Origin of the sequence: Boseongicola sp. (assembly GCA_014075275.1) — a bacterium.
Taxonomy (GTDB): domain Bacteria; phylum Pseudomonadota; class Alphaproteobacteria; order Rhodobacterales; family Rhodobacteraceae.
This window is the reverse complement of the sequence record CP046179.1, coordinates 1,505,873-1,620,591: the sequence shown is the minus strand read 5'-3', so window position 1 is coordinate 1,620,591 and position 114,719 is coordinate 1,505,873. Positions and strand designations below refer to the sequence as shown.

Sequence of the window (114,719 nt, the reverse complement as noted above, 5' to 3'; positions counted from 1 at the left end):
ATCGAAGACCAGCATTACTTTCCTCTTTTGAAACAATTGGAAACTGGCCTTGAAAGTGGTTTTGATATTCTAGATCGGGATCATCATTCAATTGACGCTCAGTTGGACACATTTATCGTCAAGGCCAATCAGGTTATCCAATTCGAGGGATCTGCAACTAATTGGCGCGATGAAGTCGGGCCTTTCAGTTCCCAATTGAAGCTCGCAAGCCACAACTTGAACCGACATTTAGTGGACGAAGAAGAATTGGTCGTGCCTATCCTCTTAAAACATCAGCCGGAAAGTTTGGCTTAGATCGACACCGTCGCGCTAGTTCCATGAAATATATTAATATTGTGTCAATGTTTTGCCACTTTTTCTCGTCAATGTCAGGTCCGGGCATTCTGCGTGCCCGAACTCTAACGACGGGAGGTCCTGATGGACTTGTTGCAACTCGTCCCGATCACATTGCTGGTCGTCGTTTCTGTCTGGTTCTGGGGACCAACGCTCGTCGATCCGGCTCGAAAGCGCCCTAACTCCAGCGGTCATAGACTTGTTGAGGATGCTGATGATCTGGCTGATGAAATTTTTGGGCATTGGGCAGGGACCGAACCTACAGTTGATCCCAACAGGGCAGCTTAAGACAAACTAATCTTTCGATATTTCGGCTCTTGAGCAAAGCTCCTGGAAATTGGCTCCCAAGACTCCATTCCAGCCGGCGTCATACCCCTGCCTGATTTCGTTTGCAGTTTCTTTCAAAGCATCAAAACCAGAGTGAACAAGTTTTAGTCTCGTCCCGTTTTTATCGGCCTCAAAAGTAATCTCGATCAGCGTAGCTTCAGTTTCTGGACGCCCAACATACCATTTAATGTTCAGCCGTTCTCCAGGATGCCAGTCCGTTATGGTTCCCCAAGGACGGATTTCACCATCGAAACACACTTCTAGAATTTCCCCTCCTTCCCGAGGCTCGGCATAAACGTTCTTAGGAAGACTTTTATTTAGGGACGCGCTGAGAGAATGGGTTTCGACAGGCCACCAACGTCCAATTTGATTGATAAAAAGATTGAATGCCTGTCTAGGCGGAAGCGGTACAAGTTGATGTTTGATTACAGGTTTGGTCATGGATCTTCCTCATTCGCGACCCTCTGCGCCTCGCCCGCAAAGGCTTCCAATGCGTCGTCTCAAAGTTTGTCGCACCAGTCCCGAAGCGCAGCGATAGCCGCTGGTTCAAGTCGATAGACCCGCTGTGTCCCAACTGGTTCGAAAGTCACAATTCCCGAGTTCAATAAGACCTTTAAATGCTGAGAGACCGCTGGACGCGTGACCGGCAACCTGTCGGCGATGTGTCTTACATTGCTCGGCGACTTACCCAGGCATTCGACAATTGAGCGACGAGTTGGATCACCTAATGCCGCCATCAAGATTGAAGTTTCATAATGGTAAGCCATAACTTACCGTAAGACTTTGCTTACTAAATGTCTATTCTGATTGAAATGATTTCTCTTTCCCTCCCTTGCAGGTGGCCATACGCGCTACTAAGACTCTGGAAACATCCACGCGTTAAAACGCAGCGAACAAAAAGGCAGGGCAAATGCGCGACCCTATCGAGACTTATATGAACCTTGTGCCGATGGTGGTCGAACAGACCAGCCGCGGTGAAAGGGCATACGACATCTTTTCCCGCTTGCTGAAAGAACGGATCATCTTTGTAAATGGTCCCGTGCATGACGGGATGAGTCAGCTTATCGTGGCCCAACTCCTTCATCTTGAAGCAGAAAATCCGTCCAAAGAAATATCAATGTATATAAATAGCCCTGGTGGTGTCGTCACCGCAGGACTGTCGATCTACGATACCATGCAATATATTCGTCCGAAGATCGCAACGCTCGTTGTCGGTCAGGCGGCGTCAATGGGGTCGTTGCTTTTGACCGCTGGTGACAAAGGCATGCGCATGTCGCTACCCAATAGCTCAATAATGGTTCATCAGCCGTCCGGTGGGTTTCAAGGGCAGGCGACCGACATCATTATCCACGCCCGGCACACTGAACGGCTAAAGCGTCGTTTGAATGATATTTATGTTCATCACACCGGACAATCGCTCGACAAAGTTGAAGATGCTCTGGAAAGGGATAACTTTATGACGCCAGAAGAGGCCAAAGATTGGGGCTTGATCGATGAGATTGTGGCGTCCCGTGCCCCACCAGAGGGCGATCAGGACTAACGAAGAGAAGGGCGATCACAGTAAAATTCAATGTGTCGATCAAACAAATTTGCGTTGTGCCCCTAGGTTGGGTGCCTTAGGTTTGGGACGTGGAGACGATTGAGAGATTTCTGCGGCCATAATCGAGTGGTAGCAGAGAGTGGCGATGGGCCGAGAAGGTTAAGTAATGGCGAATAACTCCAGTGACAGCAAGAATACGCTCTACTGCTCTTTTTGCGGCAAAAGCCAGCACGAAGTTCGTAAGCTGATTGCCGGTCCAACGGTCTTTATCTGTGATGAGTGTGTCGAGCTTTGCATGGACATCATTCGCGAAGAGACAAAGACTGCGGGCTTAAAGTCTTCGGACGGCGTGCCGACACCGCTTGAGATTTGCGAAGTTCTTGACGACTACGTTATCGGGCAGGCACATGCCAAACGCGTTTTGTCTGTGGCCGTCCACAATCATTACAAGCGCCTTAATCAGGCCGGAAAATCCGACATTGAGTTGGCTAAATCCAACATTCTATTAATTGGGCCAACTGGTTGCGGAAAAACGTTGCTGGCACAGACTTTAGCGCGCATTCTTGATGTGCCGTTTACTATGGCCGATGCAACCACGCTGACTGAAGCCGGCTATGTTGGCGAAGATGTCGAAAATATTATTCTGAAATTGCTGCAAGCGAGTGAATACAATGTTGAACGCGCTCAGCGCGGCATTGTCTATATCGACGAAGTCGACAAGATCACGCGCAAATCGGACAACCCGTCAATCACGCGCGACGTCAGCGGTGAAGGTGTTCAGCAAGCGTTGTTGAAAATCATGGAAGGCACGGTTGCAAGTGTGCCTCCACAAGGCGGACGCAAGCATCCTCAACAGGAATTTTTGCAGGTAGATACTACAAACATTTTGTTCATATGCGGCGGTGCCTTTGCTGGTCTCGACAAGATCATTGCCCAGCGGGGCAAAGGATCGGCAATGGGATTTGGCGCGGATGTGCGCGACCCGGATTCGAAATCGGTCGGTGAGTATTTCAAAGACCTCGAACCAGAGGATCTCTTGAAATTTGGCCTGATCCCCGAATTTGTCGGTCGTCTTCCGGTGATTGCAACCTTGGAAGATCTGGACGAGGACGCTCTGGTTACGATCCTCACTCAGCCAAAAAACGCGCTGGTGAAACAATATCAGCGTCTTTTCGAACTCGAAGATGCTCAATTGTCGTTCACCGAGGATGCGCTCAGTGCCATCGCAAAACGTGCCATTGAACGTAAGACAGGAGCACGGGGTCTGCGGTCGATCATGGAAGATATTTTGCTCGATACCATGTTTGAGCTGCCGGGATTGGACAGTGTCGAAGAAGTCGTTGTGAACGAGGAATCAGTTAATGCTTCGGCTGCTCCGCTAATGATTCATGCTGATTCAAAGCAGGAACCCGCCAGCGCAGGTTAAGATTACTGAATTGGTAATACTTTAAAGCATCGCGGTCAGCGGCGTATCCATGCCGATGCTCGCATAATCTCTGCCGAGAGCGGGTTGATCTCTGGACTGTAGAACGCCCATGCGGCATACCGGCTATAGTGGTCTTTGAAAGGTCCAAGATGGGCATCCTGAATACACTTCTTCGTGCTGTAACATGGTGGAATAGCCAGACTTTGGGCACCCAGTTCTATACTTGGAGGCATGGCCAAAAAGTTGGCGAAGATGAACAGGGAAATGTCTTTTATCAGAATAAGGACGGCAAGCGGCGCTGGGTTATCTTCAATGGTGAGGCCGAAGCCAGCAGAGTGGACCCGGATTGGCATGGATGGCTCCATCACACTTGGAATGAACCACCAAATGAAGCTCCCTTGAAAAAGAAAACGTGGGAAAAACCGCATCAAGAAAACCTGACTGGCACGGATGCGGCCTATGCCCCAGCGGGTTCCATCCGCCGTGCAGATCCGATTGTGCGGCGAGATTACGAGGCCTGGCAGCCGGAGTAACAACATGGCAGAAAATGTCGGTGAAGTTCTGACTGGTAGCGCCGTCTTGGCCGTAGCAGCGGGCTTTTTGATTTACACATCTCAATTTGGCGGATTCGGTGGTGCCGGTGGTGACACTACCTACTCTGCGTCATTCAGATCGGCCGAAGGGGTGACCGTCGGAACGGATGTCCGGTTGGCTGGAGTTAAGGTTGGCAGTGTTCGTTCCCTGGAACTCGATCCCCAAACATTCCGTGCGAGTGCGGTGTTCTCGGTTGAGGATGAAGTCGGTTTGCCCGACGACACCGCAGTGGTTATCGCCTCGGAAGGGTTGCTCGGCGGTAGTTTTGTTGAAATTTTACCGGGTGGCTCTTTGGTTAACCTCGAACCAGGCGCCGAGATTGAAGACACTCAAAGTTCAGTTAGCATTGTGCAGTTGCTCCTAAAGTTTGTTTCCGGAGGAGACGAATGAACTGGAAAGCACTGGCAACGGTGTTTCTGGTGACGAGTAATTCTGCAGTGGCACAAGACGTCGTGATCACGTCACCGATCGATGGATCGCAAGTTTTTTTGGAGCAACCGGATGTCGCAGCCAATTCCGTTCACATCGCTCGCGCAACTGGGGCAACAGTACGTGGCCTCGACAAAGTGTCTGGCGAAGTTGTGGATATGGAGCTGGCAGTGGGCCAATCAAAAGATCTTGGCCGGATCGACATAAAACTCGGTGAATGTCGGTATCCTGAAGATAATCTGGCGGGCGAGGCATTCGCGTGGATCGAGGTTTCTGACTCGCTGAGGTCAGTAACAGTATTTGAAGGCTGGATGATCGCGTCCAGCCCGGCGCTTAACGCCCTTGATCATGCGCGTTATGACGTATGGATCATTCGCTGCACCAACGCTTGACGTCCGGTTTCAAGTTTTTTGGCGTGGATGCTTGTCTCCACAGAAATCGCTTCTGAAAGTTGCCTTCGATAATCGGCTCTTGAAATCTCGACTGCGCCAAGACTTTCCAAATGTGGCGTTATAAACTGCGCATCAAACAGTCGAAATTCACAGCGGCGTAGGTGATCGATCAACCAAGCCAGTGCAATTTTCGATCCGTCAGTGGCCCGAGAAAACATACTTTCACCGAAAAATGCGCCGCCAATCGATACTCCATAGACTCCACCCACAAGGTGTCCATCGCGGCGAATTTCTAGCGAATGAACGTGCCCAAGTTTGTGCAGCGAAAGCATTAATTCGCGGATCGTTCCGTTGATCCAAGTTTCTTCGCGATCAGCACAGGCATCCAAAACTGCTGCGAGGTCATGATTCAAGGCGACGCTGTAATCGGGTCGCCTCAGCCGCCGAGCAAGGGATTTAGAAATGTGAAAGCCGTCAAGTGGCAAAACCCCTCGACGCCTCGGATCAACCCAGAAAAGCTCCGGATCGTCCTGGCTTTCCGCCATCGGGAATATTCCCGAAGAATAGGCCATCAATAGTTGCTCAGACGAAATCGACATACGGGGTACTTCCGACGATTTCAGATGTAGGTGGTCGAACTACTCAAACGCGTCTTCCAGCCACTTTTCTAACCAGTGAATATTATAGTCGCCTGTTTGAATTGCCTCTTCCTGAAGCAACGCGGCAAAAAGCGGAACCGAAGTATCAATTCCATCAATAATCAACTCGGACAATGCGCGAGATAGACGCGCCAGTGCTTCCGGACGATCACGGCCTTGAACGATCAGTTTTCCAATCAGGCTGTCATAATATGGTGGGATCGAATAGCCGGCATACAGCGCCGAATCCATCCTAACGCCCAAGCCACCAGGTGCGTGGTACTGTGTTACTTTGCCGGGAGAAGGCGAGAAGTTTGGAAGCTTCTCTGCGTTAATCCGAATTTCGATGGCATGGCCTTCTACTTGCAGATCTTCCTGCTTGAACTCCATTGGTAGACCTGCAGCGACACGGATTTGCTCGCGAACAAGGTCCACATCGAAGATTCCCTCGGTCACGGGATGCTCAACCTGAAGTCGGGTGTTCATTTCGATGAAATAGAACTCATCATTTTTGTATAGAAATTCGATAGTTCCAGCACCGATGTAGTTGATATTCGCAACGGCCTCGGCGCAGACTTTGCCGATACGTGCGCGAGTTGCGGCGTCGATGGCGGGGCCTGGGGCTTCCTCGAATACCTTTTGGTGACGTCTCTGCAACGAGCAATCACGTTCGCCCAGGTGAACGGCATTTCCCTTCCCATCGCCAAACACTTGAATTTCGATGTGACGCGGGGTGCTGAGATACTTCTCAATATAAACTTCGTCGTTGCCGAAAGCTGATTTGCCTTCTGATCGAGCCGTTCGGAATGCGGTTTCCATTTCTTCGGCGTTCTTTGCCAATTTCATACCGCGCCCGCCGCCGCCAGCGGTGGCTTTGATAATAACTGGATATCCGATGTCTTCGCCAACTTTGTAAGCATCTTCCAACGTCGGAACGCCGCCATCAGAACCGGGCACGCAAGGAACACCCAGTTTCTTCATCGTGTCTTTGGCTGTAATTTTATCACCCATAACGCGGATATGTTCCGCCGACGGGCCAATAAACGTGATTTCGTGATCTTTGACGATCTGCACGAAGTTCGCATTTTCACTCAGAAACCCGTATCCAGGGTGTATCGCTTGCGCGCCGGTGATCTCGCATGCCGAAATGATCGCTGGCACAGACAAATAGCTATGCATACTGGATGGGGGACCGATGCAAACACTTTCGTCGGCCATCCGCACGTGCATAGCGTCAGCGTCAGCGGTCGAATGAACTGCAACAGACTTGATGCCCATTTCGCGGCAGGCACGGATCACGCGCAGCGCTATTTCGCCCCGGTTGGCGATTAGGATTTTGTCGAACATCGGCTGCCCTTACTCGACGATCATCAGAGGAGCGCCAAATTCAACGGGCGCGCCGTCTTCGACCAACACCCGTTTGACTGTGCCTGATTTAGGTGCAGGAATTTGGTTCATAGTTTTCATGGCTTCGATAATCAGCAAAGTCTGACCTTCGCTGACTTTGTCGCCGACTTTCACAAATGCATCGGTTCCAGGTTCGGCGGCCAAATAAACAGTACCAACCATTGGCGAGGAAACTGCTCCAGGATGTGCTGCCGGATCTTCGGGCGCGTCTGACGCTGGTGCGGCATGCGCAGCCGCCGGGATCGCGGCGGGCGCTGCTGAGGCAACTGGAGCGACAGGCGCTGCCGGAACTGCGACAGCTGCAACCGAGGAAATTCGACTGACACGCACATTTAAACTACCGTCTTCAGGATATTCGCGTTTGACCTGCAATTCGCTCAGATCGTTTTCGCGCAGCATTTCGGCCAGTGCTTTAATAAAGTCGACGTCAGCGTCGTGTGATTTCTTGGTCATTCTCGTCCTCTGCGCTTCGCGGCTTTCCGGCCGACGTATTGTTTCCATGCTTATACGCAAGGGTATTGGCAAGGGGAAGTAATTGGTTTCAGTGATTTTGAATTTCAAAAATTTACCAGTTGATAAAAAATTGAGATGTGGCAGTGTTAGAGCAACGACGAACAGGGAGAGCGCGATGTCAAATTCGCCACGTACCTCGGGTGTTGAACCGGGACGGTTGTCAAACGAGAAACTTGCCGAGAACTTCGGCGACCTTCATGCGCCGTATGACCCGCATGAGGCTATGGTGGCGGCGGACCGCTGTTACTTTTGCTACGACGCGCCCTGTGTGACGGCTTGTCCAACGACGATCGATATCCCGCTGTTCATTCGTCAGATCCAGGCAGACAACTCGGATGGCGCGGCAAAGACGATCTTTGACCAAAATATTTTGGGTGGAATGTGCGCGCGTGTTTGTCCAACCGAGACCCTTTGCGAAGAGGCGTGCGTGCGGGAAGCTGCCGAAGGCAAACCAGTTGAAATTGGTCGTCTTCAAAGATTTGCCACTGACGGGCTCATGGCCAAAGGTGATCACCCATATCAACGGGGTGTCGCGACGGGTAAAAAAGTGGCGGTTGCGGGGGCGGGTCCAGCGGGGTTGGCTTGCGCGCATCGGTTGGCGACCAAAGGTCATGAAGTGGTGTTGTTTGACGCTCGTCATAAACCGGGTGGTCTGAATGAATATGGCATTGCGAGCTATAAAACAGTCGGTGGATTTGCACAGGCCGAAGTGGATTGGCTTCTAAAAGTCGGTGGCATCTCCATTGAGTATGGACGGCGACTTGGAGAGGGCGGGCTGGCTCTGGATAGTCTTGCAGATGACTTTGACGCGGTTTTTCTTGGCATAGGTTTGGCCGGAGTGAATGCTTTGCGGGCCGATGGTGAAGATAAGCAAAATGTCAGTGATGCCGTTGATTTTATTTCTGATTTGCGCCAAGCGACCGATCTTTCCTCCCTGCCGGTCGGGCGCAATGTTGTGGTGATCGGCGGCGGTATGACCGCCGTCGACGCTGCTGTTCAGTCGAAGTTGCTTGGGGCGGAGTCGGTGACCATTGCTTACAGACGCGATCAGTCGCGTATGTCTGCCAGCCGGTTCGAGCAAGATCTGGCGACGTCGAAGGGGGTGCGGTTGTTGTTCAATGCGCAACCTTTAGCGGTGCACGGCAATGGTGCAGTTCAGGAAATCGAGTTTGCATATACTGAAGACGACGGAAACGGTTTAAAGACAACGGACGAAACTTTCCGACTTGCTGCCGATCAAGTATTCAAGGCCATCGGTCAACAGTTAGAAGGCGTGCCAGATGGACTTTCCATTGAGGCAGGTAAAGTAGCAGTCAGTGAACAAGGCCGCACCAGTCGCGATGGTGTTTGGGCAGGGGGTGACTGTGCTTCTGGCGGTGACGATTTAACGGTGACAGCGGTGGCCGAAGGACGCGACGCGGCTGAAGACATTCACATGTATCTTATGGAGACGATGGGCCGATACCAGCCTGACGGAGGACACATAAATGGCTGATCTTTCAACGAATTTCGTAGGCATCAAAAGCCCGAACCCGTTTTGGCTGGCGTCGGCGCCACCCACTGACAAAGAATACAACGTGCGCCGCGCGTTTGAGGCCGGTTGGGGCGGCGTGGTCTGGAAAACACTGGGGCTGGATCCGCACATCGTGAATGTGAATGGTCCCCGGTATGGCGTGATTTATGGCGCAGATCGCCGGGTTTTGGGTATCAACAATATCGAGTTGATTACGGATAGACCGCTGGAAACCAATCTTCGCGAGATCAAACAGGTGAAGCGTGACTATCCGGATCGCGCGGTTGTGGTCAGCTTGATGGTTCCGTGCGAGGAATGGGCGTGGAAAGAGATCCTGCCAAAGGTTGAAGACACTGACGCCGATGGCATTGAGCTGAACTTCGGATGCCCGCATGGCATGAGTGAACGCGGTATGGGGGCGGCTGTCGGTCAGGTGCCCGAATATATCGAGATGGTGACGCGATGGTGCAAAGCCAACACGCGGATGCCGGTTTTGGTGAAGTTGACGCCGAACATTACGGATGTTCGCTATCCGGCGCGGGCCGCGAATGCGGGTGGGGCGGATGGCGTCAGCCTGATCAATACGATCTCGTCAATCACCTCGGTGAACCTGGATACGATGTCACCGGAGCCGTCGATCGACGGTAAGGGAAGTCATGGCGGCTATTGCGGCGCGGCGGTGAAGCCGATTGCCCTAAACATGGTTGCCGAGATTGCGCGGGATGCTGAGACAGCGAAATTGCCGATCAGCGGGATCGGTGGCGTTACCACCTGGCGGGACGCGGCGGAGTTTCTTGCGCTGGGGGCTGGTAATGTGCAGGTCTGCACGGCGGCTATGGTCTATGGATTTGAGATCATTAAGGAATTGAACGCTGGCTTGAGTGGTTGGATGGATGAAAAAGGATATACATCGGTCGATCAGGTCTCGCGTCGTGCGGTGCCGAATGTGACGGATTGGCAGTATCTGAACCTGAATTATGTGACAAAAGCTCGGATTGACCCGGAGGCTTGTATCAAGTGTGGCCGTTGTTTTGCGGCCTGCGAAGATACCTCGCATCAGGCGATTGTCATGAAGCCGGGTCGCGTGTTCGAAGTGATAGACGAAGAATGTGTGGCCTGTAACCTATGTGTCGATGTTTGCCCGGTCGAGGATTGCATAACGATGGAGGAATTGCAGCCCGGCGATCTGGACAAGCGGACCGGTAAGGTGGTTGAGGCAGATTATGCCAATTGGACAACGCATCCAAACAACCCGTCTGCCAAGGCAGCCGAGTAACTATCCACGTTTGTCGACGCTTGCGGGTTCCGCAGGCTCGGATATTGACTTGGCCGTGGCAAACGTTGTTGCGGCCATTTCTATGATCGCTTGTCGTTGCCGGTTGACCTCCGGTTCGAGTTCGGATGGTTTCGTTTCTGGCGGAGCGTCCGAGAGGCTTTCTTCTTTCTCATGGACTGAAATATCACGGTCGTCGCTACCGGACGATTGCATTTCCTTGGGCTCCATCGCGACGCGCGCTTGCCGCTCCAATATGCTTTCCTCAAAAGCTGGGTGTGGTCCGGCGGTTAGCTGTTCACGCGGCACGCGGCGGGAGCGTTCAGCCGTTTCCTGATCCCGCATCCTTGGGGCGACGTTGGATTGTTCTGCGGCGTCAATGGCGCGCGCAGTCTCGGTCTTTACATTGGCCACACTTACTTCGCCCGAACTAGAGCGTGGCGCCCCAACCATTGCGGGCTGGGCAGCTTTGGCGGCGGTTTGAACAGTTACAGATGGTTGTAGTGTAACTGTCGGCGTTTGAATGGCTGGCAGCATCTTCACGATCCTTACCGAGGCCCCCAATGGTTCATCACTCTAGAGCAAACGTGTGAAGGACCCCTTAACGCTCCGTCGGCGTGAGCGCGCGCGTAAACATCGCGGTCAAAAACGCATCCGCATCGCCAAAATGCGAGCCACCATCCGGGGCGAGAATACCCTGTACCTGTACATCGAAATCAGCATAGTGCTGGGTCGTGGACCAGATCGAGAAAATCAGATGGTGGGGGTCGAGGTCGGCAAGTTGTCCGGCGTCGATCCAGGCCTGTATCAATGCCGCTTTCTCGTCGACCAATGTCTTCAATGGCCCTTCGATCTGGTCGAGAATGCGCGGGGCACCTTGCACAATTTCATTGGCAAAAAGGCGGCTTTCTCGGGGAAACTGACGACTCATCTGAAGTTTGCGCCGCATATACCCAACGATCTCAGCGATGGGTTCGCCATCGCTTTTCAGCGCGCGCAGGGGATCCAACCAGGTGTCGAGTAGTGTCGATAAGAGTTCGGTGTAGATCGCTTCTTTTGACGTGAAATAGTAGAGCACGTTCGGTTTTGAAAGACCCGCAACGCCGGCGATCTTGTCCAGCGTTGCGCCGCGAAAGCCCTCGGCAGAGAAGACTTCTAGCGCGGCTTCTAGAATCGCCTGACGGTTTTTCTTTTGTATCCTGGTCTGTGGTCTTTCGACGTTCAAACGAAGCTCCGATTCTTTTCGCACCAAGGTCCTATTTCGCCTATACTTTGGACAAACGCAAAAGGGCAAAGGGGCGCTTGACTGGTTCCCTTGCTCTGCTAGCGTGTTCCTGACCAAATGGTCAAACATTTTGAGCGCCTGCGCAAGATAGGTGTCAAAGGGGCCGCAAATCCGGTCCTAACAATGGGAGAGATTGTATGGCCGCACCAGCAGCGAACATGAAGATCGATGGTGACAGGCTGTGGGACAGCCTGATGGAGATGGCCAAGATTGGGCCTGGTATTGCGGGTGGCAACAATCGGCAAACGGTGACGGATGAAGACGCCGAAGGGCGCGCTCTGTTTCAGAAATGGTGCGAGGATGCGGGCTGCACGATGGGTGTGGACCAGATGGGCACGATGTTCATGCGGCGTGAGGGGACGGACCCAGAAGCGCTGCCGGTTTATGTGGGCTCTCACCTGGACACGCAGCCGACGGGCGGCAAATACGACGGGGTATTGGGCGTATTGGGCGGGTTGGAGATTGTCCGCACGTTGAACGATCTGGACATCAAGACCAAGCACCCGATTGTGGTGACAAACTGGACGAATGAAGAGGGCACACGATATGCGCCGGCGATGCTGGCCTCGGGTGTGTTTGCGGGCAAGCACACGCTGGACTGGGCCTATGATCGCACCGATGCGCAAGGCACCAAGTTTGGCGATGAATTGAAGCGGATTGGCTGGCAAGGCGATGAGCCGGTTGGCAGCCGCGATATGCATGCGTTCTTTGAGCTGCACATTGAGCAAGGGCCGATCCTGGAGGCCGAGGGCAAGGACATCGGCGTTGTGACCCATGGTCAGGGGCTGCGCTGGATTGAATGCACGGTGACGGGCAAGGAGAGCCATACCGGGTCGACCCCGATGCATATGCGTAGGAACGCCGGGCGTGGATTGGCCTTGGTGACCGGGCTGGTGCACGAGATTGCGATGAAGAACCAACCCAACGCCGTGGGGGCGATTGGGCATGTGGATGTCTATCCGAACTCGCGCAATATCATCCCCGGTAAGGTGGTGTTCACGGTGGATATGCGGACGCATATACTGGACAAGCTGAACAGTATGGTGGACGAGCTGATGGAGCGCGCGCCAAAACTGTGTGAAGAAATTGAAGTTGGCTTCGAGGCTGAAATCGTTGGGCAATTCGACCCGCCTGCGTTTGATGTTGGCTGCGTGGCTGCGGTGCGGAATGCGGCCGAGCGGTTGGGCTATTCCCACATGGATATCGTTTCAGGTGCTGGGCATGATGCCTGCTGGGTTAACGATGTGGCGCCGACGGCGATGGTCATGTGTCCGTGCGTGGACGGGCTGTCGCATAATGAGGCCGAGGATATCTCGAAGGAGTGGGCGACGGCGGGGACGGACGTTCTGTTCCATGCGGTGGTTGAGACGGCGGAGATTGTAGAGTGAACGCACACGACGTTATCGACGAAACGCAAATACGCATCGACCTTGCGGCAGCGCTTCGGTTGGCCTGTCGGGCTGACTGGCACGAGGGGGTGGCGAACCATTTTTCGGCTGCGGTGTCTTCGGATGGGCGGAAGTTTTTGGTGAACCCGCGGTGGGTGCATTGGAGTCGGGTCAGGGCGTCTGATCTGGTTCTGTGTGACGCGGATGATCCTGCGACGATGGAACGCCCGGATGCGCCGGATCCGTCGGCGTGGTCGATCCATTCCGCACTGCACCGGAACTTGCCGCAGGCGCGGGTGGCGCTGCATATTCATCCACCATATGCCACGGCCCTGTGCGGGTTGAAGGATCCGACAATCAAGCCGATTGATCAGGTAACTGCACGGTTTTACAAGCGTTTAGCTTATGATCTGAGTTTTGGTGGTATTGCAACCGGCGAAGAAGAAGGCGGGCGGATTGCGGGTGCGATCGGCGACCAAAATGCCGTTATGATGGGTAACCACGGGGTGACGACCTTGGGGGCCTCGGTGGCTGAAGCCTTTGATGCAATGTATCATCTGGAGCGGGCCTGCCGCACGATGGTTCTGGCTTATTCCACAGGGCAAGAGTTGAATGTGATGGGTGACAATCTGGCAGAAGAGACGGCCGCTGAGTGGGAAACATACGCGGATGCGGAGTTGGCTCATTTTTCAGAGATGAAGCGGATACTCTATATCGAGGCACCGGATTACAAAGATTGAAATACCCGGGGCTCTGCCCCGGACCCCGGGATATTTCCGGGCCAATAATGAGAATAGGGGAGCGTTATGAGCACGGTTATCAAGAACGGCACGGTTGTGACGGCGGATTTGTCTTATGAGGCGGATGTTCTGGTTGAAGGTGGCCGGATTGTTGAGATTGGTCAGGGGCTTAGAGGCGACGAGGAGCTGGATGCGGCTGGGTGTTATGTGATGCCGGGCGGGATTGATCCCCATACACATCTGGAGATGCCGTTCATGGGGACGTATTCCACGGACGACTTTGAAAGCGGGACGCGGGCGGCTTTGGCGGGGGGCACGACGATGGTTGTGGACTTTGCGTTGCCGTCGCCGGGGCAGGGTCTGCACGACGCTTTGGCGATGTGGCACAACAAATCGACGCGGGCCAATTGTGACTATTCCTACCACATGGCGGTGACCTGGTGGGGGGAGCAGGTGTTCAACGAGATGGCATCGGTTATCGAGAAGGAGGGCATCACAACCTTCAAGCATTTCATGGCCTATAAGGGCGCTTTGATGGTGAATGATGACGAAATGTATGCTTCATTTCAACGGCTTGCGGAGCTTGGCGGCATTGCCATGGTGCATGCTGAGAACGGGGATGTTGTGGCTGAGCTGAGTGCGAAGCTGCTGGCAGAGGGGAACACCGGTCCGGAGGCGCATGCCTATTCGCGGCCCGCTCAAGTGGAAGGCGAGGCAACAAACCGGGCGATCATGATCGCGGATATGGCCGGTGTGCCGCTTTATGTTGTGCATACGTCCTGCGAGGACGCGCACGAGGCCATTCGCCGTGCCCGGATGCAGGGCAAGCGCGTTTGGGGTGAGCCGCTGATCCAGCATCTGACGCTGGATGAGAGCGAATATTTCAACAAGGACTGGGACCATGCCGCACGCCGCGTGATGTCGCCCCCGTTCAGGAACAAAAAACATCAGGACAGTCTGTGGGCCGGGCTTCAATCCGGGTCTTTGTCTGTGGTTGCCACCGATCATTGTGCCTTTACCACCGATCAAAAACGGACCGGGGTTGGCGATTTCACCAAAATTCCCAACGGCACTGGCGGTCTGGAAGACCGGATGCCGATGCTTTGGACCAATGGAGTTAACACGGGGCGGTTAACACCAAATGAATTTGTCGCGGTCACCAGCACAAATATCGCCAAGATCCTGAATTGTTATCCAAAAAAGGGCGCTATTCTGATTGGGGCGGATGCGGATATTGTGGTTTGGGATCCTGAGAAAGAAAAGACGATCACTGCGTCATCTCAGGAATCGGCTATTGATTACAACGTGTTCGAGGGCAAAGCTGTGAAAGGTTTGCCGCGGTTCACGCTAACGCGGGGCCATGTTGCGGTTCATGACGGTGAGGTTCGCACCCAGGAAGGCCACGGGAAGTTTGTGCGGCGCGAGCCGAACACGCCTGTAAATAAGGCACTGTCGAGTTGGAAAGAACTGACCTCTCCAAGACCTGTTGAGCGCACAGGTATTCCGGCGACGGGGGTTTGATGGACGGCGCCTTGGCGACAGATGGAGTTGTGAAGAACGTGGCAGATACCCCTGTAATTGCAGCGAAAAACCTGTCTTTGACTTTCCAGACCGGAGACGGGCCGGTGCATGCGTTGAAGGACGTGGACCTTGAGATCAGCAAGGGTGAATTCGTTTCTTTTATTGGGCCTTCGGGGTGTGGGAAGACGACATTGCTGAGGGCGATTGCGGCTTTGGAGCATCCGACGGGCGGGGATCTGAGTGTCAATGGAATGAGCCCGGATGAGGCGCGGCAGGCGCGGGCTTATGGGTATGTGTTTCAGGCGGCGGGGTTGTATCCGTGGCGGACGATAGAAGGAAATATCCGATTACCTCTTGAAATCATGGGGTTTTCCAAGACTGAGATGAATGAGCGTATTGTTCGCGTTTTGGAATTGGTGGAGCTTTCCGGGTTTGGCAAGAAATATCCCTGGCAATTGTCGGGCGGGATGCAGCAGCGCGCCTCAATTGCGCGGGCTTTGGCGTTTGATGCCGACATTCTGTTGATGGACGAACCTTTCGGGGCGCTGGATGAGATCGTGCGGGATCGACTTAATGAAGAGCTTTTAAGTCTTTGGATGCGAACAGAAAAAACGATTGGCTTTGTGACTCATTCGATCCCTGAAGCGGTCTATTTGTCGACTAAAATCGTGGTGATGAGCCCGCGTCCGGGACGCATTACGGATGTGATTGAAAGCCCGCTTCCGCGGGAGCGAACACTGGATATTCGCGATACGCCGGAGTTCATCGAGATCGCACATCGGGTGCGTGATGGGCTGCGCGCCGGGCATGGAGATGAGCTGTGAAGGGCTGTCTGTATCGCGTCGGTATCACGTCGGTATTACGTCGGTGGACCCGCACGCATGGTTCAGACTTCGGTAAGGGGTCGCGATGAGCGAAGTGGCCACGCAAACAGTTGGCGACCTGTCCCATCGGGCGGGGAACCGTGTTGTCGAATGGCTTCGCCAAACGGCAATGCCTGTATTGGCGGTGGTCGGGGTCATTCTGGCGGTTTGGTATCTGGCCGTGGTGCCGATGAATATTAAAGAAGTTTTGACGGCGCAGGAACGGGCAGGGGCTGAAGTGGTTCCCCCGACGGCTAAGGAACGTCGTGACGCCGGGCGGTTTGGTTTGGTGTTCAACAACTTTGATCTGATCGGGTCGAGTTGGTCGATGGATCGGTCGCGACTTCCCGCACCGCATCAGGTTGCGGGCGAGCTTTGGAAATCGACCTGGGTAGAGGAAACGACGGGGCGGCGTGGGATCGTGCGCTCGGGGTCATTTTCGAACCGGTCTTTGGTTTATCATGGTGGCGTGACGTTACTGGCGACGGTGCTGGGGTTTGTGATCGGGTCGGGTTTGGGTGTGCTGTTGGCAGTAGGCATCGTCTACAACCGTGCGATGGATATGAGCGTGATGCCCTGGGCGATTATTTCCCAGACCATTCCGATCGTCGCGCTGGCGCCGATGATTATCGTGGTTCTTTACTCGGTCGGGTTGTCAGGGTTGGTCGCCAAGGCTGTGATCAGCGCCTATCTGTCGTTCTTCCCGGTGGTTGTGGGCATGGTGAAGGGTTTGCGGTCGCCGGATGCGATGCAGATGGATCTGCTCAGGACTTATAGTGCCAATGCGAACCAATCGTTCTGGAAGCTGCGGTTACCGGCCTCGGTGCCATATCTGTTTGCGTCGCTGAAGATTGGGATTGCAGCGTCTTTGGTGGGTGCCATTGTCGGCGAATTGCCGGTGCAACGCGGCGGATTGGGCGCGCGGATGCTGGGCGGGTCGTATTATGGGCAAACGGAGCAGATCTGGGCGGCGTTGTTGGTGGCGGCAGTTATGGCGGCGGGCCTGGTCTGGTTGATCGGATGGCTTGAAAGGCGGACTTTGCGGGCGATGGGGGTTCAGGCGTGACCTTGATCGTTCTGGCATTTGTAGTTTGGGGAGCCGCGTGGTTTTTGAACGTGCGGTTGGCACACGGGCCGATGGCTGGAAGCCAAGTTGTGCGGACAGGCGTGCCGCTCATCTTCGGGGCAACAATTCTGATCGCATGGGAACTGCTGGTGCGGGGGCTTGAGATTGATTTGGTGATCCTGCCGCCACCGTCTTTGGTTATACAAACTTTTCTGGCGAACCTGCCGACACTCTGGTCGGACTTTGTGCAGACGATATTGAAAGGCGCATTGTCGGGATATGTTTTTGGCATTCTGGCCGCGCTTGGGGTCGCCATTCTGGTGGATCGTTATGATTATCTGCGCCGCGGTTTGTTACCGGTGGGGAACTTCATGGCCGCACTACCGATTGTCGGCACCGCGCCCATTCTGGTGATGTGGTTTGGCTTTGACTGGCAGTCGAAGGCGGCTGTGGTCGTGGTGATGGTGTTTTTCCCAATGCTGGTGAACACGGTTGCCGGGCTGGCGGATACCAGTTCGATGCAGCGCGATCTGATGCGGACTTATTCGGCAAGTTATTGGCAGACCCTGTTTGCCTTGAGGTTCCCGGCGGCCTTGCCATTCATCTTTAATGGGCTGAAAATTTCTGCAACGCTGGCGCTTATCGGCGCTATTGTGGCCGAATTCTTTGGATCGCCCACTGTGGGGCTTGGCTTTCGCATCAATGCTTCGCTTGGGCAATTATCGCTGGATATGGTCTGGTCGGTGATCATCGTGGCAGCGATCTCGGGATCGCTGCTGTATGGACTTTTGACTTTACTGGAGCGGCGGCTGACCTTTTGGCATCCGTCGCAACGCAAATAAAAACTGAACCAACTAAGGGGAGATACAATATGAAACATATTCTGACAGGCGCGATGGCGCTGGGTCTGACGGCAGGATCGGCATTTGCGGCCGACGAAGTTCGCCTTCAGTTGCAGTGGGTCACGCAAGCGCAGTTTGCGGGGTATTACGTGGCGCTGGACAACGGGTATTACGAAGAAGAGGACCTTGACGTCACCATTCTGCCGGGTGCGCCTGATATTGCTCCGCCCCAGGTTCTTGCCGGCGGCGGCGCGGATGTGATGCTGAACTGGATGCCGTCTGCCTTGGCCGCGCGCGAAAAGGGTTTGCCAGTTGTGAACATCGCGCAGCCGTTTAAGTCTTCCGGCCTGATGCTGACCTGCTGGAAAGACACTGGCATCACCGGTCCGCAGGATTTTAAAGGCAGGACCATTGGTGTCTGGTTCTTTGGTAACGAATATCCGTTCCTGAGCTGGATGAGCCAGGAAGGTATCTCGACTGCTGGCGGCGACGATGGTGTGACAGTCTTGAAGCAAGGCTTTAACGTAGATCCGCTGCTGCAGCGTCAAGCTGATTGTGTTTCGACGATGACTTACAACGAATACGGTCAAGTGTTGGATGCGGGCGTTGGCGAAGACGAGCTTGTGACTTTCAAATATGAGGACATGGGCGTTTCGACGTTGGAAGATGGCATCTATGTGCTGGAAGAAAACCTTGCTGATCCGGCCTTCAAAGACAAGATGGTGCGGTTTGTGCGCGCCTCGATGAAGGGTTGGAAGTGGGCAGAAGCGAACCCGGGCGAGGCGGCATCTATCGTCTTGGACAACGACGAGACCGGGGCCCAGACAGAAGCGCATCAGGTGCGGATGATGGGCGAGATCGCCAAACTGACCGCAGGCTCGGACGGATCGCTTGATCCGGCGGACTTTGATCGCACGGTGGCGACTTTGTTGGCAGGAGGCTCTGATCCGGTGATCACGGCAGCACCTGTTGGTGCCTGGACCCATGACATCACGGATGCTGCGCTGAAGTGAGTCAATTAGAGTGAGCGAAGCGGCGGCCCTTTTCAGGGTCGCCGTTTCTGTTTCTGGGTCACTGATGGTTCGATCATGTTCTCGGCTGAGGAGAAGAACCTTTGGGCCGAAGATGAGTATGGTGCGGATTTGCGGTTGCAAATGGATGTGGCGCTGGACTCGCTAGCGATGCCAGCCAATACCGACCCTGAGTGTCAGGGCAATGCCTGCGACGGGATTGGCCTGATCTACGATTATCTGTTTTTTCAGACTGGTCGAGAGTCGATCATGACTTTGACAGGCCTTGGCGATCTTGTCGGTCTTATTGGCGGTATGTCGATATATCCGACTGATCTTTCGCAGCCGCCGCAGCTTGGATTGGGTGGGAGCTGGTTTAATCACCCGGATAATCTGAACAGCGATGGTTTCGCGACCTGGATCGAATGGTGGCTTAGCCCGATCATCCTGGATTGTGACGAGGCTTGTTTTCAGGTTGCGGATACTAAAATTCCAAGTCTTGGTGGCTCGGGCGACATTAACTGGTTGCTTGGCGATCCGGTAACCCGGGTACCGCTGCCTGCGGCTGGTTGGGTGTTGTTGGCTGGGACCGGCGGCTTGACAGCAATGCGTCGCAGAAGAGCTAAGATCGTCGGAGTATCTGAAGATTAACGCGCGTTTTCGGTTGAAGGCGCGCGTTTCTTATTTGCAGGTTTGTGCCTATTGCGCGCCGCCTGGAGCAAAAATTCGCTGTGCGCAAAATTTGCTATTGGTTGTAATAATTCTGTAGCTTATCTGGGCTATTGAGCGTGGGACAAACCTGCGCCGAGGCAGGCAGATGAGTTTAGAAAAATGGCAGAAGTATTGCGACTGGCCCTTAAGGGGCCTCAGCATCGACGTCGGGCGATAGAAGCTTGGCGGAAATGGTGGCGTCGGGCGTTGTAGCGTCTGAATATAGAATATTGATTGGCGAGCCCTTTGCTCGTGGATCTGTGGCGCGCGCTGTCAGCCTGGCTGGCATGCGGCTGGCCAAATCATTGACGATTGCGAACGACAGAACCGCCAGGCCCCATATAGATCACTGATTGCCAAGAGGTGCTGGCGATTGCGCAATTCGTTTCCTTTAGATCTCGGTTTACCTGTTTGTGACGTTGATCTTTAGAAGAGGAGCGTTCTGCGGGCGTTCGACTGATCCAAAATCTCTTGAACAATGTGCTTAACATGCGTTTGCCTTTTGCCTGACTGTTCTCAATGAGACGTTAGGCAATGAATTCGCGTGACCGTGAGGGCCAGAAATGCCAAAAAGGGGGCAGATTCACCATTTTGGGGAGGTGGAAGGGGCATGCCCGTATCTGTTGGTCTTGTTGCCACACCTGAAGCCAGTGCATCGAGTTTGTTTGGACTGTTCGACACGCTAATGGCGGCGGGCCGGGATTGGGAATTTCTAGTCAGCGGTGCTACAGCAGATCCAGTTTTCGACGTGAAAGTGGTTGGGCCGAGCCTGGAGCCTTTTCAGTGTGGCAGCGGAATGCGCATTGCCCCGGACGTTACGTTTGGCGCTGAACCTCATTTTGAAATCGTCATTGTTCCGGGTCTGACCTTGTCGCCGCATGAGCGAATTAGCCCCGACAACCATCCGGGACTGGCTTGGATCAAGTCACTGGATCCCGCGAAGACACGCACAACATCTGCCTGCACGGGTGCGGTCTATCTGGCCGAGGCTGGATTGCTGAATGGTGTCGAGGCGACGACCCATTGGGCATGGGAAGATCTGTTCGTCCGAGAATACCCCGGCGTCAGATTACGAACGGATCGCGGGTTGTGCTTTGCGGATGCCGACAAGGGGGCTGTGACATCGGGAGGGACGACCGGCTGGCAAGAGTTGGCGCTGTTTCTGATCGCCCATTATGGCGACACCCAGCGTGCGGCCCGTGCGGCCAAAATCTGGTTGATGGCAGATCGGGGCGAGCTTCAGGCCCCCTATACGTCGATGATCCGTTCGATGCCTCATGATGACACCGCTATTCAGGTCGCGCAGGGCTGGATTGCTGACAACTATGGGATGGAAAATCCGGTCAAGGCGATGGTCCAGCAAGCAGGATTGCCGCCAACGACATTTGCGCGGCGGTTTAAGAGAGCCACTGGGAAGTCGCCGCAGGACTATGTTCTGGCGGTTCGGATCGAAGAGGCGCGGCAATTACTTGAAACCACAACCGCGCCGGTTGCAGAAATTGGCGAAGAAGTTGGGTATGTTGATACGCCGTCATTTCGACGTGTCTTTAAGCGAAAGACCGGTATCTCGCCTGCAGAGCATCGCAAAATGTTCGGTCAGGCCCGATTCCAGCGGTATTCTTGAGGCGGGCTTAGCGTCTGTGAAACTGTTTCTGGGACGGAGTCGATGGTCGGCGACTGAGCACGAGGTGCGAACAATGAAAGTCGCACAATGGTAAGGCTGATCATTTGCTGGCAAGCTGAGTAGTTGGTATATCTTTTTCCGACGTTTCCTTGAAGCTCAGTGTGTTGGACGTTGCCATCGCTAGACAAGTTATCGTCAGCATGAACACCAGAAATAGGGCGGGAACGATTGGGCGATGTTGAGGTTCGGTTTGCTGTGTCATGTTTTGGCTTCGAATTGTTCATAGGGTTGAACGTTTCGGTGCCAGAGTTCCGTCGACGGTCAGTGGGTTTTTGTGTCGCTGCAAGAAAAAGGCCCGCGATTGGCGGGCCTCTTTGTCAGCAATATGGTTTGACTATGCCCGGTTCATCCGGTTTTCGATCAGGTCATCCACCACTTCGGGTTCGGCCAGCGTCGAGGTGTCGCCGAGCGAGCCGAAATCATCTTCGGCGATTTTGCGTAAGATACGGCGCATGATCTTTCCCGAGCGGGTTTTTGGCAGGCCGGGGGCGAATTGCAGCAAGTCGGGTTTGGCAATTGGGCCGATTTCTGTGCGGACCCAGGTTTCAAGCTCTTTGCGCAACTCTTCCGAGGCTGTTTCGCCGCCCATCAGTGTCACATAGGCGTAGATGCCCTGTCCCTTGATGTCGTGGGGATAGCCGACCACCGCGCTTTCGGCGACCTTTGGATGCGCGACCAGAGCGCTTTCAACCTCGGCGGTGCCCATGCGGTGACCTGAGACGTTGATCACGTCATCGACGCGGCCGGTGATCCAGTAGTACCCGTCATCGTCCCGCCGACAACCGTCGCCGGTGAAGTAGTAATTCTTGTAATCTGCGAAATAGGTTTTCTCGAACCGTTCATGATCTCCCCAGACGGTGCGCATCTGGCTTGGCCAGCTGTCCTTGATGCAAAGAACACCTTCGGCGGCGGTACTGGATATTTCCTCACCGGATTGCGGCTCGAGGATCACTGGTTGGATGCCGAAGAACGGGAACGTGCAGGAACCTGGTTTGGTGGCAGTGGCACCGGGCAGGGGTGTCATCAGGTGACCGCCGGTTTCAGTTTGCCACCAGGTGTCGACGATAGGAACGTTCCCCTTGCCGACAACCTCGTGATACCAGTTCCAGGCTTCGGGATTAATGGGTTCGCCAACGGTGCCGAGGACTTTCAGGTCGGACAGGTCGTAAGGTTCGACAAACTCGGAGCCTTTGCCCATGAGTGCTCGGATCGCGGTCGGAGCGGTGTAGAACTGGTTGACTTTGTGCTTTTCGCAGACGGCCCAGAAGCGCCCGGCGTCAGGGTAGGTGGGCACGCCTTCGAACATCAGTGTCGTCGCGCCATTGGCCAATGGTCCGTAGACGATGTAGCTGTGGCCGGTCACCCATCCGACATCTGCTGTGCACCAGTAGATATCGCCGTCGTGGTAATCGAAGGTGTATTCGTGGGTCATCGCGGCATAGACGATGTAACCGCCTGTGGTGTGGACGACGCCTTTAGGCATGCCGGTAGAGCCCGACGTATAGAGGATGAACAGCGGGTCTTCTGCGTTCATCTCTTCGGGGGGGCAATCGCCGCTGACTTCGGCCTGACGTTCGTGCAGCCAGTGGTCGCGACCTACGGTCATGTCAACATTGCCGCCAGTGCGCTGAACGACCAGCATTTGAGTGTCCGAAGTGATCTTCGCGAACGCTTTGTCTGCGTTTGTTTTCAGCGGCGTGTTGCGCCCGCCGCGCGGAGCTTCGTCCGCGGTGATAACAACTTTTGCCTGACAGCCATCCACGCGCGCCGCCAATGCGTCGGGTGAAAAGCCAGCGAATACGATCGAATGGATGGCCCCGATCCGGGCTGAAGCCAGCATCGCGTATGCTGCTTCGGGGATCATCGGCATATAGAGAACCACGCGGTCGCCTTTGCCGACGCCCAGCTCTTTCAGAACATTAGCGAACTTGCAGACGTTTTGGTGCAGGTCGTTGTACGTGATGTGCTGGGCATCAACGTTGGGATCATCGGGTTCCCAGATGATTGCTGTTTGATCGCCGCGTTTGGCCAGATGCCGGTCAATACAATTGGCAGATACGTTTAGGGTTCCGTCATCGAACCAACGGATGTCGATATTGCCGGGGGCAAAGCTGGTGTTTTTGACCTTGGAGTAGGGTTTGATCCAATCGATGCGCCGGCCGTGCTCACCCCAGAATGCCTCGGGATCACTGACGGAGGCGGCGTACATTTCTTCATACTTTGCACTGTCGGCATGTGCGTTGGACGCAATTTCGTCCGTGGGTAAATACGTGCCGTTTTTGATTTCCAGCATCGGTCCCTCCAGGGTCGTTCTATTTTTTGGTTCACTGACGTCAGTTAAGTCTGACGAGCGCGATCATATGGCCAGATATTGGGCGCGCAACTTCTCGTCTTCCAGCACTTTTTGCGCGGAATCGTCATAAACGACCCGCCCGGTGTCCAGAATTACCGCTCGATCCGCCAGTTTCAGGGCGGCGACGGCGTTTTGTTCGACGATGATCGTGGTAATGCCCTGATCGCGGATGATGCCCAAAGTCTTGGCAATCTCCTGCACGATAACAGGGGCAAGGCCTTCGTATGGCTCGTCCAGAAGCAAGACTTTGATGTCGCGGGCCAAACACGCGCGATGGCGAGCATCTGCTGTTCGCCGCCTGACAGTGTCACACCGTCCTGTTTGCGGCGTTCTTTCAGGCGTGGGAACAGATCGTAAATCCGTTCCAGTGACCACCCAAGTGGCGGTGCTATCTGAGCGAGTTGCAAATTCTCCTCGACAGTCAGGCCCGAGATGATGCGGCGATCTTCAGGCACCAGTTGAATACCGTTCTGAGCAGCTTCGTGGCTGGCCATTTTGTGCAGAGGCTTGTGGTCAAGCCAGATTTCGCCATGGCGCAATTCAGGATTGCTCATGCGGGCTAGGGTGCGCAATGTCGTCGTTTTGCCGGCGCCATTACGGCCCAGAAGTGCAAGAATTTCGCCTTCGTGCACGTTAAAGCTGACATCTTGAACAATATAGCTTTCGCCGTAGAAACTTTCGATGTTCCAGACGCTCAGATAGGCCGGTTTGGTAGCGGCGTTGTTGTTGTGTTTGTTAAAGGGTTTGTCGTCCAGCATGTCGTTGTCCCCCATCCTTAATGTGCCGCTTCGCCCAAGTAGGCTTCCTGCACTTTAAGATTGCCTTTGATGTTGTCCGGCGTGTCTTCGACCAGTGGTGTGCCCTGAGCCAGAACCGTAATTCTTTCGGCCAGGCTGAAAACAACGTGCATGTCATGCTCGATGATCGCCATTGTGATATCGCGCTTCTGGTTAATCTCTTTCAGAAGATCGATTGTATTGTTGGTGTCGGCGCGGGCCATGCCCGCGGTTGGTTCATCCAGCAACAACAGGCGCGGTTCCTGGACAAGGCACATGGCCATTTCCAGACGTCGCTTGTCACCACGCGACATCGCGGCGGCCGACATGCCGCGCTTGTCGGCCATATTGACGTCTTCCAGGGTGTGCTCGGCCTTTTCGATCAGTTGCTTTTCGTTTCCGACGCCTTCGAAGGCGTGCATCCGAAAAGCGCCGTCGCGCTTGGCAAAGCAAGGGATAAGGATGTTTTCAAGCACGGTCAGATCGCCGAAGATTTCCGGCGTCTGGAACACGCGTGAAATGCCCATCTGGTTGATCTCGTGTGGTTTGCGGCCCAGCACAGACTGGCCGTCGAATGTGACCGATCCGGTGTCGGGTTTCAGTTTGCCTACCAGACAATTCAACAGAGTGGACTTGCCGGCACCATTTGGGCCGATGATTGCGTGGACCGAATTCTCGGCCACTGACAGATTGACATCACCGAGTGCCTGCAAGCCGCCGAAACGCTTGTTGACACCTTTGACTTCGAGAATACCCATGAGTTTCTCTCCTTATTCCGCAGGTGTCTTGGCGGCCGCAGCGGCCTTTTCTTCTTCGGCTCGCTTTTTGCGACCGAACAACTTTGCGATCCGTTGACCGCCTTCGACCAGACCGCCAGGCAGGAAGATGACGACTGCCATGAACACAAGGCCAAGAGTCAGGTGCCAGCCTTTGCCGATGAAGGGATGGATCAGATAGACCACAGCATCTTCAAGTCCGTCCGGCATCCAGGCGAACCATTGGTGCAGGATGTTGTCATTAATCTTGGAAATGATGTTTTCCATGTATTTGATCATGCCAGCGCCAAGGATAGGGCCGATCAGGGTGCCAACGCCGCCGAGGATGGACATCAACACAACCTCGCCGGACGCAGTCCAGAACATGCGTTCGGGGCCAACTTGCGTATCCATCGCAACCAGAAGACCGCCCGCAAGACCGGCATACATGCCGGAGATCACGAAAGCCGCAAGAGTATAGGGCTTTGAGTTCAGGCCGGTGTAGTTCATTCGCTGCTGGTTGGATTTGACGGCCCGCAGCATCATGCCGAAAGGCGAGCGGAAGATACGGATCGACAAGTAAAAGGCGAGGATGAGTGTAACTGCGGCGATGTAGTAGCCCGCGTTAAAGGTCCAGAGCCAGTCGCCCGCGGCCAGTTCGTAACTTGCCCGCATATCAATGCCAAAGAGGTTGGCGCGTCCGATCTCGCCGTCGGCCAGATTGCTGAGAAGTGGGTTGTCGGTGGCCTTTAGCTGAAGTCCGGTTTCACCGCCGGTGATGGGTGTCAGAACCGAGTAGGCCAAGGCGTAGGACATCTGAGCAAATGCGAGTGTCAGGATCGAGAAGTAGATGCCCGAGCGACGCAGCGACACGAAGCCAACAACAAGGCTGAAGAGGCCGGCAAAGACGATTGCCATGATAATGGCTGGGATGACGTTTAGAGACAGAAGTTTCATCATCCAGATCGCCGCATAAGACCCGACGCCCAGGAAGGCGGCGTGACCGAAGCTGAGGTAGCCGGTCAGGCCGAAGAGGATGTTGAAGCCGATTGCGAAGATGCCGAAGATGGCAAACCGTTGCATCAAGTCGGGGTATCCGGCGTTGAACTGTGCCAGTTCGGACGACTCGGGGAACGGGTTCAGGATGAATGGCGCCAAGATGGTTGCCACGATGACGATCAGAAAGAGCGTGGAGTCTTTTTTGTTTAGTCCGAGCATGGCTTAATCCTCCATCACGCCTTTGCGACCCATGAGGCCTCGGGGGCGGGTCAGCAAAACAACGATGGCTACAAGATAGATAATGATCTGATTGATGCCGGGGATGATGTCGATCACCTGCGCCATCGAGGCGAAACTTTCCAGGATGCCCAGCAGGAACCCTGCCAGCACCGCGCCCGGTAACGAACCCATGCCGCCGACGACGACCACCACGAAGCTCAAGACCAGAAAGTCCATTCCCATGTGATAGTTCGGCGAGTTTATGGGCGTATACATGACCCCCGCCAGTCCGGCGACGCAGGCTGCGATGGCGAACATGATGGTAAACCGCTTGTCGATGTTGATGCCCAGAAGGCCGACGGTTTCGCGATCTGCCATCCCAGCACGGACCACCATGCCGAATGTTGTGAACTGTAGGAATGCGAATACAGAGGCAATCGAGATCATGGCGAAGGCGAAATAGATCAGGCGCCAGTAGGGGTAGATGATTGAACCGACGTCAAAACCGATGAGTGCACCAAAGTCGAAAGAACCGGTGAAGGCAGGTGGCGCGGGTGTGGGAATTGGGTTTGCGCCGTAGAATGCCTTGATTATTTCCTGAAGGACGATGGCAAGACCGAAAGTTACAAGAATCTGATCTGCATGGGGACGTTTGTAGAAGTGCTTGATCAGCCCGCGTTCCATTGCAAATCCGACGGCGACCATGATCGGGATTGAAAAAAATATCGCCAATGGAACAGACCAGTCGATGATAGATTGCCCGGTTTCCGGCCCAAGCCATTCATGGATGTAGGGAACGTCCACTTTCAATGGATTACCAAGGAAATCCTTGCGCGTATTGTCAACGATCTGATGACTTATGCTAAGCAGACGCTGCAATGTCACGGCGCAGAACGCACCGATCATGAACAATGCACCATGCGCGAAATTCACCACGCCAAGCGTGCCAAAAATGAGCGTCAGACCAAGGGCAATCAGCGCATATGCTGAGCCTTTGTCGAGCCCGTTCAATACTTGAAGGATAATGGCTTCCATTGGTCCCCACCTCAATTTATTGCAGGAATTCAGATCTTTGCTGATCTGCTGTTCCAGAGGATCGCAGGACGAAGGTCCGCCCTGCGATCTGATCTTGGATTAAGCGCCTGGGTTACAGGAACCCAATGTTGCTTCTGCGCCACCCATTTGTGCGTGGTCAGGGGCGTAAGTGACCTGATCAACCGGTGTCACTTCGACGATTTCGAGAAGGTCGAATTCCGAAGTCGGATTTTCTTTACCCTTCACGACCAGAACGTCTTTGAAGCACTGGTGATCGGCACCGCGATACAGCGTCTTGCCGTTGCCCAGACCGTCGAACTCGAAATCTTCGAGAGCTTCGGCGACTGCGCATGGATTGAAGCTGCCTGCACGGTTTACGGCATCTGCATAAAGCAGCGTCTGGCAGTAAACTGTGTGCGCGGCCTGAGATGGCGGGAAGCCATACTTTGTGCCGAACGAACGTGTAAACGCCATTGAGCCTGTATCTGGCAACGACCAGTGCCAGTTTGTCGAACCAAAGATGCCTTTGACGTTGGCACCTGCACCACGTGCCATCAGGCGTGAATAAAGCGGAACGACGATTTCGAAGTTCTTACCGTTTGCCTGACGATCGCGAAGACCGAACTGAACGGCGTTGGTCAGCGAGTTCACCATGTTGCCGCCGTAGTGGTTCAGAACCAGCACGTCAGCATCAGACTGTAGAACAGGTGCGATGTAGGACGAGAAGTCGGTTTGTGTCAGCGGTGTTTTCACAGCGTTGACAGTTTCCCAACCCATGCCTTCCGTCGCCTGAACAACGGCTTCTTCTGTGGTGTAACCCCAGTTGTAGTCTGCCGTCAGGTGATAGGCCTTGCGGTCTTTACCGTAGTTTGCGGCAAGCACGGGTGCGAGTGCTGCACCGGACATGTAGGAGTTGAAGAAGTGACGGAAGCCGTTTGCTTTGCGGTCTTTACCCGTCGTGTCGTTCGAGTGTGTGAGGCCGGCCATAAAGATAACGCCAGCTTCCTGACACAGAGCCTGAACAGCAACAGCCACGCCCGAGGACGAACCGCCGGTGATCATAATGGCGCCGTCTTTTTCGATCATCGACTTTGCCGATGCGCGCGCTGCGTCAGATTTGGTCTGCGTGTCGCCTGTTACATATTCGACCTTCTTGCCCAGGATGCCGTTACCTTGCAGCGTCTTGGACGTGAAGGTCGGGATCATCCCGCCGTCGCCACCGCCATTCAGGTGCTCGACCGCAAGTTCGTATGCGCGAAGTTCGTCGGCACCCTCGTCAGCGTATGGGCCGGATTGTGGCACGTTGAAGCCCAGTGTTACCGTCCCGCCTTGTGGTGCGTTGGTGAAGCCGGTGTGACTGCCCGCCCAGGATGCACCCGTAAATAGCGTCGGCGTGGTAAGTGCTGCACCTGCTGCCGCGCCAGTTCTGAGTATTCCGCGGCGCGTGAAGTTTGACTTGGTCATGAAGTCCTCCCTTTTGAGACCTCCGGCCTTTGTGGTCAAACACCACTGTCCCTCCTGAGGCGGCCGGGCTTTTTTACAAAGCACCGTGATTATCCATAGAGTTTAGAAAAAATGCTATTAAGTGCTTTATTAAGAAGTGAAATTTTGTAAAAATATGCACTATGCGAGAGAATTATTGTAAATCAATTTTCTCGCAGTCGCAGAATAGCGTTGATATTGCGGAGAAACTGATGCCCAGAACTGCCATTGCGGGGACCCGTATTCGCCGGCTGAGGATTGACCGACAGATGCGTCAGACAGATCTGGCTGCGGCCTGCGATATTTCACCCAGCTATCTGAACTTGATCGAGCACAACCATCGCAGAATTGGTGGTGCATTGATGAACCGTGTTGCGGCAGCGCTGAAAGTTGAAGCGGCGGTTCTGAGTGGAGGAGCGGATTCCAGCCTTGTGATGTTGCTTCAGTCGGTTGCAGACCGTCAGGGTTTGGATGGCGACGATGCAAAGGCGGTTGATGATTTCGCAGGACGCTTTCCTGACTGGGCCCGCGTGGTGGAGTCACAGGATCGTCGGCTGCGCGAGTTGGAACAAGTTGTTGAAGCTTTAAATGACCGCCTGGCGTTTGACCCTTACCTGTCGGCGTCGATGCATACGGTTCTGTCTTCCGTTACGGCCATACGCTCGGCAAGTGGAATCTTGTCCTCTGGTGAAAGAGTGGAGCCCGAGTGGCAAGCAAGATTTCACCGAAATCTATTTGAGGATAGCCAGCGGCTGACGGATGCCGTCGAGCGGTTGGTTACCTATTTGGATTCAGAGGCCGAAGAGGAAATAGCCAGCGTTCTGCCGCAGGACGAGTTGCAGGTTTGGATAGAGAGCAATGGCTGGCACGTAGATAACACGGACGCCGTTGATCAAACGGATACTCTGACGTCGGAGGCGGCGCGGGAACTTGCCCGTCAGTATGTTGAGCGGTGCATCAGCGATGGCGCAAAGCTGCAAACTGATCAATTGGTTCAGTCGGTATCAGGTTTGGGCTGCGATCCAATTGCCATTGCCAGCCGCCTTTCGGCTGATCTTGGTTTGGTTATCCGTCGAATAGCAACGTTGCCGGATAGTGTTTTTCCAAATGGCGTGGCACCTGGGTTGGTCATTTGTGATGGATCCGGCGCTTTGTTCTTTCGCAAACCGCTTCGCGGCTTCGAGCCGCCGAAGTTCGGGGCCGCTTGTGCCGCATGGCCACTTTACGAGGCGTTGCAGCGACCTGGCGCGCCGGTCAGCGCAAATGTATTGGTGCGCGGGCGCGATGACATGCCTTTCAGGGCTTATGCTTATGCCAGCGTGATGTATCCGGCAGGGTACGAGCGTGCTCCAGTGACAGAGGCACTGATGCTCATGGTTCCGGAAATGTCCGGCGACGCGATCACCGAACAGCGCCGGATCGTTGGTTCTTCCTGCCGGGTTTGTCCCGAACGAACCTGTCCAGCTCGTCGCGAACCAACCATACTGGGCGCACCCGGGGATGATTTGGTCGGTGAAGTGACGTTTTGACAGGATGCACTCCATAAGCAATATTCGGGCCGGCGGCGTAAAGCCTGACTTTGGGAGGGGTCAGTCATGAGTGGTCATGTTCTACTGATTGAAGATGAGCCGAATATCATTGAAGCGATGAGATTTATCTTGTCGCGCGATGGTTGGCATGTGGACATCCATTCTGACGGGGCTACGGCTATTGATGCTGTTAAGACCAGAAACCCAGATCTGATCGTTCTGGACGTCATGCTTCCGAACCGATCCGGTTATGATATTCTGAATGATCTGAGAGCCGCCTCCGAAACGAAAAACCTGCCGGTATTGATGTTGACGGCGCGCGGCCAGAAGAAAGACAGAGAGTTGGCTGAAAAACTGGGTGCAAGTCGCTTCATGACCAAGCCATTTTCCAATGTCGAATTCCTTGACGCTGTCAGAGAGCTTGCAGGGCTTTGAGTCGTCCGCCGGAACCGATATTTCTGGAGCGCCGGACATACTGGCGGCGTCGGCTTGGTGACGCTGCAAAACTGGTACCGGCTCTTGGGATTGTTTTGTTGTTATTGCCCATTGTTTGGGCCGATGGCGCGCATACAAGCAGCGGATTGATATACATCTTTTTGGTTTGGGGGGTGTTGATTGTCTTGATCGGTCTTCTGTCCCGTAGGTTGATGTCCAGCGAGCATGAGGCGGGGCAACAGACCGGGATCTCTGACGATGAAAATGGGAGGGACTAGGACGTGTTGTCCTTTAACGGTCTCGTCGTCATTTCCATTCTGTATGTGGCGGTCTTGTTTGCGGTCGCGTTTTGGGCTGAAAAGCGGGCGGCTCAGGGTAAGGCCGGTTGGTTGCGCTCGCCCCTGGTCTATACCTTGTCGCTGTCGATCTATTGCACCGCATGGACGTTTTACGGGGCGGTAGGATATGCCGCCCGGTCTGGTCTCGAGTTTGTCACCATATATCTTGGCCCAACACTTGTCATGGTTGGGTGGTGGGTGCTGCTTCGTCGCCTGGTGCGAATTGGAAGAACGCAGCGCATTACGTCAATCGCCGATCTAATTTCGTCGCGTTACGGCAAGTCCAACCTGTTGGGTGTTCTGGTAACTATGCTGGCCGTCGTCGGGACAACGCCTTATATCGCACTTCAACTTCAGTCTGTAACTCTCAGTTTTGTAGCGTTTCTTCCGGACAGCGGCGGTCAGGGTGGTGCCAGTTTACAGTCAATCGCATTTTGGGTCGCGATTGGGTTGACGGCTTTTACAATCATTTTCGGCACCCGAAACTTGGATGTCGATGAACGGCACCACGGCATTGTTATGGCGATTGCATTAGAAGCAATCGTCAAATTGGTGGCGTTGGTGGCCGTGGGCATTTTTGTTGTGTTTTCGGTTGCCGGGGGACCGGCAGCCATGATGGCGCGCATTGAATCCTCGCCCATTGATGTCTGGGACATTCAGCCGGATCGATGGGTCACGCTCATTTTCCTTGCGGCGGCTGCGTTTATTTGTTTGCCCCGGATGTTTCAGGTCCTGGTGGTGGAAAATTCGGACGAGCGGCATCTCGCTACGGCAAGCTGGGCGTTTCCGGCATATCTGTTCCTGATCAGCCTGTTTGTCGTGCCAATCGCGGTGACGGGTCTTGCGGTTATGCCGGAGGGGTCGAACCCCGACTTGTTTGTCCTGACGTTGCCTTTGGCGTTTGATCAGGATGCCCTTGCGATGCTGGCGTTTCTTGGTGGGTTTTCTTCGGCGACCTCGATGGTGATCGTGGCCTCGATTGCTTTGGCGACGATGGTGTCGAACCATATCGTCATGCCGATATGGCTGAGTTCGCACATGGAAGGGGCCGCGCTGTCGGGCGATGTGCGCAAATTGGTTATCACCTCGCGTCGGCTGTCAATCGTCGGAATCCTGGTTCTTGGATACCTTTATTATGTTCTGTCGGGCGGTGGTTCGGCACTGGCGGCAATTGGGCTTGTGGCCTTTGTGGGGGTCAGTCAGGTTCTGCCGGCTTTGATCGGCGGGATTTTCTGGCGGGGTGCGACACGCGTCGGTGCTGCGGCCGGAGTTGCCACGGGATTTGTTGTTTGGTTGTGGACGTCCTTCTTGCCCAGTTTCGGTGAGGGCGGGCTGTTACCGGCATCAGTGTTCATAGATGGCCCGGCGGGTATCGCTTTCTTACGGCCGCAAGCGTTGTTTTACATCGATGGAATTGACCCGCTAGTTCATTCGGTTCTGTGGTCAATATTGTTGAATACTTGTGTTTTTTGCATTGGTTCGCTTTTGAGTTTCCCCAATCCGTTGGAACGTGTTCAGGGCGCGACGTTTGTAAACATTTTCCGATACTCGGAAAGTGCGCGAGGCTGGAAAGGCGGCGCGGCGCAGGCAGAAGACCTGTTGGTTATGGCGCAGCGCATAATTGGTTCGCTTGAAGCGCAGGCAATGTTTGAATCCGAGGCAAATAAACAAGGCAAGCAAGGGTATTTGCCAGACGTTACACCAGCTTTCCTTGAGCGTTTGGAGCGCGAATTGGCCGGCTCGGTGGGTGCGGCTACGGCGCACGCAATGCTGACGCAGATTACCGGTGGAGCATCTGTGTCAGTTGTTGATCTGATGGCTGTTGCGGATGAAGCGCAGCAAATTATGGAGTATTCCAGCGAGCTGGAAATCAAGTCCGAAGAGCAAGAGCGCACCGCGCGCGCTTTGGGCGAGGCAAACGAGAAACTGTTGGCATTGTCAGTGCAAAAGGATGGATTTCTTAGCCAGATCAGTCACGAATTGAGAACACCTATGACCTCGATCAGGTCGTTCAGCGAAATCCTGATGGGTGGCAGTGCGATGTCGGCCGAAGATCGCCTGAAATACAGCCAGATCATCCATGCTGAAACCATTCGGCTGACCAGGCTATTGGACGACCTGTTGGATTTGTCTGTTCTGGAAAACGGGCAAGTGACGTTGAACAAGCAAGAGGTTTTGCTATCAGAAGTTCTGGATCGGGCCGTTGCAGCGACCGACCTGCATGGCGAAGGCGCGCGGTTGAGAATTGTGCGTGATACCGGCAATGAGTCTGTTCGTGTCAACACCGATGGCGATCGATTGGCGCAGGTATTCATAAACTTGCTGGCCAACGCGCAGAAATACTGTGTGGTGGAAGATCCGGTTCTGACGATTTCTGTGCGCGACGTATCCGGGCGCACCTGTGTTGACTTTGTAGACAACGGCAGTGGTATTCCTGGTGACGCACAGAAGTTGATTTTCGAGAAATTCGCACGAGCCTCGGACAGTCACGCGGCAGGAGGTGCCGGGTTGGGTTTGGCTATTTGCCGCGAGGTGATGTCGCGACTGGGTGGTTCGATTGTTTATTTGCCGGGACAGGGCGGTGCGGCATTTCGGGTGATTATGCCCGAGGCTCGCAATTTGGCGGCCTGACTTCTGCGGTGCTGGAAACGGAACGGTAACCAAAACCGGGCAAAATGCGGAAATGACGGAATTTGCACGGGTTTTTTGAATGGCGGATGGCAAACGCAATGCCCCATTGCGCGGTCGGGTGGTTTCTGCGCGCCCTGTGCGATTGGCAGGCGATGGTGACATCGAAAAGATGTTGCGCGTGGAATTCCCGCGCATCGCAGATCAGCTATTGGCGTTGGAGGCTGACATTCAGGCGGTGGCGTTTGAAGCAACCGACAAAGCAGGTTTGGTTTCGCGATTGAGTGAAACGGATTTGGTCTGTTTGATTGATCGTCAGGACGCAGATACCGGATTGATGGTGGTGGACTGTGCGATGCTGGCTGGGTTGATCGAGGTGCAAACGCTTGGTCAGATTTCCAACGCTCCACCAAAAGAACGTGTGCCGACGCGCACCGACGCGGTAATTGTCAGCGAAATTCTGGATCAATGGCTGCTGGCGGCCAGCAAGATTGCACGAGAACAGGATGTGGCTGAAAGTTTGATCATCCTGGATTACGAACGTCAGCCGGGAGCGCTCGGCCTGCGTGCGGTCGAACTAACGCTGGACCCTGGTGACTATCGAAGTCTGCGAGTTACGTTTGCGTTGGGCGGTGGTGCCAAAATCGGCGCGCTGACCTATTTTGTGCCCAAGTCGGGGGATGGCGCACGCATTGGCGATCAGCAGAGTCTGGGCGATCAGCTGCAGCCGCATTTGCTGACGGCTCCGGTAGAGTTGGACGTGACTCTGACGCGGTTGGTGCGTCCGTTGGACAAGGTGATGCAGTTTGAAGTTGGGCAGGTCCTTCCCATCCTGCCCGAAGATCTGACGCGCGTTCAGGTCGAGGCATTTGGACAGGATAATCCCATTGCGACAGGGCGTTTGGGTCAAGTGAACGGGTTCAGGGCGGTTCGGCTGACCCAGAAAGAGGGCGAAGAGTTCGTCGGCCAGACTGTGGTTCAGGCGGGCGCAGGTTTGGGCGTGCCCATATCACCGAAGGGTGGACACAACATTGATGCGACACCCAACGGTTTGTCAGTCGATGAAGCTGCTGGTTCTGTAGAGGGGGCGCCTGACCTCCCGGACTTGCCGGGAGGTCTGGATTTGTCACCTCCGGGGATTGAACCGGAAGGGCTGCCGGACTTGCCAGAACTTCCCGATTTGCCGGACCTGCCTGATCTTCCTAACTTGCCAGTAGGCTGACCGCACTTAAGTCGCAGCAACCATGAGTCGTGAGTGAATGGTTGGGGTCGCGAGCATACCTGCAAGCATTGCCAGCAAAAAGATCAGACCGCTGGAGCCGCCCCATGTCAGAGATGCCATAGCAGGCCCCGGACACAGACCGACCATGCCCCATCCGGCCCCGAAAAGAAGCGAACCGACAATGATGTTGCGTCCGACTTTCGGTTCGGGATTGGCGGGAAAACTGCCGCCGAGCACCGGTGCCTGGCGCCGCTTTGCGATCTGCCAGGCGACCGCCATGGGCAGAATTGCCCCACCCAGCACAAAGGCCAGTGTGGGATCCCATTCGCCAAAGAAATCAAGCCAGCCAATGACTTTCTGCGTGTTAGTCATGCCCGAGACATAAAGACCAACACCGAATAGCCCACCGGCCATGAGAGCATATAAATTTCGCATCATATCCACCCCATGATGTGGCGCAGGAACACGACTGTTATCGCGCCCGCCAACAAATAGAAGACGGTGGCCACGATGCCACGCAGGCTGAAGCGAGAGATGCCACATACGCCATGGCCTGAGGTGCAACCATTTGCCAGTCGCGTGCCGACGCCAACAAAGAGACCCGCCAGAACCAGCAACACGATGTTATCCGTAGCAAAAGTTTCGGAACCGCCCCGAAGTGCAACCAGAATGGCAGGCACAAGAACCAAACCGGCCAGGAACGACGATCGCTCGGCGCGTGATTCTCGACCGCTTCGGTCGACAAGCCCGCCAACGATGCCCGAGGCGCCCATGATACGCCCATTTAAAAGGAGATACAGGGCAGCCGCCGAGCCAATCATTAGGCCCCCGGCAAGTCCCCAAGCCCAATCTAAGTGCATAGGAAAACTCCGTTAAAAATCCCGTCTAATTCTTTGTTCAACCGGGTGTGTGGACCGGTCGCCGCAGGGCGATGCCGCGTCAATTCAGAATATTTGTTGCTGTGGGTCATGGTGTTAAGGGAACTCGTTTCAAAATTATATTGTTGTTCATTCACTGCTAAGTTGAGCCGTTGTGATCAACCTGTCGGCATAGTAACATAGGGTATAACTTAGATATTCCAAGTTTGATATATATTATGAACCAATTAATGGACGAAATCGCAATGAAAGACGTTGCTGGCATCTCACACGAGGCGATGGCCGACGCTGCAAGCGAGGCGGCTGTTCACATGCGTGCACTTTCGAATCCGTCGCGTTTGTTGTTGCTTTGCCAGCTTGTCGAAGGCGAAGAGAGTGTTGGCGAACTGGAACTGGCTCTTAATCTTGGCCAGGCTTATGTCTCGCAACAGCTTGCTCGCCTACGCTCTGAAGGGTTGGTATCTGCCGAAAGGGACGGTCGAACCGTGCGCTATTCTCTGGCCGATTCGCGTGTCGTTCCGGTCTTGATGGTGCTCTATGAACAATTTTGTAGCCCCTCATAGTTCATCAAAACGCATAGATTCGTCACAAAATTTAAGCGAATCGTAAATACATTCGGAACTTAACCGAGGTGGCCACGAAATTTCGTGGCGAATAAATGATCGACGACAAAAATCTCTTCGGGGGGCAAGGGGCCGAAGCCTTTAGGGAGGACATCATGAAGACTGTAATTGTGCGACCGACGAACTGGACTGACGAAGTTGGCGAACTGGTTGATTCACTATTGGCGGATCCGTCCAAGGCGGATCACGTTAAGGCGCGATTGCGCCGGAAAATGGGGCAGCCGGAGACAAACCGCGAGCATGAATCCCATTCAGTTCGGAATACGGCTGACGCCACTGCTGTCGATGACGACGAAATGTGGGATAATGTGCCTGTCTGAATTTGCAGGTTTTACTTTGTCGGCAGCCATTGCTCTGATCAATGTAATGGGCAACACTTTGTGAAATCGCGCCGCCGAATTCTTGTGTTTTCTACGGTTTGGCGTAGAGGTTTAAAGAGCTCGGGCAGGCGGGAAAGATATGAAAGAACTGGCGGATAACGCCGACTCCACGCCGGACAAGGTCACGGTCGTTACCATCTCGAACCCGCCAACGAGGGCGCTGGTTCCACGTGTTCGTTCTGCATTGAAGCAGAAGCTGCGGACCGCTTTGGACGACGGTGATTGTCGTGCGATCGTTATTGCCGGCGAAGCTGGGACTTTTGCCATTGGAACGGGTCTGGATGCAATTGCCGACAGTGAGGACGGCGCGCCAGATCTAGGAGACCTTTGCGATTTTATCGAAGACATGGACAAGCCCGTTGTTGCTGCAATTACAGGGCCGGCTTTGGGCAATGGATTGGAATTGGCGCTTGCTGCACATTCACGGGTTGGCGGTGCGGATGTAAAGCTGGGCGCGCCTGAGATAACAATTGGATTGGTTCCAGGTGCCGGTGGCACGCAGCGGCTGCCGAAAGTGATCGGTGGATTGGCTGCCTTGCGCTTGCTTCTAAGTGGACGCGCCGTAAATGGGAAATCTGCCGCGAAAATAGGGCTGCTTGATGCATTGGCTGAAGGCAACGTTATCGAAGCGGCAAAGGTTCAAGCATTGAAATTGGCCGAATCCGGCTTTGCATCACTGCGAAGCTCGAAGCGGCGGGACAGATTGGGTGACGGTGGCGCATTTTTAGAGGCTGTTGCCGAGCACCGGCGCGTTGCTGAAGCGTCAGCTTTGGATGCGCCGCTGCGGATGATCGAATGCGTCGAGGCGGCATTGCTTCTGCCTTATGATGTTGGCCGTGGCCTGGAGATGTCGGCTTTTGAGGATTTGGTTGTTTCCGATCACTCGCAGGCGCTGCGGCACGTCTTTGGTGCCGAACGGCGTTTGATTGCAGCTTCGCGCAGCGAAGGGCGCGTGCCATCGCGTCCTTTGAATGTAGTTGGATTGGTCGGTGCGCGAGGGATTGGCAGCGAGATTGCCGTGGCCTGTCTGGATGCGGGTTTTTCCGTGACGGTCGCCGAGCGAAGCGACGAAGCACTTGAGTCCGGCGTGACCCGGATTATTGAACATTACGATGCCATGCTGGCCGCTGGTAAGATGAGGGAAGATCAGGTCGAGTCCACGCTGGACCGTTTGAACGCGGTTTGCGGATTTCGTACTTTGGCGAACGTCGATGTGGTGATTGACCCCGGACCGACGATTTCGAAATCGCTGGTGTCGGAACTGGATGGGGTGATGAAAGCCGGGGCCGTTTTTGCCACTGGCACCGAAGCTGTCGATGTGGCCACGCTGGCGGCGGTCACCCGACGCCCGTCGGACGTGGTTGGGTTTCGCATGTATTCCGGGTTCCGCCAGAACCGCCTGGCCGAAATTATTCCTGGCGAAGCCACAGGGACACGCGCGCTTGCCACTGCGCGGGCGCTGGCCCGAAAACTTGACCGGATGGTGGTCACAACGGGACCGGGGCCAGCTGGAATTGGACAGCGTATTGCCGAGGCATTGCACGCGGCGGCCGATATCTGTGTGGAAGAGGGTGCCCGTATCGCGCAAGTTGATGCTGCACTTCAGGACTGGGGGCTGCCGCTGGGTTCGTTTGCCTGGCGCGATAGTGTGGGTCTGGTGCGCAGTCGTCGACGCACGGACGACGCCGATCTGGCTGCGTTACTGGCTGAAACCGGACGTATGGGCCGGGTGAATGGCAAGGGCTTTTATCTTTATCGGCAACGCGGGCGCAAAGGTGTCGAAGATCCGGATGTTGAAGCGTTGATGGACGCCGAGCGGCGGCGCAAGGGCGTGAATGCGCGGCAGGTCTCGGATGGGGACATTCGCATGCGGTGTGTTTCAGCCATGGCCGGGGCCGGTGCGCATATGCTGGCTGATGGCACGGCGTCGACACCCAGCGACATTGATTTGGTTGCCATTCATGGTCTGGGGTTTGCCCGTCGAACCGGCGGCGTCATGTTCGCTGCCGACTTAATGGGGCTGGTATCTGTGCGGGATATGTTGATGGCTTTGTCTCGCGATAATGCACGGCTGTCACCGCCATCGCCGATATTCCAGGATTTGATCCGTGCTGAAAAGGGGTTTGCGGCGCTTGGTGGCTAGGACAGGAAAATGCCCAGAACCACGCACATTAATCCAATCGCCGAGATGCCCAGAGCGGCCATGTTCAATGCCACGACCTTTTGCAGTCTGGTCTGGAGCGCAGCTCCCTCCAGGCCTTCTTTTTTTGCCTTGAGCGCAATGAGCACACAGTAAACCAGACCGGCAACACCCAGCAGCGCCAATGCAGTCCCTACCCAGATCAAGATTTCCACGAGCGTTCAGTCCTTTGATCGAAAATCCCACGGGGTCTCGCCTAAACCGCACAACCAAGCGCTGCAAGCCCTTGCAGCCGCAAGAGGGGGCAGTTAGTCGTCGCCGGTGTGTTTCGCAATTGAGGGCCTTAGAACATGAACGACAGCGTCATCGACAATTCTTACCGTGTGACAGCAGACGAATTGCGCCAGTTTATCGAGCGGTTTGAGCGTCTTGAGGCGGAAAAGCGTGACATCGCGGACCAACAGAAAGAAGTCATGGCTGAAGCCAAGGGGCGCGGCTATGATACCAAGGTCATGCGCAAGGTGATTGCGCTTAGAAAACGCGACAAGGATGATATCGCCGAAGAAGAGGCGGTCTTGGATATGTATAAAGAGGCTTTGGGGATGTAAGAGGGGCTTTGCCCCCGGCGCTTTCGCACCTCCCCCAAAGTATTTTTAGACAGAAGAAGCCTGGAAGGCGGTTCAGGGTTCGATGAATGTCACCCGGGGAAGAGCGGCAATGCGCGTGACATCTTCGTCATAATAGGCGGTGAGGTCGGTGCAGAGTTTGTCCGACCAATCCAGCAGAGGAGTATCCGGTGTTGTGTCCTCGGCTTTTTCGCGGACATGGGCTTCAAGGAAGGCCGCGATGGCCTTTCTTCGTCGGGACTCGGTCAGGTCGCTATGCCCTTCGACAAAAGATTTCAGCCGGTCGACACCAACTGGTGTCATCATCGCCTCCGCCATGTCATAGGCGCCTTCAAGGGTTGTGTAGGGATCGTGTGCCGTCAATTCGCGCAGAATTTCGCTCCAGATATAAGGGGCATCTTCGTGGCACCACACTGTGAGACGAGTGTCTGGATTGGCTTCCAGAATATCGGCAACGACGTCTGACCAGCGAAGTGTAAAGGGCGAAAGCTCGGTCAGTGTTTCTTGCTGTTCGACGTCGTTTAGCCCGGCAAGAATATCGGGAACCAGGAGGGCCGGGTTGCGGATGGCAATGGCAAATTCGACATCGTGGTTTGGAAAGCAATTTCGCAGCCATGCTGACTTGGCTGCCTTGGGATAAAGTCCGTCCGCGCCCAGTGCGACTTTGGATCGGCACAGGAAGTTCTCGCTGGATAAGATAATGCGATCGGCGCTGTCGTCGTCGCAGACCACTTCCATCAACATCGCTTCGGTGTCTTCGCTGGCAGGTTCGCCGCGCAAGGTTGTAGAAGCGTCGCCGAGCAATTCGCGATAGCGTCCGGGACCCGGGACCAAAATGCCTTCGCTGGAAAGCGGTCCGCGGTTGCGCAATATAGATTTGATCAATAGCCCGTCGTCGGTGCAGTGCGCGCCGAGATGGAATAGGTTCTGCATGGGTCTCAGCTGCTCCGCCGCTCACATCTTTTGCCGCAGCCTAGCGCTGGTCGCTGGACAGGGAAAGACGTTTCGCGCTAGGGCGGGGTGTGATGACCGACGAAAAGACTCAAGTAACGCCTAAGCACTGGTCCGCGCCCTCGATCTGGTCCTGGGGGACAGCGGTCATTGCTGCTTTGGTTCTAATGCCGATTGTGTCTGTTCTTTGGATTGCCGCGCATCCCAGCGAAAATATCTGGCCGCACCTGCTGGCAACGACGTTACCGCGCTATTTGGGCAATACATTGGTGGTGATGCTATCGGTGGCCTGTCTGTCGGCCGTGATCGGGTCTGTCAGCGCCTGGCTGGTGGTGATGTATCGTTTTCCCGGAGTGCGGTGGTTAGAGTGGCTGCTTTTGATGCCGTTGGCCGTGCCGGGGTATCTGGGCGCTTATGCTCTGGTGGATTTCCTTGAGTTTTCCGGCCCGGTTCAGACGGCGATGCGAAGTTTATTTGGCTGGGAAAGTGCCCGCGACTATCTGTTTCCGGACATTCGATCCCGGGGCGGGGCGATCTTTGTTTTGACGGCATCGCTGTATCCATATGTCTATCTTTTGGCGCGCGCCGGTTTTCGCGAACAATCGGGCAGTGCCCACGAGGTAGCGCGCGCTCTTGGGGCCGGGGGCCTGCGGCAGTTCCTGCGCGTTGGTGTGCCCCTGGCGCGACCAACCATTGTTGCCGGAGTTGCCATCGTCATGATGGAAACGGTCAATGACTTTGGCACCGTCGATTTCTTTGGTGTCCAGACCCTGACCACCGGCATATTTTCGGTTTGGCTGGATGGCGGAAACGCGGGCGGCGCCGCACAGATTGCCAGCCTGATCCTGACGATCATTCTGGTTTTGGTTGCGTTTGAACGAATTGGCCGCCGTAAGGCACGTTTCTATCGTGCGATACGGGTTGATCGAGTGCCTGTGCGCCAGACTCTGAACGGAGCTGGGGCCTGGGCTGCGACAGTGCTGTGTTTGGTGCCGGTGTTGGCAGGGTTTGCATTGCCAATTCTGGTCTTAGGATACCACACGTTAAGCCGCCCGGAACGTTGGTTTGCGCCGGGCCTTGTCGATGCTTTGATCAATACCGTATTTGTCGGCGGCGCGGCGGCTTTATTGACCGTCGTTGCGGCTGTTTTCCTGGTCTATGGGGCGCGTCTGTCGGGGCGACGATTGCCGTCGCAACTGCTTCCGGTCACCACCATTGGATATGCTGCGCCTGGCGCGGTCTTGGCGCTGGGCTTGCTGATCCCACTGGCGGCGTTCGATAACCAGGTTGCTGATGCGGTTTTGGGCATGACAGGCTGGGACCCCGGGTTGTTTTTGACGGGCGGGACCATCGTGCTGATCTATGCCTATGGGGTGCGGTTTTTCGCCGTCGCGCAAGGCACTGTGGACGCGGCAATGGGACGTGTGGCGCCGGGGCTGCCACTTGCGGCGCGCACACTGGGGCAGACGGCGCGCGGAACCTTGTGGAGGGTCTATTTACCCCTGATGCGCGGCTCGCTGGCGACGGCTTTGCTGTTGGTTTTTGTTGATTGTGTCAAAGAATTGCCGGCAACTCTTTTGCTGCGGCCCTTTAATTTCAACACCCTTGCAACGCGCGCATATGAGCAGGCCAGCCTTGAGAAAATCGCCGATGCCGCGCCGCCGGCATTCATGGTTATCCTGGTCAGCTTGGTGGCTGTTGCGCTGGTTGCCAGATCAATGTTGCGCCGGGTTTAATCAAGGGACTTGCGTTGATGCGCGGAAGGTCTTAGAGGAACCCGCGTGCCCCTATAGCTCAGCTGGTAGAGCAACTGATTTGTAATCAGTAGGTCCGCGGTTCGAGTCCGTGTGGGGGCACCACTAATTATTAAAAAATTGTACTAATTCAATTATTTAACTGATATTGATCTACAAGGATCCACCTGTACACCCACCCCTTATCTATTATCTCCTAGTGGAAGTCTGGTTGTTCTGCGTGTTCGGTGAACCTTGTATTGATCGGGTTGGGCGGAAAGCGGACATTGAACGCCGGACAAGATTGCGGCGACACGGCCAGTCAAAGGAGACTTTCGCTGCGCTGGCGAAGACCGGCACTTGATGGATGACGCAGTGTGGAACAAATCAGCCGTTTTTCAAATGAATAGCTAATCTTCGATTTCAGTTCATCTCGTCTCAAAAAATGAAGCACCGGGACAAATCTCGGTGCTTCTTCAACTTTTTAGTATTTTGCCAAGAGGTCAGTATCGCAGTTAATGCGATGCAATTGGCTACGCGCCTTGCAAATCAACCACGAAGAGACAGTCGAACATCATCTTCTCGCCACCAGCTCGGATCATACCGGACAGGCGCGCCTTGCCAGACATGTCAGAGAAGTCACCAGTAGTGGCAATAACATTATCAACTGTGGGGAATCCGCCGGTGATATGTGAGCGCGCTCCATCCCCTGATCCCCAGCCATCGATGAAGGAGGGCAGACTGGTTGCGCCCATGGAAACGATTGTTCCTCCGGGAAGCATGAAAATCGAAACGCCGGTTAGTGTCAGTCCGCCATTTTCATCCGGCGTGATGTCGGCCAAACAGTCAATTCCCCGACCTAGTTTGAGTTTGGTTGTCGGGTCGATGACATCCATTTCGTGACATGCGAAATCCGTCAGCGCAAACCCAACATCTTGCGCGCTTAGCGAGATGCCGACACGGGCGGAAACATCCGCCAGGTTTCCAACCTGTTCGCCTTCTCCGTACATCTGCAATACCAAGGACGTGTTGGATGAAGCTGTTGATATTGTTGGTGAAAGTACAATTCCGAGACCAACAGCGACTGTGGTGAAAAGTTTTGCAAGTTTCATAGTATCTTACTCCGTAGTTTTGTTAATTCATCTCAGATGCGTGCATCAGCTCAGCATCGAAACCACTTCATCCGTTGTCCAAAGCGCGTTGGCGATGTAGCGGAAGTTGGTTAGTGCAGCGAGGTAGCCGTCGCCTTCCGGAAGCATCGCAGCTGCCGTTCCGTCTTTGACAACTGCCACTTCGAAACCCTGCTCCAGTAATTCGCGAAGATGGCTTTCGGTACACAGGTTTGCCGACATTCCAGCCAGGATCACCTGATCAATACCGTTCTTGCGCAGCTGCAGAGCAAGGTCGTTGTGCTCTGGGCCGTAGAGTTTGTGGGGTGAGGAAACGATCGTTTTACCGTCATGGATATAGGGTTTGTATTGCTCCAGGAAATCGGCGCCTGAACCTTCGAACCCTTCAAGGCTTAACGGATCTGCGCGATCGAACATGCCAATCTTGTGCATCAGTTTTTCGAGAGCGCCTTCAAATTTCCAGCCCTTGTCAGTCGGATAGTAGTAGTGGGGCGAGACTGCGACAGTAATGTCCGCCGCCTTAGCCGCCTTGAAAAGGCTTTCGATATTGGCAACGGTATTGTTACTTTCGACACTGGCGCCAACAACACCCCAAGTTACGCCTTCCGGACTGAGAAAATCGTTCTGCGGATCGGTGATTACAAGCGCAACCCGCGATTTATCTATTACCATATCGCTCGCGGGCAGCGCGGGATTGGCCGGATCTGCATAGGGATTATCCTGTGCCTGCGCGGCCGAGCCAGCGATGGTTGCAGCGGCTGTTGCACCAACTGCGGCGGTCCCTGCAATGGCCTGCCGTCGGGTGAATTTCGGGTTGTCGTCAGGACTGTGGTTATTACACATATCTTCCCTCCTTTGGTTAAGTGGTCACCAAGGTTAGACATGGGTCTTGTGCCTTTTCGTCCTGAAGATGTAACATTTACTGCGCTCACGGTTTTGTGATGCACCCAAACATCCAAACGTGCCAGATTGCGAACATGCTGAAACCTCACAATCACGTTTTGAGTGAACTGGATATCCAGGCAGAACCATTTGCGGTCTGTTCGCTGGAAGGTGCCTGCGATCTGAACTTGGGAAAACGACCCGAGGCCGTATGGCATTACGTCCTGGCTGGAACCGGAAAGCTGAAGATCCACGCCATGGCCGATGTCGCGCTGCGTTCGGGACGGGTTGTCTTAGTGCCCGCCGGGAGCCGGCACAGCTTGGTGAATGATGGCCTATCTGATGCCAGCGCAAGAATCGATGTCACGTCTGACTTGGAGCTGGAGCGCTTGGTTGCCAAAGGCGAAGGCAACGGAAAAATGATTGTACTGTGCGGCGCAGTTACCTTAGGTATTCGCAATATCAACGGTCTGGTCAATTTGTTGCGTTCACCACTTTTTTTAGACGTCGAAAAGTCCTCGATAGCGGAGCGGGCAGTGCTGGGCATCATTGATGAAGTCACAGGACGTCGCACCGGAAGCCAAGCTATGGTGCGTCTTATGCTTTTGCAGTGCGTTTTCGAGATATTGCGCAAACGCCTCGAGGCCGGAGACCCTGCACTTATCTGGTTGACCGGATTGGCCGATCCAAATCTGTGGCAGGCTTTGCGGGCAATGTTGGATGATCCCGGGAGAAAGCATTCACTTGAAAGGTTAGCTGAATTCGCGGGTATGAGCCGGTCGCGTTTCGCGGAACAGTTCAGCAACGCCTATGGTCAGGCGCCAATGTCATTTCTGCGAGAACTGCGTATGGCGCGAGCCAGTCAAATGTTGCTCGACGGGAATGAACCAGTCAAAAAGATTGCTCAAAGACTTGGGTTTCAAAGCCGAAGCGCCTTTACGAGGGCATTCACCGAATTCTGTGGACAATCACCCCGCGCCTTTCGTTCGCCTGATAGCTAACACCGTGATGGTCGCAATTATCTCGGTTTATCGCTACATGACGAGAGACAACTTTGAGCACATCGCTGTCCTGTCTTGTCGCACTGTTCAGGCTAATGTACGCGATGAGCCGATGTTTCGAACAGGCCTTAGCTGCCGTTCGACTGAACTTGCAGTTTCTGCGGCGCGGCGCTTCAAGTCGGATGAAATAAAGTCGCCGAAAATAATCCATATTATGGGATCGAAATAGTATACGGGACTAGTCAGCTAAACACAGCGCCCGAAATTCAATCTCAAGTACTTTGGAATCCCACGCTCAAAAAGTGACTATGGGTTCCCAACAAAGTTGACAGTTAGCTTGGCCGCAATCGAGCGCGCTGCGTTGACGGTCAGCCTCCCAATTTCACTTTCTGTTAAATTTGAGAACTGTTTGGCAGGCGTAGAAACACCTATTGCCGCAATTGAGTTGCCTTGCCTATCCGTGATGGCGGCAGCGACGCTTAGGGTTTGCTCTCTGAATTCGCAACGGTCGCGCGCATACCCGCGTTTTTGAGTGCCAAAGACATCGCGTTCGAGCTCGGCCAAAGTGGTCAGTGTTTGTGTTGTATATCTAGGGAGGGGTTCGACTATCATACCACGGATGTTATCGAAATCTGCTGCAAGCAGCGCTTTTCCCACTGCAACGCAGTGGATAGGTGCAATACCTCCAACTGAATTCCACGATGGAACCGGAATTCGGCCTTCAAGCTTATCTATGTAAACCACATTAATGCCTTCGCGCACCGCCAAATAGACTGACGCGTCAGTACTGCGAGAAAGCAATAGCATATCGCTTGCAGCCTGCGAGCGAACGTCGAGACTATCGGCCCACCGGCAACCAATTTGCCAGAACCGGGCCGTCGCTGAATACAGCCTGCTTTGATCGTGTTTCACATACCCCATATCTACAAGCGTCTGTAAAATGCGGAACGTGTTTGACTTTGACAGCTTTAGGTTCCTGGCAATCTCGGTCACGCCTTTGGGCGCTCCAACGTCCACGAGATACTCCGCGATCATGATCCCTTTCGTGAGCGTCTTGTCGCGATTGATAGTGGACGTTGGTGTCATGAAAGCGGCCCCTCTGTGGTTTCAGGGCCTAGTCCAATTAAACACACACTGTGCACCTCACGGTTGAGAACTCTGGCAGCTAGCGTTGATCTGACCGGGCGAGCCGAGCTTCTAGACTGGCGCCATAGCGCGAGAGACTTAGCGAGAACACGAAGAATATGATGCCAATGAATATATAGACTTCTTCGGCTGCGATACCCCACTCGGCGGTCCCAAAAGCGGCAGCGCCAGAGGCCAATACTTCGAAAAACCCGATTATGACGATAAGCGGCGTTTCAAGGAAAATTATGACGATTTGATTGATTGTCGATGGCAGAGTTACCTTGAATGCCTGTGGCAGAATAATGCGGCTCATCCTTTGGATAAAGTTCAATCCAAGGGCCTTGGCAGCTTCGTCTTGCCCTGCAGGAAGACTCATAATCCCGCCCCGGATAATCTCAGCCTGATAGCAACTGACGTAGAACGTGAAGCCAGCGATGTGTCTGAAGTCAGCGCCTATGGGTCCAATTAGGTTAATTTGATAAGAGAGTTTTGTTGGCTCATCGTAACCACTGAGGAGTGGGACATGAGACAGACAACTGGAATTCGCAGGAGCCCCGGCGAGAAGATCGTCAAAGAGATCAAGCGCGTGACGCGCAAACAGTATTCGTCAGAAGAGAAGATCCGGATCGTGCTGGATGGCTTGCGTGGCGAAGACAGCATTGCTGAGTTGTGCCGTCGTGAGGGAATATCTCAAGGTATCTACTACAAATGGTCCAAGGACTTCATGGAAGCTGGCAAACGGCGGCTTGCTGGAGATACGGCGCGTGCGGCTACGACCGACGAAGTCAAGGACCTGCGCCGCGAAGCCCGAGACCTGAAGGAGGTCGTTGCCGAGCAAACACTGGAACTGCGTCTTCTCAAAAAAAGCATGACCGGCGGTGGGGGCGACCAAGAATGAGGTATGCTGCATCTGAGAAGTTGGAGATCATCCGGCTTGTTGAGGGGTCGCATTTGTCTGCTCGTCGAACATTGGCAAAGCTGGGCATCCCCCGCACCACATTTTACCGTTGGTATGATCGGTATCGGCAGCGCGGCGACGCTGGCCTTGTGGATCAAGCGCCTAAGCCCAGACATGTCTGGAACCGCATCCCCGACGAAGTCCGGCGCAAGGTCGTCAAGCTGGCGCTGCAGGAGACGGAGCTGTCGCCGCGCGAACTGGCAGTGACGTTCACGGATCGGGAGCGCTACTTCGTCTCGGAATCTTCAGTCTATCGGGCCCTGAAGGCCCACGATCTGATCACCAGCCCGGCCTTTATCGTGCTCAAGGCGGCAAACGAGTTCAAAGACAAGACCACTGCGATCAACCAGCTTTGGCAAACCGACTTCACCTATCTCAAAGTGCTTGGCTGGGGCTGGTTCTATCTCAGCACAATCCTGGACGACTACAGCCGCTACATCATCTCGTGGAAACTCTGCACGAACATGCGGGCAGAGGACGTGACGGACACCCTGGATTTGGCGCTACAAGCATCAGGGTGCGATCAGGTTCACGTCATCCACAAACCCCGCCTCCTCAGCGACAACGGGTCCAGTTACGTCTCTGGCGATCTGGCTGAATGGCTGCAGGACAAAGGCATGAAGCATTCTCGGGGCGCACCATATCATCCCCAGACACAGGGCAAGATCGAGAGGTGGCATCAAACCCTGAAGAACCGCATCCTATTGGAGAACTACTTCCTTCCGGGAGACCTCGAAACTCAGATCGAAGCCTTCGTCGATCACTACAATCACAAGCGCTACCACGAGAGCCTGAACAACGTCACACCCGCCGACGTCTACTTCGGGCGTGACAAAGCCATTCTAAGACAACGGGAAAGGATCAAACGAAAGACGCTCGAAGCGCGGCGCTTGCATCACAGACAGCGCGCCGCATAATAACATCAACCAGACGAGCCAAACTCTTTACTTGTTTAAGCAACTCTTGGTTCCCAAAACCCTGACGACGGACAGTGTTCCGCTGGGGTACGATGTGATCGACAAAGAGCTTGTGGTGAATGTGGATGAAGCTGCTGCCATCCGGACCATCTTTGCTGAATACCTGTCCTCGGGATCGGTACGCCAATTGTCCGCGCGGCTGGATGCGTTGGGGAACGTCAGCAAACAACGAACCAATCGGCTTGGAAAGGTTAGTGGCGGTACATTCTTCTCGCGCAGTGCGCTCTACAACATTCTGCGCAACCCAATTTAAATCGGCAAGGTTCGTCACAAGGAGGAGATGCACGAAGGGTTGCATGAGGCAGTCATCGATGAGGCCACTTGGAAGTTGGTTCAAACCCAATTGGCGGATCATGGCGGCAAGACAATCAATGCGGTTCGACGGCCAGCGAAGCGTCTTCTGGTTGGGGTTCTGTTTGATGCCAAAGGTCGAGCGATGCGAACGACTTACGCCAGTAAGTCAATCCTCACTGATGGCGCAGTCCGGACGAAGCGATACTGGTATTACACAACCACAGCGTCCGGTTCGGAAGACAAAACAGAGATTGAGCGCTTGTCTGCGAAGGAGATCGAGCGAGTTGTGATGAATGCGCTGAAAGAGCGGCTGGCCGATAAGCGCTGGTTGTCTAATCAAGTCAGCAGCCACGAGAGCGAAGGAAGTTTGGCCGAAATCTTACAGGCAATTAAAAGGCTTCGATTGGCATCGGATGCAACAGAGGGCGATGTTCTGGCGCAAAACTTCCTGAGCATTATGGATCGGATCGACGCGCAACGAGATCGGTTAATCGTCTCGCTGAACCTCGCGGCGCTCGCAGAACCTGATGCTGCTCATACTCCAATACCCGCAACCTTCGAGATCCCGTTCCAAAAACGTCAGAGTGGCTGCGCCAAGCCGATCATCATTGCAGCCGAAAATTCCCCGCAGCAAGATCAGGATCTCATTGGACTTGTCGCCGATGCAAAACGATGGGCCCGAGAACTCTTGGAGGGAAGGGCGTCGTCGATTCAGCAGATCACGGAATGCGAGGGTCTGCGCAGTGGTTCTGTCAGCCGCATTCTACCGCTGGCCTGACTAGCGCCAGACATCTCAACCGCTATTCTGGAAGGTCGCCAGCGATCCACTCTCAACGCGAAAACACCACGCGCACTCCCCGATCTGCCTTTGGATTGGGCTGAGCAGCGTCGCGTCCTTGGATTTGCGCAACTTTGAGTTCGTATTGACCAATTCAAGACCTAACGCGTAAATGGCTCGCTGAGACATTCCCTAAAACAACGCCGAAAGCGCTGATATCAGAGATGATTCATGAGGTTTCAGGCGCCCCACACCCCGCTAACTCACGGAAATATAATCACTATTTCGCACGTGCGCAATATCGTCAGTTTTACAGAGATTAAATGGTGGGCGACCCTGGAATCGAACCAGGCGTGCGTCTCCGCGAGGGAGTTACAGTCCCCTGCCACACCTTGCGGCCTGTCGCCCACTGCGGACCAGACGTCTGGTCCGCGCGGTCAGATATCCCTGTGCCAGCGGTTGGTCAACATAAAAAACGCGTAGCCATAACGGTGCAATCCTGTCGCTCTAGCGGCGCTTCAGGCTTGTTTTCCGGGGCCTGCCGCTTCAAGACTGCTCAGAAGTTCAGGAGCAGTCGCTATGAAGAAGCCACCGTGGGTCATCGAAAAGGAAAAAGCGCGCCGCGTGGCAGCGTCCGAGACTATTTGGTTGTTCGGTCTTCACGCGGTTCGCGATGCACTTCTGAACCCTGCGCGGGAAAAGGTTCGTCTGGTTGTGACCCGCAATGCCGCAGACCGACTAGGAGATGCGATCGTTGCGGGTGGGTTGGAGCCTGAGGTGGCTGACCCTCGAAAGTTTCCGGTGAAGTTCGAAGCGGGAACTGTGCATCAGGGCGCGGCGTTGGAAGTTAAGACACTGAACTGGGGAAATGAAATCGATCTTCTGGCCGACGTTGGGCCGAGCGGCATTGTTTTGTGTCTGGATCGGGTGACGGATCCCCATAATGTCGGTGCCATCTTACGCTCAGCTGAAGTCTTTGGTGCTAGGGCCGTGATTGCGACGGCACGTCACGCTGCGCCGGAAACCGGAGCTCTGGCCAAAACCGCGTCGGGGGCGCTTGAGCGGCAGCCCTACCTTCGAGTGCGTAATCTGGCGTCAACCATGGTTGCGCTTGGTCAGGCCGGGTTTGTGCTTGTGGGCTTGGACGGTGAAGCAGAGCAAACTCTGGACGCTGCATTGTCCTCCGCAGGAGGCCGGCCACTTGCGCTAGTGTTGGGAGCAGAAGGGCCTGGTCTGCGCGACAAAACCAAAGAGACTTGCGATATTTTGGCCAGAATCCCGTTTGCCGGTCAGTTTGGGTCGCTGAACGTTTCAAATGCTGCTGCGGTCTCCTTGTATGCTGCACAGCGCCGCTAAAGGGAATTCATGCCAGCTCCGACTAAAATTGCGACTTGTTGTTACTGTGGGACGCGTGCTGCGCTGGTACTGACGGGCAAAACGCGTCATGAACTGGCATGCTCAAACTGTGGAGCACCATTGCATGAGCTAAAAATGCTAAGAGTAGAAACGCGCGGAGATCGTGAATTAGTGCCTCCGTCGCGTATCCGCAAGAAAAGCCGAAAAACCAAGGGACACAGGGCCCCAAAAAAACAAAAGCGACGTCAAAGTGGCCTTGGAGATTATTTCATGTCGCGTGCGGCAGAGGCTGCAGATGACATTTTGGACGATATTCTGGATATATTCGATTAGATTTTGTAACAATTATCACGGGCTGAAGGGCGCAGGATCACATGGGCGCGAAGGCACTTTCACAACAACCATCACCGCGCCATCTTCCTTGCAGACAGATAGAACCAAGGATTTGACCTGATGTTGACACGCCGCTCTTTCATACTTGCCACGGCCGCCGCCATTCCTGCCGTTACATTACTGCCAACGACCGCCTTTGCCGCCAAGCCACCCGTTTTTGCCACCAGTGGAGTCGCAATAAATGGGTATGACCCTGTGGCATATTTCACCATGGAAGAACCCGTAAAAGGCGATGCCGCATTTTCGTCAGAGTGGAATGGAGCAACCGTTCAGTTTGCTTCAGCAGAGAACAAGAGCATGTTTGATGCCAACCCAGATAAATATGCACCGCTGTATGGCGGATATTGTGCCTATGCGGTTTCAAAGGGCTATACAGCGACCACAGACCCGGCGGCCTGGTCGGTATTTGAGGACAAGTTGTATTTGAATTTCTCGAAATCCGTGCGTGCATTGTGGAGCGTCAGGAAGCGCAGCCATATCTCCGCGGCCAATGCCAATTGGCCATCAGTTTTGCAGGCGTAGCTGCACACCAATTAAAGGGGTGTTCACATGTTTGCGACATTCTCTTTTCAGCGGGATCTTCAATGCCCATCTGAATAAGGTGACGCGAGTTCGGAACACTCGGGTCGCAATTCACTGTCCCTCGTTCCGTTACTGGCGCCCGGACTTCTGTCTCGGGCGTCTTTTTCCATTTACAGATCGCTGGCCGAATGGAGATCTCGTGGCCGAAAATTGTAGGAAGTTCGAGAGGCGCGTCAGGTGTCTCGGGAAGCCTTTTCAGCAATCCCCGATTGGCCCTCACGGCCTTCCAGTTCTGCAATGATATCTTCCAGGGTCAAGTCGCGCGTCGCCAGCATGACCAATAAATGGTAGACGACGTCGGCAGCTTCGGACGTAAGGCGCGCCCGGTCACCTTTGATGGCCTCGATGATCGCCTCGACGGCTTCTTCTCCAAACTTCCCGGCAGCGATTTCCGGGCCGGCCGACAAAAGTTTTGCGGTCCACGATGTGTCAGGTGACGCAGATTTTCGAGCCTGTATGGTCTGTGACAGGCGTTCGAGTGAATTCATGACAGCCTCACGTTTATTCCGGCATTCGCCATATGTGTCTTAGCCTGACCAATGGTGTAATCGCCAAAATGGAAAATAGATGCAGCAAGAACGGCGCTTGCTCCACCCTCGGTTACCCCTTCGACGAGGTGGTCCAGTGTCCCCACACCCCCACTTGCGATGACAGGAACGGAAACCGCATCAGAAACGGCACGGGTCAGCGGCAGGTTGAAACCGGCACGGGTTCCGTCGCGATCCATGGACGTCAGCAGTATCTCTCCGGCGCCCATGGCCACAACGGTGTTTGCGAATTCGATTGCATCAATTCCGGTAGCGCGGCGACCGCCGTGGGTGAAAATCTCCCATCGTCCAGGTTCTACGGTCTTCGCATCAATAGCCACGACAATGCATTGGCTGCCAAATCTTTCGGCAGCCTGTGAAACGACTTCCGGATTTGCGACAGCAGCCGAATTGAAGCTAACTTTATCAGCACCGGCCAGAAGCAACTTCCGGACATCATCAACGGTGCGAACTCCGCCGCCGATCGTTAGGGGCATAAAGCATTGTTCAGCCGTACGCGTAGCCAGCTCATACATTGTTCCACGATTCTCGTGGGTTGCCTTGATGTCGAGGAAGCACAATTCGTCTGCCCCGGCAGCATTATAGGCAATGGCGGCCTCGACCGGATCGCCCGCATCGATCAGATCGACGAAATTGACGCCTTTGACAACGCGCCCGTCGGCGACATCGAGGCAGGGGATGATGCGGGTCTTCAACATGGGCCGTCTTTAGCGCGGTTGGGGACGGTTATCCAGCGGAACACTGACGCGGGCGAAAACTGGGATCTGGGTTCAGGGGTGTTCAGTATACACTAGGAAAGGGTGCGTTGCGGATATTTGGCGAAGTAAGGATTTTCGATTGAATATCAATGGTGTCGCGGCAATGCGATCAGCGATCCAGGAAGGCAAGCGCCTCGGCCAGGTCAATCGCGCCATCGTATAAGGCGCGGCCCGAGATGGCGCCGGAGATGACGTTGGTTTCTTTCAACTGCGAAAGATCGGTCATTGAGGACACGCCGCCGGAAGCGATGACCGGGATATCAACCGCGCGAGCCAGCCCTTCGGTCGCCGTGATATTCGGACCCGCCATAGCACCATCGCGATTGATGTCAGTATAGATAATGGCGGCGATACCTGCGTCTTCAAAAGAGCGTGCAAGGTCAGTGACTTGCACTTCGGTATCTTCGGCCCAGCCGCGGGTTGCGACATAGCCGTTGCGGGCGTCGAGGCCTATGGCGACTTGGCCCGGGAAGGCCTTGGCGGCTTCGTGGACGAGGGTTGGGTCTTCGACGGCGACGGTCCCGAGGATGACGCGGGCGAGGCCTTTGGACAGCCACATCTCGATTGTGGCCATGTCACGGATACCGCCGCCAAGCTGGGCCGGTACTGTGAGGGTGTCCAGAATGCTTTCAACCGCGTCGCCGTTTACCGGTTTGCCCGCAAAAGCGCCGTTCAGATCGACCAGGTGAACCCATTTTGCACCAGCAGTTTCAAAGGCTTGAGCCTGAGCTGCGGGATTGTCACTGAACACGGTCGCAGCGTCCATTTCACCCTTCAAAAGCCGAACGCACTGGCCGTCTTTGAGGTCAATTGCAGGGTAAAGGATCATCGGTTCTTCCCGTTTTAAGGTGCGGGCACCTTCTGCCTTTGGCGGATGCAAAGGGCAAGGGCGATGTTGAGAAATGGGATTTTCCCGGCATCGGTATCGCGTCGGTATGACGTCGGTATTACGTCGGTGCGCATCGAACGGTCGGTTAGGGCGGTGTTAACGCCTTAGATGGCGTTCCGGGGTCGGACGCCACTGATCCGTTAGCGATCTAGGATCAGTGTATACCGTTCCATTGCCCAGCCGTCAGTATTGGTGCTGGCTTCGATGAAGACCTGGGCCATATCAGCGGGGATCTCGATGCCGGACTGCGACCGGGTGAAGGGTTGTTCGTTGACGTGAGGGTGAAAAAGTGTGCGGGTGCCCAAAATCGTGCCATCCTCGGTAACAACGCGCCAACCGTCGGCGTAATCGTCCCAGCCGGCGTCGCCATGGCGAAGGGTGACCGAGACAGTCCATGCGTTGCCGCTGGCTGTGGCAGTTGCGTTCTCGATCTTGGCAGGATCGGCGATGGCAGGTGTCGCAGCGAGGGTTGCGATCAGGGCGAGTTTAATCCGGGTCATTGGCCATTTCACTTTCCAGAAGGGCGCGGCGGGCGCCGGACATGAACTCGCGTTCCAGCATGAAGGCGACGGTGAGGAGGGTGGTAATAAAGAGCGGGACAGGGCCGAGAAGCCAGGCAATAGTGCCAAGGGCGAAATAGATAGAGCGCAGGCCGCGGTTGAAGTTGAGGGTTGAGCGTTTGTTAAGTTCGCCTGCTTGCCGCGAACGCAAACTGGCGTTGGGGTCGTTGGGAATTGCCGCCAGCATGACCGAGGCGTAGGCATACATGCGGTTTGACCACGCGAATCGCAGGAAGGCGTGGGTCAGGAACAGGACGACCACGATCAGCTTCATTTGCCACACGATGATGGGGACTTCCTGTGCGGTCAGTTCTTGCGCGACGCCTTGCAGCGGATCGGTGTTGCCGATGAGGGCGAGGACGGCGCCAAGTGCGAACAGTGACGTTGTGGCGAAAAAGGCGGTGCCCTGACGCAAGCTGGCGATGATCTGGGCATCAAAGATGCGCACATCACGGTTCAGAGCCTCGACCATCCATTCCTTGCGATACTGGTCCATCAAGACGCTGGTCGAGGGCCGCGCGGCGGGCGGGTTTTCGATAACCCAGCCGATGATCAGCCAGCAAGCGCCGAGAAAGAGCGCGGCGGCGATATCGAGGGAAGTAAAAAGGGCGAGGCGGTCAAATATCGTCATGGGCGCAGACTATGCTGCGGTGTCATCTTGCGTTAGTCAATAATTGGTTATATATTATTACCAATTTGCCGTTCAGGAGATTCTCGCGATGGAAATGCCAAAGCCCGATCCGCGCATTTTGGCGCTGAAGCCGAAGCTGATTGCCCGGCTGAAAGAGGTTCTGCCCATTGATGCGGTGATCTCGGACGAGATGGAGACGCGGGCTTACGAGTGCGATGCGCTGACGGCTTACCGTTGCCCGCCGCTTTGTGCGGTTTTGCCTGCGACCACCGAAGAGGTCTCGGCGATTTTGAAGATTTGCCATGAGGAAGGGGTGCCGGTGGTGCCGCGTGGGTCGGGCACGTCTTTGGCTGGCGGGGCGTTGCCGACAGCGGATTGTGTGATCCTGGGCGTAGCCAACAAGCTGAGCGATGTTCTGGAGACCGACTACGACAACCGTTTTATTCGCGTGCAATCGGGGCGCACGAATTTGTCGGTGACCGGCGCGGTGGAAAGCGATGGGTTCTTCTATGCGCCGGATCCTTCGTCACAGCTTGCTTGTGCGATCGCCGGGAACGTGGCGATGAATTCGGGCGGGGCGCATTGCCTGAAATACGGCGTGACAACAAACAACCTTCTGGGCGTCACCATGGTGATGATGGACGGCACGGTGGTCGAGATCGGCGGCGCGCATATGGATGCGGGTGGCTATGATTGGCTGGGGCTGATCTGTGGATCGGAAGGGCAATTGGGTGTGGTGACCGAGGCGACATTGCGCATATTACCAAAGCCCGAGGGCGCGCGGCCCGTTTTGATCGGCTATTCCAGTGCTGAGATTGCCGGGGCCTGTGTCAGCGACATAATCAAAGCGGGTGTTCTGCCAGTGGCGATTGAATACATGGACAAAAAGGTGATCGAAGCGGTCGATCGCCACGCCGAGGCCGGATATCCCGATTGCGAAGCTTTGCTGATCGTCGAAGTTGAAGGGTCCGAGGCCGAGATTGACGAGCAGCTTGGGTTGATCAAGCAGATTGCCGCCAAGCATGATCCCGTGGAAATGCGCGAGGCCAGGGACGCCGATGAAGCTGCGCGCATCTGGCTGGGCCGGAAGTCGGCCTTTGGCGCTATGGGGCAAATCAACGATTACATGTGTCTGGATGGGACGATCCCGGTGTCATCGCTGCCAATGGTGCTGCGGCGGATCGGGGAGATGTCGGAAGAATACGGGCTGGACGTGGGCAATGTATTTCATGCCGGGGATGGCAATATGCATCCGCTGATTCTGTTTGATGCCAATAAGCCGGGCGATCTGGAGACCTGCGAGGCGATGGGGGCTGAGATCCTGAAGCTGTGTGTCGAGGTCGGCGGGTGTCTGACCGGCGAGCATGGGGTTGGCATTGAAAAGCGCGACCTGATGAATGTGCAGTTTGCGCCGGGTGATTTGGAAAGCCAGATGCGGGTGAAAGATGTGTTTGATCCCGCTTGGCTTTTGAATCCCTCGAAGGTGTTTCCGCTGGCCGCCAGTGAGGCAAGGCGAGCAGGGGTGCCGGACGCGGCGTGACAATGGGGCTTTGCCCCCCCGACCTTTGGTCGTCTCCCCCAGAGTATTTTACCCAGAAAGAAAGACGGATGGTTTTATCGCCGAGAGATGAAAGTGAACTGGCTGAGGTGGTTGCCGGTGCCAAGGGGCCGTTGGCCATTCGGGGCGGCGGCACGCGGGGATTTTCGGTTGATGTTGAGGGGGACGTGTTGTCGACCGCAGGGCTGTCCGGGATATCGCTGTATGAGCCGGGCGCGTTGACGATTGTGGCCAGTGCCGGAACGCCGGTGGCCGAGGTTGAGGCAGCGTTGGCGGCTGAAGGGCAGGTGTTGCCTTTTGAGCCAATGGATCATCGGGTGTTGCTGGGCAGCGAAGGCGAGCCAACGATTGGCGGGGTTGTGGCGGCAAATGTCTCGGGGCCGCGTCGATTGCAGGCTGGGGCGTGCCGGGACTCGCTTATTGGTGTTCGATTTGTCGACGGGCGCGGGGACGTTCTGAAAAACGGTGGCCGGGTGATGAAGAACGTCACTGGCTATGATCTGGTGAAGCTGATGGCGGGGTCTTACGGGACGTTGGGTGTGTTGAGCGAAGTTAGTTTCAAGGTGTTGCCGAAGCCGGATGCGACGGCTGTATTGTTGTTGAACGGCTTGTCAGTGGCCGATGCGGTGGCGGCGATGTCGGCGGCTTTGGCATCCCCTTTCGAAGTGTCGGGCGCGGCACATGTGCCGGTTGGACTGGATGGTGCGCCGGTGACGATGATCCGGGTCGAGGGATTTGAGAATTCCGTGGTGTATCGGGCCGGGCGGTTGAAGGACTTGCTGGCAAGATATGGTGTTGGTGAGATTGAGCGGCGTTCGGGTGGCGACGGCGAGCATGGTGTTCAGGCTGGATGGGCCTGGGTGCGCGATGTTGAGGCGTTTAAGGACAAGGCTTGTGTTTGGCGCGTGTCGCTGAAAGCCAGCGACGCGCCCGCGATGCTGGATGGTTTGGCAGTGGCAGGGATGGCGTTTGATGCGTTGCTGGATTGGGGCGGCGGATTGGTTTGGGTTGCTTCTGACGAGGCGCGGGCCGAGGCGTTGCATAAGGCGCTACAGGGCTATGCCGCGGGCGTTGGTGGTCATGCGACTTTGGTGAAAGAGCCGGAGGGATTACGCGCCTCGGTGCCGGTTTTCCAACCAGAGATTGCACCTTTGGCGAAACTGGCTGATGGGCTGCGGGCGCGGTTTGATCCGCGTGGGATATTGAACCCGGGAGTGATGGGCTGATGGATGGTGTGACCTTTGCATTCGTGTTGTTGCCGTGCCTTGGGGCGGTGACTGCTGGTTATCTGAACAGTGACTGGCGGTTGGCTGGTGCTTTAGCGGCTGGGGGATTTGCGTTGTTGTTGGTGGTGCCGGGGTCCGGTGGGCCGCTGGGGACCTATGTGTTGCCCGGGGTGGCGGGCGCTGCTGTGGCTGGGTTGGTGTTGCTTCCGTATCTGAGATGGCAGCAGGACACGACGATTTGGGGGCGGATGATGGTCTCTCTGGTTGCGGTCGTGACAGTGGCCTTTGTCAATCTATTCATTTTTACCGGGTTGGGCTGAGAATGCAGACGAATTTCACTGAAGAGCGGTTGAAGGTTCCCGCGATTGAGCGGTCGAACGAGATATTGCGGTCTTGCGTGCATTGCGGGTTCTGCACGGCTACCTGCCCGACTTATCAGGTGTTTGGCGACGAGTTGGACAGCCCTAGGGGGCGGATTTATCTGATCAAGGATATGCTGGAGAATGACCGGCCGGCGGATGCGAAGACGGTGAAGCATATTGATCGGTGTCTGTCGTGCTTGGCGTGCATGACGACGTGCCCGTCTGGCGTGCATTACATGCATCTGGTGGATCATGCGCGGGCGCATATTGAGAAGACCTACAAGCGGCCCTTGTTCGAGCGCATTTTGCGGTGGACTTTGGCGCAGATTTTACCTTACCCGACACGGTTTCGGCTGGCGTTGCTGGCAGCGAAAATCGGGCGGCCGTTTGCGTTCTTGGTGCCGGATGATCGGCTGAAGGCGATGTTGGAAATGGCACCGAAGGTGGTGCCCCCGATCAGCCGTAATGACGATCCGCAAACCTTCGAACCCAATGGGCAAAAGCGGATGCGGGTGGCCTTGATGACCGGCTGTGCGCAAAAGGCGCTGAACACCGATATCAACGATGCGACGATCCGGCTGTTGCAGCGATTTGGGTGCGAGATTGTGGTGGCCGAGGGTATGGGGTGTTGTGGCGCGCTGGTGCATCACATGGGCAAAGAAGACGAGAGCCATGCGGCAGCGGCCAATAACATTCACGCATGGATGGCCGAGGGTCGCAAAGGCGGGCTGGATGCGATTGTGATCAACACGTCGGGTTGCGGCACGACGGTGAAGGATTACGGGCATATGTTCCGCAATGACCCGCTTGCTGCGGATGCGGCGCGGGTGAGTGAACTGGCGATGGATGTCAGCGAGGTGTTGATGAAGCTGGATTTGCCGGAAAATGTGGCCGAAGAGATGCGGGTGGCGTATCACGCGGCTTGTTCATTGCAGCACGGGCAACAGATCAAGACCTACCCCAAGGACTTGTTGAAGCGGGTCGGTTATGAGGTGGTTGAGCCAGCTGATGCGCATTTGTGCTGTGGTTCGGCGGGAACTTATAACTTGACGCAACCGAAGATCTCGAAAGAACTGAAAGCGCGTAAAATCAATACTTTGGAAGCGAAAGTTCCTGAAGTAATTGCGGCAGGAAACATTGGTTGTATGATGCAGATCGGGTCCGGGACCGAGGTGCCGATTGTTCATACCGTTGAACTGCTGGACTGGGCCACGGGTGGGCCGAAACCGTCTGCGATGCAGGGCAACTACAGTCCCGAAATAGCGGCAATTCCCAACATTCGATGATCAAAACGACGTCATAATCTTGTCCAATCTTCGTTTTAGCCTGATTATTGGTGGCGAAGGGGACGTAATGAAACGATTGTTTGCAGCACTTTGTGCGGCTTTAGCGATAAACTCGCCTGTGTTGGCGGAGAGCAAACCAGCAACCGAGCTTACGGCCCTGATGACCAGTTATGAGGCGCGGGGTTGGGAGGCCGTCGGACGGCTGAATATCGGCTATGGCGGTATGTGCACCGGCGCTTTGATTTCTTCTCGACTGGTATTGACGGCAGCCCACTGTCTTTATGATCAGGGTTCAGCCGAGCAGGTGCCAGCCAGTGAGATTACGTTTCTAGCCGGGTGGCGCAATGGAAAGGCATTGGCCTATCGAAAAGTCCGGCGCGCAATTACCCATCCCGAGTATGAATACACTGGACCTTCGGGAGAGATGCGTATTTCGAATGATCTGGCGCTGCTGGAGTTGGAAAGCGAAATTCGATTATCGCAAGTTCAGCCTTTCAAAATAGCCTCAAGGCCGCGTAAGGGCGCGAATGTGGGCGTTGTCTCTTACGCCCACGACCGCTCGAACACTCTTTCGCTGCAAGAAGTATGCCATGTATTGGCGCGCCAACGAGGCGCGTTGATTGTGTCGTGTGATGTCGATTTTGGATCATCTGGAGCGCCGATATTTGCAGAAGTTGACGGCGAGGCCCGGATTGTATCCGTCGTGTCCGCCAAGGCTACGGTTCAAGGGCGTCGTGTTGCCTTGGGAACGAACCTGGAAAAACCATTGCAGGAGCTGAAGGATTTAATGGGGCAGGCCGACGGTGTTTTTGTGCGTGCCGCGCCGGGCACTCTAATGCCCAACCGCAATACCGGCGGTGCCAAATTTCTGAAGCCATAGGGACTTGACCTGTGTGGGCGCGTCGGGAACCTTTGGTTTATGACGTTGCGAATTCTGACAGTTACCCTGGGCTTTGCATTTTTTTGCTTTCCGATCGTTCTTTTGGCCGAGGCTGATCCTATGGCGGCGGCGGGTCGGATCGAGTTGGTCATCGAAAACGGAGAAACCAAGACGTGTTCAGCTTCATTGATTGAGCCGGACGTGGTTTTGACGGCAGCCCACTGCGTGGCTTTTTCAGCGAGAAATGCGGGCGATGGGCCCGTGGGTTGGGTATTTCGTCCTGGTGATGGTGTGCGCGGACGTGAGTACGGTGTCGATGCAATTGCGGTGCACCCGCTCTATGAACTTTCAGGCGGGTTTTCGAATTATCGGTTGAGGTTCGACATGGCGGCACTGAAATTGAAAGCCCCGATACCCAACGATGTAGCAGTGCCCTTCAGCCAGGGCTTGGGCGCCGAATTAGGCGAGCGGTTGTTTCTGGCTAGTTGGCGTCCGGACGCAAGTTTCAAACCTCGACAGCGGATTTGCGAGGTCATCACTGGATTACGCGGTTTGGTGACATTGGGCTGTCCGGTTCGGGGGGGCGAAAGCGGCGCACCGATCTTGCGGAAGTTGAACGACCGCGTAGAGCTTGTCGCCGTTTTGTCCAGCCGATCGCGCGTTAGGGTTCAACCTGTTGGGCAGGGCGCGAATGTTGAACTTCGATTGGTGCCTTTGCTGGACCAGTTCAAGTAGCTCAATGCTGGGGGCTTGAAGCCCAAAAATCTGTTCATATGTGATTGGGGCAGAGGCCTATCGCGGCTCTGCTTTTATTTTGCCTTGCCGGTTGACCGGGGGGCGCCCACGGGATCGCTTATAAAAAGGATGACCCACATGAGAGCTTATGATTTTGCACCGCTTTACCGCGCCAGCGTCGGATTTGACCAGATCGCGGATTTAATGGACCGGGTGTCGACAGATACGTCAAGCGCACCGTCCTATCCCCCTTATAACATTGAGAAAACGTCGGAAGATGGTTGGCGGATTTCGATTGCCGTTGCCGGGTTTGGCGACGAAGACCTTGGCGTTGAAGTGAAGGAAAACGCGCTGATCGTGACCGCCCGCAAGGCCAGTGACGAGGCAGAGCGGACATTCCTGCATCGCGGGATTGCCACACGCGCGTTCGAGCGCCGTTTTACCCTGGCCGATCACGTGCGGGTATCAGGTGCCAGCCATGTGAACGGGATGCTGAATATTGATCTGACGCGCGAGGTGCCTGAGGCGCTGAAACCACGTCGGATCGAGATTGCCAGTGGCGATACGATTGAGACCAAGGCCGTTGAGGCGAAAGAGCTGAACTAAGGTCTTTCTGATCGCGAGATGATAAGCACTCTCGGCGCGGATTGCGTCGGGGGTGTTTTTTGTTTGCGCCGCCTGTCGGCGTCAGATTTCCATCATTTGCGCCGCCTTACGGCGTCGCGGGGGGAAGGGGCGCTGCCCCTCGGGCCTTTGGCCCTCACCCCGGAGTATTTTTGATCAAAAGAAGACTGGATTACTCGCCGTAGGGCACCCAGATGGTTTTGACCTCGGTTGCGGCGGCGAGGAATGAGCTGGCATTGGCGTTGGACCAATCGTGAGCTTTGCCGTTGGTGACCCAGGTGCGTTTGAGGTTATGGGCGCTTTCCCGTTCGATTTCTGCTGACAGGTTCGCGGACGAGAAGCTCCAGACTGCATCAATATCCATGTGGCCCGCGACCTGTGGGGCAAGTTCCGCGTGGCTGCCGGTCAGGATGTTGACCACGCCACCGGGGACGTCGGAGCTTTCCAGCACCTGATAAAGATCGGTGGCTGCGAGGGGGTAGGGTTCGCTTGCCAAGAGGGTGATCCGGTTGCCCATGGCAAGTGCGGGGCCGATGAGACTGGTGAGGCCGAGAAGGGGGTGATCGTCGGGGGCGAAGGCGGCGATTTTGCCGACGGGTTCGTTCATCGCTAGGGCAATGCCCCGGAGCGGCACGCCCTTGGCGCGGCCGTCATATTTGTCAGCCCAAGCGGCCCAAGTGAAGAGGCGGTCGATGCTGTCGGCGACTTCGGTCGCGCCTGTGCGTTTGCCGGTCATCTGGTTGATGCGGCTGGCAAATTCATCTGCGCGGGCAGAGAGGTTTTCGCCGAGGTAGTAGAGGATTTGCGCGCGCAGGTGACCGGTAGTTTTTGACCAGCCCTTGGCGGCATTCATTGCCTCGACAGCGTTCCTGAGGTCCTTGCGGTTGGCCAGCGGCGCGTGACTGAGGAGCTTGCCTTTTGGCGACCAGATGGCGCGGGAATAGCCGCCGTCAGGGCGCGCCTGTTTGCCGCCGATGTAAAGTTTTGCGGTCCGGTCCATGTCATCGGTCGCGGCTTTGGCGGGGGCGGCTGCAGGTGTGATGGCGGTGAGGGATTTAGCAGTGCCTTTGGCTTTGGTGTAGGCTAGGAGGCCCTCCCAGCCGCCTTCACGGCCAAAGCCGCTTTCGCGCACGCCGCCGAAACCGGCGGCAGCATCAAAGAGATTGGTGGCGTTAACCCAGACGACCCCGGCGACGAGTTTAGGGGCGATATCGAGGGCGAGGTTTACGTTTTCCGTCCAAAGGGTCGCGGCAAGGCCGTAGCGTGTGTTGTTGGCCAGCTCTACCGCTTCTTCGGGCGTGCGGAAGGTTGTGGCGACAAGCACGGGGCCGAAAATCTCTTCCTGCATCAACTTATCGGCCGTGGACAGGCCGGTGATCAGAGTTGGCGGATAAAAACAGCCCTTGTCGGGGATTGGCGTGGAGGCGTGGTATATATCGCCGCCGCTGGAGCCGACAAGGTTTTTGATGGTCTTAAGCTGGGTCGGATCGACCACGGCGCCGACGTCGATGCATTTATCCAGCGGGTCGCCCAGACGGAGGGTGTCCATGCGGGTTTTCAGGCGCGCATAGAAATCGTCTGCGATGCCTTCCTGAATGAGAAGGCGCGAACCGGCGCAGCAAACCTGGCCCTGATTGAACCAAATGGCGTCAACGAGGCCTTCGATAGCTGAATCAATGTCGGCGTCGTCGAAGACGATGTAGGGAGACTTCCCGCCGAGTTCCAACGTGAGCTTCTTGCCGGAACCCGCTGTTGCTTCTCGTATTTTTCGCCCAACGGAAGTGGAGCCAGTGAAGGCGATCTTGTCGATGTCTTTGTGATTGACGATCATCTCGCCCGCAGCGCCATCACCGGTGATGATGTTCAGAACGCCGGGCGGAACGCCAGCCTCTCGTGCCAGATCTGCAAAAAGAAGTGCGGTCAGCGAGGTGAATTCCGCCGGTTTCAGCACCACGGTGTTGCCCATGGCCAGCGCTGGCGCTATTTTCCAGGACAGCATCAGAAGCGGGAAATTCCATGGGATGATCTGGCCGCAGACGCCCAATGCTTGCCGGTCTGGCAGTTCATCGTCCATCAATTGCGCCATGCCCGCGTGATAATAGAAGTGGCGGGCGACGAGGGGGATGTCGATATCGCGGCTTTCGCGGATGGGCTTGCCGTTGTCGAGGGTCTCTAGAGTGGCAAAGAGGCGGGACTGCTTTTGCACGAGACGGGCCAGCGCGTAGAGGACGCGGGCGCGTTTCTTGGCGTCTTTGGCCCATGCCGGTTGCGCTTTGCGGGCGGCGGCGACGGCGGCGTTGATGTCTTTCGGCTTGGCTTGGCTTATTTTGGCCAGAGCTTTGCCGGTGGCGGGGTTCTTGGAGGCAAAGGTCTGGGCTGGTTTCGTCCACTGACCATTGATCATGTGGCCGAATTTCTTGTCGTGGCTGGCGAGCCATTTCAGCGCTTCCGAGGCATCCTCGGGGGCGGGGCCGTATTCCATGGTGTCGAAGATTTCGCGGACGTTCATGCGTCACATCCTTCAGGTTTGGAAACGCGTTTGGTCGAGGCCGGGTATTTGACCAGCATGGCTTCGGGGCGAATTGGTCGTGATGTGAAGCTGCCGCCGCAGTTGGGGCAGGTGCCGTCTAGCCGGGTTTCAACACAGGTTCGGCAAAATGTGCATTCAAAAGTGCAGATCATCGCCTGATCATTGTCAGGCGCGAGGTCTGTATTGCAGCATTCGCAATTGGGTCTGAGATCCAGCATCTGTTTATCCGACCGGATGACGGTAGCCCGCCGAATAGCGGCCCGTCAGGTGGTGTTCGAGCTGGCGTTCGATGTCGCCCAGAAGGGACGATGCCCCAAAGCGGAACAGGTCGGGCCGCAGCCAGCGGTCGCCCAATTCGTCTTTGATCATAGTAAGATAGGTAACGGAGTCTTTGGCTTTGGAAATGCCGCCTGCGGGTTTGTATCCGACTCGGTAGCCAGTGGCCTGATGATAGGCGCGGATCGCGCGGATCATAGTAAGGGTGACAGGTAGCGTGGCGTTGACGGGTTCTTTGCCGGTTGAAGTTTTGATGAAATCGGCCCCGGCCATCATGCAGACCCAGCTGGCGCGGGCGACGTTCCTGAGCGTGCCAAGTTCGCCGGTGGCCAAGATGGCTTTGACGTGGGCGTCGCCGCAGGCCGCACGAAAGGCGCGCATTTCGTCGTAAAGCGCCTGCCAGTTTTGTGTAAGCGCGTGACGGCGCGAAATGACGATGTCGATTTCCTTGGCCCCGGCTTTGACGCTTTCTTCAATCTCGGCGATGCGCAGATGCAGGGGTGAGAGGCCCGCAGGAAAGCCGGTTGAGACGGCGGCGACCGGGATGCCAGTGCCTTCGAGGGCTTTGACGGCGGTGGGGATCATGTCGTGGTAGACACAGACGGCACCAGTTGTGATCGGGTCCATGCCAAGTTGGTCGAGGAGTTCGGCGCGGATGGGGTTCGCAGCCTTGGCGCAAAGGCGGCGAACGCGGCCTTCGGTGTCGTCGCCCGACAGCGTGGTTAGGTCGATCATAGTGACGGCGCGCAGGTGCCAGGCGGCCTGGAAGTCTTTCTTTACCGAGCGGCGACCGGGCAGGGTGGCGGCGCGGCGTTCAATGGCGCTGGTGTTGGCCTGAAGGCTAGTGATGCGATCCAGATCCAGCACGGTGCCGGGATTGCGCGGCTCGATCGCCTGCGGCAGATGGGCGAGCGTTGCGGTAGTTTTGGTGGCGGTTGTGGCGGGCATGGCAGCAGCCTTTGGAAAGGATGTTTTCAGCGTGGCATGGGGCGGGGGAATAATCAACATTGACCATTTGGTCAAATTTTTTGTGATAGGGGCTGGCAAGCCTGCCTAATTGTCGCGTGAAATTTCTGGCTTGTTTGGGGCTCTGCCCCGATCGGAGTATTTTCCTATCGGCGATGGATGGCAATCGCCTGTCGGCAGTGCATTGCATCTGCAATGCACGAGAGATCAGAAGAAGCGGTTTTGGAACGCGAGTAATTCGGGAAAGGGGCGTTAACCTTAATGGGTGTTAAGGTTAACGCTTTGAAGGGCGAAGGTGTGCAAGGGCTTTAGCCGGTTTTCAGAACGGTTTCGACTTTGGCCCCAAGTTCCAGCGTCTTGTGGACCGGGCATTTGTCGGCGATCTCCAGAAGGCGGGCGCGTTGGTCTTCATCGAGATCACCTTCCAGATGGATCTCGCGGCGAAAGCCGTCGATCTTGGCACTATCGGTAGTTCCGGCGTCCTGAGCGTGCAGCTTGTCGTGGCTGACGTCGACGAAGACATGAGTCAGCGGCCACTTTTTGCGCCGGGCATACATGCGGATCGTCATTGATGTGCAGGCACCAAGACCCGCCGACAGGAAGCCATAGGGCGTCATGCCCCGGTTGGAGCCGCCGTAGGCTTCGGGCTCGTCCGCCAGTGTGTGGTGGGCAGGGCCTGCGTTGACGTCCTGGAGGAAACCTTTGGAATCGGCCTCGGCCACACGCACGATGCCTTCTGGTGCGCCGGGGGGCGGGGCTGGGGCTTTTAGGTCGAGGTAGCGTCCGGCCCAGGCGGCAATGACCTCGGCTGTGTATTCGGCGTCTGCCGGACGCGAGACCAAATGGTCGGCGTTATCAAGGGTGACGAAGCTTTTCGGGTGTTTGGCTGCCATGAAGATGTTGGTCGCGTTTTCAATGCCGACGGTTTCATCCAATGGCGCGTGCATGACCAGCAGTGCTTTGCCGAGGTGGGCAATAGAGGGGGTCAGGGCAGCACCTGCGACGTCATCGACGAAGTCTTTGCCGATGGTGAAGGGGCGGCCAGCCAGCGAAACCTCGGCCTTGCCATCGCTAGAAATTTTGTCCAGTGCGTCGCCGAAATTATGGGTGACATGGCCGGGATCGAAGGGCGCGCCGATGGTGACGACAGCCTTGATCGATGGGATATCCGTGGCGGCTTTCAAGACAGCAGCGCCACCGAGAGAATGGCCGATGATCAGAGTGGGCGCGTGCCCGCGATCTGTCAGCGCGGCGGCGGCGCGAACCAGATCCTGAGCGTTGGACGTGAAAGTTGTATTCGCAAACTCACCTTCGGAATGACCGAGGCCGGTGAAATCGAACCTGAGGACGGCAATGCCCATTGAACTGAGGCGCGTCGCAATGCGGCGGGCGGCGGTGATGTCTTTGCCGCAGGTGAAGCAATGGGCGAACAGGGCGGTCGCAAGATGTGGGCCATCGGGCATATCGAGACGGGCGGCAAGCGCGTCGCCTGCGTGGCCGTCAAAGGTGAAGCGTTCCATACTCATGGGCGAGGTCTCCTAAATGCTTTGATGCCGAAGGTGTGCGCCATTCGACGGTGGCGCAAGGGGTCTGTCATCATCGTCACGGGATGGTGAGAGGTGCGGCCATACCCCCATGTTCACGGCGTAATCCCATCACAGTTGGTAACATATGGAAGCGCAACGTGAATTCGGGGTTTCGTGGATGCAAGCGCTGGCCTAACACGGGTGTTACCCGCCGCAAGTAGGCGATGCGGGTCGAAGCCGGGCGCGCGGACCACCCAGAGCTTTGAGTTGTTAGAAAAGCTCCGCGCGGGATCCCGACGATGGACGCCCCCCGCAAAACGATGATCGGCAGTCAACTTGAGGAGGTCTTGTCCGCCTGCAAGTCCGGTTGGCGCGTCATCCGACACCGAGGGCCGAACCGGATCCAGTTCTGGTTTATCGCGTTGTTTATCGGGATTGCGTCAGGGTTTGCGGCCATCTTATTTCGGGCCGGGGTCAACTGGTTGCAGGAAACGCTGTATGGCACCGACAATGTCCGGCTGATCCATTCATTTGCGGAAACCCTTCCCTGGTATCTGATTTTAATTATCCCGATATTCGGGGGCTTGATTGTTGGGTTGATCCTGAACCGGTTTACGCCGGATGGGCGCGTTCGGTCGGTTGCCGATGTGATTGAAGGCGCGGCGATGCATGACGGGCGGGTTGAAAAGCGCGCAGGGCTGGCTTCGGCACTGGCCTCAATGGTGACGCTGGGTACCGGAGGATCGACTGGACGGGAAGGGCCGGTGGTGCACCTGGCTGCGGTGATATCTGCCTGGGTGTCAACGCGGCTGAATGCCGACGAAATAACCGGGCGTGATCTTTTGGGCTGCGCAGTGGCGGCAGCGGTTTCAGCGTCGTTCAACGCGCCGATTGCCGGGGCCTTGTTCGCGCTGGAGGTGGTATTGCGCCACTTTGCGGTGCATGCATTCGCGCCGATTGTAATAGCCAGTGTTGCGGGCACTGTGATCAACCGTTTGGCATTTGGTGATGTGACAGAGTTCAGCCTGCTGGCGGAAGGCGGGTTGGCGTTTTATGTCGAATTGCCTGCTTTTCTGATCCTTGGAATGGTGTCGGGTCTGGCGGCCGTTATTATGATGCGGGCGATCTTTCTGGCGGATACATTTGCCAGCTTCGTGCGGCGACGGTCGGGTATGCCGCGGTATTTACGACCCGCTGTTGCGGGCGCGATGCTGGGTGGATTGGCGATTTTCTTTCCTCATATCATCGGCGTTGGATACGAGACGACCTCGGCAGCTTTGACGGGGTCCTTGCTGCTGCATGAGGCGATTGTCTTTTGTGTTCTGAAGGTTGCGGCGGTGGCAATCACTATGGGTGGGCGCATGGGTGGTGGGGTCTTTTCGCCATCTTTGATGGTGGGTGCGCTGTTGGGCTTGGCATTCGGATTGATCGCCACCAGCGTATTCCCCAACGTGTCCGGGTCCGAGACACTGTATGCGTTGGCCGGCATGGGCGCGGTTGCGGCGGCGGTTCTGGGCGCGCCAATATCCACGACTTTGATCGTGTTTGAGCTGACCGGGGATTGGCAGACAGGGCTGGCGGTGATGGTGGCGGTGTCAATGTCGACGGCAATTGCCTCGCGACTGGTGGACCGTTCATTCTTCTTAACGCAGCTAGAGCGTCGCAACATTCATCTGGCGGCCGGGCCGCAGGCCTATCTGTTGTCGATGTACCGGGTGGCCAACGTGATGCGACCTATGGACGACCCGCGCGCCGCGCCAGAAGATGCCGTTTGGGAGGCGATTGAAGCGGGACATTGGGTGAGGCGGAACGCAACGCTTGAGACGGCATTGCCCTTGTTTGAAACGACTGGGCGGCAGTTTTTGCCAGTGGTGACCGTTGGGGAGGAAGGCGAGGCACCGCAAATACATGGGGCGCTTTTCCATGTGGACGCCCTGCGTGCCTACAACCGAGCGTTGGCCGCTACAGCGGCGGAAGAACACAGTTAACGAAGGTTAATTTTCGAGGTCAGATCTGTTCGATGGTGATGCGCTCGTCATCAGCGAAGGACAGGTGGCCCACAATTTCGGAGACGCTCTCAATCGGAGTTTCATAACTCCACGCAGCATCCTTGATCGTGGTGCTTTTGGTCACAATCGAAAAGTAATTTGCATCGCCCTTGTAGGGGCAGACGGTCTTGGTGTCGCTGTCATCCAGAAAGGCCATGGCGATGTCGTCGCGTGGGAAATAGATGCGCGTAGGGTAGCCGTTTTCCTTCAATTCAAGCGCATTTGTGCTTTCGCCAAGAATCGCGCCGCCTGCGCGAATAGTCCAGGTGCCGGCGGCAGGGCTGATTGTGATGCGGTCGGCCATAAAAGGGACCCCCTATGATTGGTTTCGCATAGTAACAAAGGGCTGTTCGAATGTCTTTCAGCCCTAGATAGGTCTGGTTGCGTCAATTAACCAGAGACGGGCTTCAGCCGATACTCTGGTTTCGAGTTTTTGGCGGACTTTGTGGTGGTACGAATTCAACCAGCTTTGTTCGCCAGGACCCAAAAGTTCGGGGTCGACAAGTCGCAAATCAATCGGTGCATAGGTCAATGTTTCAAAGTCAAAGTGATCACGATTATCGCCCAGTTTTGGAGCCTCTTGAACGACGATCAGGTTCTCGATTCGAATGCCGAACGCACCGGCTTTGTAATAACCCGGCTCATTCGACAGGATCATGCCTGGTTCAAGCGGAACCTCGGAGATGCGCGACAAACGCTGTGGCCCCTCGTGAACATTCAAAAAGACACCAACACCATGACCGGTGCCATGGTCATAGTCTTGCCCAGCCATCCAGAGCGGCGCGCGCGCCAGGGCATCCAAGTCTCGTCCTGCAAGACCTCGCGGAAACCGCGCTCGGCTGATGGCGATCATGCCTTGTAACACACGAGTGAACGCTGCGCGGTGTTCTGCGCTCGGCTCGCCAACCACCAGTGTTCTGGTGATATCTGTCGTGCCATCGATGTATTGCCCACCAGAATCAACAAGATACAACTCGCCCGTTCTGATCGGTCGATTGGTGTCTTCAGTGACGCGGTAATGCACGATTGCGCCATTTGGACCGGCGCCTGAGATGGTATCAAATGAGATTTCTTGTAGCGCGTTGGTCGCGCGCCGGAAGCCTTCAAGTGATTTGGCAGCGTCGATTTCAGTCAAATCGCCCTTTGGGGCCTCGCTGTCAAACCACGCTAAAAATTCGACCATTGCTGCGCCATCGCGCAAGTGCGCTTCGCGCGTTGCAGTGATCTCGGCCTCGGTCTTTCGGGCCTTTGGCATGACACAGGGATCGGGGCCATCAACTGGCTCGGGCGCGCCGGGTGCGAGCTGATTTTGCCCCGACAGATGTGCTTCGACCTTAAGTGGCGCAGATTTGGGATCAATTCTGATCTTTCCAGTCAGAGTTTCAAAAAATTCCAGCAGCCTATCGTATGCATGTCTGGTCACGCGCGCGCCAAGGTGGCTAACTACGGCCTCGTCTGCCGGAGCGTCCGAAAACAAATCCACACTTCCAGTGTCGTGAACTACGGCAAAGCAATGGACCAATGGGTTATGGGCCATATCACTGCCGCGGATGTTCAATAGCCAGCATATGGAATCCGGCAGCGTAATCACGCAGGCCTTGTGCCCGGCTGCCTTCAGATCTTCGGCTACCGCATCGCATTTTTCGGCAGCGGTTTTTCCGGCAATGCTGTCTGGAAAAACGCGCATCGGCGCGGTCGGGCGAGCCGGGCGATCTTCCCAAACTTCGTCGACCATATTGTCCCAATAGGTGATTTCGATGCCTTTTGGTTCGAGCAATTTGGTCAACTGGCGGATCTCATCCACGGTATGCAGCCATGGATCGAAAGCCAGGCAATCGCCGTCCGACAATCGCGCCATAGCCCAGTCCGCAAGGCGGGTTGCGGGCCAGTTAACGGGTGTAAAGTGCTCGGTGTCGACCTGATCGCGCACTTGTGCCGTATAACGTCCGTCGATAAAAATACCGGCGTCATCTTTTAGAACGACGGCAAAACCGGCGGAACCGGTGAAACCGGTTAGCCAGGCAAGGCGCTCATCGGCTGGGGCTACGTATTCGCCTTGGTGGGCGTCCGCGCGCGGCACAATAAACCCATCCAATTCAGTGGCTTCCAGGACGGCACGCAGCGCTTTCAATCGTGGTGGTCCCTGATCCGGCGAGGAACTGGCCTCGAAGTTCTGAAACATCAGATGGCCCGTTTTTGCCGCAACTGGCGGGCACGGGCGCGGGGATTGCTTTCGAACAAAGCGGCTAATTGTTCTGTCATTGCACCGGCCAGTTGTTCGACGTCAGTGATAGTGACAGCTCTTTCATAGTACCGGGTGACATCATGGCCAATGCCGATCGCTAAAAGTTCGACAGCTTTGCGTTTCTCGACCAAATTTATGACGTCGCGCAGATGCTTCTCAAGGAAATTTGCCGGGTTGATGGACAATGTTGAATCATCAACTGGTGCCCCGTCCGAGATTACCATTAGGATTTTTCGCTGTTCACGGCGCGCCATCAGTCTACGATATGCCCATTCCAGAGCTTCGCCATCAATGTTTTCCTTGAGCAGGCCCTCTTTCATCATGAGCCCCAGATTGTCGCGCGAGCGTCTCCACGGTGCATCAGCGCTTTTGTATATGATGTGGCGCAAATCATTGAGGCGGCCCGGCAATTGTGGCCGACCATCCTGAAGCCAGACTTCGCGGGCCTGACCACCTTTCCACGCACGGGTCGTGAATCCCAGGATTTCGACCTTGACGTTGCAGCGTTCCAGCGTGCGGGCCAGAATATCGGCACTGATTGCGGCGATGGAAATTGGCCGGCCTCGCATCGAGCCCGAGTTGTCTAAAAGCAGCGTCACAACTGTATCGCGAAATTCAGTGTCAGATTCTTGCTTATAGGCCAGTGGAATCGTCGGATTTGCGATAATGCGCGCCAAACGCGCGGCGTCCAGAATACCCTCGTCCAAATCGAATTGCCATGACCGGTTTTGCTGGGCCATAAGGCGACGCTGTAATTTATTGGCCAAACGGCTGACGGCACCTTTCAACGGGTCAAGCTGTTGGTCCAGATAAGCACGCAGGCGTTCCAGTTCCGCTGGCTCGGCCAGATCCTCGGCTTTGATTTCTTCGTCATACTCTGTTGAATAAACAGAATAATTCGGATCAGCGTCGCTTATTGGCGCAGGCGGAGGTGGTTCCATCTCACTTTCGGCGTCGGGCATTTCGGCCTCGTCGCCCATCTCCATATCGGACATATCGTCCATAGATAGCTGTGCCTTACTTTGATCGTCCTGAGCTTCTTGGCTTTGGTCGGCGCTGGCTTCTGAAGCGTCTTCGCTCTCGCCGTCTTCATTGCCCTGGCTGTCCGGATTTTCCTGCTCTTCGGCGCTTTCGTCGGCCTGATCGTCTTGTTCGGGATCGTCCAAATCCGGATCGTCGCCCAACTGGTCACCATAGCCTAGATCAGTGATGACCTGGCGCGCAAAGCGCGCAAATTCGGCTTGGTCTGTTAAGACGCTATTTAGATCGTCTAATGTCCCGCCGGCCTGTTCTTCGATGAATCCACGCCACAAATTCATGATGTTGTCGGCGCCCTCGGGCAGCTGTCTGCCTGTGGCAAGGTGTCGAACAAGATATCCCGCAGCGACAGCCAGCGGGGCTTCGCTGGATTCGCGAATTTGCCCGTATCCTCGTCGTACGGCTTCGTGCGCGATGCGGGCGTCGATGTTTCCAGCGGTGCCCGGCATGTCGATCGCGCCGACGGCCTCGCAGCGCGCCACTTCCATGGCTTCATAGATGTCGCGGGCCATGTCGCCGTCAGGGGTATAACGGTTAAAGGTTTTGTCGTTGTGATACCTGTGACGCAATGCGTAGCCATCAGCAGTGCCGCGGGCCAAAAGGACCTCGTCCTTTGTCATCCGCCGAGTGACTTGCGGAAGTCGGACCATTTCCTGCGATTTTCCGGGTGGATCAACCGAAAAACTCACCCCAAGCTCTGGGTCATTGGCCAAGACTTTGGTGGCCTCTGCCAAGGCTTTTTTGAACGGGTCGGCCGGGTTATCTTTTTTTGAACTCATCGTGCTCGCTCCGTTGCGGCCGAATTTTCAGTGAAAATTCGGATAAGATTTTTTTGTAAAAAATCTTGGCGCGGGGACATCAGAATGCGACGCTTGCTGCGCTTTCGGGAAGCTCTTCGTCAAAGCAGCGCTGATAGAATTCTGCAACGGTTTGGCGTTCAAGTTCGTCGCACTTGTTCAGGAATGTTAGGCGGAACGCATATCCGACTGACCGCAGGGTTTCGGCATTTTGCGCCCAGGCGATCACTGTCCGGGGGCTCATAACTGTCGACAGATCGCCGTTCATAAAGGCGGTTCGTGTCAGATCCGCGACGGTCACCATCTGCGCAATGATCTTGCGGCCGCGCTCGGTGTTGTAATGAGGTGCTTTTGACAGAACAATTGCAGATTCTGCTGCATGACTGAGGTAGTTCAGTGTCGCGACCAAGGTCCATCTGTCCATTTGCGCTTGGTTGATTTGCTGTGTTCCGTGATACAGCCCGGTTGTATCCCCCAAACCCACGGTGTTAGCGGTTGCAAACAAACGAAAATATGGGTGGGGGTCGATGACCTCGTTTTGGTCGAGCAGGGTAAGCTTGCCGTCAACTTCCAGAACACGCTGGATGACGAACATCACATCGGCGCGGCCGGCATCGTATTCGTCAAAAACGATTGCCGCCGGATTGCGCAAAGCCCAGGGTAAAATCCCTTCCTGGAATTCGGTATATTGGATGCCCTTGTCGATCTTGATCTGGTCTTTGCCGATGAGGTCGATCCGGCTGATGTGGCTGTCGAGGTTTACCCTTACGCAGGGCCAGTTCAGGCGCGCAGCCACCTGTTCAACGTGGGTCGATTTACCTGTTCCGTGATAACCCTGGATCAGGACACGACGGTTAAACTGAAATCCCGCTAAGATGGCCAGCGTTGTATCGGGGTCAAACTTATAGGTTGGGTCAACCTCTGGGACCCGCTCGTTTGACTCGTAAAACGCGCGCACCTTCATGTCGGTATCAATGCCAAATGTCTCGCGGACATCAACTTCCTCGGAAGGCTTGGTGTCTGGGTCTATCCGCGTGTAATCCATCACAAATTCCTAGCATAAATATGGTCTGTTTACCGGTGATTACCGAGGTGCCTCATAATTTCGGTTGGTGCAAGAGGAAGCGGCTGGGAAGTAATCGAATTCCTTCGAGTGTGGTTTACCGAATTTTTGTGTTGAGATGCGAAAATGGCATTGCTGTTGCGAAACAGCGGCATTTTCAGTGGTGTTGTTTTAGTGAGTGTCGCACCTCGCCTGATGGCGGGGTGCGGAAGCTCGAATTATCGTGCAAATTCTGTGATCGATCCGGTCGGAGGAGCTCATAACAAGTGCGGGCTACCGGCATCCCGCGACAAGTTTCAAATTTTCGAAATATGTGTATCCAAAATGTAGTATGCCCCGCTGATGATCTTTCAAAGGGGAATATTACTGTTTATTTACATCAACTTAGGCCGCAACTGATTGCGTCTGTTGATTGCCGCCTTCGTTTTCCGTTTTGAAACGGTTGACCTGCGCGCGCATCACTTCCATTTTTTCAGCCAGTTGACGGGCTTCCATTCGGCTGTCTTCAGCCAGTTTGGCATTTTTCTGTGTAATTCCATCCATTTGCGAGACTGTATCCGATACACGACTCACGCTTGTTGCCTGCTCTTGCGCCGAAGCGGTAAGGCTGTCCATGGTTTCGGCCATATCTCGGACGCGCGTCACGACGTCAGTCAGTGTGTCACCGGTTTTTTCAACGAGTTCGACACCGCGAACAACCTGTGTTGCCGACTCGTCGATAAGTGACTTGATGTCTTTTGATGCTTCGCCCGACCTTTGAGCCAATGCGCGCACTTCGGTGGCTACAACGGCAAAACCTTTCCCTGCCGAACCTGCCCGTGCCGCCTCAACTGATGCGTTCAATGCCAGAAGATTGGTTTGAAACGCGATGCCATCCATCACCGTCACAATCTCGTTGATCTTATCTGATGCCGTCTGAATATCCGTCATGGCAGATATGGCTGAACTGACGACTGCACCGGCTTCGTCAACACGCTGGGTCGCGGCTTGGGCGATCCCGGCTGATTGGCGGGCGGCTTCGGCACTTGTTTGAACCGACGCAGACATTTCTGCCATGGCGCCGGACGTTTCCTCCAGCGCCGAGGATTGATGCTCGGCGCGTTTCGCCAATTCTCCGGCTTGGTCTCTCATGTGACTTGAACTTGCGCCGATCTCTTCGCATTGGGTTCTGATTTCGGTCACGAGATTGCCAAGTGTGATCGTCGTATCGGTCAAGCCATTCTCAAGGTCGTTGAATATGCCTTCGAACTGGCCGTTCATTCTTTCGCAGAGATCACCTTCGGCAAGGCGCGCAAGAACCCGTGCGGTTTCGCCGATACTTACGGAAACGTTTGCAACCAGCTCGTTTACCGCAGCAGCGATCTTGTCGAGTTCTTCGTTGCCAAATTCCTTGTCAATGCGCTTGGAGAAGTCGCCGCGCGCTGCAGCGTCAAGAACTGTTCCGAGGCCTTGTGACAGATCTTGAATAATGGCCGAGCGTTCTTTTTCCATGGCGGCACGCTGCGCTTCTTCTGTGACCTGGTCGCGCTTGGTTTGTTCTTCGCGCGCTTTAGCTTCATCAGCCTCATTTTCGCGGATTTTTTCCTGCATTTTTTGGGTTTCAATGCTGTTACTGCGGAAGACTTCCAGGGCGCGCGCAATCTCCCCCAGTTCATTTTCGCGCTCGGTATTGGTGATTTCGATTGCCAGATCGCCATCTGCTAAAGATGCCATTTCGGTAACACTTGTATTGATACCAGCCGAAATACCCGCTGCAGTTCGACGCGCGGCGACGGCCAGTCCGATGCCGGACAAAAGTGCGGCGCATATTAAAAATGCGATGATGATCCGCCCACGGTCGCGACCGCTGATTTCCAAGGCATTCTGACTGGAAACAACACGCTCGGTCACGCTCTGAAGACCGCTTTTAAGGTCCGGACCCAACTGATCAAGTTCAGATGACAATCCAACATCGATGTCGTTTGCGCGATGCACCTCGTGACTTGCCGAAATGAAAGAATTCAACAGGGCCCGGGTTTCTGCCACCGGAGCCAAATATCGATCGGGGACGCTTGGATCATTGATAAGGTCAAGTTCGGTTAGTGCATCGGTCAGAGATTCTTCTGTCCGCTGGAAGTCAGCTGGATCACCGCTGCGAATAAAGCGCTCAATGGCGATCTTTCCTGTTTTCATGTTGCGCTGCGCCAGCGCTGAATGGAAGGCGGCATCCTTGTGCCCTTCGTTGAAAAGCTGATCCATCAAGACATCTAGTTTGATTTTGGCGGTGTCCCCGGCCGCGGTCATCTCTTTGATTGACTGTGATCGCTCCGCTCGAATGTCGGCCAAATTGGCAAACGTTTCGCGATAAGTGCCGATTTTCGCGAAAAGTTCATTGTGGATGGCGAACAGATCAGAGGATGCGTCCATGTTGGTGACGATCTGGCGCTCGGACTCGTAGGCGTTGAGAAAGCTGTCGTTCACAGCTTCGACAAACGCGGCATCGTCCAATACCCGGTATTTCAGTGCGGCCAGCCGGCCTTCATACACATGCGAGCCGATTTCCTGAACAGCCAGGGTACGGTCGGCCGAAGCAGAGAAATGACTGATGATCTGAGTCAAAAGCAAAGTCGCAATGACACCAGCCAGTGAAGCGACTGTCAAAATTCCAAGCGCAATTCCATTAAGTGCACCGATCTGCTTAGAAATACGCCAGTTGCCCATACAAAGACTCCACAAGAGTGCCGAATATCCGGCGCACTCTTATGAGGAACTATTTACAGATCTCTAAGTCGAAAAATTGCGGCTAACTTTAATCTGATCCCAGGCCCAGACGACTTCGGACAGTTGCTCTTCGTGGCTTCTGTCGCCGCCATTCATGTCAGGATGTAGCACTTTGATCAGTGACTTATACGATTTTCGGATCTCGGCTTTGGTCCAATGATCGCGGGCTTCCAGAATGTCGAGCGCACGGCGTTCGGTGGGCGGGAGTTTGCGCGAACCCGATATGCCTTTGCCAGGGTTACGAGTCGCATTTTGCCCAAGGATCTGATGCGGATCGTCTATGCCCAGCCGGGCCCATGCTTTTTGTTCGTCGCCAGGTTTGCCAAAGGGCTTGGTTTCACGCTCCCAGACCCGATCTTTGTCGGCTTGAGCGGCGACACCATCTTCGTTTGATCCGTGGAAGAAATTCCATTTCAGATTGTATTCGCGGACGTGATCTTTGCAGAACCACAGAAAGTCATCCAAATCATCCGGGGACTTCGGCGCACGATACTGACCGACTTCCTGGCAACCGGCGTGGTCGCACGCGCGGGTGGATGTCTCGAAAGCCCCGGACATGCCGCGCCGGGTACGAGAGCGTTTCTTCTTGTCGGTTGACACACTTAGGTCAAAACCGAACGGGTCTTCACTCATCTGACATTTCCCTTTCCGACTCGGACGCACGAGTTTACTGTTCTCAGCCGGAGATTGAAGGGGGGGCAGCTAAAAAAATGTCGATTTCGGATGAAATGCGCGCACGGTTGTTGGCTGAGTTTGCCCCATCGGGCTTGGAGATCCTTGACGAAAGTGAAGCTCATCGCGGTCACGCAGGATTCCAGGAGGGCGGCGAAAGTCATTGGAAAATAACGATGAATTCCGCACGCTTTGGCGGGATGAGCCGCCTGCAACGTCACCGCGCCGTGCATGCGGCGCTTGGCGACGACATACTTGGGCGCATTCATGCGCTGGCCCTTCACCTTTCGGAGTAGGCGCTGCTTTTGAGAAATTATTCTGTCTGCGGCGGGCGTGGCACCGAAACGGGGCGCTCGGCACGCAGGATTTCCGAAGGCGTTCGATCGGATTCGCCCAGGGTCAGTGGTGGCAGAGCGGGTTCGGGGGCGGGTTCGACTGCTTTTTCAGCCACGGCGTCCACTGCCACAGCTGGCGTCGTTGCCTGAGCTGCCCCGTGAATTTCCCGTTTAAATATCAACAGGTTCTGAAAGGATTTCTGAGTGCCTTTCAAACCTTTGCGTTCTTCGCAGGGAAGGGTTTCGGCGCGCAGAAACTCCCAGCCATCGGCGGCCATTTCGTTCAGCACATCGCTAATCGTGCGGGCAAAGCGGTCGTCAACGGATTTAACTCCCTTGATTTTAATCGCCTGCACAGGTGCCGGTACGGCCTGGTATTCAAAGCTGCTCATGCATGCCTCGTCTCGTTGTCGAAGCTCATGTTTATCACCAGTGGACAGCCTGTGAAAGAGCCAGTGGCGGCGTCAAAACCGACAGTCTGTATAGCGTCGGTATCACGTCGGTATTGCGTCGGTGGACCCGAGCGGTGCCGAAACGGCTTGTTAATGAACTTGGGGTGGTCAGAAAGGGTCGTTAGAAAAGGCAAAGGGCGCCGTCACACATACGGCGCCCTTTCAACTCACAACACTCACTACTTACTTACACACACAGTTGGCAGGTCACATACACATTAACTCTTCACTTGCCATGGTCTTAATCTACGTAGCTAATAGGGTATTAGTATGACTAATGTAGCCCCTTTTTACCTCCAATTGTGGCAGGATCAGGCGGGATTCGAGAACGATCTTGTCGTCTACCTGGGTAGTGTCTTGGGATCGGAAACAAAATTGGGGTGATCGCTAAGGGCTCAATGAAGAGCTGCCCAGAATGATGATGAACATTTCATGAAGGGCGAATCGCTGATTTCAGGTAAACACCAGAGCCTGCGACGTGAGGCGATATCGAGGACTGGAATGATCATTTTGGGAAAGGAACGGATTTCGCCCCGCAATCCGGGGTGCGAAGTGCCTTCGCATGCCTTCGGCGAGGATATTTATTGGGCCGATAATGGGGTGGGGCTGAATTAAGCAGAGCGGGTCGAAAGAACACGTCCGGTCATGACCGGACGGCCCCGGTTATCGAAGACAGTGAGCAATGCCATTTCAGCCTAAGAGATTGCTGCGCTGTCGATTTACTAGCTAGAGACTGCAGAGATGCCAAAGAAGATGATGGATGACAGAAGGGCGGCGGCGGGGACGGTGATCAGCCAGGCCGCAATAATTGTCATGAAGTGAGAGCGGCGCACCAGTTTGCGGCGGCGGCGTTCCTCGGGGGCGAGTTTTGGGCGATCTGGCACGGCCATGCGGGCGGCGCGCAGGCGACGCTCGGCGTCCCATTCGCGGAAGAAGCCGACGCCGAACACGCCGCCAACCGCGATATGTGTGGAGCTGACGGGCAGACCCAGCCAGCTTGCCACGATAACCGTGATGGCGGCCGAGAGTGCCACGCAGTAGGCCCGCATCGGGTTCAGTTTGGTGATCTGATTGCCGACCATGCGGATCAGTTTCGGGCCGAACAGGAAGAGACCGAACGAGATCCCGAGCGCGCCGATCACCATGACCCAAAGCGGGATCGAAACAGCGTCGGTGAAGCTGCCGCTGGAGGAGGTTTGCACGATGGCGGCGAGGGGGCCAACGGCATTCGCCACGTCATTGGCACCGTGTGCGAAGCTGAGGAGCGCCGCCGAGACGATAAGCGGGATGCCGAACAGCACCTTCAGCGAGCGGTTGCGGTTTTCCAGGCCTTCGGATTGTTTTTTGATCACCGGGATCATGGCGAGCCAGATCAGAATGCCGATGGCGAGGCCGATCATGAGGGCCGATGACATGTCGATCTTTATGATCTTTTTCAGGCCCTTCAGCGCGAGGTAGGCGGCAAATGCTCCGGCCATGATCCCCACCAGAACCGGCACCCATATGCGCGCGGCGGCGATTTTGTCGGCCTGATAGATGATGCGGGCTTTGATGAACCACAGGAAACCAGCGGCAATCAGGCCACCCAGGACCGGGGAGATGACCCAGCTTGCGGCGATCGCGCCCATGGTGCCCCAACTGACGGCGGCAAACCCGGCGGCCGCGATGCCAGCGCCAAGCACGCCGCCAACGACCGAATGTGTGGTCGAGACGGGTGCGCCAACCCAGGTCGCGAGATTGACCCAAACCGCTGCGGACAAAAGTGCTGCCATCATCGCCCAGATAAAGGTCGCTGAGTTTTGCATACTTTCCGGGGCTATGATGCCTTTGGCGATGGTCGAGACCACGTCGCCGCCTGCCAAAAGCGCGCCTGCGCTTTCAAAAATCGCGGCGATTGCAATGGCCCCGCCCATGGTCAGCGCGTTCGCCCCGACCGCTGGACCCATGTTGTTGGCAACGTCATTGGCACCGATGTTCAGGGCCATGTAAGCGCCAAAGACGGCGGCGATGACGACGATATAACTATTGCTGGTCTGGCCGAAGAGAATTGCAGCCGCCAATCCGGCAAGTATTATGAAAACCAGCGCAATGCCGGAACCGACAACCGGGCGGCCCGCATAGCTGGTTGCCCGTTCAAGGTTTGAATATCGACCGAGATCCCGATCCAGCGTTTCGCGGTGGCGCGCTTCTAAGTCCCGATCTGCCATGGCTTCCCCCAAAGTCACTTGGACGACTGCCTAGGGGGGATTTCTGATCAGTTCAACATCAGAATTTCGGTGTCGGGATAAGTGTCACAAATTCCGCAGGATCGACTTCAGTTCTGGCTCGTTCACCAGATTTGCAGCCTCTTCGGGATCAACCCATTTCCGTTTACGCTCGTGTGCTTCGGGAAAATCGTCGGCCAATGTGTCGACGGCGACCGGGTAGACCAGTGTTTCCACCGGCAAGGGCCAGCCTGTGGATTGGATTTTGTCGTAGCTGTAAGAGCCGATGGTGTCGCCGTGTTCCGGTTCGGCGACAACGCCTGCTTCTTCCCATGCCTCTTTTATGGCGGCCTCGCGAGTTGTAAGCCCTTGTTCTGGCCAGCCTTTCGGGATGATCCAGCGGCCGGTGTCGCGGCTGGTGATGAGGAGGACCTGGGTTTTGTTGTCGCTGACTTTGTAGCAAAGCGCTGCGACTTGCAGGTGTTTGGGTCGTTGGAGCATGGGGTGGAGGTAATCCTGCCATGCGGTTTTAAGCTGATGTATCACTGCGAAGCCCGCCGGAATTTTATTATTATATGAGTCAATAGGTTGCAGGGTTTTGTTCAATCCGCAAGGTGGGGCACGGGAATGTGAGCCGGGGTGTGGTTTCTGGGTTTGCCGGTGGTGGGATTTGGGGTGGTCTTGTCGGGGCGATTTGGGCGTTGGGTGGGCAAAATGGGCCTGTCTGTATCGCGTCGGTATGACGTCGGTATTACGTCGGTGGACCCGACCGCATGGGTAGGGGGGTGTTAAGGAGTTGGAGAGGGTTGCGCGGTGGTGGTCGGGGTGCGGAGTGCCTCCGCATGCCTTCGGCGAGGATATTTCCTGGGCCGATAATGGGGCGGGGGGGTGCGTTAGTTTAGGGCGTCGAGTGCGGATTGGATGAGGTCGCGGAGGCGGGTGGCTTTGGCGTGGTTGAAGCTCATGTGTTCGGGGTCATAGACGGTCAGGGCTGCGACAACGTGGTCGAGGGCGGCGTTCAGGTGAGGTGTTGGGTCTTCGGTGGCGTCCTGGTCGGCCAGTGAGAGTTCGGCCAGCGCCAAATTAAATTGAGTCATGGCCCAATCCACCGGATGGTCGTCGCGGGTACGGACCTCTAGCGCAGCGCGATAGGCGTTGACGGCTTGGGCGAGGAGGCGGGTGCTGTCTTCGCCTTCGGTGCGGGTGGCCTGATTTTTGAGGGCGACGGCGAGGTTGTTTTGGGTCATGGCCCAGTCCACCGGATGATCGTCGCGGGTGTAGACTTTTAGGGCGGCGCGGTAAGCACTATGTGACATTTCAGAGTGAAAGGACGACTTCGCACCAGTGCAGGTCTGACTCCTCTCATTGTGTGCCAAACCAAGCCAGTTTTTCGCGTCGGCCCAAGCCTTCGGTGTACTAGTACGTAATTCATCCGTAACGACAGGCTCGACGATTTGCAGTGCGCAACGAAACCCCGCGCCTCCGTATCTCGACGCGCGGTCAAACAGCATTTTTGAGTATTTATAGATCCGGAGATGTTGTTGAGCGCTTCGATCTATGATTGCAAAGCTATCGGCGGCGGCACAAAGAAGGTCATAAGCATGTCTGACTTTTCCTCTTAGAAGTGCCGCGGCAGCTTGCGCCTCCATAAGTTGGGCGTTGATTTCCAATGGTTCGCGGAGTTGCTCGGTAACGATCTCCCGGGCGTTGCTGAGCAATTCTTCGGCTTCCTCGATTTCGAAATTGTCCAGCGCAGCCATTGCGGCACCGTGCAAGTTGTCGAGGCGCTTTGACAGGCCCTTTAGATCATTGATCTCTTTTCGAAGCGCGCGGAAGTCTTCGGCGCATTTCGTGAGCATATCTCGCAGATCGCGATCTGATAGTGCGTGTGGGTTTTCAATCTCAAACCGGCTTGAAAGCAATTCAAGCTGATCGCGGTCCAGCGCGGTGAGGTTTGAGAGTTGTTCACTGGGGGAGAGCTGAACGCGGCGATGGAGCGCTTCGAGGTCGTCTTCGGTAATGCCGAGTGCATCGGACAGGCGTTTGATGGTTTGCGTGATTGGGTTCGGGACTTTTCCGTTTTCCAGTTTTGAGATGTCGCCTTTGCGTTTTTCGGCCTCTTCGGGCGGCAGATTCGGGTAGAGAGCGCAAGCAAGCTGGGCCTGGGTCATGCGCATTTCGGCGCGTTTTCTTTTGATCAGCCGCCCGAAGGCCGCCCCGAATGTGTCTTGCACTCTAACTCTCTCTAACTTTCTTAAAACTCATCCTAACTTTGGCTCTAACTTCTGGCGGGCTGAAAATTGTTTTCAAACAGATAGTTATGAACTGCGCTTCGAGGAAGCGTAACAGAGCGCTCTGTTCAAACTCAAGTGGAGAAATTCCGATGTTTGAACAGCTGAATGAGAAGATGAAGGTGATTTGTAAGGGTATGTGGTGCCACCGGTTTGCCTATGCCGGGTTGGCGGCGGCCTATGGGGCCGGGTGTCTGGGTGTGATCGACAAAGAGACGGTCGCGCAGATTGTGACCGGGCTTTATGTGGCGATGGTCGCGCAGGGGCATTGAGGGGGTGCGTGTGGGGCGGGGTGACTCCCGCCCTACGGGGGTGTGATGGTGGTTTGGCGTCAGGCATCTAGGGGGTGCGCACGCGATTGCGCTTTGCGCATTCGCTGCCGCGCACTGAGCCCAAAAGCCTACGAAGATAGTTTCTTTGAAACTATTTCGTTGACGGCCTTTGGATTGGCTTTACCGCCCGTCGCCTTCATCACCTGACCCACGAACCAGCCCGCCAGTTTGGGGTTCTGTTTGGCCTTTTCGACCTGGGCCGGGTTGTCGGCGATGATCTGGTCTACGGCGGCCTCAATCGCGTCGGTATCCGTCACCTGCTTCATGCCGCGGGCCTCGACGATTTCTGCCGGGTCGCCGCCTGTCGTCCAGACGATTTCGAACAGGTCTTTGGCGATCTTGCCCGAGATGTCGCCCTTGGTGATCAGTTCGACAATGCCGCCCAGTTGCGTGGCCGAGACGGGGCTTTCGGTGATCGCCTGATCCTCTTTCTTCAGGCGGCCGAACAACTCGTTGATCACCCAGTTGGCGGCGAGTTTGCCGTCGCGGCCTTTGGCCACTTCTTCGAAGTAGGCGGCGTTTTCGACCTCGGCGGTCAGGACGGAGGCGTCGTAGTCGGTCATGCCGTAGTCCGCCACGAAACGCGCTTTCTTGGCGTCAGGCAGTTCGGGCAGACCAGCTTCGTTGTCGTCGACCCAACCCTGTTCGATCTCAAGCGGCATCAGGTCGGGGCAGGGGAAATAGCGGTAGTCGTGCGCTTCTTCCTTGGAGCGCATCGAGCGGGTTTCGCCTTTGTCGGGGTCGTAGAGGCGGGTTTCCTGCGTGACCTCTTTGCCGTCTTCAAGCAGGGCGATCTGGCGGCGGGCTTCGACGTCGATGGCTTGCTGGATGAAGCGCATGGAGTTCATGTTCTTGATCTCGCAACGGGTGCCGAGGTGGGCGAAATCCTGGGAAGCCTGATAGCGTTCGTAATCGCCGGGGCGACAGACCGACACGTTGACGTCGGCGCGCATATTGCCGTTTTGCATGTTGCCGTCACAGGTGCCCAGGTATTGCAGGATTTGGCGCAGTTTGGCGACGTAGGCGGCGGCTTCTTCCGGGCCGCGGATATCGGGGCGGCTGACGATCTCCATCAGGGCGACGCCGGTGCGGTTCAGATCGACGAAGGACATATGTGGATCCATGTCGTGGATGGATTTGCCAGCGTCCTGTTCCAGATGGATGCGTTCGACGCGCACAAGGCGGGCGACGCCTGCTTCGAGTTCCACCAGCACTTCGCCTTCGCCGACGATGGGATGGTAAAGCTGGCTGATCTGATAGCCTTGGGGCAAGTCGGGGTAAAAGTAGTTTTTGCGGTCGAAGGCAGAGCGCAGGTTGATCTCGGCCTTCAGGCCAAGACCGGTGCGCACGGCCTGTTCGACGCAGTATTCGTTGATGACGGGCAACATGCCGGGCATGGCGGCGTCAACGAAGGCGACGTTGGAGTTTGGTTCGGCCCCGAAGGTGGTGGATGCGCCAGAGAACAGCTTGGCTTTCGAGGCGACCTGAGCGTGAACTTCCAGCCCGATCACAAGTTCCCAATCCCCGGTTGCCCCGGCGATGACTTTTGGCTTTGGCGTTTCGTATGTCAGGTCCAGCATTTGGCGCGCCTCTTCGGTATCCAACCCGTCTCATAAGGTGGGTGTGGGCAGGGGGCAAGACGGGCGCGCGTTCAAAGGTGATATCCGGGGGCAATCCTTCTTGATTTCAAGTGCCTTGCATTGATCACGGCAAAAACGCAGGAATTCTGGAAGACGATTGGACAAATTCATTGGAGGCTTCTTTTATGGTGGAGCTACGACTGACGGCCGTGCTGCTTGCAATATCGGCGCCTGCTTTTGCCGAGACATACGAGGTCAATTCAGTTGCCTTTGGCGTGGCGTCGAATTTCTTTGATCCGTTATCAGAGAACCTGATCGTTTTCAGAACCGAGACGAAATACGACCGCTTCGAAGTTGCGGACGCGGGGCGGCTTGAGATGGAAGCCATCCATTGTTTCGGAAGCTTTGTGATTGTGCGCGGCAAGACATCCGGCGGCGGGAATTGCACGATCACTGACGTGAATGGAGATCGGGTGCTGCAACGCTGGAGCATTGATGATGTGGCGCTGGGCAAGGGGTTTGGCACTTGGAGCTATATTGGCGGCACTGGCGCGCATGAAGGCATCTCGGGGCGCGGGTATTACGTGAACGAAGAAATCGCGCGCACGGGTGAAGTGAAAAACACGATCCATGGCACGGTCACCTGGCCAGAGTAGGCCCGACTTTGCCGCGATACAGGTCCGCCAACGTCAGACTTTGAAAATCTGTTTGATCTCGTCCAGAGCTTCGATCTGTTTTTTGCTTGGCTCTGTGCCCGATTGTTTGGCGATGTGGGAAATGACCCCCATGGCCGAAACCAACCCTTCCGGGCCAGCCAGCCGGTGTAATTTGCGCGACAGTCGCGAAATGGCGGGATCAGGGCCCTGACATTCCTGCACGAACCAATTGCCGAGAACAGAAAGTTCTTCAGCTTCTTTCATCGACACGTCTAACTCTGATTGCAGCCCGACGATCAGACCCTGCCGTGCCTCTTCAGTTGGGAATTCATCGAGACCAAGATAGGCCGATGCCAGGCCTGCGACGGCAAGGGGAGGTTCTTCGATACATTCGACCGGGTGCTTATTGGCCTGACGGCGAAACCCGAAGCGGCGTGCGGCACCAAGGGCGGTTTGCGCCATATCCGCCATTTCGCCCGCAATGTAGACGGTATTCTGGGCGCGAACGAAGAAATAATAGATGCCGACCAAAAGGCCGATGAGGCCGATGAGGCCGATAATAATGTGCATAATCAATGACTCCACTTTGAATGAGGGTGGCATAGCGGGGAATTCTGGCGATTTTATGGGGCGGCACGGGCGATATCGGTTCAAATCGAACGGAATGGGAAACTTTTACAGTTTCCGAATTGATTGAGCTGAAAGAAATCGGGTGGTTTGGGTGGCGAGGGTGGTTTGTATGTATTCGGCTGCTTTGCGGGACGAAGCGGACTCTCGCCTTTTGAGTGTGAATGACTGCTTTTCGCTTGGTGAACCAAATGGTCGAATTTAGTGATTTTGTGACGCAAGGCTCTCGGGCGCATTCCAAATCTTTTCTTTCAGCCAAGACCGAAAAACTCGGGCCGGTCGGTGTTGCTCTGTTGCATAGAGGAAGTACATTTCTCGCTGCAATGGCGGTACCCCAGGCATTTTTTGCAGTTCGCCGTTTTCGAGATAGGTGTCCACCAGCGGGTGACCGGCCAATGCAATACCCTGACCTTCGATCGCAGCTTGCAACATGTTAATGTATGTATTCACATGCACGCCGGATCGTTCTTCCGGTGCGGGAAGACCCTGCGACTCGAACCAAAACTCCCATCGCGCCTCGCGACGGTACCGCCCCGATAGATATAGCAGTCTTTCGTTAAGCAACGCTTCTGCGTTTCTCAGGTCAGTCTGGGCATTGTAGTTAGGACTAAAGACCGGAAAAATTGCTTCTTGCATGATCGGTTCCCACCCAGGACCTTGCGGGACCGTCGGGCCATACCGTATTGCAACGTCGATACCCTCGGTGCCAATGTCCAAATACCTGTCGGAGGCCACCAGATTGATCTCGATGTCTGGATGTTGGGCACCAAAATCGATCAAACGGGGCATCAACCAATAGGTTGCGAAGGCTGAAGTCACTGTGATCGTTAGCCGTGTGTCCGATTTGTTCGCACGCTGTTGTTCCATGGCCTCTTCAATGGTTTGCATCGCTGGGTTCACCATTTCTGCAAAGGCGCTCCCGCTGCGCGTCAGCGCGACTTTCCGGTGATTGCGTGAAAATAAGCGTGTGTTAAGCGCCTGTTCAAGCTCTGCAATTTGGCGGCTGACGGCCACGCGAGAAATTCCCAGCTCAACTGCTGCCTTCGTAAAGTTTTCTGAAACAGAAGCCGCACGAAATGTTACGATGTTCCTTAGTAAATGAACATCTTTGCGCAGGTTATCCATAACGATCTGGTTATCACTGTGATACGGAATTTGCAACTATACGGAGACGACGCTCTGCGTATTCTATCGTTAAAAACACATTATCAAATCTCAGGGAGTCTAGACATGAATCGATTGATAGCCACATCAGCCCTTGCCGCACTGGCGTTGACTACGTCCGTTTCCGCTCAGGAAATGCCTGGCAAAGGCATTGAAATAAACCCGATCAAGGGCTCGCCTGCGAATGCTTGGTTCCAGCACATGGTGGTTCAACTTGGCCTCGAAGCGCTTGGCTACGAAGTTGAAGAAACCCGCGAAGCGGATTTCCCAGCCTTGCATCTTGCGGTGTCTTCGAGGGATGCGGACTATACGGTCAATCATTGGCGGCCACTTCACAACGATTTCTTTGATAAGTCCGGTGGCGATGGCACGATGGTCCGCAGCCACGCTGTGATCACGGGTGCTGGTCAAGGTTACTACATCGACAAGAAGACCGCTGACGCGAATGGAATTACCAACCTAGGACAACTGGCTGACCCCGCCGTTGCTGCGCTGTTTGACGGCGACGATGATGGCCTAGCCAACCTCTCAGGCTGTAACCCTGGTTGGGGATGCGAATTGAAGATCGAAGAGCATCTTGACGCTTATGAACTGCGCGATGTGGTTGAGCATGATCAAGGTAGCTATTTTGCGATCATGGCCGACACGATCACGCGCTACAATGAAGGCGGATCAATCCTGTACTACACTTGGACTCCTAACTGGATCAGTGACGTATTGGTCCCCGCCACAGATGTCGTGCAGATTGGCGTACCCTCTAACGGGGATGCTATGGATCCGGGATTTGCAGTGAACGATGTCTATGTCGTCGCGAACAAGGACTTCATGGAAGATAACCCAGCTGCTGCAAAATTCCTCAGCACAGTGGAAATTCCAATCTCGGCAGTGAATGCGGCGCAGGTCAAGCTTCGTGATGGCGAAGACACCGTTGAGGATTTCCGCCGTCATGCTGAAGACTGGGTTGCCGCAAATCAAAGCCAGTTTGATGCACGGGTCGCCGAAGCGGCGGCCGCTAACTAAACTCCCTGTGGACAGGGGCACCCAACTTTGGTGCCCCTTTTTTCGAATCGAGGGTGCAATGAGCGACGTTCAAATCGAATGCCGTAATCTGTGGAAGATCTACGGCGCACGCGCGGATGAGGCTTTGAAGGCCGTACAGTCCGAAGGCCTGAGCAAAGATGATGTTCGCGACAAGTATGGTTGCGTATTGGGTGTAAGAGACGCAAGCTTCAGCGTTGGCAAAGGAAAAATCTTCTGCATCATGGGTCTGTCAGGTTCGGGCAAATCCACTTTGGTGCGCCATATCAACCGCCTGATTGAACCGACTGCGGGCGAAATTCATGTTGCCGGCCAACGTGTCGACACAATGAATGAACCGTCGTTGCTAAAACTGCGTTCTGAGACGATTGGAATGGTCTTTCAGCACATGGCCCTATGGCCGCATCGAACGTTGTCGGAAAACGTGGCTTTTGGCTTGGAAGTGCGCAACGTTCCCCAGGCAAAGTGCCGCGAAGCAGCTGAAATTGCATTGTCTTCTATGGACCTGACCGGCTGGGAAGATCACTATCCAGACCAACTGTCTGGAGGGATGCAGCAACGCGTCGGCCTTGCAAGGGCGCTGGCGGCAGATCCGGATATTTTGCTTATGGATGAACCGTTTTCAGCGCTTGATCCTTTAATCCGGCGCCAGTTGCAAGATCAGTTCCTCGCGCTTTCCGAGAAAGTTCAAAAAACAACCGTGTTCATCACGCATGACCTTGATGAAGCGATCCGCATGGGCGACCAGATTGCGATCATGAATGATGGGGTTATCGTGCAGATCGGAACGCCTGAAGAAATAGTTACCAACCCCAAGGACGACTATGTTGCTGAGTTTGTCAAAGGCATCAGCCGGGTCAATCTGGTGCGGGCCGAGACAATTATGTCCGCGATGGACGGGCGCGACGTCACATCAAAGACAGTGCCCTTGGGCAGCGAATTGGGCGAAATCATGGATCAGTTCATGGAAGACCAGTCTCCCGTGACTGTCGTGAATCCCGAAGGCGACGCTGTCGGCCACATCACTATAACGGACGCATTGCGCGGATAGGAGGCGATCATGGATCTGTAGAATATCTTTGACAAGGAATGGGTGCCCGTTGGAGCATGGGTAGAGATGTTGCTGCAATGGGTCGTCGAAAACTTTCGGTTTGTTTTTCAGGCAATAAAAGTGCCCTTCGACATCGTTCTGTCCGGGCTGGAGGACGCACTGACCGGGACGCCTGATCTAGTAATGCTGGCCATCATCGTACTGATAGCCTGGCAAGCAGGTGGGCGACGACTTGCTGCGGTGTCTGCCGCATCCATGCTGGCCATCGGTTTGATGGGCGCGTGGGAAGAAAGCATGGTGACCCTTTCAATCGTCCTGACATGTGTCATCTTCTGTTCCATGATCGGCATCCCGTTGGGGATTATGGCGGCGCGCAACGATAGGTTCTGGACCATCCTGCAGCCACTTCTCGATCTGATGCAAACGATCCCGTCATTCGTTTACCTTGTGCCAATTGTGATGCTTTTTTCCATTGGTAATGTGTCCGGCGTGATCGTGACCTTTATCTACGCATTGCCACCAGTTGTGCGTCTCAGCAATCTTGGCATCCGACAGGTGCGTGGAGATATGGTTGAAGCCGCGCGGGCCTTTGGTGCCAGCAAACGGCAAACGCTGATTAAGGTTGAACTGCCGCTGGCGATGCCAACCATTATGGCAGGTGTAAACCAGACTATCATGATGGCGCTGTCGATGGTTGTTGTCGCGTCAATGATCTCAGTTACCGGGCTTGGCCAGATGGTGTTGCGCGGCATTGGACGCCTTGACATGGGGCTTGCAACTGTGGGCGGTCTAGGCATTGTGTTCCTCGCGATCGTTATCGACCGGGTCAGCCAAAGCTTCGGCACATCCGCACGCGATCGGGGCCACAAAAAATGGTACGAAACAGGACCGGTTGGAGCGGTACGCACGTTGATGGGCAAGGTGTAAGCGATGGAGTCACAGCCCAACATCCTTTTCATTCAGGTCGATCAGTTAACGGCGTCGTCATTGAGCAGCTACGGCAGTGAAGTCTGCCATGCGCCGAACCTTGATCGCCTTGCCAATACGGGCACGGTTTTCGAGACCGCCTATTGCAATTTCCCGCTATGCGCACCATCGCGATTTTCCATGGCAGCGGGCCAGTTGTGTTCAACCATTGGTGCCTATGACAACGCAGCAGAGATGCCGGCTTCAGTTCCGACTTACGCGCACTACCTTCGCGCTGCCGGATATCAAACGGCCCTTTCCGGCAAGATGCATTTCATCGGTCCTGACCAGTACCACGGCTTTGAAAAACGGCTGACAGCCGATCTTTACCCGGCGGACTTCAGTTGGGTCCCAAATTGGGGGGATGAAGGCAAGCGCGACACAAACGATGACCGCAGTGTGTTGGTTTCTGGCGTCTGTGAGCGCTCTGTTCAGATCGATTTCGACGAGATGGTAACCGCAAACGCGATCCAGCACCTCTATGATCTGGCTCGGTCAAACGACGAACGCCCCTTCTTTTTGCAGGTCTCCTATACACATCCACATGAACCCTATCTATGCCGCAAGGAATACTGGGACCTCTACGAAGATGTTGACATCCCTTTGCCCAGCGTTCCGGCTATGTCTTCAAATGAACACGACGTTCATTCGCAGCGGCTTTTGAGCGACTTTGCGATGCTGGATAAACGCTTCTCGGATGAAGACATCGCCCGCGCGCGGCGTGCGTACTACGGCTCAATCAGCTATATCGATGCGATGGTAGGGCGTGTTCTGGATGTGCTGGCCGCAACTGGTAAAGCCGACAAGACAGCGATTGTTTTCACATCCGATCATGGCGAAATGCTGGGCGAGCGGGGTATGTGGTTCAAAAAACACTTCTTCGAACCAGCACTGCGCATCCCACTGATTATGAAGGTGCCGGGCCAGGCTGCAAAACGGGTCGGAACGCCTGTATCGCTTGTCGATTTATTGCCGACCTTTATGGGGCTGGCACAAGGCAGCGGTTGGGAAAGCGGAGTTGAACAGTTGGAAGGCGATGACCTGACCGCACTTGCCACAGAAGCTGACGACCTGGCCAGACCAGTTTTCGCGGAATACCTTGCTGAAGCGACCCCTTCTCCGATCCTTATGATCCGGAAAGGGGATTACAAGTTCATTTGGTCAAAGGATGATCCGAGCCTTATGTTCGACCTGAGGACCGACCCGAATGAGTGCCACAACATTACCCAAGACCCCAAAAATGCAGACCAAGTATCTGACTTCATGCAGATGATTTCTGACAAATGGAACTATAATGATCTGAAAGACAAGATTGTCGAAAGCCAAAAACGCCGTCGATTGATCGTCGACGGATATGCAGATGGGCCTCGCCCTCGGTGGAACCACAGTGAGTCTGCGTCAGATAGAGTAATCTGGTACCGAGGCGAAGGTGGTTACAATGAGTGGGCGTTCTCCTTTTTGCCTGTGCAAATCAAAGATACCACTAGCTGCGATGCAGCGAACCGGTCGAAATGGGCTGATTTTGTTGAAAAACTCATGCTTGATCGTGGAATGAACTGCTGATTCAATTCATCGTACGGATAGGGAGGGTTTTGCGATGATGGGACCTAAGCAGGAAGCACAGGCGGCGTTGTTCTATGAGTTCTCGTTGGAGGATCATGTCCCTCAAGACCACCTTCTTCGGTTGATTGACCGGTTCGTTGACCTGAGCAGTATCCGGGCGCATCTGTCGGATTTCTATAGTCACACAGGCCGTCCATCCATTGATCCGGAACTGCTCATTCGGATGCTGTTGGTGGGGTATTGCTTTGGTATTCGGTCAGAACGCCGGCTCTGCGAAGAGGTTCATCTGAACCTCGCCTACCGCTGGTTTTGCCGGCTGAATTTGACCGACCAAGTTCCAGACCACTCGACCTTCTCGAAGAACCGCCATGGTCGGTTCCGTGAGAGCGATCTGCTGCGCCATGTGTTCGAGACCACGGTTGCACGCAGCATGGAAGAAGGACTGGTGGGCGGTCAGGGTTTTGCTGTTGATGCCAGTTTGATCAGTGCGGATGTTCAGAAGCAAAACTCCAGCAATCCCGAAGACTGGGCCGCCCGTGACATTGATCCCAATAACGCGCCGCGCGCAGTGCGCGAGTATCTCGACACCTTGGACGACGAGGCCTTTGGTGCAGCCTCCACGGTCAAGCCCAAGTTCATGGCCCATGCCGACCCCGCCAGCCAATGGACGGCTGCACGTAAAGGCCCGGCTTTCTTTGCGTATTCTACTAATTATCTGATCGATACCGATCACAGTATCATCATGGACGTAGATGCCAGTCGGTCCAACAAGACCGCTGAAATAAGTGCCATGCGCAAAATGCTCGATCGCACCGAAGAACGTTTTGGTGTGAAGTCCGATTGGATCGCTGCGGACACCGCATATGGATCAGAAGACAATCTTGTCTGGCTCGCATTGAAGCGCCAAATCCTTCCCTTCATTCCTGTCTTCGACAAAGGTGAGCGCACGGACGGAACGTTCTCACGATCCGACTTCACGTGGGACGATGAGAACGACCGCTATATCTGTCCGGGCGGCAAAGAGATGCGGCACACTTGGCGGACCTATTCTGACCCGGCTCGAAACGCGCCAAGCTGGAAAGCTCGCAAGTATCGAGCGCTGAAGTCCGATTGCACAGGATGCGAGCTGAAGGAAAAATGCTGCCCCAACGCCGAGGCCCGCGCCGTCCATCGCGAGAAATACGAAATCGTCCGGGACTTCGCCCGCCGATGCATGGCGTCAGAGTTCAATGTCACCGCACAGAAACGACGAAAGAAGGTCGAGATGCTCTTTGCACACCTCAAACGCATCCTTGGCCTCGGGCGGCTCCGATTACGTGGACCCTGCGGCGTCCAAGACGAGTTTACTCTCGCAGCAGCAGCCCAAAACCTCCGGAAACTAGCCAAACTCACGCCGATGGTGCCAGCCGCAGGATGACGCGGCGGTACCGCCTCAGACTGCCCAATAAAATATACGCCGTAACCATCCCCAAAGCACAAAACCAAACGACTTTTTCAACAAAATCGGCTCACTCCTGACCTTAGCTGCACATGGATTGAACGACAGGTACGGAAGTTTGCCGACATTCGCTGTGCGATGCACCAACTGGTAAATTGCGGGACGAAGCGGTCTTCTATGCATTTCAAATCAACGGCCGCTTCGCTTCTATTGACATGATCCCGAAAAAATATTCCGGGTCGTAAATTTCACCCAGTCCTCGTCAAAATTTGCCGACAAAAATCTATTTAGCAACGATCACTGCATGATCATCCCGCCGTCGATCATCACAAGTTGCCCCGTCATGTAATCGCTTTCGTCGGAACAAAGGAACGCGGCGGTTCCCTTTACGTCGTCGGGGTATGAATAGCGCTTCATCGTAATCATGGTTTCGGCGAGGTGGTCCATGGATTGGCCTTCCTCTTCGAACATTCCAATTTCGACCAAATCTTTGTCCAGCTGCTCCCACAGCTCGGTACGCACAACACCGGGGCCATAGCCATTGACTGTGATCTTGTGCGGCCAAAGCGCTTTTGCGCCGCCGATGATCATCGCAAGAGCGGCGTATTTCGAGCAGGAATAGGGGATCACATCCAGGAAAGCTGTACGCGATACGATCGAACCGACGTTGATAATTTTATATGGGTGATCTTCCATCGGGCCTTGGGCGATCATTTGGCGTGCGGCCTCTTGCATGCCAAACAGCATGCCTTTGGCGTTGATGTTCATGATCATGTCCCAGTTTTCTTCGTCAATATCCATGAACATGCGTGGTTTGTTGATGCCTGCGTTCATCAAGGCCACGTTGATTGAGCCGAATTCCTCGACCGTCGCCTGGACAGCGTCTGCATTGTCTTTGCGTTTGGTCACATCCATGGCCAAGGAAATGGCTTTGCCGCCGCCAGCGGCATTGATGCGCGCTGCAACTTCGTTGACGCCGTCCAAATTGACGTCGCCCAGGCAGACATTCGCCCCCTGCGCAGCGAAATATTCCGCATTGGTTGCGCCCATGCCCTGCGCCGCCCCTGTTATCATGATATTCTTGCCAGCCAGACGTTTCGGGTCCATGGGTTCCTCCGAGGATAAATTCTTACAGTCCTCAAAATCGTGCCGGGCGTGTCGACAGTATGGTATCGACAAAATGTCCAGATTGAATCCTGATTGTCCAAGATGGACGAAATCGATCTCTGAATCGTGGGCGCACTTTGAAACACAGAGGTGACGTTGAACAAGAAATGCGTCTTAGGGAGGATTCAATGATAAGATTTGGAAATGTACTTCGCGGTTTGGTGGCAGGCGCGCTTGCGCTCGGATTGACCGTTACGTCTGCGGTTGCTCAAGACAAAGGCTCGATCATTTCGTTCAACGGCCCTGCCGGGGAAGCCTATATCGGTAAGTTTATCAAAGGCATCAAGGCCACGGCGGAGTTGAAGGGCTTTGACATCAAAGTCTTCGAAAACCAGTTCAATCAAGCTGAACAGGACCAGCAGGTGCAACAGGTTTTGGCCGCGGGCCAACTGCCTGATGTGTTCATCTGGTGGCCTTCCGATGCTGTTGCGGGCCTTGGTTCACTTCGTGCGCTGGCAAAAACCGGCGTTCCGGTTCTGAAGATCAACCAACTGCCGAACGAACAGGATAAGCAATATATTTTCGGCTACGCGGGCCCAGATGATCGTCTGCGTGCACGGAACGCTGGCTATATGATGCGTGAAGCAGCGGCGGCCAAGAAGGCTGCAGGCGGCGAAGGCTTTAATGTTTTGGTTCTATCCTATCCTCACAGCTATGGCGGATATGGCCTGTCAATCAATGCGTTCAATGAAGCGATTGCAGGGTCTGATCTGACCATCATCGGAGACGTCGACGAAGGCTTCGGCCAGGCCAATGGTTATAAAGGTGCGGCAAAGATGATTGCGGCCCTTCAAGGTCAAAGCATCGATTTCGTCTATGGAATGGATGATGCCATCCTCACCGGAGGTATCAATGCCTTGGAAGAGGCCGGGCTGAAGATGGGCGAAGATGTGATCGCTGTTGGAACCGTTTGCAACGGAGACAAGCAATTGATCGAAGAAGGCAAGCAGTTTGGCACGACGTTGCAGTCACCGCTGCATGAAGGTCAGTTGGCGATCAAGCTGGTCGAGGAATACCTGGAAACAGGTGCATTGGCGCAATACATCAACTTTACGCCAAACCCATCCGTGACCAAAGACACCATCGAAACCACCGCCCTTCGCGGCTTTGATGGCAAACTTTACGGCATCGAAGAGCTGTGTTCTGGCGCCTGGTAAGGCGCGGAAACCGAGCGATGCAAATCGCCCCGTAAGCAAACACGCAGGGCGAGTTCGTCAGGAACTCGCCCTGTATGCTACACTGACACCAGCCCGTCGGGAAATTTCATGCAGCCGCTTCTGAAACTTTCGAACATCAACCGAAGCTATGGTGCAATCCAGGCCCTGAGTGGTGCAAGTTTTGAAATCGCATCCGGCGAAGTTATGGGGCTGGTTGGCGAAAATGGCGCCGGCAAGTCGACGATGGTGAAAATCATCGGCGGTTTCGATAACGGCTTCACTGGCGACTACCAAATGAACGGCGAAGCATTGCGTTTCACCACACCAACACAAGCCGAAAAAGCGGGCATCGCCATCGCCCAGCAAGAACTTAGCCTGATCCCGACGATGAGCATCGCCGAGAATATATTTCTGGCCGGTGAAGGCGTGCCAGTGATTTCGACACGCCGCGCTTTGGCCAGGAAGGCACTGCCCTTTCTGGAAGAAGTGGGGCTTGAACATATTGACCCATTGCGCGCCACAAATAGATTGTCTGTAGGCGAACAGCATTTGGTCGAGGTCGCCCGGCTTTTGGCGCATGATCCACAGGTTCTGATTTTGGACGAACCAACAGCGGCCTTAGGCGAAACCGATTCAATCCGCATTCTTGATATGGTCGCGCGTCTTCGCGAGCGCGGGAAATCGATCATTTACGTCAGTCATCGCATGGATGAGATTTTCAAGATTTGTGATCGGATCACCGTCTTGCGCGATGGCGAAAGTCAGGAGCCGCGCGCGGCAAAAGACCTGAATGTTGAAAAACTGGTAGAGCTGATGCTGGGCCGCGAGTTGGGCAATATGTTTCCGGAACGCGCGACGAAGCCCAAGGCCGAGCCCTTGATGCAAGTTCGCGATCTTTGGCCCGATGGTGTCTTGGAGCCGGTGAATTTTGACGTTTATCCCGGTGAGATCTTGGGGCTTGCAGGCCAGCTTGGCGCAGGAACCGCAGAGATACTGGCAGCAATGGCGGGTGCTGCAAATACGCGCGGCGGCAAGTTGATTTTTGAGGGTCGCGAGTTTCTGCCAAAACGTCCGCGCGAGGCAATCATGGCGGGGATCGGTTACTGCTCGGAAGACCGAAAACATGACGGGCTTTTCCTGGGGCGACCGATTATGGAAAATTTGACTGCGCCCGCATTAAAGCGTGTCTCAAACGCGGGCTTCTTGTCGTCTGCACAGGAACTTGATCTGGCAGCAGATACGGCCACGAAGTTTACGGTCGATCCCGACCGGCTTCCCCAAGAAGCGGGTGTCTTAAGCGGCGGCAATCAACAAAAAGTTGCGCTTGGGAAATGGCTTTCCATTGAACCAAAGATCATCTTGGTGAACGAACCGACGCGTGGTGTGGACGTTGGTGCCCGCGCTGAGATTTACCAAAAACTGCGGGGCTTGGCCGACCAAGGGGCGGCAATCGTCGTGGCTTCGACCGACTTCTATGAAATCACCAACCTGCCCGACCGAATTGTCAGTTTCTATCGCGGCATTCAGGTGGGTGAAATTGCGCTGGAAGATATGAGTTCGGCCAGAATCCTTGAACAGATCACCGATCCGTTCAACGAAACCGGGCTTCATGGAAAGGACGTGGCATGAGCGCGGATGCAAATGTGCCCGGTCTGGGAATTATCGGGCGCTTAAGCCGGGATTATTCCCCGTTGGTCATTGGGCTGGTTGCTGCGTTTCTTGCGATCCTGATTTTCGGGGCCATAACGGCTCCGAACTTTCTGACGCTGTTTAACTTCAAAACCATCATCCGCGATGCGGCTTTGGTTGGCATCATGGCAATCGGGCTGACCTTTGTCACATTGTCCGGAAATTTCTTCCTGCTCTCGATGAAAGAAACCGCCGCCTTGGCAATCATCGCTTTTGCGACCGGCATGTCCGCAGGATACGGCTTTGAAATTTCGTTTCTGGTCACAATGGTCATCGCCGTTGCGGCGGGCGCATTGCAGGGGTTTTTGATTGGCCTTGGCGGCAACCCGATTGTGGTGACGCTTGGCGCGGCTGGCCTGTTTTTCGGGATCGGCAGTTGGTGGTCGGACAACCTGGTCGTGTCTTTCCGCAGACCCCACGGGGCCGAATGGCTTGGCACCGGCTCATTTCTTGGCCTGCCAAATATCACCATCGCTTTCATCCTCATCGCAATCACCGCCGAGATTGTTCTGCGAAAAACAGCCTTTGGGCGTCAGGTATATTTGGTCGGTGCGAACCGTGCGGCGGGCAAGGCAACGGGCCATGAAAACTTCGGCATGGCAATCAAAGTGTGTTCAATCGCCTCGGTTTGCGCCGCCTTCGTGGCCATCGCCTTTTCAGCCCAGGTTTCCAGCGCCCACGTCAATTATTTCTCGTCCGAGTTCGGGTCGTCAGGCGATATGACGATCATGGTCATCGCCACCGTAATGGTGGGCGGTAATTCGATTATGGGCGGATATGGATCGACTTTGCGATCTTCCCTTGGTGCTATCTTCATTTCAACAATCGACAACATGATGGTGCTTCACGGTTTCAATTCGGGTCCACGCGTGCTGGCTGTTGGATTGATGATCGTATTCTCAATCATCGTTTTCGCGCTTGTCCGGCGCGGTAGCCGGGCAGTGGAATAGGAGCGCGCGAATGGCTGCCAAGCTAAAAAATTGGGTCATTGAAAACCCTGACCTTGCATTTGCAATCCTGCTCGCGATTTGTGTGTATGGGTATTTCGCGGCGACGAATGAATTCTTCGCCACCCATCGCACCACTTTCGCGATCATGGAACGGTTTGCGGTTCTGGGGCTTGTTGGTCTGGCTTTGACACTTTGCATCATCGCGGGCGAGATTGACCTTTCCATCGGTTCAAACGCAGCACTATCTGCGGTCATCACCGTAAGGTTCACTGACAGTCTGGGTGCCGTAAACGCCCTGCTTATCGCTCTGGCCGTCTCAACGACCATTGGCATTATCCAAGGCTATTTCATCGCCTATCTCAGGGTTCGCGCCATCGTGCTGACCGTTGGTACGTTGATGCTTTTGCGCGGCGTGGCGCTTTTTGCGGCCGAAGAAAAAACCGTGATGCTGACGGATTTCCGCGTGCCAGATTTCATCTCGACGAAGATGTTCGTCTACTTTTCGCCGGCAAGCCTATTGGTCATTGCAATGTTCATTGTCGTGGGTCTGTTCATGAGCTTTACCCGCTATGGCCGCGAAATATATGCCATCGGCGGCGCGCGGAAAGAAGCGCTGGCATCGGGTATCGACCTGAAACGCCCAATGATTATTGTTTTCGCGATTTCTGGGTTCTGCGCAGGCCTGGGTGGCGTCATCATCGGCTTACGCTCGGGAACGGCGCAAGCGCTTGGGCTGCAATACCTTTTGCTGGCCGGAACAGTGGCGGCCTTCATCGGGGGTGTCAGCATTCTTGGAGGAAAGGGCGGCGTCATCGGCGCGGCAATCGGCACGCTGACCGTCAATTTTCTGAACACCGGTTTGGTTTTCAACGTAACGCCCGCATTCATGGTGCAGCTTTATCTGGGTATTCTGTTGATCATCGTCATCATGTTCCAAACGGGCAGCCGGATATTCAACGACAAACAACGACGACGACAATTGTTAAGCGATGTTGATGGACGAAGGCGAAGTCTGGAAACCCGTCGTGCCGGGGTGAGCCCGGCTGCAAACGAATAATTCAGGCGCGCTGGCTTTACCCAGCGCGCTTTGCTAGCTTCATGATTTAGCGTTCAGGCGGAGGAAATGAACCAGCGTCAGCCCGTTCACAAACGACCAGAAGGTCCGTTCGAAACAGCGGACCGCCGCAGACAGTTTGGCATTTCCAGCGAAGAGATGTCGCGCTTTCTGGATTTTGTTGAACAACTTGATCAAGAGGCGCGTCAATCGCTCAGCATTAAATCCGGGTATGATGAAACACAAATACTGGTCACGCTTCTGCGCAATCATTTGACTGGGAAACTGACGACGTCCACATCATTGGCTCAAAGCTCGGGCATGTCTTATGGCACCGCAATCCGCTCCATGGCCTCGATCGAGGACCGAGGGTTGCTGCTTCGCCGACCGCGGACCTCCAGCGGCAAAAGCTACTCGCTTCACCCGTCTGACAAACTTATCCAGGAATGGCAGGAATATGCGCGCCGTGTTCATGCGCTTGTTGGAACAACGATTGGTCTAAATGATACCGGTGTCGGCCAATCCGATTATTTCTTTGGTGCCTCTTACAATCAAGGCAGCATCATCTCTCCCCTTGGCGTATTAGCGTCAAAACTGCCGCTTCGACGGGACCTTCGCATTCTGGTCCATGCTGATCCGACTTTCATGGCGATGCATGTTCTCAAGAAACAATTCGAAACGATCTTTGGCGTCAACATCCAAAGCCGCGCTTTGTCCATTGATCGGCTGCGCGAGGAAATTCTGACCAACGCACAGAAAGAAACCTCTGACTATGACCTGATCGCTTGCGACCTGCCCTGGTTTGGAGAGATGGCTGAGGCGGGTCATTTCATGCCGGTCGGTAAACTGATGGAACAAACCGCCTTCGACACCACCGACTTCCATAGCGAAGCCCTGGCAAGTGCGCGCTACAAAGGCGTTCAATACGGAATTCCTGTTCAGACGACGCCCGAACTTCTTGTCTGTCGGTCGGATCTGCTTGCAGATCATGGGCTTAACGCCCCGCGCACAATCGACGAAACCCTGACTGCGGCGAAAACGCTTCATTCGCGTGGTCGCAGCCTTTCTGGAATTGCTTGGAACGCGGCCCGGGGAACGCCGCTTGGTCACAGTTTTCTGTTCATGATGGGGGCATTTGGCCAACCCGCCCTAAATCTGCGTCCGATCGAGGGCGGATTTGACGGCGAAACGGTTGAAGGTGAGAACTTTCGCCCGATGTTTGACAGTGATGCGGCGCGCAATACAGCGGATTATATGCAGGAATTGCTAAGCTATTCGCCCAGCGGCATTCTCAGCATGTCATGGTATGAACGCGCGCGCGCCTATGCTGACGGCCAGGTGGCAATGGCCTATTGCGCGACACTTTTGGCACCAATGTTTGAGCTTGATGAGAATTCGCCCGCCTATGGCGTAACTGATTACCTGCCGCACCCCTGTGGTCCCACGGCGCGACCGATTGCACCTGTTGGTGGCTATGCGCTTGCGATCCCGTCGAATGTTGAAACCGGAAGAATTCGTCCAATTTGGACAGCTTTGGCATCGCTCACGTCAGCGAATGCGATCAAGCTTTATATCGAGAACGGGAGCCTTGTGAGCCCACGGTTCAGCGTCAGTATGGACCCGGAAGTGAAAAAGATTTCGCCACTGATATCCATCGTGGACGAAATGGCACGTTTCGGTGTTTTGCAGATGTGGCCACGCCCGCCGGTACCCGAGATCACAGATATTATCGCCATCGCCGGCGAAGAAATGCACGACATGCTCTTGGGGGCAAAATCTGTAAAGGCGGCGCTGGCGGGTGCTCAAAATCGGGCGGATGCGCTGATGCGGGCACACGGGCACTATTAATCGCCTCCGGTCGTTCCGGGGGCCTGGGAGGCACCTGATGACGACAAGAACCGCGTTAACCCCGAACGTTTTGACACCACAAGATCTAGAACCCCATTGGAAATGGGAAGGCCGCTTGCCAGCCTGGGGTCATACCTCGGTCGATTTTGAGACCCGTGTCGATCATGACCGCTTGCGCCGCTATCGCCTAAGCCGAACACGCGAGGCCTTGAAGGCAAGCGATTGCGGCACGCTGCTTTTGTTTGATGTGAATAATATCCGCTATGTCTCAGCCACAAAAATCGGCGAATGGGAGCGGGACAAGATGTGCCGCTTCTGTCTGCTGACGGGTGATGACGCGCCCTATGTGTGGGACTTCGGATCAGCCGCTGTGCACCACAAAAAATACGCCGACTGGCTGGTCCCAGATCACTGTCGCGCCGGTGTTGTGGGGATGCGGGGAACGATCCCGCCTTCATTCGGTTTGATGAAGCTTTACGCGGAAGAGATCGCCGGATTGATCGAAGACGCGGGCATGAAGGGCATGCCAGTGGGCGTCGATTACGCCGAAACCGCAATGTTTCACGCCTTGCAGGACGCCGGTCTGAACGTGGTTGATGGCCAACAAATCATGTTGTCCGCGCGTGAGATCAAGAACTGGGACGAAATCCAGCTTCTGACCCAGGCCGCCAGTATGGTCGATGGCGTCTATCACATGATCTATGAAGAGCTGAAACCGGGTGTGCGCGAAAACGACATCGTGGCGCTGTCGAACAAGCTTTTGTACGAAATGGGCTCGGATGATGTTGAGGCGATCAACGCCATTTCCGGCGAACGCTGCAACCCGCATCCGCATAACTTCACCGATCGATTGTTCCGCCCCGGTGACCAGGCATTTTTTGATATTCTTCAATCCTATCAGGGCTATCGCACCTGTTACTACCGCACCTTCAACATTGGCCGGGCAACGCCCGTTCAAAACGATGCCTATGTAAAGGCGCGGGAATGGCTTGATGCGGCAATTCAGGCGATCAAACCGGGTGTGACAACCGATCAGGTGGCCAAGCTTTGGCCGACAGCACAATCCTTGGGTTTTCCGGATGAGCTTTCTGCTTTTGGTCTGCAATTCGGTCATGGGCTTGGTCTTGCGCTGCATGAACGCCCCATCATCAGCCGCGCTGTTTCCCTGGACAACCCAATGGAGATCAAGACCGGCATGGTCTTCGCACTTGAAACCTATTGCCCTGCGGATGACGGCTTCTCGGCAGCCCGGATCGAAGAAGAAGTCGTGGTCACCGACACCGGTTGCGAGGTGATCAGCCTTTTCCCAGCCGAAGAGCTGCCAATCGCCAATCGTTACTAACTCTCCCTGGCCGGCCCGTCTCGTATCTCCCTGCGGGGCGGGCGCATATTGAAAGCACAAAATGAGTGCAAAGAAACCAAAAACAAATACCGAAGATTTTCTTCGGATGTACCGGCAGATGGTGCGCATAAGAGCGTTCGAAGATCAGGCCAATCAACTTTACCTATCTGCCAAGATGCCGGGCCTGACCCATATGTATTCTGGCGAAGAGGCAGTGGCTGTCGGGATTTGCGAAGCCCTTCGTGTCACCGACAAAATCACCTCAACTCACCGGGGCCATGGACACTGCGTGGCCAAAGGGGCCGAGTTCAAACAGATGTTTTGCGAACTTTTGGGCAAAGAAGAAGGCTATTGCCGGGGCAAAGGTGGGTCCATGCACATCGCTGACCAATCAAACGGCAACCTTGGCGCAAATGCCATCGTCGGTGGCTCCATGGGAATTGCGACCGGTGCGGCGTTCAGTGCGAAGATGCAAGGCACCGATGATGTGGCAGTCTGCTTTTTCGGCGATGGCGCCACGGCGCAGGGGCTGATGTATGAGGTCATGAACATGGCCGCGCTTTGGAAACTGCCAGTGATTTATGCCTGTGAAAACAACGGCTACAGCGAATACACGCGCACCGAGGAAATCGCAGCAGGTTCCATTCCGGCACGTGCGGAGGCCTTTGGTATCGAAGCCCACAAGGTCAATGGACAAGACGTTTTGGCCGTCAACGACCTGACGCAAAAATTGGTTGAGCGCGCACGCAAAGGCGAAGGCCCGTTCTTCATCGAACTCGAAACATACCGCTATCACGGGCACCACGTCGGCGACATCAATCGCGATTATTATCGGACCAAGGAAGAAGAGGCAAATTGGAAAGCAAATCGCGACCCAATCACGATATTGGGCGATTACCTGTCGGCGGAAGGCATCGTATCTGACGAAGAACTGACTTCCTTGCGCGAAGAAGTGCATGCTGAGGCCAAAGCAGCGGTCGAATACGCCATCACCGCCCCTTATCCTGATGGTCTGGAAGTGGACATGCACATCTTCACCGACATAACCCATGCGGTCGCGTAAGATGGGCAACATGCGCGACATCACATTATCTCAGGCCGTCAACGAAGCGTTCGCAGAAGAAATGCGGCGTGATCCGTCGGTGTTCATCATCGGTGAAGACGTGGCCGAAGCAGGCACACCGTTCAAAATCTTGTCCGGTCTGGTGGAAGAGTTTGGCACCGATCGCGTTGTGGACACACCCATTGCCGAACCCGGTTTCATGGGCATCGCAGTTGGGGCGGCCATGACGGGTATGCGCCCGGTCGTCGATCTGATGTTCGGCGATTTCCTGTTTCTGGTCATGGACCAGCTTTGCAATCAGGCGGCCAAGACGCATTACATGTCCGGTGGAAAGCTGAATGTACCATTGGTTCTGCGCACCAATCTTGGCGCGACAAGACGGTCGGCGGCACAGCATAGTCAATCTTTGCACGCTTTGGTTGCCCATATTCCGGGGCTTAAAGTTGCGCTTCCATCATCAGCATATGAAGCGAAAGGATTGCTTAAGACCGCGATCCGCGACGACAACCCAGTGGTCATCTTTGAAGACAAGCTGATGTATCAGGACAAAGCGCCTGTGCCGGCGGAGGAATTTCTGATCCCCTTTGGCCAAGCCAATGTTCTGCGCGAGGGGCGTGATATTACGCTTATCGGCACGTCTTCGATGGTGCAGGTGTGCCAGAAAGCAGCTGAATTGCTGGCAGATGTCGGCATCAGTGCCGAAGTGATCGACCCCCGCACAATTGTCCCATTGGACGAAGAAACCATTTTGAACTCGGTCCGAAAAACCAGCCGCGCGATGGTGGTGGATGAAGGGCATCAAAACTTCGGAGTTACGGCCGAAATTGCGGCCCGGATCAGTGAAAAGGCGTTCTATCACCTTGATGCCCCGGTCCAAAGGTTCGGCGCAATGGACGTACCGATCCCGTTTTCATCCGCATTGGAAGACCTGACTGTGCCAACACCGGAAGCCGTCTTTACCCGCGCAAAAGCCTCAGTCGAAGGAGGGATCTAACGTGGCGCATGAGGTCATCATGCCAATGCTGGGGATGGCCCAAGACACAGGCAAACTGCTGAGCTGGTGCAAATCAGCAGGCGAAGCTGTGGCGGTGGGCGATGTTCTGTTCGAGGTCGAGACCGATAAATCCGTATCCGAGGTCGAAGCGCAGGCAGATGGGTTTCTTGCGGGTGTAAGCGCCGAAGAAGGCGCCGATATTCCGGTCGGTCAGGTGATCGCAATGATCACGGCGGACCCCGATGAGGCGATTGCACCCGCGCCAGAAATATCGGAGCCGGTTGCTGAAACGCCCTCAGACCCACAGCCGCAAGTACAGGAAAGCCCGGTTGCCGCGCCGCCACTTCAAACCGGGGGTGATCGTATCTTAGCGTCCCCAAAAGCCAGGCGACTGGCCAAAGAAGCGGGCCTGACCCTCTCACAGTTCAGCGAAGCGGGCGTGCCTCAACCTATTCGCGCAGCAGATGTCGAACGGCTGGCAACTCAGCCAATTGCGCAAGCCGCGCCGCATGCGGGCGCCAAATTGCATATCGCGGCGCAGGTGCCTGCCGTTGGTTGCAATGCGCTGATCATCAAAATGAACGACGATGCGGGCGTTCAATTGTCGCTTGCAAATCTGGCCGTTGCCTTTGCTGCTGTCGCTCTGCGGGTCGTCAGCGATGCCCAAAACCTGACGCTGACGTTAAAACAACATGGCAATCCAAGCGTGACCTTCCATGATCCCGACAAAATGCGGCTCTCGCAGATGACAGGCGAAGAAGGCGATGCACCCGCGGACTTGGAACTGATCGACCTGGGCGAAACATATCTGACCACCACCGCAATAGATGCCGGTGCTACGCCAACGCTTACAATCGCGCTTACGGGGGGCAACATTCATTTGTCGCTTTCCTATAGCTCATCAAATCTCACGACGGATCAAGCAATTGCGCTGATGTCCGATCTAAGCGCGCGCATGGCCGAACCATTGCTGGCGCTGGTCTAGGATCGGGAAGGGAAACCAACATGGAACACACTGATCTTTACATCAACGGCGCGTGGCTTCCCGGGTCTGATGGAACACGTTTTGACGTCATGGACCCCGCCGATGAAACTGTTTTGGCAAGCGTGGCCTCTGCCTCTTTGGACGATGCTAAAGCCGCCCTGGACGCTGCAGAAGCCGCCTTTGCAGATTGGGCCGCGCGCACCCCGCGTGACAGGTCCATCGTGCTGCGCCGCGCGTGGGAGTTGATGGTGGAGCGGCAGGAGGAATTTGCCCGGCTCATCACCTTGGAAAACGGTAAAGCCCGCACTGATGCCATGGGCGAAGCCGCTTATGCCGCCGAATTCTTCCGCTGGTTTTCGGAAGAGGCTGTTCGCGTTGACGGCCTGATCTCTCACGCACCCGCGTCAGGGGCACGGATTATCGTTCAACACAAACCTGCGGGAATTGCTGTGCTGGTCACGCCCTGGAATTACCCGGCCGCCATGGGGACCCGCAAAATCGCCCCAGCCCTCGCGGCAGGCTGCCCGGTGATCATCAAACCGGCGTCTGAAACGCCCCTGACCATGTTGGCCCTAATGCCATTGCTGGAAGAAGCGGGCGTGCCCAAAGGCGTCGTCAACGTCCTGCCCTCGCGCCGAACCGGAGAGATGGTCGACATGCTGCTGCACGATCCGCGCGTGCGCGTTGTAAGCTTTACCGGATCAACCGAAGTGGGCCGCAAGCTTTTGCATTCCGCCGCCGATCAGGTGTTGAAACCTGCGATGGAGCTGGGTGGCAACGCGCCTTTGATCGTCTTTGAGGACGCCGACATTGATGTGGCCGTCGAAGGCACAATGCTGGCCAAGATGCGCAACTTGGGCGAAGCCTGTACGGCGGCAAACCGAATTTACTTACATGAAAAGGTTCAGGACGCATTTGTGGAAAGGCTGAGTGCGGCCATGGCGGCGCTGAAAGTGGGTGACGGGCTGGACCCATCGGTGGATGTTGGCCCTTTGGTCAATGCAGATACGCGCGACAAGGTCGCAGAATTCGTTGAAGACGCTGTTGCCAAGGGGGCAACCCTTCACTGCGGCGGTCAGAAACCAGATGGCAAAGGGTTTTTCTATCCCCCGACCGTTTTGTCCAACGTGCCCGCTAACGCCAACTGCATCCACGATGAGATATTTGGACCGGTTGCGGCCATTCAAATTTTCACTGACCCGGAAGATGTCATCAAACGGGCCAATGACACGGAATACGGATTGGTCGCCTATGTGTTCACCGAGGACATGAAGCGCGGGCTGCAAGTCTGTGAACGGCTTGATTACGGAATGGTCGGGTTGAACCGTGGGCTGGTTTCAGACCCGGCAGCACCTTTCGGCGGCACCAAACAATCGGGCCTGGGTCGCGAAGGCGGGCATGAAGGCATGCATGAATTCATGGAAACCCAATACATTTCGGCAAGCTGGTAAAATGCGCATCGGTTTCGCCGGACTTGGCCGCATGGGGCGCTTGATGGCGATGAATTGCGCAAAAGCCTTTCCAGTAACTGTGTGGAACCGTTCGCCTGAAATCGCTGCTGATTTCGCAAGGCTGAATAACTGCGCTCATGCGACATCGCCCGCAGAGCTTGCCGCAAACACCGACATAATTCTTTCGATGCTCGCAGACGACAAGGCTGCACGAGACGTTTATCTGGGAAAGGATGGTTTGCTTGCCGCAGAGGGTGCCGATCTTCTGGTTGAGATGGGCACCATGAGCTCTGATTTGATCGGAGAGCTTCACGCGAAAGCAAAGGCGCGCGGCAAAACCTTCACGGATGCCCCGGTTTCAGGCGCGACGCAGGCGGCGGAAGAGGCAACGTTGATGATCATGGCTGGCGCATCCGCAGAAATGGCCGCGCGCCTGCAGCCGGTGTTCGACCAAATGGCGCGCAAAACCATCTGGTTGGGCAAGCCTGGGTTGGGCGCGGTCATGAAACTTTCGGTCAACACCCTGATCCATGGGCTGAACCAGAACTTGTCCGAGGCCCTGACATTGGCCGAAGCTGCGGGTATTGAGGCATCTGCCGCTTTCGATGTGATCGAAAACTCTGCAGCGGCGGCACCAATGCTGAAGTACCGACGTTCAATCTATCTGGACGAACAAGCCCAGGATGTTTCCTTCACGGTCGCGCTGGCGCGCAAAGATGTGAGGCTGGCTCTCGATCAGGCCCAATCCACTGGCACTGCCATGCCGCAGACCCAAACCACGTTTGACATGCTGAAGGCCGCCGGAGAGGCGCGTTTCGACAACCGCGATATGGCGGCAATCTTGAATTTCATGCGGGAGGGCAACGAATGAAGGCAGCATTATTCGTGGGCGGCTGGGAAGGCCATGCCCCAGGCGATTTTGGCGATTGGTGCGCCGCCCTATTGCGCGACAACGGGTTTGAAGTTCAGGCGTTCGACACGCTTGAACCACTCGCAACGCCGGAAAAACTCGCCGATATAAACCTGATTGTGCCGATCTGGTCGTCCGCGCGCAGCGCGCATCGGCCTGAGTTTGGCAATATGACGAAACCGCAGGAAGATGGGTTGTTGAAACTGATCGGCGACGGGTGTGGCATTGCCGGATGGCACGGCCATATGGGCGACGCTTTCCGCGACCGCCCCACCTATCACTTCCTGATCGGCGGCCAGTTCGTGGCCCATCCCCCGGGCTGGCCCGACAACCCACAACCCACTGATGATTATGTCAATTATGATGTCACAATCTGTCGGCCCGATGACCCGATTGTGCGGGGCATCAAATCCTTTCATATGCGGTCAGAGCAATACTACATGCTTGTCGATCCATCGAATGAGGTTTTGGCGACCACAACGTTTTCAGGCGATCACTTGTGGTGGATCGAAGGCACGGTCATCCCGGTTATCTGGAAACGTCGGTGGGATAGGGGACGTGTTTTCTATTGCTCCATCGGTCACGAATTGGACAACCTGAAACGCAGCGAGGTCACCGAAATCCTGCGAAGAGGCATGATCTGGGCGGCACAAAGCGAATAATGACCGATGCGCAAGGAAGTGCCTGAGTGTTTATGAGTTTGGATCTTCAGCAAATGAGGGCACCGTCTGAGCAATCACAATCGGACTTGGCAAAAGTTTCTCAATTAAGCAAAGCCGACATTGGTGCATCGCACAGCATTTGACACATTGGGCTCGAAGCGGACATCCGACGCTTTCAGTCGGGCTCGGAGCCACTATCGACGCCCTTAAGGTCGGCTTTGCGGGACGAAGGAGACTTTCACTGTAGTTGTACACAACTCTTCAACGAAAACCGCAGAAGCAATTTTACAAACCGACCCGTACCGTCAGAATTCATGAGAATCTGAAAACGTTGAGCTGTCGAGACACAGGTCAATGTGCGCCTCATTGTAGTCGATCTGCTATGTCCAAACCAAGGAACAAAAGCTCGGCTTCTACTTTGGCCGAAAAATCGAAGTAGGGCTCACATGGGCGAAAACCAAACTTGCCGTAAAGAACGATAGCTTCGTGCAATATTGAGATTGTATTAAGTTCAATGCGTTCGTAGCCGTCTTCGGTCGCTTGATCTATCAACGCAGCAATTAAGGACTTGCCTAGCCCCAGACCTCTCGCATCTGCCGAAAGAAACACCCGTTGGATCTCGCAGGTGTTTTGATTGATTGGATTTGTCATTCCGCATCCAACCGCGACCTCTCCGTTGTGGACCATGAGAATTGATCCGGTGGGGCGTGCGTGGGTTGCTGCCAAGTCCCGCAGCATTTTTGCAAATGGTTCGTCGCCGTATTTCTGGTCGACTACCGGATGATCAAAAGGCGGTGCGCGTTCATACGTCAGCTCACGGTAGCCGTGCATAAGTGCGATCAGATCGTCTTGGTCGCGGTCTGGGTCGTAATGGGAAATCGTGCCCATGGAATTGCCTCCTCAAGCACAGGACTGTCTGCACCGAACTTATGAACTTCCAACTTACCTATTGCCATTTCAGGACCTGCCGGATCAAGCAAGTCGAACTGTACTTCGAGGAATTGGTTCAGGTAAGTTTGGGCTCTAAGCGGTCATTCGTCCAAGTGCACACAAACGCAAAAACGGCGCAAGAGTTACTCTCGCGCCGTTTTTTGATTTCGAAACTGGTGTCCGACTTAGCGGCGCAGGCCTAGGCGTTTGATCAGGCCCTTATAGCGGTCCTCGTCTTTGCCTTTGACATAGTCCAGCAATTTCCGGCGGGTCGCGACCATTTTCAACAGGCCACGGCGGCCGTGGTTGTCTTTTTTGTGGGTCTTGAAGTGCTCGGTCAGTGTGGCGATGCGGCTGGAAAGAATGGCTACCTGAACTTCGGGCGAACCGGTGTCGCCGTCTTTGGTGCCGTATTCTTTCATCACTTTTGCTTTTGCTTCAGCAGTAATCGACATCGGGGTCTCCTTTAGGTTTGAGAAATGGCGCAAGCCGGGATGTCGTCCAGCAGGGCCCGTGGAGGCTCCGTCCGAAGTATTTCGGTGCGGATGCGGGCGTATAGGAGAGATTCGGGGGTTTGGAAAGAGAATTCTGAGTTGTCCGGTTGGCGCTTTGAGGTCGGAGAATTTCGGGTATTGTTTGGCAAAACATAAAAAAGACAGGCAACTCGACGGAATTCATTCTGGCAATCCTTGCGGTGGGATTGGTGGCGGGCCTCGCTGGCGGCAGCGGTGGGGATCCTCGCTTGGCGATGGTCCAGACCCGACTGAGTAGGGCACAGGCGATGACGGCCTCTTGGTAGGCACTGCTTTTGATGACGTTATCTACGGGCGGGGTGGCAACGACACGATCAACGGCGACATCGGTAACGACTTTTTGCGGGGCGGTGCCGGCGAAGATGAGTTGCGCGGTGATGCGGACAACGACGTGCTGGAAGGGGCGCTGAACTCGGACTTTCTGGAAGGTGGCGGTTGCAATGATACGCTGCGCAGCGGTCCGGGGTTGGATTATCTGGTCGGCAATCTGGGGGCCGACGAGTTGGAAGGCGGTCCGGGCGATGACACATTGATTGGTCTGGCTGGTGATTTTACTTCCGCACCTTCAACGGATGCTGATGACGCCGGTTATTTAAAGCCTGCGGTAAGATTGACTAAAATTCTGGAATCTGGCCCGCCGCCGGGAAACCTTGTGTAAATATTTTCAGTTCATCCTGCTCTTCAATGCCAGATTGCCAATTTCGGCAGCGGTCCCGGCAGAAGAGGTTTCATGGGCTGGACGGTTGAAGACTTTATAATTGCGGCATTTCTGGCAGCGTGTCTGACTCCGGTCGTATCGTGGTTTTGGGGGTTGTTCACGACCAAAACGGGCATGGGACCTGGTGACGAAGTCGATGAGGCGTCGGGCAAAGTGGCACCGGTCAAGCGGTCCTCTCGGAGATCACAGGTTTCGCGCCAACCTTTTTCGCAAGAAATAAACCAACAAGTCCATAGAGGAGTGCGCCATGTGGTGCCACAGGACGTAAAGGAATTTGTTGTACCGAATTTTCGCCCAACGGTGGACACCTGTGATGTAGTTTTGCACGCGAATGTGGTGGGCCATGTCCGTTGGAGGCCTGACAATGGAGTGATCCTGACCCTAAGCGACGATATGGGCACGTTGGAGATTTGTTTTCTGGGGCTGGATGACTTGCCGGCGGATGACATCCTGATCCGGCTTAAAACTTCGGCGGTACCTGGCGTCGCGCATCCATTGAGCGCCTTGGTCCCTGTCAGCGAGATCAGACACAGTGACGAAGCCAATCTGGATCGCGCGTGGGCAGCTTCGGACGCAAAAGAACAGGTTGCAAAGATGAAAGGCCCGGTGACCTGGGACCAGAACCATGTCGCCGTGTTCGAGGAGTTTGACGCCTCGACTGAAACGGTCGAGATTTTGGTTCCGCGCAAGGATACTGACGGCAAGAATTTGGAAGTTCACCCAACGCCGGATGGCCGTCACGGGCTGGTGATCGTTGCAGGTCGCACGGTGGCGGTATTGGGAAATGCTCCGGATGCTACGGCAGAAAATGTGCACATCATCGTCCAGAACGTGGAAGTTGCGGCATGAGGAGTTCCGTCATTGCCTTGGTGGGTATGTTTGTGAGTAAGGTGTTGAATATATTAATGAAGATCGCCCTTTCCCGCGAGAAAGGCGTTTCATCCTGCAGGACCTGAGTGCGGCCTATTGCGACTGCGGTTCGCTTGGTGACCACGGTGCCAAGGCGGTGGCGTAGCCGACATAAAGCGGGTGGCGCGGGTGGCTCCCTTTGGTGACGCCAAGCGAAAAGAGTGGTTTGCCACTGGCCACAAGCATGCGGCCGACTTTTGGGCCCTGATTCAAATGCGCACCGTGCACGCCCCAGGCGCAGAGAACGTGATCAGCCCAATTGGCGGCTTCGATAAGGACCGCCTCGTTTGCAGGACCAATGGGCGATTTGGCCCGCTTTAATCTTGCCGGATCGGTTTCGCGCCAGGCAAAGATGTTGCAGACTCGCATGGCCCCGTATCCAAGCCGGCGTGCGCGACGTTCACAGCGTTCTACGGTGGGATCGTTGGCAAGTTCAGTTGCCTTGGATGGGTTCAGCATCACATATGTGATGCGCTGTTCAGTGGTGTTCCAGATGCGGGTCAGCGCATACCGGTAATTGTCGCAAGGAGAATAGACGGCAGAGCTTTCGCGGCCCTGTTCGCTGTGTGTCCGGGTGACCAGGTTCAAAGGCGGAAAACGCGCGACGGGTGCAACTCACCCGCTTTGTAGATCCCGACCGCGACCGGTTGGCCCTGATGCGAGGCCCAGGCGAGGTCGCCATATTCAGCATCGGATGCGATGACGAGGCCGGGATTGCCATTGCTGAGTTTGGCTGCGCTTTCGGCGGTTGTTGGCAGTTCGGGCAGATCGGCGAGGCCGATTTCCAGCGGCTGGAGGTGGTCGTCGAGGTCTGGCGTGCGGGCCAAGGCTTCGATTTGGTCCATCGTGACGGCTTGGTCCAGATCGAACGGGCCGGACCAGATGCGGCGCAACGAGGTGACATGGGCGTGGCAGCCGAGGACTTCGCCAAGGTCGCGGGCGATGGAGCGGACGTAGCCGCCTTTGCCGCAGACCATTTCCAATGTGGCATGATCGGCATCGGGTCTTTCGGTCAGGGACAGGCTTTCAACAAAGAGCGGGCGGGGTTCCAGAGTGACGTCTTCTCCTGCGCGGGCCATGGCATAGGCGCGCTGGCCGTCGATTTTGACGGCAGAGAACTTGGGCGGCACCTGCTGGATGTTGCCGGTGAGGGCGGTGAGGGCGGCTTCGATGTCTGCATCGCTGGGGCGGGCATCGGAGGTGGCGATGACCTCGCCTTCTGCGTCGTCGGTATTGGTCGCGATGCCAAAGCGGATGGTGAAATCGTACGCTTTGGTGGCGTCGGTGACGTAAGGCACGGTCTTGGTGGCCTCGCCCAGAGCTACGGCCAGAAGCCCGGTTGCGTCGGGGTCCAAAGTGCCTGCGTGGCCTGCTTTTTTGGCCTCGAAGGCCCAACGCACTTTGTTAACAACGGCAGTCGAGGTGGGGCCGGCGGGTTTGTCGATGATAACCCAGCCTGAAATGTCCCGTCCTTTGCGCCGTCGTGCCACGTTTTGCCCTTTGTCCGTTGTTTGTGTGATCAGGCCGGTCTGCTAACGGCTGGAGGGGGCCGGGTCAATTGGTGGGATTGGTGACAACCAGCATTGGGCCAAGGGGGAAGCCGATGTCAGCACGGTCCAAACTGGGGGCCAACAGGCGTGAGACGTTACCGTCGAGGAACAGCGCATTCGGCGTTCCAAGCCGGTCGCGGAAAAGGCGGGCTAAATGGTGGAAATTCACGCGTGAATTCGAAATGGCGGCGATCAGATATCCATCTGGCGTAACGCCGACACCATTGCGGATGAAGCGCGAACTGGAGTCAGGCAGAAAACTCGGGTGCAGATTGCCGTCGATGACCAGCATGGGACCGGATTGGGTTGCATGAGCGCAATCTGGCGGAATGGCGGCGAAGGCGCGGCTTTCGTGGATAGATGCAGTCCCGTCCCCCAAACACAGCACACCGTTGGGCAGCAGGGCGAAATTGCCAGGGCCGTCGCGCGTAACGATACGGGCGATCTCTTTACCGTTTTCGATATAAAGACCAACGGGCCTGCGGTCGGGGTGATACATCCCGCCATTGGTGGCAAAGGCTATCTGGGCGCTGTCACCGATTGTGCTACGCAGCCGTTCGAAGGTGCCGATCTTGGTGCCGTCGGGCGCATCCAGCATGAGGCGGATGGTGTCGGTTTGGGGGTCGGCCTCGCAGACAGTGAATTCGGCGTCGTCAAAGGTGACGACCTTGCATTCGGCAGCCACCGCGCTGGTGGCGGCCAGCAGCGCCAGACTAATCGCTATCGAGATCGCGGCGAACATTGTCAGACGAGAATAGACGGCGGCTGTCATCAAGCCGGTCGAAGGTTTCATCGATGGCAAAGCGCAGTTCTGGCGAAAATTTCAGCGCGAGGCCTTTGTTCACGACCCGGCGGATTTCGTGGCGGTTGCGACGCAACCCGTCCAGGGCTTCTTCGCGGTTGTCGCCACCAAGAGGCAGGACATAGGCAGTTGCCACTTTCAGATCGGGGGAACAGCGCACTTCGCCCACGGTAATGGACATGCGGTTCAGATCCGGGTCATGAATATCGCCCTGGTTAAGGACGTCGGACAAACGCCGACGGATCAGCTCGGCG

The 114,719-nt window shown here is 55.4% G+C and carries 112 protein-coding genes, 2 tRNA genes and 2 pseudogenes (2 of these 116 running past the window's edge); 65 read left to right on the top strand and 51 right to left on the bottom strand.

Annotation, left to right across the window (positions count from 1 at the left end; genetic code table 11):
* On the top strand, positions 1-294 hold the 3' portion of the coding sequence (locus tag GKR98_08165; GenBank protein QMU60025.1) for a hemerythrin domain-containing protein. 273 nt of this gene lie to the left of the window's left edge; only the last 294 of its 567 coding nucleotides appear in the window; the start codon falls outside the window, past its left edge; the stop codon is at positions 292-294.
* 123 nt (positions 295-417) lie between these two features.
* Positions 418-621 (top strand): hypothetical protein, encoded by a 204-nt coding sequence (locus GKR98_08160; GenBank protein QMU58170.1) that lies wholly within the window; start codon positions 418-420, stop codon positions 619-621.
* Between the two features lie 6 nt (positions 622-627).
* On the opposite strand, the gene GKR98_08155 is transcribed toward GKR98_08160, so the two are convergent.
* Positions 628-1,101: a hypothetical protein gene (locus GKR98_08155; GenBank protein QMU58169.1), complete on the bottom strand. Its 474-nt coding sequence runs from the start codon at positions 1,099-1,101 to the stop codon at positions 628-630.
* A 59-nt stretch (positions 1,102-1,160) separates the two neighbouring features.
* Positions 1,161-1,427: a metalloregulator ArsR/SmtB family transcription factor gene (locus tag GKR98_08150; GenBank protein QMU58168.1), complete on the bottom strand. Its 267-nt coding sequence runs from the start codon at positions 1,425-1,427 to the stop codon at positions 1,161-1,163.
* 143 nt (positions 1,428-1,570) lie between these two features.
* Here GKR98_08150 and GKR98_08145 point away from each other — a divergent pair, with 143 nt between their 5' ends.
* The 5 genes from GKR98_08145 to GKR98_08125 all read left to right on the top strand — a co-directional run bounded on the left by GKR98_08145 (position 1,571) and on the right by GKR98_08125 (position 5,041).
* Positions 1,571-2,200, top strand: a complete 630-nt coding sequence (locus GKR98_08145) for an ATP-dependent Clp protease proteolytic subunit (protein QMU58167.1) — start codon at positions 1,571-1,573, stop codon at positions 2,198-2,200.
* Positions 2,201-2,366: 166 nt separating this feature from the next.
* Positions 2,367-3,626, top strand: a complete 1,260-nt coding sequence (gene clpX / locus GKR98_08140) for an ATP-dependent Clp protease ATP-binding subunit ClpX (protein ID QMU58166.1) — start codon at positions 2,367-2,369, stop codon at positions 3,624-3,626.
* 149 nt (positions 3,627-3,775) lie between these two features.
* A complete protein-coding gene (locus tag GKR98_08135; protein QMU58165.1) occupies positions 3,776-4,159 on the top strand; it encodes an NADH:ubiquinone oxidoreductase subunit NDUFA12 in 384 nt (127 codons plus the stop codon).
* A gap of 4 nt (positions 4,160-4,163) precedes the next feature.
* Positions 4,164-4,610, top strand: coding sequence for an MCE family protein (locus GKR98_08130; GenBank protein ID QMU58164.1), 447 nt, complete (start codon positions 4,164-4,166; stop codon positions 4,608-4,610).
* Entirely contained in the window at positions 4,607-5,041 is a 435-nt protein-coding gene (locus GKR98_08125) for a DUF2155 domain-containing protein (GenBank protein ID QMU58163.1), read from the top strand. The genes GKR98_08130 and GKR98_08125 overlap by 4 nt, the downstream gene beginning before the upstream one ends.
* Here the strand turns inward: GKR98_08125 and GKR98_08120 are convergent.
* Genes GKR98_08120 through accB form a run of 3 tightly spaced genes read right to left on the bottom strand, consistent with a single transcriptional unit; the run spans position 5,005 to position 7,539 of the window.
* Positions 5,005-5,640, bottom strand: coding sequence for a leucyl/phenylalanyl-tRNA--protein transferase (locus GKR98_08120; GenBank protein ID QMU58162.1), 636 nt, complete (start codon positions 5,638-5,640; stop codon positions 5,005-5,007). The two genes, GKR98_08125 and GKR98_08120, sit on opposite strands and share 37 nt — an antisense overlap.
* A gap of 39 nt (positions 5,641-5,679) precedes the next feature.
* Positions 5,680-7,026, bottom strand: coding sequence for an acetyl-CoA carboxylase biotin carboxylase subunit (gene accC / locus GKR98_08115; protein QMU58161.1), 1,347 nt, complete (start codon positions 7,024-7,026; stop codon positions 5,680-5,682).
* Positions 7,027-7,035: 9 nt separating this feature from the next.
* The gene (gene accB / locus GKR98_08110; GenBank protein ID QMU58160.1) at positions 7,036-7,539 is read right to left on the bottom strand and encodes an acetyl-CoA carboxylase biotin carboxyl carrier protein; all 504 of its coding nucleotides are present in this window, start codon (positions 7,537-7,539) and stop codon (positions 7,036-7,038) included.
* A 175-nt stretch (positions 7,540-7,714) separates the two neighbouring features.
* Here accB and GKR98_08105 point away from each other — a divergent pair, with 175 nt between their 5' ends.
* Complete coding sequence (locus GKR98_08105; protein QMU58159.1) at positions 7,715-9,094, top strand: NAD(P)-binding protein; 1,380 nt, start codon at positions 7,715-7,717, stop codon at positions 9,092-9,094.
* Positions 9,087-10,388 carry an NAD-dependent dihydropyrimidine dehydrogenase subunit PreA gene (gene preA, locus GKR98_08100; protein QMU58158.1) on the top strand — a complete coding sequence of 434 codons (1,302 nt, stop codon included), beginning with the start codon at positions 9,087-9,089 and terminating at the stop codon, positions 10,386-10,388. The genes GKR98_08105 and preA overlap by 8 nt, the downstream gene beginning before the upstream one ends.
* Here preA and GKR98_08095 read toward each other — a convergent pair whose 3' ends face one another.
* Positions 10,389-10,922 carry a hypothetical protein gene (locus tag GKR98_08095; protein ID QMU58157.1) on the bottom strand — a complete coding sequence of 178 codons (534 nt, stop codon included), beginning with the start codon at positions 10,920-10,922 and terminating at the stop codon, positions 10,389-10,391. It abuts the gene before it with no gap.
* 64 nt (positions 10,923-10,986) lie between these two features.
* The gene (locus GKR98_08090; protein ID QMU58156.1) at positions 10,987-11,739 is read right to left on the bottom strand and encodes a TetR family transcriptional regulator; all 753 of its coding nucleotides are present in this window, start codon (positions 11,737-11,739) and stop codon (positions 10,987-10,989) included.
* A 68-nt stretch (positions 11,740-11,807) separates the two neighbouring features.
* Here GKR98_08090 and GKR98_08085 point away from each other — a divergent pair, with 68 nt between their 5' ends.
* From GKR98_08085 to GKR98_08045, 9 genes and pseudogenes are all read left to right on the top strand, one after another.
* Positions 11,808-13,058 carry a hydantoinase/carbamoylase family amidase gene (locus GKR98_08085; protein ID QMU58155.1) on the top strand — a complete coding sequence of 417 codons (1,251 nt, stop codon included), beginning with the start codon at positions 11,808-11,810 and terminating at the stop codon, positions 13,056-13,058.
* A 14-nt stretch (positions 13,059-13,072) separates the two neighbouring features.
* Positions 13,073-13,798 carry a hypothetical protein gene (locus GKR98_08080; protein QMU60024.1) on the top strand — a complete coding sequence of 242 codons (726 nt, stop codon included), beginning with the start codon at positions 13,073-13,075 and terminating at the stop codon, positions 13,796-13,798.
* A 66-nt stretch (positions 13,799-13,864) separates the two neighbouring features.
* Positions 13,865-15,319, top strand: coding sequence for a dihydropyrimidinase (gene hydA, locus GKR98_08075; protein QMU58154.1), 1,455 nt, complete (start codon positions 13,865-13,867; stop codon positions 15,317-15,319).
* Positions 15,319-16,143 carry an ATP-binding cassette domain-containing protein gene (locus GKR98_08070; GenBank protein ID QMU58153.1) on the top strand — a complete coding sequence of 275 codons (825 nt, stop codon included), beginning with the start codon at positions 15,319-15,321 and terminating at the stop codon, positions 16,141-16,143. Before hydA ends, GKR98_08070 begins: the two co-directional genes overlap by 1 nt.
* A gap of 169 nt (positions 16,144-16,312) precedes the next feature.
* Positions 16,313-17,248, top strand: coding sequence for an ABC transporter permease subunit (locus tag GKR98_08065; GenBank protein QMU60023.1), 936 nt, complete (start codon positions 16,313-16,315; stop codon positions 17,246-17,248).
* The gene (locus GKR98_08060) at positions 17,245-18,090 is read left to right on the top strand and encodes an ABC transporter permease subunit (GenBank protein ID QMU58152.1); all 846 of its coding nucleotides are present in this window, start codon (positions 17,245-17,247) and stop codon (positions 18,088-18,090) included. Before GKR98_08065 ends, GKR98_08060 begins: the two co-directional genes overlap by 4 nt.
* Before the next feature lie 29 nt (positions 18,091-18,119).
* The gene (locus tag GKR98_08055) at positions 18,120-19,103 is read left to right on the top strand and encodes an ABC transporter substrate-binding protein (GenBank protein ID QMU58151.1); all 984 of its coding nucleotides are present in this window, start codon (positions 18,120-18,122) and stop codon (positions 19,101-19,103) included.
* 546 nt (positions 19,104-19,649) lie between these two features.
* Positions 19,650-19,751: pseudogene (locus tag GKR98_08050) on the top strand (VPLPA-CTERM sorting domain-containing protein).
* Positions 19,752-20,421: 670 nt separating this feature from the next.
* The gene (locus GKR98_08045) at positions 20,422-21,435 is read left to right on the top strand and encodes a helix-turn-helix domain-containing protein (protein ID QMU58150.1); all 1,014 of its coding nucleotides are present in this window, start codon (positions 20,422-20,424) and stop codon (positions 21,433-21,435) included.
* A 394-nt stretch (positions 21,436-21,829) separates the two neighbouring features.
* On the opposite strand, the gene acs is transcribed toward GKR98_08045, so the two are convergent.
* The 6 genes and pseudogenes from acs to GKR98_08015 form a co-directional block, all read right to left on the bottom strand.
* Positions 21,830-23,788: an acetate--CoA ligase gene (gene acs / locus GKR98_08040; protein QMU58149.1), complete on the bottom strand. Its 1,959-nt coding sequence runs from the start codon at positions 23,786-23,788 to the stop codon at positions 21,830-21,832.
* A 63-nt stretch (positions 23,789-23,851) separates the two neighbouring features.
* Positions 23,852-24,603, bottom strand: a pseudogene (locus GKR98_08035) (ATP-binding cassette domain-containing protein).
* Positions 24,604-24,623: 20 nt separating this feature from the next.
* A complete protein-coding gene (locus GKR98_08030; protein QMU58148.1) occupies positions 24,624-25,382 on the bottom strand; it encodes an ATP-binding cassette domain-containing protein in 759 nt (252 codons plus the stop codon).
* Between the two features lie 12 nt (positions 25,383-25,394).
* Positions 25,395-26,597, bottom strand: a complete 1,203-nt coding sequence (locus tag GKR98_08025) for a branched-chain amino acid ABC transporter permease (protein QMU58147.1) — start codon at positions 26,595-26,597, stop codon at positions 25,395-25,397.
* Positions 26,598-26,600: 3 nt separating this feature from the next.
* Positions 26,601-27,632 carry a branched-chain amino acid ABC transporter permease gene (locus GKR98_08020; protein ID QMU58146.1) on the bottom strand — a complete coding sequence of 344 codons (1,032 nt, stop codon included), beginning with the start codon at positions 27,630-27,632 and terminating at the stop codon, positions 26,601-26,603.
* Positions 27,633-27,731: 99 nt separating this feature from the next.
* Positions 27,732-29,096: an ABC transporter substrate-binding protein gene (locus tag GKR98_08015; protein QMU58145.1), complete on the bottom strand. Its 1,365-nt coding sequence runs from the start codon at positions 29,094-29,096 to the stop codon at positions 27,732-27,734.
* Positions 29,097-29,257: 161 nt separating this feature from the next.
* On the opposite strand from GKR98_08015, the gene GKR98_08010 reads away from it, so the two are divergent.
* From GKR98_08010 to GKR98_07995, 4 genes are all read left to right on the top strand, one after another.
* Complete coding sequence (locus tag GKR98_08010) at positions 29,258-30,643, top strand: helix-turn-helix domain-containing protein (protein ID QMU58144.1); 1,386 nt, start codon at positions 29,258-29,260, stop codon at positions 30,641-30,643.
* A 66-nt stretch (positions 30,644-30,709) separates the two neighbouring features.
* Entirely contained in the window at positions 30,710-31,078 is a 369-nt protein-coding gene (locus GKR98_08005; protein QMU58143.1) for a response regulator, read from the top strand.
* 281 nt (positions 31,079-31,359) lie between these two features.
* Positions 31,360-34,047 carry a sodium:solute symporter gene (locus GKR98_08000; GenBank protein QMU58142.1) on the top strand — a complete coding sequence of 896 codons (2,688 nt, stop codon included), beginning with the start codon at positions 31,360-31,362 and terminating at the stop codon, positions 34,045-34,047.
* Positions 34,048-34,126: 79 nt separating this feature from the next.
* Positions 34,127-35,266 carry a hypothetical protein gene (locus GKR98_07995; GenBank protein ID QMU58141.1) on the top strand — a complete coding sequence of 380 codons (1,140 nt, stop codon included), beginning with the start codon at positions 34,127-34,129 and terminating at the stop codon, positions 35,264-35,266.
* A gap of 6 nt (positions 35,267-35,272) precedes the next feature.
* Here GKR98_07995 and GKR98_07990 read toward each other — a convergent pair whose 3' ends face one another.
* Positions 35,273-35,701, bottom strand: a complete 429-nt coding sequence (locus GKR98_07990) for a hypothetical protein (GenBank protein ID QMU60022.1) — start codon at positions 35,699-35,701, stop codon at positions 35,273-35,275.
* Complete coding sequence (locus tag GKR98_07985) at positions 35,701-36,126, bottom strand: YeeE/YedE family protein (GenBank protein ID QMU58140.1); 426 nt, start codon at positions 36,124-36,126, stop codon at positions 35,701-35,703. Before GKR98_07985 ends, GKR98_07990 begins: the two co-directional genes overlap by 1 nt.
* A gap of 263 nt (positions 36,127-36,389) precedes the next feature.
* Between GKR98_07985 and GKR98_07980 the strand changes: the two genes are divergently transcribed.
* The 3 genes from GKR98_07980 (at position 36,390) to GKR98_07970 (ending at position 39,290) form a co-directional block, all read left to right on the top strand.
* The gene (locus GKR98_07980; GenBank protein ID QMU60021.1) at positions 36,390-36,707 is read left to right on the top strand and encodes a metalloregulator ArsR/SmtB family transcription factor; all 318 of its coding nucleotides are present in this window, start codon (positions 36,390-36,392) and stop codon (positions 36,705-36,707) included.
* Between the two features lie 155 nt (positions 36,708-36,862).
* Positions 36,863-37,087, top strand: a complete 225-nt coding sequence (locus GKR98_07975; protein QMU58139.1) for a hypothetical protein — start codon at positions 36,863-36,865, stop codon at positions 37,085-37,087.
* Positions 37,088-37,226: 139 nt separating this feature from the next.
* Positions 37,227-39,290 carry a hypothetical protein gene (locus GKR98_07970; protein ID QMU58138.1) on the top strand — a complete coding sequence of 688 codons (2,064 nt, stop codon included), beginning with the start codon at positions 37,227-37,229 and terminating at the stop codon, positions 39,288-39,290.
* Here GKR98_07970 and GKR98_07965 read toward each other — a convergent pair.
* Positions 39,287-39,502 (bottom strand): hypothetical protein, encoded by a 216-nt coding sequence (locus GKR98_07965; protein QMU58137.1) that lies wholly within the window; start codon positions 39,500-39,502, stop codon positions 39,287-39,289. The two genes, GKR98_07970 and GKR98_07965, sit on opposite strands and share 4 nt — an antisense overlap.
* A 135-nt stretch (positions 39,503-39,637) precedes the next feature.
* On the opposite strand from GKR98_07965, the gene GKR98_07960 reads away from it, so the two are divergent.
* Complete coding sequence (locus tag GKR98_07960) at positions 39,638-39,895, top strand: DUF2312 domain-containing protein (protein ID QMU58136.1); 258 nt, start codon at positions 39,638-39,640, stop codon at positions 39,893-39,895.
* 72 nt (positions 39,896-39,967) lie between these two features.
* Here the strand turns inward: GKR98_07960 and GKR98_07955 are convergent, their stop codons facing one another.
* On the bottom strand, positions 39,968-40,846 hold the full coding sequence (locus GKR98_07955) for a hypothetical protein (protein QMU58135.1): 879 nt from the start codon (positions 40,844-40,846) through the stop codon (positions 39,968-39,970).
* Positions 40,847-40,938: 92 nt separating this feature from the next.
* On the opposite strand from GKR98_07955, the gene GKR98_07950 reads away from it, so the two are divergent.
* Positions 40,939-42,600 (top strand): ABC transporter permease subunit, encoded by a 1,662-nt coding sequence (locus GKR98_07950; GenBank protein QMU58134.1) that lies wholly within the window; start codon positions 40,939-40,941, stop codon positions 42,598-42,600.
* 47 nt (positions 42,601-42,647) lie between these two features.
* A tRNA-Thr gene (locus GKR98_07945) sits at positions 42,648-42,723 on the top strand.
* A 407-nt stretch (positions 42,724-43,130) separates the two neighbouring features.
* Here GKR98_07945 and GKR98_07940 read toward each other — a convergent pair.
* Together GKR98_07940 and GKR98_07935 are read right to left on the bottom strand one after the other, a co-directional pair.
* On the bottom strand, positions 43,131-43,709 hold the full coding sequence (locus GKR98_07940; protein ID QMU58133.1) for a hypothetical protein: 579 nt from the start codon (positions 43,707-43,709) through the stop codon (positions 43,131-43,133).
* Positions 43,710-43,754: 45 nt separating this feature from the next.
* On the bottom strand, positions 43,755-44,570 hold the full coding sequence (locus tag GKR98_07935) for an isochorismatase family protein (GenBank protein QMU58132.1): 816 nt from the start codon (positions 44,568-44,570) through the stop codon (positions 43,755-43,757).
* Between the two features lie 134 nt (positions 44,571-44,704).
* On the opposite strand from GKR98_07935, the gene GKR98_07930 reads away from it, so the two are divergent.
* A complete protein-coding gene (locus GKR98_07930; GenBank protein ID QMU58131.1) occupies positions 44,705-45,610 on the top strand; it encodes a helix-turn-helix domain-containing protein in 906 nt (301 codons plus the stop codon).
* A gap of 306 nt (positions 45,611-45,916) precedes the next feature.
* On the opposite strand, the gene GKR98_07925 is transcribed toward GKR98_07930, so the two are convergent.
* Positions 45,917-46,696, bottom strand: a complete 780-nt coding sequence (locus GKR98_07925) for a helix-turn-helix domain-containing protein (protein QMU58130.1) — start codon at positions 46,694-46,696, stop codon at positions 45,917-45,919.
* A 79-nt stretch (positions 46,697-46,775) separates the two neighbouring features.
* Positions 46,776-47,342: an ABC transporter permease subunit gene (locus GKR98_07920; protein QMU58129.1), complete on the bottom strand. Its 567-nt coding sequence runs from the start codon at positions 47,340-47,342 to the stop codon at positions 46,776-46,778.
* Here GKR98_07920 and GKR98_07915 point away from each other — a divergent pair.
* The 3 genes from GKR98_07915 to GKR98_07905 all read left to right on the top strand — a co-directional run bounded on the left by GKR98_07915 (position 47,262) and on the right by GKR98_07905 (position 49,745).
* Positions 47,262-48,613 (top strand): IS3 family transposase gene (locus GKR98_07915; protein ID QMU58128.1). Its coding sequence is split into 2 segments (ribosomal slippage): positions 47,262-47,597 and positions 47,600-48,613, totalling 1,350 coding nucleotides; the frame shifts between segments, so codons are not numbered across the junction. The genes GKR98_07920 and GKR98_07915 overlap by 81 nt on opposite strands.
* Positions 48,591-48,926: a hypothetical protein gene (locus GKR98_07910; GenBank protein ID QMU58127.1), complete on the top strand. Its 336-nt coding sequence runs from the start codon at positions 48,591-48,593 to the stop codon at positions 48,924-48,926. Before GKR98_07915 ends, GKR98_07910 begins: the two co-directional genes overlap by 23 nt.
* A gap of 27 nt (positions 48,927-48,953) precedes the next feature.
* Complete coding sequence (locus GKR98_07905) at positions 48,954-49,745, top strand: hypothetical protein (protein QMU58126.1); 792 nt, start codon at positions 48,954-48,956, stop codon at positions 49,743-49,745.
* A gap of 324 nt (positions 49,746-50,069) precedes the next feature.
* On the opposite strand, the gene GKR98_07900 is transcribed toward GKR98_07905, so the two are convergent.
* Positions 50,070-50,153, bottom strand: a tRNA-Tyr gene (locus GKR98_07900).
* A gap of 171 nt (positions 50,154-50,324) precedes the next feature.
* On the opposite strand from GKR98_07900, the gene rlmB reads away from it, so the two are divergent.
* The 3 genes from rlmB (at position 50,325) to GKR98_07885 (ending at position 52,016) form a co-directional block, all read left to right on the top strand.
* Positions 50,325-51,101 carry a 23S rRNA (guanosine(2251)-2'-O)-methyltransferase RlmB gene (gene rlmB / locus GKR98_07895; GenBank protein ID QMU58125.1) on the top strand — a complete coding sequence of 259 codons (777 nt, stop codon included), beginning with the start codon at positions 50,325-50,327 and terminating at the stop codon, positions 51,099-51,101.
* A 9-nt stretch (positions 51,102-51,110) separates the two neighbouring features.
* On the top strand, positions 51,111-51,434 hold the full coding sequence (locus GKR98_07890; protein ID QMU58124.1) for a hypothetical protein: 324 nt from the start codon (positions 51,111-51,113) through the stop codon (positions 51,432-51,434).
* Between the two features lie 120 nt (positions 51,435-51,554).
* Positions 51,555-52,016, top strand: coding sequence for a YHS domain-containing protein (locus GKR98_07885; GenBank protein ID QMU58123.1), 462 nt, complete (start codon positions 51,555-51,557; stop codon positions 52,014-52,016).
* 233 nt (positions 52,017-52,249) lie between these two features.
* Here GKR98_07885 and GKR98_07880 read toward each other — a convergent pair whose 3' ends face one another.
* From GKR98_07880 to GKR98_07860, 5 genes are all read right to left on the bottom strand, one after another.
* A complete protein-coding gene (locus GKR98_07880; GenBank protein QMU58122.1) occupies positions 52,250-52,564 on the bottom strand; it encodes a phosphoribosyl-ATP diphosphatase in 315 nt (104 codons plus the stop codon).
* Positions 52,561-53,322: an imidazole glycerol phosphate synthase subunit HisF gene (gene hisF / locus GKR98_07875; protein ID QMU58121.1), complete on the bottom strand. Its 762-nt coding sequence runs from the start codon at positions 53,320-53,322 to the stop codon at positions 52,561-52,563. Before hisF ends, GKR98_07880 begins: the two co-directional genes overlap by 4 nt.
* Before the next feature lie 169 nt (positions 53,323-53,491).
* A complete protein-coding gene (gene hisA / locus GKR98_07870) occupies positions 53,492-54,211 on the bottom strand; it encodes a 1-(5-phosphoribosyl)-5-[(5-phosphoribosylamino)methylideneamino]imidazole-4-carboxamide isomerase (protein QMU58120.1) in 720 nt (239 codons plus the stop codon).
* A 200-nt stretch (positions 54,212-54,411) separates the two neighbouring features.
* On the bottom strand, positions 54,412-54,771 hold the full coding sequence (locus GKR98_07865) for a hypothetical protein (GenBank protein QMU58119.1): 360 nt from the start codon (positions 54,769-54,771) through the stop codon (positions 54,412-54,414).
* On the bottom strand, positions 54,758-55,462 hold the full coding sequence (locus tag GKR98_07860; GenBank protein ID QMU58118.1) for a DUF599 family protein: 705 nt from the start codon (positions 55,460-55,462) through the stop codon (positions 54,758-54,760). The genes GKR98_07865 and GKR98_07860 overlap by 14 nt, the downstream gene beginning before the upstream one ends.
* Before the next feature lie 88 nt (positions 55,463-55,550).
* Here GKR98_07860 and GKR98_07855 point away from each other — a divergent pair, with 88 nt between their 5' ends.
* The 7 genes from GKR98_07855 (at position 55,551) to GKR98_07825 (ending at position 62,115) form a co-directional block, all read left to right on the top strand.
* A complete protein-coding gene (locus GKR98_07855) occupies positions 55,551-57,002 on the top strand; it encodes an FAD-binding protein (GenBank protein ID QMU58117.1) in 1,452 nt (483 codons plus the stop codon).
* Positions 57,003-57,070: 68 nt separating this feature from the next.
* Complete coding sequence (locus GKR98_07850) at positions 57,071-58,246, top strand: FAD-binding protein (GenBank protein QMU58116.1); 1,176 nt, start codon at positions 57,071-57,073, stop codon at positions 58,244-58,246.
* Positions 58,246-58,566, top strand: coding sequence for a hypothetical protein (locus tag GKR98_07845; GenBank protein QMU58115.1), 321 nt, complete (start codon positions 58,246-58,248; stop codon positions 58,564-58,566). Before GKR98_07850 ends, GKR98_07845 begins: the two co-directional genes overlap by 1 nt.
* Before the next feature lie 2 nt (positions 58,567-58,568).
* On the top strand, positions 58,569-59,894 hold the full coding sequence (gene glcF / locus GKR98_07840) for a glycolate oxidase subunit GlcF (GenBank protein ID QMU58114.1): 1,326 nt from the start codon (positions 58,569-58,571) through the stop codon (positions 59,892-59,894).
* A 67-nt stretch (positions 59,895-59,961) separates the two neighbouring features.
* Positions 59,962-60,774: a trypsin-like serine protease gene (locus tag GKR98_07835; GenBank protein ID QMU58113.1), complete on the top strand. Its 813-nt coding sequence runs from the start codon at positions 59,962-59,964 to the stop codon at positions 60,772-60,774.
* 39 nt (positions 60,775-60,813) lie between these two features.
* Positions 60,814-61,509 carry a trypsin-like serine protease gene (locus GKR98_07830; GenBank protein ID QMU58112.1) on the top strand — a complete coding sequence of 232 codons (696 nt, stop codon included), beginning with the start codon at positions 60,814-60,816 and terminating at the stop codon, positions 61,507-61,509.
* 138 nt (positions 61,510-61,647) lie between these two features.
* On the top strand, positions 61,648-62,115 hold the full coding sequence (locus tag GKR98_07825; GenBank protein QMU58111.1) for an Hsp20 family protein: 468 nt from the start codon (positions 61,648-61,650) through the stop codon (positions 62,113-62,115).
* Positions 62,116-62,305: 190 nt separating this feature from the next.
* Here GKR98_07825 and GKR98_07820 read toward each other — a convergent pair whose 3' ends face one another.
* From GKR98_07820 to GKR98_07805, 4 genes are all read right to left on the bottom strand, one after another.
* The gene (locus GKR98_07820; GenBank protein QMU58110.1) at positions 62,306-64,642 is read right to left on the bottom strand and encodes an aldehyde dehydrogenase family protein; all 2,337 of its coding nucleotides are present in this window, start codon (positions 64,640-64,642) and stop codon (positions 62,306-62,308) included.
* A complete protein-coding gene (locus GKR98_07815) occupies positions 64,639-64,881 on the bottom strand; it encodes a DUF1272 domain-containing protein (GenBank protein ID QMU58109.1) in 243 nt (80 codons plus the stop codon). The genes GKR98_07820 and GKR98_07815 overlap by 4 nt, the downstream gene beginning before the upstream one ends.
* 4 nt (positions 64,882-64,885) lie before the next feature.
* Positions 64,886-65,887 carry a deoxyribose-phosphate aldolase gene (gene deoC, locus GKR98_07810; GenBank protein QMU60020.1) on the bottom strand — a complete coding sequence of 334 codons (1,002 nt, stop codon included), beginning with the start codon at positions 65,885-65,887 and terminating at the stop codon, positions 64,886-64,888.
* A gap of 326 nt (positions 65,888-66,213) precedes the next feature.
* Positions 66,214-67,431, bottom strand: coding sequence for an alpha/beta fold hydrolase (locus GKR98_07805; protein QMU58108.1), 1,218 nt, complete (start codon positions 67,429-67,431; stop codon positions 66,214-66,216).
* 299 nt (positions 67,432-67,730) lie between these two features.
* On the opposite strand from GKR98_07805, the gene GKR98_07800 reads away from it, so the two are divergent.
* The gene (locus tag GKR98_07800) at positions 67,731-69,419 is read left to right on the top strand and encodes a chloride channel protein (protein ID QMU58107.1); all 1,689 of its coding nucleotides are present in this window, start codon (positions 67,731-67,733) and stop codon (positions 69,417-69,419) included.
* Between the two features lie 19 nt (positions 69,420-69,438).
* Here GKR98_07800 and GKR98_07795 read toward each other — a convergent pair whose 3' ends face one another.
* The 6 genes from GKR98_07795 to GKR98_07770 form a co-directional block, all read right to left on the bottom strand.
* Positions 69,439-69,783, bottom strand: coding sequence for a DUF427 domain-containing protein (locus GKR98_07795; protein QMU58106.1), 345 nt, complete (start codon positions 69,781-69,783; stop codon positions 69,439-69,441).
* Between the two features lie 63 nt (positions 69,784-69,846).
* On the bottom strand, positions 69,847-71,661 hold the full coding sequence (locus tag GKR98_07790; protein ID QMU58105.1) for a M24 family metallopeptidase: 1,815 nt from the start codon (positions 71,659-71,661) through the stop codon (positions 69,847-69,849).
* Positions 71,661-73,541, bottom strand: a complete 1,881-nt coding sequence (gene cobT / locus GKR98_07785) for a cobaltochelatase subunit CobT (GenBank protein QMU58104.1) — start codon at positions 73,539-73,541, stop codon at positions 71,661-71,663. Before cobT ends, GKR98_07790 begins: the two co-directional genes overlap by 1 nt.
* A gap of 79 nt (positions 73,542-73,620) precedes the next feature.
* The gene (gene cobS / locus GKR98_07780) at positions 73,621-74,604 is read right to left on the bottom strand and encodes a cobaltochelatase subunit CobS (GenBank protein ID QMU58103.1); all 984 of its coding nucleotides are present in this window, start codon (positions 74,602-74,604) and stop codon (positions 73,621-73,623) included.
* A gap of 402 nt (positions 74,605-75,006) precedes the next feature.
* Entirely contained in the window at positions 75,007-77,322 is a 2,316-nt protein-coding gene (locus GKR98_07775) for a hypothetical protein (protein QMU58102.1), read from the bottom strand.
* A gap of 63 nt (positions 77,323-77,385) precedes the next feature.
* Positions 77,386-78,015, bottom strand: a complete 630-nt coding sequence (locus GKR98_07770) for a DnaJ domain-containing protein (GenBank protein QMU58101.1) — start codon at positions 78,013-78,015, stop codon at positions 77,386-77,388.
* Positions 78,016-78,092: 77 nt separating this feature from the next.
* On the opposite strand from GKR98_07770, the gene GKR98_07765 reads away from it, so the two are divergent.
* The gene (locus GKR98_07765; protein QMU58100.1) at positions 78,093-78,350 is read left to right on the top strand and encodes a BolA/IbaG family iron-sulfur metabolism protein; all 258 of its coding nucleotides are present in this window, start codon (positions 78,093-78,095) and stop codon (positions 78,348-78,350) included.
* A 17-nt stretch (positions 78,351-78,367) separates the two neighbouring features.
* Here the strand turns inward: GKR98_07765 and GKR98_07760 are convergent, their stop codons facing one another.
* From GKR98_07760 to GKR98_07745, 4 genes are all read right to left on the bottom strand, one after another.
* Entirely contained in the window at positions 78,368-78,781 is a 414-nt protein-coding gene (locus tag GKR98_07760; GenBank protein ID QMU58099.1) for a DUF4177 domain-containing protein, read from the bottom strand.
* A 782-nt stretch (positions 78,782-79,563) separates the two neighbouring features.
* Complete coding sequence (locus GKR98_07755) at positions 79,564-81,048, bottom strand: inorganic phosphate transporter (protein ID QMU58098.1); 1,485 nt, start codon at positions 81,046-81,048, stop codon at positions 79,564-79,566.
* A gap of 84 nt (positions 81,049-81,132) precedes the next feature.
* On the bottom strand, positions 81,133-81,546 hold the full coding sequence (locus tag GKR98_07750) for an NUDIX domain-containing protein (protein ID QMU60019.1): 414 nt from the start codon (positions 81,544-81,546) through the stop codon (positions 81,133-81,135).
* Between the two features lie 392 nt (positions 81,547-81,938).
* Positions 81,939-83,279: a hypothetical protein gene (locus tag GKR98_07745; protein QMU58097.1), complete on the bottom strand. Its 1,341-nt coding sequence runs from the start codon at positions 83,277-83,279 to the stop codon at positions 81,939-81,941.
* Positions 83,280-83,428: 149 nt separating this feature from the next.
* On the opposite strand from GKR98_07745, the gene GKR98_07740 reads away from it, so the two are divergent.
* Positions 83,429-83,608: a hypothetical protein gene (locus GKR98_07740; protein QMU58096.1), complete on the top strand. Its 180-nt coding sequence runs from the start codon at positions 83,429-83,431 to the stop codon at positions 83,606-83,608.
* A gap of 128 nt (positions 83,609-83,736) precedes the next feature.
* Here GKR98_07740 and gatB read toward each other — a convergent pair whose 3' ends face one another.
* Complete coding sequence (gene gatB, locus GKR98_07735) at positions 83,737-85,248, bottom strand: Asp-tRNA(Asn)/Glu-tRNA(Gln) amidotransferase subunit GatB (protein QMU58095.1); 1,512 nt, start codon at positions 85,246-85,248, stop codon at positions 83,737-83,739.
* Between the two features lie 185 nt (positions 85,249-85,433).
* Between gatB and GKR98_07730 the strand changes: the two genes are divergently transcribed.
* A complete protein-coding gene (locus GKR98_07730) occupies positions 85,434-85,904 on the top strand; it encodes a hypothetical protein (GenBank protein QMU58094.1) in 471 nt (156 codons plus the stop codon).
* A gap of 33 nt (positions 85,905-85,937) precedes the next feature.
* On the opposite strand, the gene GKR98_07725 is transcribed toward GKR98_07730, so the two are convergent.
* Together GKR98_07725 and GKR98_07720 are read right to left on the bottom strand one after the other, a co-directional pair.
* Positions 85,938-86,474 carry a hypothetical protein gene (locus GKR98_07725; GenBank protein ID QMU58093.1) on the bottom strand — a complete coding sequence of 179 codons (537 nt, stop codon included), beginning with the start codon at positions 86,472-86,474 and terminating at the stop codon, positions 85,938-85,940.
* A gap of 258 nt (positions 86,475-86,732) precedes the next feature.
* Positions 86,733-87,656: a LysR family transcriptional regulator gene (locus GKR98_07720; protein ID QMU58092.1), complete on the bottom strand. Its 924-nt coding sequence runs from the start codon at positions 87,654-87,656 to the stop codon at positions 86,733-86,735.
* 105 nt (positions 87,657-87,761) lie between these two features.
* Between GKR98_07720 and proX the strand changes: the two genes are divergently transcribed.
* The 5 genes from proX (at position 87,762) to GKR98_07695 (ending at position 93,730) form a co-directional block, all read left to right on the top strand.
* Positions 87,762-88,715 (top strand): glycine betaine/L-proline ABC transporter substrate-binding protein ProX, encoded by a 954-nt coding sequence (proX, locus tag GKR98_07715; GenBank protein ID QMU58091.1) that lies wholly within the window; start codon positions 87,762-87,764, stop codon positions 88,713-88,715.
* A gap of 58 nt (positions 88,716-88,773) precedes the next feature.
* Positions 88,774-89,784, top strand: a complete 1,011-nt coding sequence (locus GKR98_07710; protein QMU58090.1) for a betaine/proline/choline family ABC transporter ATP-binding protein — start codon at positions 88,774-88,776, stop codon at positions 89,782-89,784.
* 66 nt (positions 89,785-89,850) lie between these two features.
* On the top strand, positions 89,851-90,711 hold the full coding sequence (locus GKR98_07705; GenBank protein QMU60018.1) for an ABC transporter permease subunit: 861 nt from the start codon (positions 89,851-89,853) through the stop codon (positions 90,709-90,711).
* A 3-nt stretch (positions 90,712-90,714) separates the two neighbouring features.
* Positions 90,715-92,313, top strand: a complete 1,599-nt coding sequence (gene betC / locus GKR98_07700; GenBank protein QMU58089.1) for a choline-sulfatase — start codon at positions 90,715-90,717, stop codon at positions 92,311-92,313.
* A 34-nt stretch (positions 92,314-92,347) separates the two neighbouring features.
* Positions 92,348-93,730: a transposase gene (locus tag GKR98_07695; GenBank protein QMU58088.1), complete on the top strand. Its 1,383-nt coding sequence runs from the start codon at positions 92,348-92,350 to the stop codon at positions 93,728-93,730.
* A gap of 318 nt (positions 93,731-94,048) precedes the next feature.
* Here the strand turns inward: GKR98_07695 and GKR98_07690 are convergent, their stop codons facing one another.
* Positions 94,049-94,858, bottom strand: coding sequence for an SDR family oxidoreductase (locus GKR98_07690; protein ID QMU58087.1), 810 nt, complete (start codon positions 94,856-94,858; stop codon positions 94,049-94,051).
* A 188-nt stretch (positions 94,859-95,046) separates the two neighbouring features.
* Between GKR98_07690 and GKR98_07685 the strand changes: the two genes are divergently transcribed.
* The 12 genes from GKR98_07685 to GKR98_07630 all read left to right on the top strand — a co-directional run bounded on the left by GKR98_07685 (position 95,047) and on the right by GKR98_07630 (position 109,023).
* Positions 95,047-96,075 carry a substrate-binding domain-containing protein gene (locus GKR98_07685; protein QMU58086.1) on the top strand — a complete coding sequence of 343 codons (1,029 nt, stop codon included), beginning with the start codon at positions 95,047-95,049 and terminating at the stop codon, positions 96,073-96,075.
* A 108-nt stretch (positions 96,076-96,183) separates the two neighbouring features.
* Entirely contained in the window at positions 96,184-97,704 is a 1,521-nt protein-coding gene (locus GKR98_07680) for an ATP-binding cassette domain-containing protein (GenBank protein QMU58085.1), read from the top strand.
* The gene (locus GKR98_07675; protein QMU58084.1) at positions 97,701-98,714 is read left to right on the top strand and encodes a hypothetical protein; all 1,014 of its coding nucleotides are present in this window, start codon (positions 97,701-97,703) and stop codon (positions 98,712-98,714) included. The genes GKR98_07680 and GKR98_07675 overlap by 4 nt, the downstream gene beginning before the upstream one ends.
* 10 nt (positions 98,715-98,724) lie before the next feature.
* Complete coding sequence (locus tag GKR98_07670; protein ID QMU58083.1) at positions 98,725-99,771, top strand: ABC transporter permease; 1,047 nt, start codon at positions 98,725-98,727, stop codon at positions 99,769-99,771.
* Positions 99,772-99,837: 66 nt separating this feature from the next.
* On the top strand, positions 99,838-101,616 hold the full coding sequence (locus GKR98_07665; GenBank protein ID QMU58082.1) for an extracellular solute-binding protein: 1,779 nt from the start codon (positions 99,838-99,840) through the stop codon (positions 101,614-101,616).
* Between the two features lie 37 nt (positions 101,617-101,653).
* Positions 101,654-102,958 carry a M24 family metallopeptidase gene (locus GKR98_07660; protein QMU58081.1) on the top strand — a complete coding sequence of 435 codons (1,305 nt, stop codon included), beginning with the start codon at positions 101,654-101,656 and terminating at the stop codon, positions 102,956-102,958.
* A 61-nt stretch (positions 102,959-103,019) separates the two neighbouring features.
* Positions 103,020-104,021: an ABC transporter substrate-binding protein gene (locus GKR98_07655; protein QMU58080.1), complete on the top strand. Its 1,002-nt coding sequence runs from the start codon at positions 103,020-103,022 to the stop codon at positions 104,019-104,021.
* 10 nt (positions 104,022-104,031) lie between these two features.
* A complete protein-coding gene (locus tag GKR98_07650) occupies positions 104,032-105,015 on the top strand; it encodes an alpha-ketoacid dehydrogenase subunit beta (protein QMU60017.1) in 984 nt (327 codons plus the stop codon).
* 1 nt (position 105,016) lies between these two features.
* Positions 105,017-106,000 carry a dihydrolipoamide acetyltransferase gene (locus GKR98_07645; GenBank protein QMU58079.1) on the top strand — a complete coding sequence of 328 codons (984 nt, stop codon included), beginning with the start codon at positions 105,017-105,019 and terminating at the stop codon, positions 105,998-106,000.
* Positions 106,001-106,020: 20 nt separating this feature from the next.
* Positions 106,021-107,451 (top strand): aldehyde dehydrogenase family protein, encoded by a 1,431-nt coding sequence (locus GKR98_07640; GenBank protein QMU58078.1) that lies wholly within the window; start codon positions 106,021-106,023, stop codon positions 107,449-107,451.
* A gap of 1 nt (position 107,452) precedes the next feature.
* Positions 107,453-108,322, top strand: coding sequence for an NAD-binding protein (locus tag GKR98_07635; protein QMU58077.1), 870 nt, complete (start codon positions 107,453-107,455; stop codon positions 108,320-108,322).
* A complete protein-coding gene (locus tag GKR98_07630) occupies positions 108,319-109,023 on the top strand; it encodes a ThuA domain-containing protein (protein ID QMU58076.1) in 705 nt (234 codons plus the stop codon). The genes GKR98_07635 and GKR98_07630 overlap by 4 nt, the downstream gene beginning before the upstream one ends.
* 363 nt (positions 109,024-109,386) lie before the next feature.
* On the opposite strand, the gene GKR98_07625 is transcribed toward GKR98_07630, so the two are convergent.
* Complete coding sequence (locus tag GKR98_07625; protein ID QMU58075.1) at positions 109,387-109,911, bottom strand: GNAT family N-acetyltransferase; 525 nt, start codon at positions 109,909-109,911, stop codon at positions 109,387-109,389.
* A 227-nt stretch (positions 109,912-110,138) separates the two neighbouring features.
* The gene (gene rpsO / locus GKR98_07620) at positions 110,139-110,408 is read right to left on the bottom strand and encodes a 30S ribosomal protein S15 (protein QMU58074.1); all 270 of its coding nucleotides are present in this window, start codon (positions 110,406-110,408) and stop codon (positions 110,139-110,141) included.
* Between the two features lie 337 nt (positions 110,409-110,745).
* On the opposite strand from rpsO, the gene GKR98_07615 reads away from it, so the two are divergent.
* The gene (locus tag GKR98_07615; GenBank protein QMU58073.1) at positions 110,746-111,144 is read left to right on the top strand and encodes a hypothetical protein; all 399 of its coding nucleotides are present in this window, start codon (positions 110,746-110,748) and stop codon (positions 111,142-111,144) included.
* Positions 111,145-111,216: 72 nt separating this feature from the next.
* A complete protein-coding gene (locus tag GKR98_07610) occupies positions 111,217-112,053 on the top strand; it encodes a hypothetical protein (GenBank protein QMU58072.1) in 837 nt (278 codons plus the stop codon).
* A 114-nt stretch (positions 112,054-112,167) separates the two neighbouring features.
* On the opposite strand, the gene GKR98_07605 is transcribed toward GKR98_07610, so the two are convergent.
* The 4 genes from GKR98_07605 to rbfA all read right to left on the bottom strand — a co-directional run.
* Complete coding sequence (locus tag GKR98_07605) at positions 112,168-112,695, bottom strand: DUF1643 domain-containing protein (GenBank protein QMU60016.1); 528 nt, start codon at positions 112,693-112,695, stop codon at positions 112,168-112,170.
* Positions 112,696-112,697: 2 nt separating this feature from the next.
* Positions 112,698-113,603, bottom strand: a complete 906-nt coding sequence (truB, locus tag GKR98_07600) for a tRNA pseudouridine(55) synthase TruB (GenBank protein ID QMU58071.1) — start codon at positions 113,601-113,603, stop codon at positions 112,698-112,700.
* Between the two features lie 64 nt (positions 113,604-113,667).
* Positions 113,668-114,405 (bottom strand): hypothetical protein, encoded by a 738-nt coding sequence (locus tag GKR98_07595; protein ID QMU60015.1) that lies wholly within the window; start codon positions 114,403-114,405, stop codon positions 113,668-113,670.
* A protein-coding gene (gene rbfA / locus GKR98_07590; GenBank protein ID QMU58070.1) for a 30S ribosome-binding factor RbfA crosses the window boundary here: on the bottom strand, positions 114,377-114,719 show its 3' portion. Its footprint extends 56 nt past the window's final position; 343 of the gene's 399 nt are visible here — the last part of the coding sequence; its start codon lies off the right edge, out of view; it ends in the stop codon at positions 114,377-114,379. The genes GKR98_07595 and rbfA overlap by 29 nt, the downstream gene beginning before the upstream one ends.

Coding starts and splice junctions, on each gene's coding strand:
- GKR98_08160 (QMU58170.1), top strand. CDS start 418: ATGGACTTGTTGCAACTCGTCCCGATCACATTGCTGGTCGTCGTTTCT.
- GKR98_08155 (QMU58169.1), bottom strand. CDS start 1,101: ATGACCAAACCTGTAATCAAACATCAACTTGTACCGCTTCCGCCTAGA.
- GKR98_08150 (QMU58168.1), bottom strand. CDS start 1,427: ATGGCTTACCATTATGAAACTTCAATCTTGATGGCGGCATTAGGTGAT.
- GKR98_08145 (QMU58167.1), top strand. CDS start 1,571: ATGCGCGACCCTATCGAGACTTATATGAACCTTGTGCCGATGGTGGTC.
- clpX (QMU58166.1), top strand. CDS start 2,367: ATGGCGAATAACTCCAGTGACAGCAAGAATACGCTCTACTGCTCTTTT.
- GKR98_08135 (QMU58165.1), top strand. CDS start 3,776: ATGGGCATCCTGAATACACTTCTTCGTGCTGTAACATGGTGGAATAGC.
- GKR98_08130 (QMU58164.1), top strand. CDS start 4,164: ATGGCAGAAAATGTCGGTGAAGTTCTGACTGGTAGCGCCGTCTTGGCC.
- GKR98_08125 (QMU58163.1), top strand. CDS start 4,607: ATGAACTGGAAAGCACTGGCAACGGTGTTTCTGGTGACGAGTAATTCT.
- GKR98_08120 (QMU58162.1), bottom strand. CDS start 5,640: ATGTCGATTTCGTCTGAGCAACTATTGATGGCCTATTCTTCGGGAATA.
- accC (QMU58161.1), bottom strand. CDS start 7,026: ATGTTCGACAAAATCCTAATCGCCAACCGGGGCGAAATAGCGCTGCGC.
- accB (QMU58160.1), bottom strand. CDS start 7,539: ATGACCAAGAAATCACACGACGCTGACGTCGACTTTATTAAAGCACTG.
- GKR98_08105 (QMU58159.1), top strand. CDS start 7,715: ATGTCAAATTCGCCACGTACCTCGGGTGTTGAACCGGGACGGTTGTCA.
- preA (QMU58158.1), top strand. CDS start 9,087: ATGGCTGATCTTTCAACGAATTTCGTAGGCATCAAAAGCCCGAACCCG.
- GKR98_08095 (QMU58157.1), bottom strand. CDS start 10,922: ATGCTGCCAGCCATTCAAACGCCGACAGTTACACTACAACCATCTGTA.
- GKR98_08090 (QMU58156.1), bottom strand. CDS start 11,739: ATGTTTGACCATTTGGTCAGGAACACGCTAGCAGAGCAAGGGAACCAG.
- GKR98_08085 (QMU58155.1), top strand. CDS start 11,808: ATGGCCGCACCAGCAGCGAACATGAAGATCGATGGTGACAGGCTGTGG.
- hydA (QMU58154.1), top strand. CDS start 13,865: ATGAGCACGGTTATCAAGAACGGCACGGTTGTGACGGCGGATTTGTCT.
- GKR98_08070 (QMU58153.1), top strand. CDS start 15,319: ATGGACGGCGCCTTGGCGACAGATGGAGTTGTGAAGAACGTGGCAGAT.
- GKR98_08065 (QMU60023.1), top strand. CDS start 16,313: ATGCCTGTATTGGCGGTGGTCGGGGTCATTCTGGCGGTTTGGTATCTG.
- GKR98_08055 (QMU58151.1), top strand. CDS start 18,120: ATGAAACATATTCTGACAGGCGCGATGGCGCTGGGTCTGACGGCAGGA.
- GKR98_08045 (QMU58150.1), top strand. CDS start 20,422: ATGCCCGTATCTGTTGGTCTTGTTGCCACACCTGAAGCCAGTGCATCG.
- acs (QMU58149.1), bottom strand. CDS start 23,788: ATGCTGGAAATCAAAAACGGCACGTATTTACCCACGGACGAAATTGCG.
- GKR98_08030 (QMU58148.1), bottom strand. CDS start 25,382: ATGGGTATTCTCGAAGTCAAAGGTGTCAACAAGCGTTTCGGCGGCTTG.
- GKR98_08025 (QMU58147.1), bottom strand. CDS start 26,597: ATGCTCGGACTAAACAAAAAAGACTCCACGCTCTTTCTGATCGTCATC.
- GKR98_08020 (QMU58146.1), bottom strand. CDS start 27,632: ATGGAAGCCATTATCCTTCAAGTATTGAACGGGCTCGACAAAGGCTCA.
- GKR98_08015 (QMU58145.1), bottom strand. CDS start 29,096: ATGACCAAGTCAAACTTCACGCGCCGCGGAATACTCAGAACTGGCGCG.
- GKR98_08010 (QMU58144.1), top strand. CDS start 29,258: ATGCGAGAGAATTATTGTAAATCAATTTTCTCGCAGTCGCAGAATAGC.
- GKR98_08005 (QMU58143.1), top strand. CDS start 30,710: ATGAGTGGTCATGTTCTACTGATTGAAGATGAGCCGAATATCATTGAA.
- GKR98_07995 (QMU58141.1), top strand. CDS start 34,127: ATGGCGGATGGCAAACGCAATGCCCCATTGCGCGGTCGGGTGGTTTCT.
- GKR98_07990 (QMU60022.1), bottom strand. CDS start 35,701: ATGCGAAATTTATATGCTCTCATGGCCGGTGGGCTATTCGGTGTTGGT.
- GKR98_07985 (QMU58140.1), bottom strand. CDS start 36,126: ATGCACTTAGATTGGGCTTGGGGACTTGCCGGGGGCCTAATGATTGGC.
- GKR98_07980 (QMU60021.1), top strand. CDS start 36,390: ATGAAAGACGTTGCTGGCATCTCACACGAGGCGATGGCCGACGCTGCA.
- GKR98_07975 (QMU58139.1), top strand. CDS start 36,863: ATGAAGACTGTAATTGTGCGACCGACGAACTGGACTGACGAAGTTGGC.
- GKR98_07970 (QMU58138.1), top strand. CDS start 37,227: ATGAAAGAACTGGCGGATAACGCCGACTCCACGCCGGACAAGGTCACG.
- GKR98_07960 (QMU58136.1), top strand. CDS start 39,638: ATGAACGACAGCGTCATCGACAATTCTTACCGTGTGACAGCAGACGAA.
- GKR98_07955 (QMU58135.1), bottom strand. CDS start 40,846: ATGCAGAACCTATTCCATCTCGGCGCGCACTGCACCGACGACGGGCTA.
- GKR98_07950 (QMU58134.1), top strand. CDS start 40,939: ATGACCGACGAAAAGACTCAAGTAACGCCTAAGCACTGGTCCGCGCCC.
- GKR98_07940 (QMU58133.1), bottom strand. CDS start 43,709: ATGAAACTTGCAAAACTTTTCACCACAGTCGCTGTTGGTCTCGGAATT.
- GKR98_07935 (QMU58132.1), bottom strand. CDS start 44,570: ATGTGTAATAACCACAGTCCTGACGACAACCCGAAATTCACCCGACGG.
- GKR98_07930 (QMU58131.1), top strand. CDS start 44,705: ATGCTGAAACCTCACAATCACGTTTTGAGTGAACTGGATATCCAGGCA.
- GKR98_07925 (QMU58130.1), bottom strand. CDS start 46,696: ATGACACCAACGTCCACTATCAATCGCGACAAGACGCTCACGAAAGGG.
- GKR98_07905 (QMU58126.1), top strand. CDS start 48,954: ATGCACGAAGGGTTGCATGAGGCAGTCATCGATGAGGCCACTTGGAAG.
- rlmB (QMU58125.1), top strand. CDS start 50,325: ATGAAGAAGCCACCGTGGGTCATCGAAAAGGAAAAAGCGCGCCGCGTG.
- GKR98_07890 (QMU58124.1), top strand. CDS start 51,111: ATGCCAGCTCCGACTAAAATTGCGACTTGTTGTTACTGTGGGACGCGT.
- GKR98_07885 (QMU58123.1), top strand. CDS start 51,555: ATGTTGACACGCCGCTCTTTCATACTTGCCACGGCCGCCGCCATTCCT.
- GKR98_07880 (QMU58122.1), bottom strand. CDS start 52,564: ATGAATTCACTCGAACGCCTGTCACAGACCATACAGGCTCGAAAATCT.
- hisF (QMU58121.1), bottom strand. CDS start 53,322: ATGTTGAAGACCCGCATCATCCCCTGCCTCGATGTCGCCGACGGGCGC.
- hisA (QMU58120.1), bottom strand. CDS start 54,211: ATGATCCTTTACCCTGCAATTGACCTCAAAGACGGCCAGTGCGTTCGG.
- GKR98_07865 (QMU58119.1), bottom strand. CDS start 54,771: ATGACCCGGATTAAACTCGCCCTGATCGCAACCCTCGCTGCGACACCT.
- GKR98_07860 (QMU58118.1), bottom strand. CDS start 55,462: ATGACGATATTTGACCGCCTCGCCCTTTTTACTTCCCTCGATATCGCC.
- GKR98_07855 (QMU58117.1), top strand. CDS start 55,551: ATGGAAATGCCAAAGCCCGATCCGCGCATTTTGGCGCTGAAGCCGAAG.
- GKR98_07850 (QMU58116.1), top strand. CDS start 57,071: ATGGTTTTATCGCCGAGAGATGAAAGTGAACTGGCTGAGGTGGTTGCC.
- GKR98_07845 (QMU58115.1), top strand. CDS start 58,246: ATGGATGGTGTGACCTTTGCATTCGTGTTGTTGCCGTGCCTTGGGGCG.
- glcF (QMU58114.1), top strand. CDS start 58,569: ATGCAGACGAATTTCACTGAAGAGCGGTTGAAGGTTCCCGCGATTGAG.
- GKR98_07835 (QMU58113.1), top strand. CDS start 59,962: ATGAAACGATTGTTTGCAGCACTTTGTGCGGCTTTAGCGATAAACTCG.
- GKR98_07830 (QMU58112.1), top strand. CDS start 60,814: ATGACGTTGCGAATTCTGACAGTTACCCTGGGCTTTGCATTTTTTTGC.
- GKR98_07825 (QMU58111.1), top strand. CDS start 61,648: ATGAGAGCTTATGATTTTGCACCGCTTTACCGCGCCAGCGTCGGATTT.
- GKR98_07820 (QMU58110.1), bottom strand. CDS start 64,642: ATGAACGTCCGCGAAATCTTCGACACCATGGAATACGGCCCCGCCCCC.
- GKR98_07815 (QMU58109.1), bottom strand. CDS start 64,881: ATGCTGGATCTCAGACCCAATTGCGAATGCTGCAATACAGACCTCGCG.
- deoC (QMU60020.1), bottom strand. CDS start 65,887: ATGCCCGCCACAACCGCCACCAAAACTACCGCAACGCTCGCCCATCTG.
- GKR98_07805 (QMU58108.1), bottom strand. CDS start 67,431: ATGAGTATGGAACGCTTCACCTTTGACGGCCACGCAGGCGACGCGCTT.
- GKR98_07800 (QMU58107.1), top strand. CDS start 67,731: ATGGACGCCCCCCGCAAAACGATGATCGGCAGTCAACTTGAGGAGGTC.
- GKR98_07795 (QMU58106.1), bottom strand. CDS start 69,783: ATGGCCGACCGCATCACAATCAGCCCTGCCGCCGGCACCTGGACTATT.
- GKR98_07790 (QMU58105.1), bottom strand. CDS start 71,661: ATGTTTCAGAACTTCGAGGCCAGTTCCTCGCCGGATCAGGGACCACCA.
- cobT (QMU58104.1), bottom strand. CDS start 73,541: ATGAGTTCAAAAAAAGATAACCCGGCCGACCCGTTCAAAAAAGCCTTG.
- cobS (QMU58103.1), bottom strand. CDS start 74,604: ATGGATTACACGCGGATAGACCCAGACACCAAGCCTTCCGAGGAAGTT.
- GKR98_07775 (QMU58102.1), bottom strand. CDS start 77,322: ATGGGCAACTGGCGTATTTCTAAGCAGATCGGTGCACTTAATGGAATT.
- GKR98_07770 (QMU58101.1), bottom strand. CDS start 78,015: ATGAGTGAAGACCCGTTCGGTTTTGACCTAAGTGTGTCAACCGACAAG.
- GKR98_07765 (QMU58100.1), top strand. CDS start 78,093: ATGTCGATTTCGGATGAAATGCGCGCACGGTTGTTGGCTGAGTTTGCC.
- GKR98_07760 (QMU58099.1), bottom strand. CDS start 78,781: ATGAGCAGCTTTGAATACCAGGCCGTACCGGCACCTGTGCAGGCGATT.
- GKR98_07755 (QMU58098.1), bottom strand. CDS start 81,048: ATGGCAGATCGGGACTTAGAAGCGCGCCACCGCGAAACGCTGGATCGG.
- GKR98_07750 (QMU60019.1), bottom strand. CDS start 81,546: ATGCTCCAACGACCCAAACACCTGCAAGTCGCAGCGCTTTGCTACAAA.
- GKR98_07740 (QMU58096.1), top strand. CDS start 83,429: ATGTTTGAACAGCTGAATGAGAAGATGAAGGTGATTTGTAAGGGTATG.
- gatB (QMU58095.1), bottom strand. CDS start 85,248: ATGCTGGACCTGACATACGAAACGCCAAAGCCAAAAGTCATCGCCGGG.
- GKR98_07730 (QMU58094.1), top strand. CDS start 85,434: ATGGTGGAGCTACGACTGACGGCCGTGCTGCTTGCAATATCGGCGCCT.
- GKR98_07725 (QMU58093.1), bottom strand. CDS start 86,474: ATGCACATTATTATCGGCCTCATCGGCCTCATCGGCCTTTTGGTCGGC.
- GKR98_07720 (QMU58092.1), bottom strand. CDS start 87,656: ATGGATAACCTGCGCAAAGATGTTCATTTACTAAGGAACATCGTAACA.
- proX (QMU58091.1), top strand. CDS start 87,762: ATGAATCGATTGATAGCCACATCAGCCCTTGCCGCACTGGCGTTGACT.
- GKR98_07710 (QMU58090.1), top strand. CDS start 88,774: ATGAGCGACGTTCAAATCGAATGCCGTAATCTGTGGAAGATCTACGGC.
- GKR98_07705 (QMU60018.1), top strand. CDS start 89,851: ATGTTGCTGCAATGGGTCGTCGAAAACTTTCGGTTTGTTTTTCAGGCA.
- betC (QMU58089.1), top strand. CDS start 90,715: ATGGAGTCACAGCCCAACATCCTTTTCATTCAGGTCGATCAGTTAACG.
- GKR98_07695 (QMU58088.1), top strand. CDS start 92,348: ATGATGGGACCTAAGCAGGAAGCACAGGCGGCGTTGTTCTATGAGTTC.
- GKR98_07690 (QMU58087.1), bottom strand. CDS start 94,858: ATGGACCCGAAACGTCTGGCTGGCAAGAATATCATGATAACAGGGGCG.
- GKR98_07685 (QMU58086.1), top strand. CDS start 95,047: ATGATAAGATTTGGAAATGTACTTCGCGGTTTGGTGGCAGGCGCGCTT.
- GKR98_07680 (QMU58085.1), top strand. CDS start 96,184: ATGCAGCCGCTTCTGAAACTTTCGAACATCAACCGAAGCTATGGTGCA.
- GKR98_07675 (QMU58084.1), top strand. CDS start 97,701: ATGAGCGCGGATGCAAATGTGCCCGGTCTGGGAATTATCGGGCGCTTA.
- GKR98_07670 (QMU58083.1), top strand. CDS start 98,725: ATGGCTGCCAAGCTAAAAAATTGGGTCATTGAAAACCCTGACCTTGCA.
- GKR98_07665 (QMU58082.1), top strand. CDS start 99,838: ATGAACCAGCGTCAGCCCGTTCACAAACGACCAGAAGGTCCGTTCGAA.
- GKR98_07660 (QMU58081.1), top strand. CDS start 101,654: ATGACGACAAGAACCGCGTTAACCCCGAACGTTTTGACACCACAAGAT.
- GKR98_07655 (QMU58080.1), top strand. CDS start 103,020: ATGAGTGCAAAGAAACCAAAAACAAATACCGAAGATTTTCTTCGGATG.
- GKR98_07650 (QMU60017.1), top strand. CDS start 104,032: ATGCGCGACATCACATTATCTCAGGCCGTCAACGAAGCGTTCGCAGAA.
- GKR98_07640 (QMU58078.1), top strand. CDS start 106,021: ATGGAACACACTGATCTTTACATCAACGGCGCGTGGCTTCCCGGGTCT.
- GKR98_07635 (QMU58077.1), top strand. CDS start 107,453: ATGCGCATCGGTTTCGCCGGACTTGGCCGCATGGGGCGCTTGATGGCG.
- GKR98_07630 (QMU58076.1), top strand. CDS start 108,319: ATGAAGGCAGCATTATTCGTGGGCGGCTGGGAAGGCCATGCCCCAGGC.
- GKR98_07625 (QMU58075.1), bottom strand. CDS start 109,911: ATGGGCACGATTTCCCATTACGACCCAGACCGCGACCAAGACGATCTG.
- rpsO (QMU58074.1), bottom strand. CDS start 110,408: ATGTCGATTACTGCTGAAGCAAAAGCAAAAGTGATGAAAGAATACGGC.
- GKR98_07610 (QMU58072.1), top strand. CDS start 111,217: ATGGGCTGGACGGTTGAAGACTTTATAATTGCGGCATTTCTGGCAGCG.
- GKR98_07595 (QMU60015.1), bottom strand. CDS start 114,405: ATGTTCGCCGCGATCTCGATAGCGATTAGTCTGGCGCTGCTGGCCGCC.